This window comes from Clostridioides sp. ZZV14-6154, from assembly GCF_020657785.1.
Lineage (GTDB): Bacteria > Bacillota > Clostridia > Peptostreptococcales > Peptostreptococcaceae > Clostridioides.
Genome location: NZ_JAGWCY010000002.1, coordinates 346030 through 461372 on the forward strand (window position 1 = coordinate 346030; position 115343 = coordinate 461372).

The window sequence follows — 115343 nt, forward strand, 5'->3', positions numbered from 1 at the left end:
ATAATGACACATTTACAATTGCATTTTTTGATGAAAAATACAGAGAAGCTTTAAATATTTGTGGTACTATTTCTGGTAGAGATATAAATAAAGTAGAAAAAGCAGAACTTACACCATATTTTGTAGACGATACAGTAGCTTTTGAAGAGGCTAATATGATTATGGTTTGTAAAAAATTATATCATGATACTATGCCACCAGAAAACTTTGATGCTAAAGAAAATGATGAAAAGTGGTATCCAAAGAAAGATTATCATACTATGTATATATCAGAAGTTGTAAAGGTTCTTATAAAAGAATAGATAAAATAAATTTAAAAAATATGTTTAATAGTAAATAGGTATTTTCTTTTAATTACTATAAAATAGATATTTTTTTATTAAAAGATGAACTCTGTTTTCTAGCGTTCATCTTTTTTATTTCCTTATATAGAAATATTTATATGAAGTATTCAAGGATATTTCATATGTATCTATTAATTATCTGTGTTTATTGTACGTAGTCTATTTTAAGAGAGATTCTTTTAAAATGAGATTTACTTAATATATAGTCTTAAGAGTATAAATGCTAACTAATAAAAATATATATTATATTAGGTATTTTAAATCGGTATTTTAAATAAATTTTGAAAATAAAAGGGTGATTTTTTATGGAAAATATAACTAGTTATTTTAGAACAATAGTATGTGTATTTATATGTTTATCGTCTGCATTTATATTTATTCAATTAGCTAGAGTTTTTATTAATAAGAAAAAAACTAGTATAAAAAATAAGTCAAAAAAAGGTTTTCGTTATGATAGCGATTTAATTGAGACAAGGAGAGAAAAAACATATACACAAGATAGAAATAGTGATAAAAATAAGAATATTGATAAGAAATTAAAGGGAGAAAAAGTATTCAAATATGATAATGGAGATTTATATAAAGGTGAGTTTATTGATGGGAAGAAAAATGGATTTGGAACATATATTTTTTCAAGTAAGGAAAGATATGAAGGGTTATGGAAAGATGATAAGATGCATGGAATAGGTAAATATACTTATAGAGATGGTTCAATATATACAGGGGAATTTAAAGATGGTTTAAAAAATGGTCTAGGAAAATTAACTTATCCAAATAATGACATATATAAGGGCTATTTTTTAGATAATAAAAAAAATGGAAAAGGTGTATTATATAAAAGTGATGGAAATAAGCAGGCAGGAATATGGGAAAACGATGAACAATGTAAAAGCTTAGATTTTAAAGAATTAAACAATAAAGAATTAAATAATAATGTTTATCAAAATAGATTAAGTGATAATAAGATAAAAATTTAGTTATTATAGTAAAATAGTATTTATTCATAATGGAATATCTACTGTATATTTAGTAAAATTTGTAAAAATTTCATATATCATATAAAATTAAGTATTGATTAGTATATTGTATAAATATAGAATATAAATATATCCATTTGATAATAAGGAGAAGAGATATGAAAGAATATGTAGTTGTAGATTTAGAAACTACAGGATTAGATCCATATAAAGGTTGTGAAATAATAGAGATAGGAGTAACAGAAATAAAAAATGACGAAATTGTAAAAAACTATTCGAGGTTAATAAAACCTAAGGGTATAATTTCTTCATTTATAACAGAATTGACACATATAAGTAATGAAATGGTAGAAAAAGAGGAGTCTTTAGAGTTAGTTTTACCTAGATTTAGAAAATACATAGGTGATAGAACTATAATTGCACATAATGCAAAATTTGATTTAAAGTTTTTAAATTACTATCTTAAAAAGTTCGGCTTAGAGCCAATAAATAATTATATATGTACACTAGAATTATTAAAAAAATGTAAAAGTTATAAAGGAAAAAATAAGAAGCTTGAAACAGCTTGTGCTTATTACAATATAGAGAATATAAATGCTCATAGAGCTGATAGTGACACTTTAGCAACTGCAAAGCTATTTTTAAAAATAAAAGATGAATATTAATCGCAAATATAGAGAAAATTAGTGAAAATATCCTTTATAAAATTGACCCTTAAACTTACAATTTTGTTCTTTGATTTATTTTGTGGAACAATGTATAATGTACCTTATATAAAGAAGGGAGACTAAAATGGGTTATTACAATGATGATGATAATAATAAAATAAGACGTAAAAAAGTCAGTAATAATAAAGATAGTAATAAAAAATCTAAACATTCTTATACTTCAACAAGTAAAAAAAATAAAAATTCTCAGACAGCCTCTAGTAAAAGAATGAATGAAAAGGTAGATTCACAAAATATTATAAAAAGAGATAGTTTTACAAGAGATAATGTAAGACCTTTAAATACAGATTATGGTCAAAGAGATAGACGAAGAGTTGAGTACAAGCAAAGAGATAGAAAGTTAAAAAGTAAAAAAAGAAGAAAGCAAAAGAGAATTAAAATAGCTAGAGCATTATTATCTGTTATGCTAGTGGCACTCATTATATTTTCAGTTGCAGGTGCAATTTTTACAGTTTCAGCTATAAAAGGTTCACCTGAAGTTACTAAGAAATTAATTAAGTCTAAATATATAAGTAGTGAGGTTGTCAGTATAAAACAAATGCCAAAGGACTTAAAACAGGCTATAGTTTCCATAGAAGATGAGAGATTTTATAAGCATAAAGGAGTAGATGTTATTTCTTTAGCTAGGTCAGTACTTAATAATGTGTTTACAGATACAACACAAGGAGGAAGTACTATAGATATGCAAGTTTCAAAAAATCTGCTTACAAGTGACGATAAAACTATGAAGAGAAAAATAAGGGACATGTATAATGCAAAGCAGATGAATAAGATTATGAGTAAAGATGAAATCCTTGAAGCTTATTTAAATAATATGTACCTAGGAAAAAATGCATATGGAGCTGCAAAAGGAGCTGAAGTGTATTTTGGTAAAAAAGTTGGAGAGTTAAACCTAGCTGAATGTGCTATGCTTGCAGGTATGACCAATAATCCTGCTAGGTATATTGACCATGGAGAGGCTAAAAAGAGACAGTTGACTGTATTGTATAAAATGCATGAACTTGGTTATATAACTGATAAAGAATACAGAATAGCAAAGGCTGATGATACTCCATTTAAGTCAGAGATTGATTAAATTTGTAAAAAATATAGTGTTGTCAATATATAGAATATAATAAAAGTTTGATTTGCCACCATATTGCTACTATAAGTTATAATTTGGTGGCAAATTATTTTATATATTCTTGAAAATATTTATAGTTTTATATTCTACAATCAATCTATTAATAAGAAATGAGTTAGAGAAATGAGTGAATTTTTATTTAGAGTGTTAGTTTAACAGTTAGATTTATATACCTTAGTATTGTTTCTTAAGAAATATATATTGTTTCTCAAAAAGTAAAAAGTCACTCTTAGTGAAAGAGTGATTTTGAGCTTGATATAAAAATTGAGTGTTATAAAAAATAGCTTACTACAGTTGATTATGAAACTTCACTCTAGAGCAATAGATTGTAGTTTCTTTTTTTGTTTTTGATATTATTTTACATCTTCATTATATATAATTTTATAAAAAATAAAACCATAAAGATTATAATATAAAAAATAAATATACTTGAATTAAATTTGTATCATTTATTATAAGATTATTTAAAAGTAGATAAAACTAAAAAGGATTTTCTAGAAAATAAAATCTATCTAATTATGCTTATTTACCAAGACCATCACTTGATATAAATATGATTCTACTACATTTTCTCCGTACTCTAGCATAAAATCATCTAGCAGTGTATCTATAAAATTACAATAATCATGTGAACTACTAATACAAGCAGTTAATACATGTGTACACGTATCTATTTTTTCCATAAACATTTTACATCCCCCTAAAAAACTTTCATAAAAACAAAAAGAAAATATCTTTTTGGCAACTGGCTGACATAACTCATAAGATACTTTATAAGTCTTAGTCCCTATAGCTTTGCGTCACTAAATTTCTCTAGTTTTGCCGATTTAGTTTTATTCTACACCTATATAATACTAGAATGTAATCCATTATTCAATATTATTATGAGAAAATAAAAAAAATTTTAAATTATGAAAAATATTTTGCTTCAAAAAACAAAATGAATGCATAAATTATATGGAAATACTTGTATGTAGTTGTGTATTAAAAAGCACCTATCATTAATTTAGGCTAGAGAAAATATTAGGAAATGATAGGGTATGAAAAAAGAAGAATTTAAAAAAACTTATATGGTAAAAATTGGATGAAAAGGTTTGCTTTAATTCTCTTGCATATAAGACTCTATTGAGATAGAATTTATTTATGCATAAATTGACTTACACTATAGTGTGGTAGTAAAATAAAGAAAGTATTTTAGCTTTGAAACAAGAGATTTTTAAAAAATATACATAAAAATTTAATATCAAAAGTAATTTAAAGATTAGTCTAGTTTATTTCCCCCAAAAGTATTATAATGTTCTTTGTGTGTAAAAAAGGAATATTCATATTAGATACTACTCAAGATAAAAATATTAATAATATAGTAAAAGATTTAATGAATTATGTTATTAAATCTAACTTTTAATATTTTAAAAAAGATTAGAAAATTAACATAAAATGTAAAAATTCACAATTTTTTCATAAAGTATTTGACTAAAAAATTCTCTTGTTGTAGAATTATGTTAGAAAGAGTTTTGGGGGAGGTGTAAATCATGATAAAAAAAATACCACAAGCAGAACTGAAAGTAATGAAATTTATTTGGAGAGTAGATGCTACGGTAACATCAAAAGATGTTATTGAAGCAATGGAGCAAGAATATGGATGGAAACAAACTACAACACTGACACTTTTATCAAGACTAGTAAAAAAAGAATTCTTACATGCTCAAAAAATAGACAGATATACACATTACACAATAGTGGTTAAGCACCAGGAATATTTAAACTTTGAGACAAAGGATTTCCTAAGTAATATACATAATGATTCTTTGGTAAGTTTAATTTCAGCTTTACATGAGGATGAAGTTATAGATAAAAATAAGCTGGATTTTCTAGAAAATTACTTTGATAATTTAAAGGATGAATAGTTATATGATACAAGTTTTTGAAAATCTTATACAGACAACTATTATATGTAGTATTGGTATTTGTCTATTATTATTTTTGAAAAGATATTTATTTAAGAATTTTAGTAAAAAGTTCAATTATTATATTTGGTTGATAGTAGTCTTTAGGATGTTGCTTTTTCTGTTTAATTATACAGTAGTGTATGAAGTAAAAGAATCGAAAAGCAATAATGCAGTAGGAAATAATATTACAGAAATCAATGTTCCTACAGATAATAATTTTATATTGTATTTAGCTTATTTATGGATATTTGTAGCTATAGTTATTGCAGTGTATACTTTTGTAAAGTATACAAAATTTAAAAATCTTGTTGTCGATGTATCTTATGATATAGAAGATGATGATGTTAACTGTCTTTACAAAGATTTATTGAAAGAGTTAAATATAAAAAAGAAAATTGAATTAAGAGGTTCTGATGAATTTATAAGTCCAGCAGGTATGGGATTATTTAAATCGTACATATTTTTACCAGATTATCCTTATAGTAAGGATGAGTTAAATTGGATTTTAAGACATGAATTGATGCACTTTAAAAACAAAGATATTTTAATCAAGTTTGCAGTATTATTTGTGAAAATAATATATTGGTTTAATCCACTTGTTTATATAATGAGCAATAGAATAAATATCGATTGTGAATTATGTTGTGATGAAGGTGTTTTGAATGATTGTTCTTTAAAAGATAAGAAAGAATATGCATTAGCACTTATAAAGTCAATTAAGATGAGTAAGAATTATCAGAGTGGGATTTTGACAACAGAGTTTAGTAAGACAAATTTAGAAAAGAGACTTGAGAGTATTGTTAAGAAGAAAGGTAGAAATGGTATTATTATAGCCTTGATTTTGGTTTGTATATCCTCAATAACTTATTTTAACTTTGAAGAAATAAGTCTTGGTAATTTTAATACTCTAAGAACAAGAGGAATTTTTGATAATACAAGAGTCGACCTTAAAGATGACAATGTATTAGGTCGTGTATTTATGCATTAATAAAGAACTAATTTAAAAGTAAATAGTATTATCTAATATTATTTAAAATAAACATATTCAGGAGGAATAAAAATTTGAAAAGAATAACAAAAACTTTAATAATTACAAGTTGTCTGGCTTTTGCATTTAGTGGCACTGTATTTGCAAATTCAGATAACAAAAACTCTAACTATGCAAATTCATTAAATGAAGAATCTGTTAAAAAATCATTTACAGTATCAGGTTATGAATTTACATATCAGAATGCACCAGAAAAGTTTAAAAAAGATTATGAGAAGAGTTGTGAGGAACTTAATATAAAACCTTCTCCAAATCACAAAATCTTTGTACCAGAGGAAATTATGAGTAGTTATGAACTAGAAGAATACAAAGAAGCTAGAGATTTGTTTGATGTTCAATATGAAAAGGGTGTTTTTAAAGTTGTAGGTACTGGTAAGAATTATTCTGTAGATATAACCAATACTATAGTAGGATATAATCATACAAAAAGTGGTAATGCTGTGCATCTAGTTCAAGTTTTATGTAATAATTTAGCTGGTACTGGCCTAAAATATGATAGTCAATTTGGAAGTGCCACATATAATGCAGTGAAGAAACTACAAGGTAAGCTTGGTTTGCCACAAGATGGAATTGTGGGGAAACAAACGTGGGAAGCTGCAGCAAGAAGACTTCCATAAAGATAAATTAAAGGAGTTGTCTCAAAATTGATTTTTTTCTAATCAAATTTTAAGTTCAACTCCTTTGTTGAATTTTTATATGTTGTTCTTTATTATTATTTTAAATTTTAATATTGAGTAAATTTGAGAATGAGAAATAAAGTATATGTATTTTTAAACAAATTAATTACATGGCTATTTCAAATAATTATTTTCCAAATCTACATTTCTGTATTCTATTATGCAATTATCAATATTAAAGGCTAATACCATTAGATAATGTCCAGTTTTTACATTTTTATCGCATATTATAAGAAATATCTTAAATTTGTAGCATTCAATCCTTTTACTATTATTATATTTAAAGCATTTGCCACAAAAAACAATCATCACACTTTTCACATTTATACACATGTACTTCAAATGTATATCTATTTCTATTTGTTCTCTTTTTTAGATATGTAGGTTTAAGAAGTCTATTATTAGCACAAGTATATACATCTGATTCAGAATCATATTTTATTATTCTCTCTTCTTTATATATAGGTTTTAAAGTTACTCTTTTTAATTTGTTATTTTAATGTATGAATTAAGGTTGTGATTTTCTAAATATTTACAGTTTTCTTCATTTACATATCCAGTATCATAAACAATATTTTCAAATTGCATTTCTTAGTTATTTTTTATATTTTTCAGAATAGAGATAAGTCTTTGAGCGCAATCTTAATATCCAGAGCTACTATGTACTCATTTTCTATAGCTAATTGAAGTTATATACTGGTTTCAAATGTCAGTTTTTCTTATGATACTTTTCTCTGTATAAATGTAGAGTTAATGTAAGTTTTAGAAAAACTGCTTCAATCATTGAAAATACTGTTTTAATAATCATATTTTTATATCTTTCAATAGAATCTTTCAAAATTTATATGTTTCTTGAAGTATTGTTTTTCTCTTACCTTTTCTATATAAACTCAATTTTCATTTCTATAGATTTGTCAAGAAGTAAATCTATCATTTCTTGCATAGGATCAACTGAAACAAAGTCTTGGGTTAGTTTATATCCTATAATCACTTCCATATAACCCTACCATCAATATCCTTAACCTCTTGACAACCAGTCAAAATCATAGTCTCACATAACTCATTTCTAACCTTATCTATAAAAAACTCAACACCATCAAGACCTCCACCAAAAGAAGCAGTAACAAAAGGTCTTCCCATCAAAACAGCATCAGCACCCAAACCTAGCATCTTAACCACATCAACACCAGTTCTAACACCACCATCAGCAAGTATAGTTATCTTTCCTTTTACAGCATTAGCTATATCTGGAAGTACCTCACAAGTACCGGGAGTATAATCAAGCACCCTTCCACCGTGATTTGAAACAACAATAGCACTAGCTCCAGACTCTACAGCCATCAAAGCATCATCTACAGTCATAATTCCCTTTATTATAAAAGGCAATCTAGTCGCTTCAACCAACTCTCTAATCTCTTCAACTGTCTTAGGTGAAAAAGGATTTTCTTGAAGCTGATTATTAATCAATCCACAAGCATCAAGGTCTACACCAACTGCAAAAGCACCAGCCTCTTCAGACAATCTAATTTTTTCTATTATCTTTGAATTTTTCCAAGGTTTTATAAATACAATTCCATTTCCAGCATTATCTTTTAAAACATCTAAATTATTCAATAAAAAAGTATCTATATTAGTATCGCCAACCATGGCATAGATTCCAGAATTAGAGCAACCTCTAACAACAGGTTCGATATATTCTTTTTCAGAAATCTTACCACCCATATTTAACATAGTCCCTGATACAGGTGCAGCAAATATAGGAGCACTCATTTTTTTACCAAATAACTCGATAGTAGTATCTGGATTTGAAACATTATGTATTACTCTCATATTTATCTTTACTCTTTCCAAGCTTCTTCTATTTTCTATAAAAGAAGAGCCACTTCCTTTTCCTCCCATGCCAGGAACATTTCCAGCACAAGCTAATCCATTACAAATCTTACAGACTTTACACTTTCCATTAAAGTTCTCTCTAGCAGATTTTAATAATTCATTATAGTTCATATCAAATTCTCCTTTTCGTTATATTAAAATTGAGTATTACTATATTGAAAATATCTTAATTGTAAATGAAGAGATGATATTGTGATTAGTTAAACTGAATAATACATATTAGATATTTTTATTATTGTAGGTAAGTAAATTATAACATATAGGATAAATAAACTTAAATTATTTTGTTGATATAGTGGATGTATAAGATATTTATTAAAATTCAAAAAGGCTATATATAGATTTTTTTAATCTATATATAGCCTTTAAATTTATGTCAATTTCTTTTTTATTAATGAATAAATAATATAGAATACAATATACAAAAAAGTTGCTCAAAATGTTAGGCTAATCCCCATTTACAGAGCAACATCATTATGCTATGTAAATTTGAATCAACAATGTTTTCACCATACTTCAACATAAAGTCATCTAATTGTGTGTCTATAAATGAATAATATCCACTTATGCTATCAATATATGCAGTCATTAAGTGTATACATTCATCACTTTTATCTTTATACATCTGTATCTCCCCCTATACAATATATAAAATTTGATACTAAATCGTATCTTATAAAATAGTTAAGTGTGTTACATTTATATTCAATCTCTATATTTATATCCTTATATTAATAGGTAAAGTGAATTTTGACAATAGGTTTTGAAAAACTGGATGTTCAAAACGTAAAATTGGGTTTTAAGATAATTAAGCAAGTTATATGTATACAATATATATATAACTTACTTAATTACAAATATTATAAAATTATATAACAATTACTTTTATTAAGAATGTTTAAGTGGTAGAATAACTTGGGAGATTAATAATTATTAGGAGGATATAATATGAGTTCGTACAAGTTTATATATGAAGATAAGGAATATTCATTAAAAGAGGATAATTGCAGTGCTTTAATAAATGATGAAGAAAGTCCAATTCAAGGAATAAGTATTCCAAAAATAATTGAGATACTTAATGAATCAGAAGAGGTTGATTTTGATATAGAATACTATCAAGAAGCATGCCCATTATGCTTAGAGGGTGTAAAAGAAAAGAAGAAATTCTTTCCATTTTTAGAATATCATTTTTATATTTTTAGTAAAGATGGAAAATATGTAATAAGTAATATATCTAATGATTATAAAGGGATGTCTTTTAATAAATTATCAAGAGCAAATAAAGTTGATAATAGTTACATTGTAAGTGTGATAATTTGCGAAAATTGTCAAGATTATATAATTCAAATAGAAAATTGTATAGTTTAGGGTAACTTATGTCTTAATTTAGGAGAAATTTCTAAATTGAGACACCGACTTTTTTTAAAAATAGTATGGAAAATTACTAAATTTATGAGATAATGAAAGTCGGAGGTGGGTTACAATATATAATAAATATTTGGAAGATATAGATAGTATAATTTTAGACTCAATGTTTAAACTGACCTTGAATGAGAAACTATTAAATAATAATGACTTTTTTGAAAAAAGAATTGATGAAATTAACAATTCAATTAATTACTATAAAACTGAACAAAGTAGTTTAATGTTATTAAAATTAAATTTTTTGCTAGCTTTACTGTATGGGATTCAAGGATTTAGTGAAAGAATGAAAAAGTATATTTTGATTTCCTGTAAATATATTGAACAATACTTACCTAAAGATTATGTGTTTTTAGCACGATTTTATTCACAAATAGCCATTTTAAGTTTAAAGAATGAAGATGTAAATAGAGCAAATCTATATATAGATAAATTTAATCTTATTTGTAAGGATAGCAATTTTTTAGTTGAAGAAATTATTTTTGAATCTCAATTGATTTATATTAAAGCAAGTAAATGTATTGATTCTTCTATAATAATTAAGGAAATAGAAGACTTATATATAAAAGTAAAAGAAACTAATGATTTTAATTGTAAAAAAATATATTTTTTTATAATTGGGAAGATATATTTTTTATTTTTAGATGATGCATTAATTGCTAAAATGAATTTCTTAAAAGCAAGAAAATATGCAGACTTATCAAAAGATATAGAAGTATGCTCACTATGCAATATAAAGCTAGGGGAATGTGAATGTTCATTTGAAAATTATGAAGGAGCAAGAGAATACTTTAATGAAGTAATAAAGAATAAGAAATATACAAACGTAAATATGATTCAAAAGTATAGAGCATCAAATAATATAACTAAATTATTAATAAAAACTAAAGACTATTCAGGTGCTATAAATAATTTAGCAAAATCTGAAGTATATTTGGAAAAATTTAAGAATCAAGATTTAAAAGAAGTAGAAAAATTAGACTTATGTATAAATCTAGCTATGTACTATACAGAAAGTAATGAGAAATCATTTGAGCAATCAACTTGTTATTTAAATCGGGCTAAGAGTTTATTAAATAACATAAATAGTGTAGAGGAGTATATAATATATGATTTAGAATTAATTTATCATCAGGTTAATATATATTATATATTTGAAAATTATGAAAATGCTTTAATTACAAGCAAAAAGCTTCTTGAAAAGGCTAAAGAGGCTAAAAATTATAATTATGTAAAAGAAGCATATAAAACTATACACATGTGTTTTGAGAAGATACAAGATTATGAAATGAGTATGAAATACTTTAAAATGTACTATGAGTTAAAACAGATGTATATGAAAGCTAGGAATAGAAATTATATAGACTCTTTAAATTATAGACATGAACATATCGAAAAAGAAATAAATAATATGAAAAAAATAAAACTCGATTTAGATAAGAAAAAATATATTGACCCTTTGACAAATGCTTATAATAGGGTATATTTGAATAATTTTTTAGAAAAACAAGAGATTAGTGAATACAGTACTGCATTTATGATAGATGTAGATTATTTTAAGGAATACAATGACACTCATGGTCATTATAATGGCGATGTTGCTCTTAAAAATATAACTATGATAATAAAAAGATATTTAAAAGAGGACATGTCTGTTATAAGGTATGGAGGAGAGGAATTTTTAATATTGTCTATATGCAAAGATTATAGAAAAAGCAAGGTATTTGGAAAAAAGTTATGTAAGGTTGTAAAAAAATTCTTGAATGATAATTTGACGATTAGTATTGGTATTGATACATGTAAAAATAGTAGTATAGATATAAGTGAAATAATTGAAAATGCGGATAAAGCCTTATACAAAGCAAAACAAAATGGAAGAAATAGATGTTTGCATTATTATGATTTTAAGAATTTTTAATTGTTGAAATAGGATTGGTGATTTACTTGAAAGGGAGTTTAATAGAAGATTTAAAGAGAAATATAAAAAAGATAGAATATGATATGTTGACTAAGTTCTATCTAAATTTAACCGATTTAAACTACATCTTGGATTATCACAAAGACCTTTTAAATACAAAAATAGATGCTAAAGATAAAGTATATATTTTATATTTAATTAGTCTAATAAACTATGTAAAAAAAGATAGAGAAGCATCGTATAACTATTTGATGGATTCACTAAAAGATATTAAACAATTATCATTAAAAGATGATGCAGATATAATATCTAAGATTTATATTTATCTTACTCTATCTGCTATTTCTATAAAAAAATATGATAAAGCAAATCATTTTTATTTTTTAGCCAAGAAAATTATAAAACAACAACGTTTGAATGAATTATTGGTTTTGTTCAATATGAGTTTATGTGTAGAAATAAGTGCATTATATAAAACTAAATCTGAAGTAGTACTCTTAGTAGAGGAAGTATCTTTTTTTAAAAAATTAAAAAATAAAGTTCTTGTAAGTAGAGCAAATTATATATTTGGTAGGGTATATCTATACTTATTTAACAACTTTATAAAAAGTATGGAGTACTTGATTGAATGTCTAAGACTAGCCCAGGAAAATAATCTATATTCTATAGAAGCTTTTTGCAAATGTATAATAAGCCTCTGTTATTTAGAAAGTGGGAATAACAGAGAAGCTATAAAGTATATAAAAAATGCACTAGATGTTGCACATAATAATAATTCAGTATGTTCAACTGAAAGAGTAGCAATAAAAATAGACCTTATATGGGCATATTTAAGAGAAGATATGAATAAAGAAGCAGAAGTTGTTTTAGAAAAAACTATAAAACTGATGGATGTTGTTGAAGGTGTATATAAAGATTATTTGTATTCATTCATATTTTTATATTCAGCCGAAATTGAGTTAAAGAAAAATACTTGTAATTTTGAAAGAGTAAATGCATATTTGATTTTATCAAAAAACATATATAAAAGTTTTGGAGATGTTTTTATATATAATTCTAAATTAGATTATATTTATAAGTTGTATGGAGATTTATATATAAAATTTAACAATGTAGATGAAGGAATAAGATATTATTTAAAAGGTTTAAACTTAGTTAAAAAAAGCTCATTAAATCCTAAAAAAATGTCGATGTTTTATGGTCTAATAGCAAAAGGATATGAATTGAAAAAAGAGTTCAAACTAGCAATTGAATATTATAAAAGTATGGATTGGTATTCAGATAAGTGGGAAAAAAACAATTCTTATAAAACATCACAAGGTATTCATAAACAATATGAGTTAAGACAAAAACAAGAAAGTTTAAGATTACTTGTAGATGATAATAAGAAATTGGAAAATGATATTTTAACTGATGGACTAACTAGACTATATAATAGAAGATACTTAGAACAGCAATTGAATTTATTCAATGAAGGTAGAGATAAAAATATGATGGCAATATTGATTGATATAGATTATTTTAAAAGCTATAATGATAACTATGGTCATCCAGCAGGAGATAAAGTTATAATTAAAGTAACTGATATTATAAAAAATGTATTTATAGATATTACTGAACACATAATTAGATATGGAGGAGAGGAAATCTTAATATTAGTAGATTCTATAAAATCAATAAATGTTGAAGAAATCGATAAGATAGAAATATATATTAAAAGAGTTTTTAAACTTCTTGAATTTGAAGGAATTGAACATATATACTCTAAAGTAGAAAATTATGTGACTATAAGTGCTGGAGTAAGTATAAAAAGATGTTGTAGTAGAAAAGATGTCGAAATATTAATTGAAGATGCAGACAAAAACCTATATAAATCCAAAAAAGCAGGTAGAAATCAGTATATACTATAATTTAAAATTGAGGTGATTTTATTGCAAAAGAAGATAGGAATTATAGCCTCTGATATTGAATTAAAAGAAAGAATAGAAGAATTATATAGAGAAGATGTAGAAAATGGAACTATAATAATCGACATACTTAATCTTGATTTAATGGAAAATCAAGGACGTATACTTGTTGAGAAAGGTGCTCAAGCTATAATCGGTAGAGGTGGAGGTTATAGTTTAGTAATAGACACAGTAAGTGTACCTGTAATACCCATGAATATGAAATCAACTGACCTTCTAAGAGCAATAGAAATGGCAAAGAGATATTCTAAAAAAGTAGTATTAATACTTGGAGATAATGAAGTTTCTTTTGATTATGTTGGTTGGAGAAATGTCATAAGTACTGAAATAACTGAAGAATGGTTTGAATCCAAATACGAAATAAGAAGTAAGGTTATAAAATATAGAGACCAAAAAGATGAAGTTGTAATAGTTGGTGGAGGTTTGGCATGCTCCTTTGCAAGACAATATGGTATTGATAGTGTATTTGCAACTGCCAGTGACGAATCTATAAGAGAAGCTGTTGAGTATTGTAAGAAATTATTAGATACATTAGGCGAGGAAAAGTTTAATAATGAAGTATTGAGAAATATATTAGATGGTATAAAAGATGGAGTAATTGCTATAGATAGTAGCGGAAGTATAATTTTGTACAATGAAAGTGCAAAAAACATGCTTAAAGTAGAAAGGAAATGTGCACTTAATAAATATATTCTAGATGTATTTCCAAAAATGGGATGGCTATTAGATTGTCTACATGAAAAAGATGATGCAGAAGATAGAAAGATAAGGAATATAAACAACTTGATTGTTAATACTAGAACAACATTAATAAAAGTAGATGATAGCACTTATGGAGTTTTAGGAATAATACAAGATATAACTAAACTGCAAAATTTAGAAAGAAAAATAAGATTTGATTTAAATCAAAAAGGTCTATATGCTAGATATACTTTTGATGATTTTTTATTTAAAGATAAATTAACTAAGGAATTTATTGAAGAAGCTAAAAAAATCGGAAAAAGTGATTATACAACGCTACTTTATGGAGAAAGTGGGTCTGGTAAAGAAATTATAGCTCATAGTATACATAACATAAGCAAAAGAAAAGATAGACCTTTTGTGGCCATAAACTGTGCTACTATAGCAGAAAACTTACTTGAAAGTGAGCTTTTTGGATATGAAGAAGGTGCATTTACAGGTGCTAGGAAAGGTGGAAAAAGAGGGTTATTTGAACTTGCTCATGGAGGAACTCTTTTTCTTGATGAAATAAACAGTCTCTCATTTAATATTCAGACAAAACTATTAAGAGTAATAGAGGAACGACAAATAATGAGAATTGGCTCTGACTATATAATACCTTTGGATATTAGAATCATAGCAGCTACCAATGAATTTTTAACAGAAAAAATAGTTATGGGTACATTTAGAGCTGACTTATTTTATAGATTAAGTAGTCTAGAGATAAACATCCCTCCTTTAAGAGATAGAAGAGAAGATATAATACCATTGTTCAATAATTTTGTAAATGAAGTGCTAAAGGATGATGGTTTAAATGGAATAAACAGTATAGATGAAAATTTTGCTCTAACTAAGGATGAGATAGATGCGCTGTATAATTATAGTTGGCCTGGAAATGTGAGAGAGCTAAAAACAATAGCTCAAAAGTATGTTGTGACAGGAAAAATTAAATTAAGAAAAGAGCAAAACTTTAAGGCTAAAGAAGCAGTACCTAGTTCTAGTATAGAAGAATTTAATGTTGAAACAACAGCAAGTATGGAAACCACAGATAAAGTCATAGATATAAGTAAGATGAATGATGGTAAGGTAAGTATAGATATAAAAGAAGTAAATAAATATGTTGAAGAAAAAATAATAAGCATGCTTTTTGCTCAGGGGCTTTCCAAAAATGAAGTAGCACAAGTTCTTGGAATAAGTAGAACATCCTTATGGAAAAAATATAATAAAAATATTTAGATATAATTACATATAGATTATTTTGAAGTAATGTTAATTTTTCAGAACGAATGTTAAGAAAAATTAACATTATTTTTTTGTGGAATTTTATTTTTTCAGACAAGCACATAGATTTATAAGAAAAATAACTTAAATACTTAATTTTAGTAGTGAAAAAAATCAGAATTCTAAACAAAAGTAGTTTTACATAAAGTTAAATTTGTTGGCATGCTAATTGCTTAATATAAATGTGAGAGTAAATACAATTTTAGGGGTGATGGTATGAGTCAAAGTATGGTTGGTAAGCATGCAGTGTGGCCAAAAGAAAATGATGTTATATTTAGCTTATCTGGAAGAGCTCAAGCAGCAGAAAAAGCTTTAGGTATGGATAATGTAATAAATGCAACAATAGGCGCTCTAATGGATGACTCAGGAAAATTAATAACAATGAAAACTGTATATGATGAATATAAAGCATTAGATAACTGTGACATAGGTGCATATGCAGCTCTTGAAGGTCAGCCAGACTACTTAGAAGCAGTTAAAAAAGTATTTTTCAGAGATTACTTACCAGAAGGACATATAAGAGTATTAGCTTCACCGGGAGGAAGTGGTGCAATAAAACTAGCAGTATGGAATTATACAAATGAAAGTGACGAAGTTTTAACATCTGATTGGTTTTGGAGTCCATATGTTAGTATAGCTGAAGAAGCTAATAGAAAAGTAGTAAACTACCAATTGTTTGATGAAAATAGAAAGTTTAATTTTGATTCATTCAAAGAAAATTTTGTGAATATAGCAGAAAAACAAGGAAGAGTTTTTACAATTATAAATACACCAGCTCACAATCCAACAGGATATAGTGTTGCAGATGATGAGTGGGATAAAATATTAGACTTATCAAAAGAAGTTGCAAAAGATAAAGATAAAAAGATAATATTTTTCGTAGATTCAGCATATATTGACTTTGCAGGCGATGATGATGTATGTAGAAAATTCTTTAAGAAATTTTCTAACTTGCCTGAAAACGTTCTTGTATTAGTTGGTTTTAGTATGTCAAAAGGATTTACAGCTTATGGAATGAGAATGGGAGCTATAATTTGTATATCTTCAAGTGAAGATGTAGCTGAAGAGTTCCATTATTCATGTGTTCATTCATGTAGAGCAAACTGGTCGAATTGTAATAGAAGTGCTATGGCAGTTCTATCTAATATTGTGAATGACCCTAAAAAATTCAAAGAATATGAGGATGAAAAAGAAGTATACAAAAGAATGCTGACTAGAAGAGCAGATGTATTTGTAAAAGAAGCTGAAATAGTAGGATTAGAAATTCTTCCATATATAGCAGGTTTCTTTGTAAGTATACCATGTGATAATCCAAGAGAAGTATGTGAAGAGTTAACTAAACACAATGTATTTGCAATTCCATTGAAAATGGGATTAAGATTTGCAGTTTGTGCAGTTTCAGAAGAAAAATGTAAGAAAGCACCAAGTGTTATAAAAGAAGCACTTGAAAGTTTAGAAGTAAAAATAAATAATTAATTTCATTGAACAAATTGGGTGGACTATGAATTTAATAATTGTAGATGGAGGGAATTTTATATGAAACAATTGATGACAGGTAATGAGGCAATTGCACGTGGAGCATATGAGGCTGGTGTTAAATATGCATCTGCATATCCAGGTACTCCAAGTACAGAAATACTAGAAAATTTAGCAACATATAAAGATGCAATAGTTGCAGAATGGGCTCCAAACGAAAAGGTAGCACTTGAGGCTGCTATAGGGGGTTCAATTGCAGGAGCAAGAACTATGGCTTCTATGAAACATGTTGGTGTAAATGTTGCAGCGGATCCAATATTTACTTATGCATATACAGGCGTAAATGGTGGTATGGTACTTATTACTGCAGATGAACCGGGAATGCATTCATCTCAAAATGAACAAGACAATAGAATGTATGCAAAGTTTGCAAAGATACCTTTATTTGAACCATCAACTAGCCAAGAAGCTAAAGATATGATAAAAGAAGCTTTTGAAGTAAGTGAAAAATACGATACACCAGTTTTATATAGAGTTACAACAAGACTCTGTCACTCAAAAGGTTTAGTAGAGTGCTATGATAGAGAAGAAGTTGAAATTAAAGAGTATGTGAAAAATGCCAAAAAAATGGTTACTGTTCCAGCAAATGCTCAAATAAGAAGAGGCGTTGTTGAAGAGAGAATGGAAATTCTTAAAAAATTCTCAAATGAAACTGACTTAAACTACTATGAAATAAATGATACAAAAATAGGTGTTATAGCTTCAGGTATGTGTTGTAATTTTGCTAAAGAAGTATTTGAAAAAAATGCATCATATATGAAGTTAGGATTTACAAATCCATTACCTTATGAAAAAATAAAAGAATTTGCAGACAAAGTAGATAAAATATATGTAATAGAAGAAAACGACCCATTTATAGAAGAACAAATAAAAGCATATGGGATAGATTGTATTGGAAAAGATGTAATACCTCCATATGGAGAAATGACACCAGATGTTTTAAGAAAAGCTATATTTGGAAAAACAAATGATACTATAGAATATAAAGCTGAATTAGTAACACCAAGACCACCAAGTTTCTGTGCAGGATGTCCACATAGAGGATTCTTCTATGAACTTGGAAAGAGAAAAAATTTAATAGTTGGTGGAGATATAGGATGTTATACTCTTGGATTTGCTCCTCCATATAATGGAATAGATTATGTTGTGTGTATGGGTTCTGCTTTTGGAACTGCACATGGTGCTCAAAAAGTTCTTAATATGAAAGAAGGAAATGAAAAGAGATTAGTAGGTGTACTTGGAGATTCAACTTTCTTCCATACAGGAATAAATGGTCTTTTAGATGTAGTTTACAATAGAGGGAACTCTATATCAGTAATATTAGACAATAGAATAACTGGAATGACAGGACATCAAGAAAATCCAGGTTCAGGATATACTTTACAAGGTGATAAAACTAAAGATGTTGACATAGAAGGATTAGTTAAAGCTTGTGGAATAGAACATGTAAGAGTTATAGACCCTAATAATCTAAAAGAAGTAAATGAAGCTTTAGATTGGGCTTTGGCTATAGAAGATGAACCATCTGTAATAATCACAAGATGGCCATGTGTACTTAAGAAATTCTCTAAAGAAGATATAGAAGAGTTTGATAATCCATTTAAAACTAAGTGTAAGGTTGACCATGATAAGTGTATAGGATGTAAATTATGCTTAAAAACTGGATGTCCAGCACTATCATTTGATAAAGAAAATAAATTATCAAATATAGATAGAAATCAGTGTGTAGGATGTGGAGTATGTTCACAAGTTTGTCCAAAACAAGCAATAGTTAAGGAGGAAAAATAATATGACTAAGAGTATACTTTTGGTAGGTGTAGGAGGTCAAGGAACTATACTTGCTAGTAAATTATTAACTATGGGATTGATGGAAGCTGGATATGATGTAAAAATGAGTGAGATACATGGTATGAGCCAAAGAGGAGGTTCAGTTTCTTCACAAGTTAGATATGGAGATTGTGTTCATTCTCCAGTTATAGAAATTGGAGGAGCAGATATCTTAGTATCTTTTGAAAAGATGGAAGCTTTAAGATGGTTTAATTATCTAAAACCAGAAGGAAAAGCTTTAGTAAATAATCATAGAATAGATTCTATGACTGTTTTAATCGGAGGAGCTGAATATCAAGAAAAAGATATAGATGCGGAATTAAATAGATTAAATACAAAAGTGATAAATGCAGCAGATAAAGCTGAAGAGTTAGGAAATGCAAAGATAATGAATGTTATTTTATTAGGATGTCTAGTTAAATCTATGGAACTAGAATCTATTGACTGGGAAAAAATTATAAGTGAAAATGTTAAACCAAAATTTGTCGAGTTAAATATAAAAGCTTTCCATGAAGGTATGGAAATGATTGGCAAATAGTTTATAATATATATAGGATAAACTATAGAAATTAATGTGAAAGGAAGAAAAGTATGACTTATAGAATATTAGCCATAAATCCAGGTTCTACTTCTACAAAAATAGGAGTATATGATGGAGAAGAACAAATTTTTGTGAAGACGATAGACCATCCAGCTGAGGAGATTGCAAAATATAATACAATTCAAGACCAATTTGAAATGCGTAAAGAGGCAGTTTTAAGTATTCTTGAAGAAAATAATATAGATTTAAAATCTCTTAGTGCAATAGTTGGAAGAGGTGGAGTTTTACCACCAGTAAAATCAGGAGCATATTTAGTAAATGAAGAAATGATTGATGTACTTAAACATAGACCAGTACTTGAGCATGCTTCAAATTTAGGAGCAGTTGTTGCACATGCAATATCAGAACCACTTGGAATAAACTCATATATCTATGATTCTGTTGCAGTAGATGAACTTATAGATATAGCAAGAGTATCTGGGCTTTGTGGAATGGATAGAGCAAGCGCAGGGCATGCACTAAATACTAGAGCAATGGCTTTAAAATATGCTAAAGATAGAGGTAAAGATTACAAGAGTTTAAACTTAATAGTAGCTCATATTGGTGGAGGAGTAAGTATTTATCTTCATGAAAAAGGAAGAATGGTTGATATGTTATCTGATGATGAAGGACCATTTTCACCAGAAAGATCAGGAAGAGTTCCTGCTACAAAATTAGTAGCTGCTTGTTATTCAGGTCAATGCTCAGAAAGAGAAATGACTAAAAAGATAAGAGGTAAAGGTGGTATAGTTTCATATTTAAATACTGTAGATGCTAGAGAAGTTGAAAAGATGATAGCAGAAGGAAATGAAGAAGCCAAAATTATTTATGAAGCAATGGCATACCAATTAGCAAAAGGGATTGGGGAACTAGCAACTGTAGTAGATGGAAAAGTTGATGCTATAATTATAACAGGTGGAATTGCATATTCTGAAATGTTTACTTCAATGGTTAAAAAGAGAGTTGAATTTATAGCACCAGTAGAAATTATGGCAGGAGAAAATGAGTTAGAATCACTTGCTTTTGGAACTCTTAGAGTGCTAAATGGAGAAGAAGAAGCTAGAATTTATAGTGAAAATTAATTAAAGTAACTAAAAATGTTTAAATACTAGAAAAGTGGTATATCTGTTTTTTACACTAAAGCTTAGAATATAGGTGGGGATGTGTAAAATATGGATTGCCACTTTTTTTATAGTTGAAATTATATATTAAAATAATGAAAAATTCTGTAAAATTTTGTACTTATATATATATTTTATTGGTATTTATTGTTATTATTATTATGGGGAGTGATTTTTAATGGGAAAAATTAATTTAAAAAGTATGATAAGGTTGTTTTCGGGTTTTTTTATATTTGCAATTTCTTCGGTGCTTATGATTAATGCACATGTTGGTCTGATGCCTTGGGATGTACTCCACCAAGGTTTATCTATAAAATTAGGTATAACTATAGGTCAGGCATCCATAATAGTAGGTGTTATAATCGTTATATTGGATGCAGTTTTTGGCGAAAATATAGGATGGGGTACCTTGTTAAATATGACTTTTATAGGAATTTTTATTGATTTAGTAATATTTTCAGGAGTGATACCTCATGCAAGTAATACGTATATAGGAGTATTTATGGTTGTTATAGGAATTATATTAGCTGCTATAGCAAGCTTTCTATATTTAGGTGTTTGTCTTGGAAGTGGTCCAAGAGATGGTCTTATGATTGCCCTTCAGAAAAAAACTAATAGGTCTGTACGTCTTGTTAGAACAATTCTTGAAATATTAGCACTTGTGGCTGGTTGGCTATTAGGAGGTTCTGTAGGAATTGGGACACTTGTAAGTGCTTTAGGGTTAGGATATGTATTACAAATAGTGTTTAGGATATTTAAGTTTGATACAAAATCTCTTAAACATAGATTCATTATAGACGACATAAAAGAGTGGAAAGAAAAGAAAAGTGATACACATGAGTGCAAATCAAGCATTGTAATAAAAAATGAACAAAATTAATTATACTAAAATATATTTATATTTTATTTAAATTTATAATGAAAGTAAGGAGATTTGAAAGTGGAATTATGGGATTTGTATAATGATGATGGAAGTAAAACAGGAAATGTTATAGAGCGAGATAATTCTATTGAAGAAGGATATTATCATTTAGCAGTTGAAGTGTGGATTGTAAATAGTAATTCTCAGATTTTAATCCAGAAAAGGTCTAAAAACAAAAAGACATTGCCAAATATATGGGGAATGACAACTGGATGTATTGTTTCTGGAGAAGAAAGTTTAGATGGTGCAATTCGTGAGGCTAAGGAAGAAATAGGAATTGATATATCTAAAGATGAGATAAAGATTTTTAGAAGTATGATTCATGGAGATACTCTTTGGGATGTATATTTAGTTAAAAAAGAGTATGATGTATCAAATGCAATTTTGCAAAAAGAAGAAGTAAGTGATATAAAATGGGTAAGTACAGGTGAAATAAGACAATTGTTAAAAGAAGGCTTATTTTTTGAATATCCAGAGATATATGACTTACTATCTGATATAGATAATGGTGATTTAAATATATAATGTAGGAAGAATTAGATATAAGTATGTATTATCTAAAATTATCTTCTCTAAAATTTAATGTTTTATTAGGGAGAATTAATACATTATTTTTAATGTTATCCTAATTAGATTTTAGAATTAGAGTAATAAGTTTGATTGTTAAGTAGTAAAAATTTGGGGAGGATTATGATGTGGAGAATAACAAAGAATTGACATCTGATAGTTCAAAATATAAGATTGTTTCTATATCTGTGGTAGTGATTATTTTAATTACATTTTGGTATATGTTAAATATGGTGCTTTTAACATTTATAATGACTTTTGTTTTTTATAATTTATTGGTTTCCATAAGAAAAAGAATTAGGAAATTATTTTCTTTCTATATTCCTGATTCATTGATAATTATAGTGTTATATTCATTATTTGCTATATTATTAGTATTGATTAGTTATGCAGTTGTGCCAATAATTATAGTTCAACTTACAGAGTTAAGCAGGATTTTAAGTAATTTTGATGTAAATCAATTTGCTCAGTCTTTAGGGCCAAAGATTTATCCTATTGTTTCAAAGTTGGATTTTAATAAGTATATTTCACAGGCAGGGTTGTTAATAGCATCGGCAGCAACCAAAGTTGGAAGTTTTGGGGTAAATATATTACTAGCTTTTTTACTGAGTTTACTGCTTTTACTTGAAAAAAATGATATTAAAAAATTTGGAAATAAACTTGCAGAAAGTAAGATATCTTTCATCTATAATTCTCTTGTATTTTTTGTAAAAAGTTTTGTAAAAAATTTTGGTGATGTAATGAAAGTACAAGTAATGATTGCATTTATAAATTCTATTGTTTCTATGATTTTTTTAGGATTTATGGGTTTTCCTCAAATATGGGCTTTAGGGCTTATGATTTTTGTTTTGGGTCTTATTCCAGTAGCTGGAGTTATAGTGTCTCTAATTCCATTAACAGTAATAGCACTTAATATAGGAGGGGTAGCAAAAGTATTTGGTGTTTTGGCTATGATTTGTATAGTGCATGCAGTGGAAACATATATATTAAATCCTAAGTTGATGTCAAATAGAACAAAACTTCCAGTTTGCTTTGTTTTCATTATTTTACTTGTGGGAGAGCATTATTTAGGTGTATGGGGATTATTAATTGGAGTTCCAATATTTATGTTCCTTATGGATATATTTGGTGTGAAGTTTACCTCAAGATGATAACTTATATGATGTTAATTTACTAATACATAGTGATTTAATTGTAAAAAAGAACCTATAATAGATATCTTTTAAAAGGTGTCTGTTTTATAGGTTCCATTTTATTTTTTATAAACACTATATAGTTAAGTATCAATGAAATTATTTCATTTCAAAAGTTTCACAGCTTGCATTTCCTGAGTTTATATGAACTTTTTCAGCTTTGCAAAGTTCATTTTTGTTGTATTTACATTTTACAGCCTCACAGTGAATATTATCTGTATCAACTTGGTTAGTGTCATTAGAACGACTAGTTATACCAGATGTATATTTGTCTTCAAAAGAAGCACAATAAGTATTTCCTGTAGTAGTTGCTTGCATTCCATCTACTTTTATGCTACCAGCATAACAATATCCACTAGTATTATAAGCACAGTTAGTAGCGTCACAATTTAAATTATTATTTTTCATAAATAACCTCCTAAGTTTTTTATTTAAACTTATTATGTGAAGTTATTTAAATTTTATACACTTATTTACAATTACATTTCTTACATTTAACAATTACATCTTCAGAAGTTTCTCTTCCTAAATTTTTATTAACATGATACACATCAATATTTTCAGTTGAACCACATATAGAACATTTAAAGTTATTTTCTAGTAAAGCTCTTTCTCTAAACAACTTCCAATACATAGAATTAATATAATCATTATAGTTTACCTTAAGGCATGTTTCAAGAAAGTTTATGTATAGATTGTCTAAGTCTCCTGTATTTAAGTCTGTGTATTCTGGTTCAAAATATTCACAGCATCCTCTAAAATCAGGTTTGGTATCTGAAATAACACATTTAATATCATATCTGTAATCTAGGCTAGGCCCCTTCAATGAAAGGTGTGTACAAAAAGAACAAGATGTTTCTGGTAAATTTTTTTCTAGTTCATGTAATTTATTATTCATAAGTATTCCTCCAAAAAATTATTTTGAGTATATAAACAAGTAGATTATTTTAAATCTTTTATTTATTTATATTAGATATATAGGATAAATATTCCAATAAAAGGTATCTGTTTATTTATTAATGTGTCTAATAAAAAAGAGGCTAATCTCTATTTTGAGACAGCCTCTTTTTATTGAGTTATTTAAAATTAAAAGTTTTAATAAAAATCTAATAATATTTATATTTAGCTAGCTAGATTTGTATCCGTTTTGTTTTTTAGTTTTCTACCATAGTATACAGTTAAAACCGCATATAAAACAGTAAAAATGGTAGCTAAAATATATGATATGTTTATACTTAGGTTGAATCCAATTTGAGCATTGAATATATAACTAGAAATTACAAAAGAATAAAACATACCTGGGATTAAGCTTATGATATAATTTTTTTCTTTGATTATAAGATAAACTGTAATCATAGCAAATGCGAATATAGCAATAGTTTGGTTACTCCAAGAAAAATATCTCCATAATATATTAAATCCAGAAGCGCTAAGTTTTGCAAATATAAGGATGGCTATAACAGGAATAAATATACAGATTGATAATATAACACGATGTTTCTTTTCTTTTTGGTCATAATGGAAGTAATCTGCAAGCATTAATCTTAAAGATCTTAAAGCTGTATCTCCAGAAGTTATTGGTAAAACAATAACACCTATTATAGCTATAATACCGCCAACAGAACCAAGTAAGTCTCTAGCAACTAAACCTATTACATCAGGAGAACCTATTAATTCACTAGGTATTCCTTTATTGTAAATACCCATAGCAGCTGCAGCCCAAATCATTGCAATTAAACCTTCTAAAATCATCATATTATAAAAAGTGCTCTTACCTTCTTTTTCACTTGAAACTGATCTTGCTATAAGAGTAGCTTGAGTTGAGTGGAATCCAGAAACAATACCACAAGCAACTGTAACAAAGAATGTAGGGATAAGAGGAATTCCATTAGGATGGATGCCCTTCCAGTTTGCTAGGCTTAAATTAGCTAAGTCATAACCTTGTGTAAATATTCCAATTCCAACGCCAGCAGCAGATAAAAGTAGAATGGCTCCAAATATTGGATATATTTTTCCTATTATTTTATCAATTGGAAATAGTGTTGCACATAAATAATATACAAAGATGATTCCATAAACTATCCAAACGACTGGATTATTGATAGTTGATTTCATATTTAAAATTTGAGTAACTACCAAATCTCCAGGTGTATAAATAAAAACTGCACCAACTAAAAGCATTAATAAGCAAAGGAAGATATTATAAACTTGAAAGACCTTATTACCTAAAAATCTGCTGATAAGAGAAGGCATCTGTGCTCCTTTTTCTCTTATACTAATCATTCCACTCATATAGTCATGTAAAGCTCCCCCCAATACACAACCAATAGGAATTAGTATAAATGCAATTGGACCAAATAAAATACCTTGTATAGGTCCTAAAATCGGTCCTGTACCAGCTATATTAAGCAACTCAATAAGACTATTTTTCCATTTTTTCATTGGAACATAGTCTACTCCATCACTTTGAGCAAGTGCAGGTGTTTTTCTGTCATCTGGGCCAAATACTTTTTCACAATAAGCGCCGTATAAAGCACCTCCTATTAGTAAAATAGCCAAACCAATTAAGAATGTTGTCATAACATCACCCCATTTATAAATTTTTTTTGGATTCTGTATACATATTGTCTGAATGTGTAAGTTTTTATAAGATTTTATACTTAAAGTGCTTACAAATTCTATAAAGTATTAAAACTAATATAATTTCAGAAATAAATACATATACATAATCATGCACTTAGTATACATGTATTTGGAAAAAATTTCAATATTATAACAAGAAAGAATATAAAAAATATTCTGATAATATTCTACAAAAAATTAAAAAATACAAAAAAATAATTTAAATAGCTATGAAAAAATGATAAATCAATTGATAGTGTAAGTGTCTATATCTTAACAATATTAAGAGGTCTAAAATTCTTGAAGAAAAAATAGTCAAGTGATATAATGAATTTACAGGTGTATATACACTAGTACATATAGAAAGCGGTGCAATTATGGATAAAGATTTAACATATCAAATCAAAGAGCTAAAGAAAGAAAAAAATGCAATAATACTTGCTCATTTTTATCAACCACCAGAAATACAAGAATTAGCAGATGCAGTTGGAGATTCGTATTACTTAAGTGAAATTGCTAGAGATTGTAAAGAAGAAGTGGTTGTATTTTGTGGTGTGAGATTTATGGGAGAAAGTGCTAAGATATTATCACCTGAAAAAACTGTATTGATGCCAGTAAGTAACGCTGGATGTGCTATGGCAGATATGGTAGATGAAGAAGGCGTGATAAAACTAAAACAACAGTATCCAAATGCTTTGGTTGTATGTTATATAAACTCTACAGCTAAAGTTAAAGCACATTGTGATGTTTCAGTTACATCATCTAGTGCAATTAAAATATTAGAAAACATAGATAATAAAGAAATTATATTCCTTCCAGACAAGAACCTAGGAGGATATATTGCAGAAAAATTCCCTAATAAAGAATTTATATTTTGGGATGGATATTGTAAATATCACAACAATATAAAAATTGAAGAAATAATTGAATTGAAAGAAAAGTATAAAGATGCAGAAGTATTGGTACATCCAGAATGTAAAAAAGAAATAAGAGACTTAGGAGATTATGTAGGGAGTACATCAGGAATAATAAAATATGCTACTAACAGCAAAAATACAGATTTTATAATAGCAACTGAAGAGGGTATCTTACATGAATTAAAGAAAAACAATCCTAATAAAAATTTTTATATTCCAGGTGGAAGAATACTATGTACAGATATGAAAAAAACGACATTAGAGAATTTGTATAGTACTCTTAAAAATATGGAAAACGAAGTTATTGTAGAAGATGAAATTATGGAAAAAGCTTTAAGTTCACTGCTTAATATGCACAGATTAGCAGAAGGATAGAGGGATAGACTTATGAATTTAGAACAGGATGTTTTAATAATTGGAAGTGGTGTTTCGGGATTATATTGTGCATTAAATTTGGATAAAAATTTAAATGTGTTAGTAGTATCAAAATCTACAATTGAAAACAATAATACATATCTTGCACAAGGTGGAATTTCGACTGCTAGAAATATTGATGATATAGAGTCTTTTGTAGAAGATACAATGAAGGCTGGTCAGTATAAAAATAGGGTCGAAGCAGTCAAAGTTCTTGCAGATGAATCTATAGAAAATGTAGGTCAAATAGTAGACTATGGTATGCCTTTAGACAAAGAAAATGGAGAGATAGATTATACAAGAGAGGGAGCTCATAGCGTAAATAGAATAGTTCATAGCAAAGATAATACAGGAGAGGTTGTTTTTAAGACTCTATTAAAAGAAGCTAAAACTAGAGAAAATATAACTCTTATAGAAGATGCTTATCTTTTAGATATATTAAAAGATGGTAATAAGTGTGTAGGAGCTAGAATTTTTAAGTCTCAAAAAGAAATTCATATCTTTTCAAAGGTAGTAGTTTTAGCTACAGGTGGAATTGGTGGACTTTTTAAAAATTCTACTAATCAAAGACACCTTACAGGTGATGGAATTGCCATAGCATTAAGAAATAATATTAAAATAGAAAATTTAGAATATATTCAAATACACCCAACAGCTTTCTATGAAGAAAATAGTGAAGGCAGAAGGATGCTTATATCTGAATCTTTAAGAGGAGAAGGAGCTAAACTTTTAAACAAAAACAAAGAAAGATTTGTAGATGAACTTCTTCCAAGAGATGTAGTTTCAAAAGCTATTTTTGAACAAATGGAAAAAGATGATTTACCTTATGTATACTTAGATGCAACACACTTAGATAGTGAATATTTAATCAATAGATTTTCTTTTATATACAATGAATGTTTAAATAGAGGAACAGATATAACCAAAGAATACATAAAGGTATCTCCTGCACAACATTATTTTATGGGGGGAATACATGTTGATTTAGATTCAAAAACATCTATGGAGAACCTATATGCAGTAGGTGAAATTAGTTGTACAGGTGTTCATGGAGCTAATCGACTAGCAAGCAATTCACTACTTGAAGGTCTTGTATTTTCAAAAAGAGCAGCTAAAAATATAAACTCAGTTATAGGTAGTATAGAAGTGAAGTTTATAGATGTACCAAATATAGATGTGGATGTGGAAAAAGTAAAGGAAGAGAATAAAATATTAGTTATAAAAGAAATAGAAAGAACAAGTGAGGATTTTGGTGATGAATTATTTGATTATTGATAAAATGATACAAGATGCTTTAATAGAAGATGTTCCAAGTGAGGATATAACAACTAATTCTATTGTAGATGAAAATTCTAAGTCTACTGTAGATTTAATTTGTAAACAAGATGGTATAATAGCAGGTTTAGGTGTGTTTAAAAGGGTTTTTGAAATACTTGGAGATGTAGAGATAGAGTTGTATAAAAATGATGGCGATAGGGTAAATAATGGTGAAAAGATAGCTGTATTAACTGGAAATACTAGAAACTTACTTGTGGGAGAACGTGTAGCTTTAAATTATTTACAAAGAATGAGCGGAATAGCTACTACTACAAGCATGTATGTGGAAAAACTTGAAGGTACAAATACTAAACTATTGGATAGTAGAAAAACAATACCTAATCTTAGAATTTTAGATAAATATTCTGTAAAAGTAGGTGGAGGATGCAATCATAGATTTAATTTATCTGATGGAATATTACTCAAAGATAATCATATTGGAGCTGCAGGTAGTGTTAAAAATGCAGTTGAATTAGCTAGAAAAAACACTTCTTTTGTCAGAAAAATAGAGGTAGAAGTGGAAACTCTAGAGATGGTAAAAGAAGCTATAGAGGCTAAAGCAGATATAATAATGTTAGATAATATGAATTTGGAGACAGCAAAAAAGGCTGTAGAAATGATAGATGGGAGAGCAGTTGTAGAGTTTTCTGGAAATGTAAATTTAGATACAATAGAATCTATAGGAAAAATTGGTGTTGATGTTGTCTCTGTGGGAGCGCTTACACACTCAGTAAAAGCTCTTGATATAAGTATGAAAAACTTAAGAAATATATAAAAAAGTATTAAAATAGATTTAATTTAATAATATGATAAATAATTAAAATAGATTACTTAAATAAGTTAGATAAATTTAAGTAATCTATTTTTTATTTATTAAAGTTAACTGAAAAGACAAAATAATAAAAAAGTAATTGAATAAATATAGATAAACGCTATATACAACTTTCATAATATAGTTATTATCAATTTTACAGATAAATACGAATAAACTTATAATATAATTACATATGTAAAATTTTGTATAAAATTTAGATGAAAAAGTATAGGGGGAATAAAAATGAAAGTAGCTTATATTTTTAGTAGTACTAACGCACATAAAATTCTAGACAAAATGATAATACCACAATTAGAACAAGGAACTCATGGAGTAGATGTCTTAGGTATGTTTTTCTTTATGGATAACACCTTATTTTTGTCTAAAGATAATCCAGTAGGAGAAAGATTAAGTAAATTACATGAAAAGACAGATATGATAATAATGGCTTGTGACCAGTGTGCTATAGAAAGAGGTATAGAGGATAACTTGGTTGATGGAGCTACAATTGGATGTTTCCCAAATTTATATGCTTGTTTAGGTGGTGCAGGTGTGGACCAAGTTATAACATTATAAAATCTTGAGGTATACAATCCATAGAAAAAATTTTCTGTGGATTATTTTAAGTAAAAGATAAATTGTTTAGAGTAGGGGATGGACAAATGGCTAAAATTTTAGTTGAATTCATAAATACTTGACCATCTTGTGATGAGCATGGAGTGTTTATAAAAAAAATATCTGAGAAGTATACTGATAAATTAGACGTAAAACTTTACCAAGCAGGTAAGGATTTCTCATATGTCAAGAAGTATGGAATCATAACAAAAGGAACATTGATAATAAACCAAAAAAAGAAGTACGATAGATTAAATAAAGATACCATCGAAAAAGCAATAGTAGAAGCTATAAATAATAGTTAAAAGTTTAAAAATTAGGAGCAGTAAAAATGAATATATTAGAAATTGTTTTAAGTGGAGTGAAAAACACTATAGTAGCTTCTATAGTTACACTAAATGGAGCATCGGGATGGCTTATGATAAGTTTTGTATTGGCAGGAGTTCTTCACAATGTTTTAACGCCAAAAAGGTTTCAAAAACAACTTGGAAATAAGAATTTTTCTTCTTTGATTAAAAGCACTATTTCAGGGATGTTTTTACCAATTTGCAGTTGTGGTGTAATACCATTGGGGATAAGTATGTATTATTCGGGAGCATACTTAGGGCCAGTACTTGCCTTTATGACATCAACTCCAATAATAAATCCAATAGCTGTAGTTCTTTGCTTAGGCCTTTTGGGACCTAAAATCACAATCATTTATCTTATATCTGGATTTTTAGTACCATTTTTAGTAGGAGTTTTGGGGAATACTTTTGGAAAAGAAGAATTATTTCTGCAAAAGGGCTCAGATGAAGAAGCTATAGAATTAGAAGAAGAAAAGAGAAGTTTTATAGAAAATATGATTGATGGGCTTAAATGGTCTTTTGGAGAGTTAGCACTTACTATTAGTAAATATGTAATAATGGGGATGCTTTTTGCCGGATTTATAACAACAATTTTTCCAAATAGTATAATTCAAAAATATTTAGGAAATCCAGGTTTACTATCTCTTGGAAGTATCTCAATACTTGCATGTGTTATGTATGTATGTGCTGTAGGACATATTCCATTTATAGCAGCTCTTGTTGCAAGTGGAGCATCTCCTGGGATAGCCATAACATTTTTGATAGCTGGGGCAGCGACAAACTTACCAGAACTTATAAGCATGTGTAAACTTATTGGAAAAAGAACTGTTGTTATATATTCAGTTACGCTAACACTCTGTTCAATAATAATAGGTTATATAACAAATTTACTTTTGGCAAACAACAATACTGTGAATTTAGAGACAACAAATTCTTCAATACAATTAGCAAATAAACTAATGTTAAATATACCAGATAGTTTTGAATATATATGTACTATTTTAATTATTTTATTTGCACTTAAAGCAGTAATACCAAAGATGAAAGAGGTCATAGGAAATCATGCTTAAAAAGGTACTTATAATATCATGTGTAGTGATTGCATTAATAGTTTTATCAAGGGTAGTTGATGATAACCTTAAACAAAATGACTCTATTCCAAATGTAAATCAAGAAACATTAAAATATTTCAAGAAAAATTATAAGGAAGATATAATAACTTGTGCTGAAGAAGACTTAAACAATGATGGAAAAAAAGATTTAGTAGTTATATATAAAAAAGGTAATAATTCAAATGAAATGGTAGTGGTAGTTTCTGATAAAGATGGTCATTATATAACAAAACCAATACCAGCACCTATAGAGAATCAAACTATAACTTTTAAAAATATTGATGAGAAGCCACCAATAGAAGTAATAGTGTCAGGTTCTAAAAATGGCAATGTAGGATACGCTATTTACAGAGTAGAGGGTAAAAAACTTGTTGATTTATTTGGAGAAGATATGGACAAGTGTTGCTAAAAATAAAAATAATACATAATAAGGTGGGAAATTGAAATGAAAGTATCTAAAAAGATTCAAGCATTAATCTTAGTTAGTGTAATGGGAGCATCTATACTAACTGGATGTAGCAGTAAACCGAAAGAAGAGGGGAAAAAAGCTGGAAATGATGATTATGCGATAACAGTAGGGTATTATAATTGTGACCATATGACAGCTGGACCAGTAGCAGAAGCAGCAGGAATATATAAAGATTTAGGTCTTAATGTAAAAACTGTTGGGAATGGTAAAGTTCCTGAAGCCATGGCAGCAGGTAAGATGGATGCTGGTTATATAGGAACAAAGGGGCTAGTAGGAGCCATACCTAAAGGTTCACCAATAACAATAGCAGCAAATAATCACACAGGTGGGTCTGAATATCTAATAGTTTCAAATGATATAAAAGAGCCTAAGGATTTAGTGGGTAAAAAAATTGCAACAGATATGAGTGATTTCTTATGGACAAGTGATTATGGACCAGAAACAGGATTACCAACTGATTCATCAAAATATGAAGTTGTAAATATGGATTCAGATAAAGATAAATATTTAGCTCTTAAAACTGGAAAGATACAAGCATTTACATCTTGTGACCCTTGGGGTTCTGTAGCTGAAAATGATGGAGTAGGAAAAATAATAGCATCAACTCAATATAAAGAAAAAGCTAATGATAAAGAATATAACTGTTGCTCATTCTCATTGAATAAAAACTTTATAAAAGAGCATCCAGATTTAGCAAAACAATTGGTTTTAGCTCATACTAAAGCAATAGAATATATATATACAAATCCAGCAGAAGCAGCTAAAATATTTGCAAAATATTATAATGTAGAAGAAGAAGTTGCACTTAGAACTATTTATAAAAAGACAGTTGGAGAAGGTAGAACGCTTACTTGGAAAGTTACAGGAGAAGAATATAAAAACAATTTACAAATGTATAAAGATTTAAAGGCATTAGATGATATACCTAAATATGAAGATACAATTGATACAAGTTTATTAGATTCTTGTGGGGCAGACGATTTCGATAAGTTTATAAAAGAAAAAGTTAATCCAGAGTTTCCAGAAGGCATGAGTTATGAAGATTGGAAGGCAAAGGTATTATAAGTAAATGGAGAGAATAAAAAATATAATAATACTTTTTATCATTATTTTAGGAAGTATATTTATAATATTTTTTAATTTTGAAGATAAAGAAGAAATAAAAGGAAAATTAAGAATAGGGGTATCTGATGATACCTCTGGTTTTGTAATAAATTATATGATAAATAAAGATTACTTTGAAAACATAAAAGTAAGCGATGTAATGGAGACTTTTACAATTAATGATTGCTGAGCAAGTACAATGCAATGGGCTCTGAGTTCAGAGGAAATAGATATAGCAATCATATGTAAAGATGCAGCAAAGCAGTATGTAAATGCAACGAGTGAGTTTGAAATTGTTGGTACAGTAGTTCAAAATTCAGATATATTTTTATTAAAGAAGAACAATCCTCAAAAAATAGGAATAATTCAAAATAGAAATTATCAATCTGAATTAGTAAAAAAATACTATGAAAATATAAAAGTTTCTCCATTATTAGGGACAGCACTAGCATATGGACTAGAAAGTAATTTAGTAGATGGTGTTGTAATAGATTGCATAAAAGCAATTGGGTTAGAAGGCGAAAAAAAATCTACAGCTGAATTAGGTGACTATGATACATATGTATTAGTTGTGAATAAGGAGTTTAAGAAAAGCAAGTCGTATAGTGATTTTATAAAACTATACAATAAAAGTGTTGATGATTTAAAGCATGAAGCTATATTTAAGAAATCATTAAAAGAGTATAAGAATATAAGAAATATAGATATGGAGGAAATAAGAAGTTGGAAATTAAAATTTCTAAAGATAGAGGAGATAGAATAGCTAAGAAAAAATCTAAAAGTAGTATGGACATTTTATATAAAATAATACTCTTAGTTATTATATTTTTAGCCTGGCATTTTGCAGCAAAAGATATAGGGAGTTCTTTATTACTCCCAATGCCAGTAGATGTAATAAAAGGTTTCTTTTACTGTGTGACAGATGCAGAGACAGTGACTAATCTGTTTATAACATTGCAAAGAGTGCTTAAAGGATTTATGTATGCATTATTGTTTGGACTTCCAATAGGATTTATTATGGGATTTTCTAAGACTTTTGAAAAGCTTTTATCTCCAGTAGTAGATTCTGTAAGACAAGTTCCTATAATGGCATGGGTTCCTCTTACAATAGTATGGTTTGGTATAGGAGATGGTCCAACAATATTTTTAATAGCTTTTTCAGGTGTTTTTCCCATAATTTTAAATACTATTCAAGGTGTAAGAGCAATATCAAAGGATTATTATAATGCAGCTAGAAGTATGGGAGCATCACCAATTGTAATATTTGCAAATGTAATAGTACCAGCATCTCTTCCAGATATATTGACTGGTTCAAGAATTGCTATAAGTACAGGATGGATGTCTGTTATCTGAGCTGAGTTCATAGCTACGAGTGCCGGTCTCGGTTACTCCATGGTACAAGCTCAGACATTGATGCATACAGATGTATTAATTGGGCTTATGATATTTGCAGCTTTAATAGGATTTATAATAGATAGAGTACTAAAATTTATAAATAAAATCCTTTGTAGATGGAGGTTTGCAGATTAATGAAATTAAGTGTTAGAGATATAAATAAAACATTTGTAAATAGCAAAGTACATACAAAGGTTTTGGAAGATATAAGTATAGATATAGAAAATGGTCAATTTGTTTGTCTTTTAGGACCATCAGGATGTGGAAAAACAACTTTACTTACTATAATAGGTGGATTTCAAAAGGCAGAGAGTGGAGATGTTTTTATAAATGATAAAAAAGTTAAAAAACCAGGTATAGATAGAGCTTTTATATTTCAAAACTACGCTCTATTTCCGTGGAAGACTATAAGAGGCAATGTTCTATTTCCTATGAAACAACAGAAAATACCAAAAGAAAAGAGAGAAGAAATGTTGGAAGAGCTTTTGGTTATGTCTGATTTAAAAGGGAAAGAAAAGCTGTTTCCTCATCAATTGTCTGGAGGAATGAAACAAAGAGTTGCTATGATAAGAGCTTTAGCATGTAATCCTGAAGTATTATTAATGGATGAACCACTAGGAGCAGTTGATTTTCAAATGAGACAAAACTTACAAGAAGAACTTGAAAGAATATGGACAAAAAAGAAAATAACTGCATTAATGGTAACTCATGATGTTGATGAAGCTGTATATATGAGTGATAGAGTTATAGTAATGTCAAGGGATAAGGGAAGGATTCTTGACGATATAAATATAGATATTCCAAGACCTAGGGCTAGAGGGAGTCAAGAATATGAAGAATATAAGAATAAATTAACTGACATTTTGTCAAAATGTTATGATGTTTAAAGAGGAGTAGAAATGAGTCAAATAGAAAAATACAATAGTTTAGATGATACACAACGAAAAATAAGAATATATATTATGGATATGATAATAGATAAATGTTCTAGTGTTACACTTAAAGAAGTAATTGAACATATAAGTGAAAATTTAAATTTAGAAAAAGAATATCTAGAAACTACACTAAAACATTTTATTGATAAAAATATAATGGTTGTTGATGGAGATAGTATAAATTTTATATATCCAGTATCAGCATTACCTACTAATCATAAAGTTATATTAAGTGATAATCGAAGCTTTAGTGCAATGTGTGCTATAGATGCAATAGGAACTTCTTGTACATTTAATCGAGATGTGAGAATAAATTCTATTTGTAGTGCCACAGGTAAAGAAATAGAGATATTTATAAAAGATGAAAAAATTGAATATGTAAACAATCCAGATTTAAGAGTGCTTCATATAAACCTTGATAAGCATTCAAATTGGGCAGCAAGTTGCTGAAATGTAATGAATTTCTTCTGGACGAAGAATGATTTTGATGCGTGGACAAAAGAAGCAGGATTATCAGATGATGAAAATATATATTGTTTGGATATTAATGAAGCAATAGTAGAGTCATATAAAATATTTAAACTTGAACAAAAAGTATTAGTATAAGAATACATCTATCAAAAACTAAAAATATCCTTTAGACAAAAACACTATATAATATCAGTAATATACATTATTAGTATTTGACATATATACAAGATGGATTTAAATCTAAAGGGATATTTTTAGTTTTTTTAGGTATTTAGATAGCTTTATTAAGTATATATTTGTTTATAACCTTTGCAACTCCATTTTCATTGTTGGTATCAGTAACATAATCAGCAATTTCTTTTATGCTACTACGTGCATTTCCCATAGCCACACCAAGTCCTGCATATTTTATCATATGTTGGTCATTTTCTTCATCACCAACAGCAATAGCATTTTCTATAGGTATATTTAGATTATTACATAATGTTTGAAGTGCGGTACCCTTATTAGTAGTTTTACCTAAAAATTCTAAATAAAAAGGGGCAGACCTTACTATAGTATATCTATTGAATAAATTCTTAGGAAGTTGTTTTATAATTTCTTCTAATCTTTCTGGTTCATCAACTATCATAACCTTACAGATTTTAATAGATTTATCAATTTTATCTTTGTGTATATATTTAACTTCTATATCATTCAATTTAGCTTCATGAAGTGTGTACTTACCAGGAGTTTCGTTTGGCGTAACTAAATTTGTCATTGTATTTATGTGTATTTTGGTATTATATTTTTTACAAACATTGTTGTATATAAAATCAAAGTCGTCTAAAGTCATCTCTACATCATGTATTATTTTTTCACTTTTAACCTCTTGAATCATAGCTCCATTGAAGCATATAACATAATCACCTTCATCTGTTAGATTTAACTGATTTAAAAGTCCTTTGACACCAGGAAGGGGTCTACCTGTTGTTATAACTACTTTAGCTCCAGCCTTCTTTGCTTCTTGAATAGATTCAAATACTTCAGGAGTAACTTTTCTTTTTGTATTTAATATTGTTCCATCAATATCTAGTGCGATTAATCTGTACATATCAACCTCCAGTAAATTATATCCTCAATTTCCTAATGAAAACGTTGACACAGCTAGTGTTGAACAAAATTTCAGTAGAAAATTTAATGTGTATATTATTATACCAAGAGATAAGCAATTTAGAAAGTTTAATAGTATTAATTTTTTGATAAATTTATTATTTATATAACATATTCATGTAATATTGTATCTTTTATGAGTATATAAATGTTATCTATAAAAAATGGTATCGTTTGCATTTTAATATAGATATAAGCTTCTATTATAAAGGTTAATAGTTTTATATACAAACTTTATTAAAGTTTGTACAGTAATTAGTTTTATTCTATAAAATATTGTAATTACAATAATCATATGTTATTATTCAACATGATTACAATGTAAATGTTATTCAAAATAATGAGTTATAAAGTCATAGTAGTATGTAATACATGTAAATAATAGCATGTAATACATATAAAACTATATTTATAAATATAAAGAACAAATTTATAAAGGAGAGTTTTAAATGAAGTTTTCAGAGTTTAAGTATGAAAGACCAAATTATAATAGTATAAAAAAAGAGTTTTTAAAGTGTGTAGAAGAAATAGATAATTCTTGTTGTTATGATGAACAACAAGAAAATATACATAAAATTAATTTGTTGAGAAATAAAATAGAAACGTTGTCAAACATATCATCTATAAGATACAGTATAAACACTCTTGATAAACTCTATCAAGAGGAAAAAAATTATTGGGATGAATACATGCCTTTATATGAAGAATTAAATACATATTTTTATAATGCTATAGCAAATTCAAAATTTAAATCTAATTTGAAAAAAGAATTTGGAGAACAATTTTTTACAATAGTGGATTACTCTTTAAAAAGTTTTTCCAAAGAGATAATAAAGGAATTACAAGAAGAAAATAAATTGTGTTCAGAGTATACTAAACTTTTAGCATCTGCACAGATAATGTTTGAAGGAGAAGAAAGAAACTTATCTGGAATGGGAATGTTTATGTGTTCTAGGTCTAGAAAAACAAGAAAATTAGCAAATAAGGTATATTATAATTTCTTTGAAGAAAATGAATCTAAATTTGATGATATATTTGATAAATTAGTTAAACTGAGAGATAAAATAGCAAAAAAACTAGGTTTTAAAAACTTTGTAGAGCTTGGATATATTAGAATGATGAGAAGTAATTACAGAGAAGATAGGATTGAAAATTTTAGAAAACAAGTACTAAAATATATTGTGCCACTGGCTGATGAACTTTATGAAAAGCAAGCTAAAAGAATAGGTCTAGAATCTTTGAGTTACATAGATGAAGACTTAGAATTTTTAACAGGAAATGCAACTTTAAAGGGTAATTCAGAATACATAATTGAAAATGGAAAAAGAATGTATGCTGAATTATCTAAAGAAACTGATGAATTTTTTGATTTTATGTTGAAAAATGAACTTATGGATTTAGAAACAAAGAAAGGAAAAGGGGCTGGTGGATACTGTACTTATGTACCGGATTATAAGTCACCATTTATTTTTTCTAACTTTAATCAAACATCTGATGATATAGATGTATTGACGCATGAGGCAGGTCATGCATTTCAATTGTATATGTCTAGATGGATTGAAATGCCAGAGATTAATTTTCCTACACTGGATAGTTGCGAAATTCATTCAATGAGTATGGAATTTATAACATGGCCATGGATGGAGTTATTTTTTAAGGAAGATACAGATAAGTACAAGTTTACTCATTTATCATCTGCAATTAAGTTTATACCATATGGAGTAGTTGTTGATGAATTTCAGCATTATATTTATAAAAATCCTAATATCGACAAATCAAAAAGAAAAGAAATATGGAGATTTTTAGAAAAAAAATACTTACCACATAGAAAGTATGATGATAATTCTTTTTTAGAACGAGGTTGCTGGTGGTTTAAACAAGGTCACATATTTAAAAATCCTTTTTACTATATAGACTACGCATTAGCTCAAATTTGTGCATTACAATTCTGGAAAAAAATGATTAAAGACAAAGAATCTGGATGGAATGATTATATAAACATCTGTAAAGTAGGTGGAACAAAGTCATTTTTAGATATTGTAAGTATAGGAAATCTATATTCTCCATTTAATAATGACTGTATAAAATCTGTTATAGACGATGTAAAATCATGGTTTGATGAAATAAATGACATCAATTTGTAAAAAATTATGAGAAATTTATTCTGTAAGAGCAAAAATTTAAAAAAAATATCTTTCTTACAAAAATGGTTATATTTTTAATCAATATGAAATAATAAACCAAAAAAGATTTGTACTTAAAAAAAAAAGAAAATACAGGAAATATGTAATATCAACATTTGGAAAAAAAAGTAAAAATGTATACAAAATACATATAAAAAAACTATTGCAAATTTTATAGAATGTTTATATACTTAAGTCAACAGAGATAGAAAAAAGCTATTTATAGAAATAAAAGATAAATTGCTAACTTTTCAATTTTCTGAAAATATAATAATCCGGGCGAAGAGTATGGGAGACTGCTTTATAAAAAAGCGACCGAAGGGACAAATTTAATCTTACATACCCAGAAGATTAAATGAAATTCTCAGGTAAAGATGACTGTGCTTGGACGGGTCTCTGAAAATGATTTTAACAGGGAAGACAAATTGGGAGATTTGTTTTTCCTGTTTTTTATTTATCGAGTAATAAATAAAAGTTTGAAAGAGAGTAAAAAGATGATAATAATTACAAATAATCCAAAAGTAAAAGAAGAAGTTCAAGACAGAGAAGTTTTATTTAAAGATACAACTTATATTGGAATCTTAGAAACAAGTAGAGACTTGATACACGAAGGATATGAACTTTTATCTCATCCACTATATGGGAGTGTAAAACCAAATGAAACACCTTATAGAACAATTATACTAAAACAAGGAAATCGTTTGGATATAAACTCTTTAACCTTAATTGAAGAAGCAATCATCACTGCAAGTAAATTTCAGAATAATAAAAAGACTCCAGCATGGACAGAAAGCGTTCAAGATGACTTTAGAGTAATCGATTATGACATATTTTATAATACAATACAAAGAATGCAGTATGAATAAATGAATTTGTTAAAAAGTTGTTAAAATAGCCTAAATATTAAATCTGATTTAATATTAAATAAAAATTAAGAAATTTAATTGGGGAGGATAAGTCAAAATGGAAAATGTGTATGACTTAGTAATAATTGGTTCAGGACCAGCAGGGCTTGCAGCAGGTCTTTATGGAGCAAGAGCAAAGTTGAAAACTCTAATCCTAGAAAAAGATAAGACTGGTGGGCAAATTGTAATAACACATGAAATTGCAAATTATCCAGGGTCAGTTCCAAATGCAACAGGACCAAGTCTAATAGCTAGAATGGTTGAGCAATGTAAAGAGTTCGGAGCAGAAATGTTAAGAGACAATATTGTAGATACTGAACTAGATGGAGATATAAAAGTTTTAAAAGGACAAAAGGCAGAATATAGAGCAAAAGCAGTAATAATAGGAACAGGAGCAACACCAAGAAAAATTGGTTGTCCAGGAGAAAAAGAACTTACTGGTAAAGGGGTTTCATATTGTGCAACTTGTGATGCAGACTTCTTTGAAGACTTTGAAGTATTTGTTGTAGGTGGAGGAGACAGTGCATTAGAGGAAGCAATGTATTTAACTAAATTTGCTAGAAAAGTAACGATTGTACATAGAAGACAAGGATTTAGATGTGCTAAAAGTGTTGAAGAAAAAGCAAAGGCTAATCCAAAGATAGAGTTTTTACTAGATACAGTAATAGAAGAAATAAAAGGTGATGGAATATTAGAATCAGTTGTATTTAAAAACAAAGTTACTGGGGAAACTCATGAGTACTTTGCAGATGAAGAAGATGGAACAATGGGAGTATTTGTTTTCGTTGGATTAGATGCTCAAACTGATTTATTCAAAGGCAAAGTTGATATGGATGAAAAAGGTTATATAATAACTGATGAAGACATGAGAACTAATATACCAGGTGTATTTGCAGCAGGTGATTGTAGATCTAAGACTCTAAGACAGGTTGTAACTGCAACTAACGATGGAGCAATTGCATCTATAGTAGCTGAAAAATATATTGATGAAAAGTTTGAAAACTAAAAAGCTGTAAGGTAAAGTCAATGAATAATATTTAAAATATTAAAATAAAATAAAAATTTCAAGGGGGAACATGAAAATGTTAGATTTAGATAAAAGTACTTTTGATGAAGAAGTTTTAAATGCAGAAGGTTTTGTATTTGTTGATTTCTGGAGTGAAGGTTGTGAACCTTGTAAAGCTTTAATGCCAGATGTTCATAAATTAGCTGAAACTTATGGGGATAAAATAAAGTTCTGTAAAATGGATACAACAAAAGCTAGAAGATTAGCGATAAAACAAAAAGTATTAGGACTTCCAACTATGGCTATATACAAAGATGGAGAAAAAGTAGACGAAGTTACTAAGGATGATGCTACAATTACTAATATAGAAGACATGATTAAAAAATATCTTTAATATATTGATATAATATTAACAAAAACAAAGAAAAAATCTATTTGAGTCTAGAAGTAAAATAAAAAGGTTTTTATGTCTAAGTTTGTTAAAAAAATAATTTTAGATAAAATATTTTTTTTACGATAAAGAATTTTTAGTAATAAAACAAATATCAAGACATAAAAACATAATATGGAAACATCTTTAAAATAAGTTAGAAAATATTGATATAACTTTGAGAAAAACTCAAATGCATATATACAAAATTAAATAACAGGAGGTGCAAGTATGCGTCTTGAATTAGGAAAAATCTTTATAAAAGATATTCAATTTGGTGATGTAACAGAAGTGAAAGATGGAGTATTATTCATCAATAAGCAAGAGATGCTACAAGAAATTGGTGGAGATGAGCATATTAAGTCTATAGATATAGAATTAGCTCGTCCGGGTGAAAGCATAAGAATAACACCTGTAAAAGATGTTATTGAGCCAAGAGTAAAAGTTGAAGGTAATGGGGGAATATTCCCAGGTATCATATCAAAGGTTGACACTGTAGGAGAAGGAAAAACTCATGCTTTAAAAGGTGTAGCTGTTGTAACTACTGGAAAGATAGTAGGTTTTCAAGAAGGTATAGTAGATATGACTGGAGAAGGAGCTAAATACACTCCATTTTCTAAATTAAATAATGTAGTAGTAGTAGCTGAACCTATTGATGGTTTAAAACAATATGCTCATGAGAAAGCTGTTAGAATGATAGGATTCAAAGCAGCAATGTATTTAGGAGAAGCAGCAAGAAATCTTACTCCAGATGAAGTTTCAGTATATGAAACTAAACCTCTTCTTGAGTCAATAAAAGAGTATCCAGAACTTCCAAAAGTAGGATATGTTTACATGCTTCAAACTCAAGGATTATTACATGACACTTATGTATATGGTGTAGATGCAAAACAAATAGTGCCAACATTATTATATCCAACAGAATTAATGGACGGAGCAATTGTAAGTGGTAACTGTGTTTCTGCATGTGACAAAAACCCAAGTTATGTTCATATAAACAATGGAGTTGTTGAAGACTTATATGCAAGACATGGTAAAGATATAAATTTTGTAGGCGTAATTATAACTAATGAAAATGTTTACCTAGCAGATAAAGAAAGATCTTCAAACTGGACTTCTAAGCTATGTAAATACTTAGGATTAGATGCAGTTATAGTTTCACAAGAAGGTTTTGGAAATCCAGATACTGACCTTATAATGAACTGCAAAAAAATAGAAATGCAAGGTGTGAAAACAGTTATAGTTACAGATGAATATGCTGGACGTGATGGAGGTTCTCAATCACTTGCAGATGCAGATGTAAGAGCAGATGCTGTTGTAACAGGTGGAAATGCTAACCAAGTTGTAGTACTTCCTAAGTTAGATAAGGTAATTGGCCATTTAGAAGTAGTAGATGTAATAGCTGGTGGTTCTGATGGAAGTTTAAAAGCTGATGGAACTATTGAAGTTGAAATACAAGCTATAACAGGTGCAACTAATGAAACAGGATTTGGTCATTTAACTGCTAAAGGATATTAAGAGTTATTTCATTAAACGATTTAGTAATATTATGATTGAGTAATATCAATTAAAAAGATTGTAAATAAATTTATCAAAACATAATGAATGTTATAGATATATAAATAATTAGAAATATAATAAGGAGGATTATTATGAGTTTACTTAGTAATAAAAAGGTTCTTATAATAGGTGACCGTGATGGTATACCAGGACCTGCAATAGAAGAATGTGTAAAAACAGTAGAAGGAGCAGAGGTTGTTTTCTCATCTACAGAATGCTTTGTCTGAACAGCTGCTGGGGCTATGGACTTAGAAAATCAAAACAGAGTTAAAGAAGCTGCTGATAAATTCGGAGCTGAAAATGTTGTGATTTTACTAGGTGCTGCTGAAGCCGAAGCTGCAGGTCTTGCAGCCGAAACAGTAACTGCGGGGGATCCAACTTTCGCTGGACCACTTGCTGGAGTTGCCTTAGGATTAAGTGTTTACCATGTTGTAGAGGAGCAAATGAAAGAATTATTTGATGACACTGTATATGAAGATCAAATAAGTATGATGGAAATGGTTTTAGAAGTTGAAGAAATAGCAGAAGAAATGTCTGGTATAAGAGAAGAATTTTGCAAATTTTAATGCCTAAAAGCAAAAGGGGTGAAACTAAGAGATGGGAAAACTAAGAGCAGTACATTATATTAATCAGTTCTTTGCTGGTATAGGTGGAGAAGAAAAAGCTGATACTAAGCCACATGTGGCAGAAACTTTACCTCCAATAAGTTTACAACTTGATAAATTATTAGGTGAAGATATTGAAATAGTTGGTACAGTAGTGTGCGGAGACAGTTATTTCAATGAAAATATAGATAGTGCAAGTGAAGAAGTTTTAGCAATGATAAAAGGTTTTGAACCACAACTTTTCATAGCTGGGCCTGCATTTAACGCTGGTAGATACGGAGTTGCTGCTGGAACAATAACTAAAGTTGTAAAAGAGGCTTTAAATATACCAGCTTTAACAGGTATGTACATTGAAAATCCAGGTGCAGATATGTTCAAAAAGGATGTTTATGTAGTAGAAACTTCTGATTCTGCAGCAGGTATGAGAAAAGCACTTCCTAAGATAGCTAAACTTGCAATAAAACTTGCTAAAGAAGAAGAAATTGGAACTCCTAAAGAAGAAGGATACATAGCTAGAGGAATAAGAGTTAACTACTTCCATGAAGACAGAGGTTCTAAGAGAGCTGTTGACATGTTAGTTAAGAAAATAAAAGGTGAGCCATTTGAAACTGAATATCCAATGCCAAACTTTGATAGAGTTGACCCAAGTAATCCTGTAAAAGACCTATCAAAATGCAAAATAGCTTTAGTTACTTCTGGTGGTATAGTTCCTAAAGGAAATCCAGATAGAATAGAATCTTCTTCAGCTTCTAAATATGGAACTTATTCTATAGCAGGAGTTATGGATTTAACAGAAGAAACTTATGAAACTGCACATGGTGGATATGACCCAGTATATGCAAACTTAGATGCAGATAGAGTATTACCTGTTGATGTTCTTAGAGATTTAGAAAAAGAAGGTGTAATAGGAAAATTACATGAAACTTTCTATACAACTGTAGGTAATGGTACATCTGTTGCAAACTCTAAAAAATATGCTTCTGAAATTGGAGCAGCATTGGTAGCTGATGGTGTAGATGCAGTAATCTTAACTTCTACATGAGGTACTTGTACTCGTTGCGGTGCAACGATGGTAAAAGAAATAGAAAAAACTGGACTTCCAGTAGTTCACATGTGTACAGTAGTACCTATTTCGTTAACAGTAGGGGCTAACAGAATAGTTCCAACTATAGCAATACCTCATCCACTTGGAAATCCAGCACTTGACCCTACAGAAGAAAAAGCCCTAAGAAGAGGCCTTGTAGAAAAAGCATTAAACGCTTTAACTACAGAAGTAGATGGTCAAACAGTATTTGAAAAATAAAAATAACACACATATATATTATATAGATAAAAATATAAACACACACTAAAAATAAAAAATAACTATACACAAAAAAAATAATATAGATTTCATGAATGGGTAAATGTGAGTTATTCATTCATGAAATCTTAAAAAATACCAAAATACATAAAAAAAGAATAAAATTAAATATACAATAAAATAAAAATGTAATAATTGAAGTCTTTAATGAAATTAAAATTAGGTGTTCATAAAATTTATGGAGGTGCACAAAATGACTTATCCAGTTTTAAAAGGGGCAGGCTATGTACTTATTCATACTCCAGATATGATAGTGCAAAATGGAAGTACTTGTACAGTTGAAAGAGCAACAAATCCAGATTCAGAATTTTTACAAGAAGTAGGTAATCATATAAGAAGTTACGAGGATGTAGTTAACTACATGCCAAATCAAGTTTACATAGGAAACAGAAGACCAGAAGAATTAAGAGATTTACCAATGCCATGGTGTGAACAAAAAGTTGAGGGAACTAGAAATGGTAAATTTGGTGAAATAATGCCTCAAGATGAGTTTATAGCTTTAATGCAAATAAGTGATGCATTTGACTTAGTAAAGTTGTCACAAGAATTTATTGATGAAGTAAAAACAAAAATCGAAAATAACTACCCTGAAATTGCACCATTTGTAGGGAAATTAAAGGGTGATGATATAGAAGAAGGTAAGGAATTAGTAGCAACACACATAGCAGAAGGATTATACCATGATGGAAAATTCGTTGGCTATGTAAAAAGAGCACATGATGTAGATGTTAACTTAAATGCCCATACAATGTTTGAAAATTTAGTAGTAAAAGCATCTGGAGTTTTATCTGCTATTCAAATGCTAAGACATAGCAAAATAGACCCTGCTGAAATAGATTATGTTATTGAGTGTTCAGAAGAAGCTTGTGGAGATATAAACCAAAGAGGTGGAGGAAACTTTGCTAAATCAATAGCTGAAATAGCTGGACTTCAAAACGCAACTGGTTCTGATACAAGAGGATTTTGTGCAGCACCAACACATGCATTAATTCAAGCTGCAGCTTTAGTAAAATCTGGAATACACAAAAATGTAATGGTAGTAGCAGGTGGAGCAAGTGCTAAACTTGGAATGAATGCTAAAGACCACGTTAAAAAAGGTCTTCCTGTACTTGAAGATGTTGTTGGAGGATTTGCAGTACTTGTATCTGAAAATGATGGTGTAAACCCAGTTATAAGAACTGACTTAACAGGTAAGCATACAGTGGGAACTGGTTCTTCACCTCAAGCAGTTATGACAGCACTTATAACTTCAGGTCTTGATAGAGCTAATTTAAAAATAACAGATGTTGATGTATATTCAGTTGAAATGCAAAATCCAGATATAACTAAGCCAGCAGGAGCAGGAGATGTTCCAGAAGCAAACTACAAAATGATAGGTGCACTTGCTGTTAAACGTGGAGACTTAGAGAAGAAAGAATTAAAAGATTTTGTAGCTAATAAAGGATTACCAGGATGGGCACCAACTCAAGGACATATACCATCAGGAGCTCCTTATATAGGATTTTTAATAGATGATTTAACTACAGGAGATAGAAATAGAGCTATGATAGTTGGAAAAGGTAGTTTATTCTTAGGAAGAATGACTAATTTATTTGATGGAGTATCTTTTATAGCTGAAAGAAATACAGGTGTTACTGAAGAGACTTCAGGAATATCTAAAGATGAAATTAAGAAGATAATAGCTGAATCTATGAAAAAACTAGCATTAGATATGTTAGAAGAATAGGGGTGAGGATATGTCAAAAAAAGTAATCGCAGATGTATTCTTAGAAGTAGCTAATGCAATAGAAAGCGGAGAATTTGGCAAAAAAATAAGAATTGGTGTGACTACACTTGGAAGTGAACATGGTGTAGAGAACATGGTTAATGGTGCACACTTAGCAAAATCTAATTTATTTGATATAGTACTTATTGGACCAAAAGTGGAAACTGACCTTGAAGTAGTTGAAGTTAATGATGAAAAAGAAATGCATGGAAAAATGGAAGAATTATTAGACTCAGGATATATAGATGCTTGTGTTACTATGCATTATAATTTTCCAATAGGAGTATCTACAGTAGGTAGAGTAATAACTCCAGCAAAAGGAAAAGAAATGATACTTGCAACAACAACAGGAACAAGTGCTACTAATAGAATAGAAGCAATGGTAAGAAATGCTATTTATGGTATTGCTACAGCCAAATCAATGGGAAATAAATGCCCAAAAGTTGGAATACTTAATGTTGATGGAGCTAGACAAGTTGAAAAAAGTTTAAAAGAGTTAAAAGATAATGGATATGATATAGAATTTGCGGATTCAATTAGAGCAGATGGTGGATGTGTTATGAGAGGTAATGATTTACTTGTAGGTGCACCTGATGTTATGGTTACTGATACATTATCTGGAAATATATTTATGAAAGTATTTTCTTCATATACTACAGGTGGAGACTATGAAGCTCAAGGCTTTGGGTATGGCCCTGGAGTTGGAGAAGACTATGATAGAAGAGTACTTATAGTATCGAGAGCATCAGGTTCTCCAGTAGTAGCCAATGCATTAAAATATGCTTATGATGTTGTAAAGGGAGAAATCAATAATATTGCAAGAAGTGAATTTGCAAAAGTTAAAAGTGCAAAATTTGATGATATTATAGCTTCTCTTACTAAAAAAGAAGCTAAAACTGAAAAAGTAGAAGTTAAAATGCCAGATAAAGAGGTTGTTACTCGTCAAATAGCTGGTGTTGATATAATGGATTTAGAAGATGCAGTATCTGAACTATGGAAAAATGGAATCTATGCTGAAAGTGGTATGGGTTGTACAGGGCCAATAGTTCTTGTAAATGATGCTAAAGGTGATTTAGCTGTTGAAACTTTAATCAAGGCTGGATACACTGCAAAATAAATATAAATTATACATGTAAATGAAGAACATATAGTTATAGTCTTTTAGGCTATAACTATATGTTCTTTTTGTTACTCAACTTATATTATTTTTATTACCAAAGTAAGGATATAAAGATAATTAAATATTTATAAATTATAACTTATAAAACAGAAATATCATGAATTTGTATCATAATAATATTTCTGTTTTATTTGTCGTTACTTATGCTAAGTAAAAAATCAGTGGAAATATATAAATAATATTAATAATATATGAAAAATTTTTAGACGTAAAGCATCTATAAGATAAAAAATAATATTATTAGTGGTATAATATAATTAAAATAAAAATTATTTTTTGGAGGTAAAATCATGAGTAAAGTAGAAAAAGTAGTAGAATTGTTAGAAGCTAAGGGACTTGATGCATTATACTTAACAAAAAAAACGAATGTAAATTACATAAGTGGCTTTCCTGATGAAGAAGCATATGCAGTTATTTGTAAAGATGGAAATTTTTTAGTTACTGATAGTAGATATATGGAGCTTGCGGAAAATGTTTGTAAAGGTTTTGAAATTGTAAACTGGCATAATTTTGATAGAAGTGTGGCAAAAGCTGTAAAAAGTGTATGTGATAAAGTAGGTATAAAAAAGCTTGGATTTGAAAGAACAAATATCGTATTTGATAAATATGAAGAACTTAAAAATCTAGTTGAACAAGATGGAGGAGAATTGATACCTACAGAAAATATTGTAGAGACTCTTAGATATGTAAAGGACGAAGAAGAAATTAAAAATACAAGGAAAGCTTGTGAAATAGCTGATAAAGCGTTAGAAGAATTGGTTCCACATATAAAAGCTGGAGTTACTGAAATAGAATTAGCTACAAAACTAGAATATTTTATGAAAATGAATGGAGCTCAAAATATAGGATTTGAAACTATATTGATATCAGGAGCAAAAACTTCATTACTTCATGGTAAACCAAGTGACAAGGTTATAGAAAAAGGTGACTTTGTACTTATAGATTATGGAGCCATGTACAATGGATATATTTCTGATACAACTAGAACTTTTATAGTGGGAGAAGCATCTGAAAAACAATTAGAGATTTATAATTTAGTTAGAGAAGCACAAAATGTTGGAGTTGAAAACATGAAGGCTGGTGTACATGCTACAATTCCAGATGCAGAAATAAGAAAAGTTGTTAAGAAATATGAAGATTACTATTATCAAGGGATAGGACATGGGGTTGGAAGAGATGTTCATGAAGAACCTTTTATTGGTAATTATGGTGATAAAATAATAGAAGAAGGATGTATAATAACAATGGAACCAGGTATTTACTTCCCAGGATGGGGAGGAGTTAGAATAGAAGATACTGTTTTAATTACAAAAAATGGACCAGAAAGGTTAACTAAATTCCCTAAAGATTTGATAATTTTAGACAAATAATTTAATTTTTATATAATTTTTTACACAAAATAATATTGTAATCTCACCATTAAGCCTTCTCTACATATCTTAGTAAAGAGGGCTTAATTTTATTATGTGAGGTGATAATATCTATGAATAAAAAACATAAGTTTATGAAAAACATAAAAAAAGCCTGGTATAAAATTAAATTAATAGATAGATGTCTTATAATTGTCATGGCAATACTCATGTTTGAATCTATATACAATTTGTTTGTAAATGAAGTTAATTCACAAGATACTACCACTATTGATGTAGTAGTAAGAACTACTTCAGCAGCGATATTTGGATACTTTTTAAGTGCTAATTTTATAAGTAGAGCTTCAAGAAAAGTTACAAATACGGATGCATATTCAAATGTTTTTATAGATGATAATTCTTCTAATAAAGGTCAAGTACCAAGTCAAAATAATATAATGAATGTGAAAAATACTATTGGATTTGAATTAGAAAGTGACAATTATCAAAATAATGATAAAAAAGTGACTGTTAATAATGGTGAAGAGATTGAAGAAGGAGAAACTAGTGAATTACAAATTGTTATAGCTACTGTGATTTGTGTAGTAGCATTAATAGTACTTTTTATTGTGAGAAATTTTACAACACCAGCAACCGCATCTCTAGGAACTATTTCCCAGATGAGAGATTTTGTATCTGGATGTGTGGGTTTTTTGTTAGGTTGTCCAAGTAAACCTAATTAAAAATATGAGTATTAAAATAGATAAAATTAATATTAAAGGTATCAGTATAATAATATTTAAGTTATGAATGTATATCATTGTAATTCTTTTAAGATAATATATTTTATTGTTATACTGATACTCAAAAATACTTATAATATTTATCAAAATATGTATAATGCTGTATTTACATAATATGTAGAAATATTAATTTATATGAATAGAAGCCATATATTCAATAAAAAGTTTCATACTATAAGATATATATTGATGTTTTCTCCAAAGAACACCAATATTAGCAGTAATTGCACGTTCTAAAGGAATTGAACAGAGATTTTCGGTATTTTGAAATATTTCTTTATATAGTATCGTTGAAGCTAAATCATTTTCTAATAAATAACGAATAGTAGAAAGCTGATTTGAGTGTAAAATTATATTTGGCTTAACCTTCTCAAGTCTTTTTGTAATAATTTTGTAGTGATAAGAACCTTCAGATAGTATGACAAAAGGAATATTTTTCAACATATAGTTTGAAATAATGGACTGTTTTGCTAATTCATTTTTAGGATTTGTAACTAAATATAATTCTGTTTTATAGATTGTTTTTGAATCTATATCATCATAAATATCACTATCAATTATACCAATGCAAAAATCAAGTGTAGATTCTTCAATCATTTTGGCACCAACGAAGGTTGGAACTTCAAAAATTTTAAGCTCAATATCTGGATAAATTACATTAAATCTAGGTAGTATCTTTGAAAGTAAAAAAGTACCTAAAACTGTAGGAATTCCTATTTTAAGAGATGCTTTTCTTTTTTTTCCTAAATCTAGTGCATCACTTTGAAAATCTTCAAATTGTCTCGTGAAATTTTTTGCCTTATCTAAGAAGAGCTTCCCCTCAGGAGTTAAATCTATTTTATTACCTATTCTAAAAAAAAGTTCAAAACCGAGTTCTTTTTCCAATTCTTTAATAGCTAAGGTTATAGATGGTTGAGAAATATGAATACTTTCTGCTGCTTTAGTCATGTTTTTATATTTACAAACAGTCTGGAAATAATATAGATAATTTATGTTCATTGGTTAATAGTTCCTTTCATTTATGTAATTAGTGACAAGTATATAATTAACAACAATATAAGTTTTGTATATTATTGTAAAAAAATAGAATAGTTTTAAACTATCATATCATAAGTTTTTGATATTTTCAATCTATTAAGAATAGTGCTATTATTAAATTAACAAAAGATAACAGCTGACATAATTTAGGTAACAACTATTTGAAACGTAGTTATATCAATGAATATTAAAAATTTAACTATCTAAAAATAATTAGTATTTATGTAATTTAATTGTCAACTAAATTGTAACATAAAAAACTAACATTAGAGAGATGAAATTTTTTTAATCAGAAATGTTAATTTAATAACAAAATATAATTTTGCAAAGTTTGCAAAGAGGGGAGAGATATATTTTTTAATAATTATCGTTAATTTAATAACAAAAAATGAAAGGGAGTGGTTTGGTGAAGTTTGAGTTAATGGATTTTTTAATGAACCCTTTTGTCCTTATGTTTGCTGCTGTAATTACAGGAATATTATTTGGAAAAATTAAATTTGGGAAGTTTAATTTTGGAGTGTCAGGAGCATTATTTACAGGATTATTTATTGGATGGTTTGTGTATAGCTTAGGAAATTCAGTAATAGCAAAAGGAGAGACAACAGCAGGGTATAAGGCAGCAACTATCATGATGGGTAATGGAATTATTTCTTCTGATTTCTTTGATTTTTTTCTAATTATATTTGTTGCAGCAGTTGGTTTATTAGCTGCTAAGGATATGAAAGCCGTACTTAAGAAGTATGGGGCTAGATTTGTAGTTTTAGGAGTTCTTATAACTTTTATAGGAGGCTCTATGACTTATGCAATGACTTTGTTATCAAGCAATAAAGGAAGTAGTGCGTATGAGGTTTCTGGTGTTTATACAGGAGCATTAACAAGTTCACCTGGTCTAGCTGCTGCTTTAGAAACAGCTGGTAAACATGCAGAAGATGTATCAAAAGAGTTTGAGAAAGCATCAATAGAAGATAAAAAAGAAATATTAAAAGTAGTTGACCCAGAGGGAAAATTGGATGTAGCTACAACTACATCACTAACTCAAGAGCAAATAGATAAGTATATCGCATATGCTGAAGCAGGTGTTGGTATAGGGCATGCAGTTGCATATCCTTTTGGAGTATTAATAGTAATTTTAGGAGTAAATTTCCTTCCTAAAATATTTAGAATGGACCTTAGAGAAGAAAGAAGAAAATATGAAAAAGAAATGAAAGAAGCTAGAGATAGTGTTGGTGGTAAAACGATACCAGAAGTTCCATTTAATATAATAACATTTTTCTTAACATGTCTTGCTGGATATTTGGTTGGAGGAATACACGTGTTCATGGGACCATTAGGATACTTTACATTAGGGGCAACTGGTGGTTCTCTAATTGTATCTCTAGTACTTGGATATGTGGGTAAGATAGGTGTAGTAAATTTCAGAATGGAAGAAAAAGTATTAAATATTCTAAAACAAATAGGGCTAGTATTTTTCTTAGCAATAGTTGGATTAAGATATGGTGGTAAAGTGGTTGATTCAATTATGACATCTGGTATGCATCTAGCTTTAGTAGCCATAGTAGTAGGAATTACAGCTATGATGATTGGATTTTTAGTTGGTAAGTATGTATTCAAACTAAATTGGATTTTACTATCAGGAGCTGTCTGTGGTGGTATGACATCAACACCAGGGCTTGGAGCTGCTGTTGATGCTCTTGATAGCGATGACCCAGCAGCAGGATATGGTGCTACATATCCATTTGCACTGTTAACTAAAGTTATATTGGTTATAGTTTTACACAAACTTCCAATGTAAATAAGACTTTATATGGGGGGATATTTATGAATAATGAAGGAGTATTTGAAGAATTAAGCGAAAGATTAAGAAATAAAAAATTATGTGATTTAATTATGAATGCAGATGAGGCTGCCAAAATTATAAATGATGGGATGGTTGTTGGACTTAGTGGATTTACACCTTCAGGTTACCCAAAAGCAGTACCATTAGCGGTTTCAGAAAGGGCTAAAAGTGGAGAGAAGATAAAATTGACTGTGTATTCAGGAGCATCTTTAGGTCCAGAAGTGGACGGAGCATGGGCAGAAGTAGGTATAATTGAAAGAAGACTTCCTTATCAGACTAATTCAATACTTAGAAACAGTATTAATAAAGGTGATGTCAATTATATAGATATGCATCTAAGTCATTCTACTCAATTTTTAAATTATGGGACTATACCTAAAGTAGATGTAGCTATAGTAGAAGCACTTGCAATAACTAAAAATGGGGATATTATACCTACTAGTGGTATAGGAAATTCGCCATCTTTTATAAAAAGTGCAGATAAAGTGATAGTTGAAATAAATCTTGCAAAACCAATGGAAATGGAAGGAATGGCAGATATATATATTACAGAAAATCCGCCAAACAGGAAACCTATAGAAATAAATCATCCTAAAGATAGAATTGGAACAACATATATACCTTGTGGATTAGATAAGATTGCAGGTATAGTAATCACTAATATGCAGGATAAGACACGTCCATTAGGTATTGTAGATGAAGCTTCAAAAAAGATATCAAATAATATTATTGCTTTTCTGAAAGAAGAAGTAAAATCAGGTAGATTGTCAAAAAATTTACTTCCTCTTCAATCTGGTGTAGGAAGTGTAGCAAATGCAGTTTTATATGGACTATGTGAATCTGAGTTTGAAAATTTAACTTGTTATACAGAGGTTGTGCAGGATTCAATGTTGGATTTAATAAGAATGGGTAAAGTCACAATGGCATCAACTACATCCGTAAGTCCATCACCTGAAGGCTTAATAAAATTTGAGAATGATATAGATTTCTTTAAAGATAAGATTATATTGAGACCTCAAGAAATTAGTAATAACCCAGAAATAGCTAGGAGAATTGGTGTAATTGCAATGAATACTGCAATTGAGGTTGATATTTACGGAAATGTAAACTCAACTCATATCATGGGGTCGAAGATGATGAATGGAATCGGTGGTTCTGGTGATTTTGCTAGAAATGGAGCAATAACTATATTTAGTACTGAATCAATTGCAAAAAACGGTGATATATCGTCAATAGTACCTATGGTATCTCATGTAGACCACACTGAACATGATGTAATGGTAATTGTAACAGAGCAAGGGTATGCTGATTTAAGAGGTCTTGCACCTAGAGAAAGAGCTGTTAAGATAATAGAAAATTGTGCTCATCCAGATTATAAAGAGCAACTTATGGATTACCTAAATAGAGCATGTCAAAATGGAGCAAAACAAACTCCTCATATATTAGATGAAGCTTTATCATGGCATAGTAAATTTATGAGTACAGGTACAATGAAGAAGTCAGAAACTTTTAAAAGTGCATTATAAAAATATTTAATAAATTGGAGGAATATTAAAAATGGAAAAAGCAGTAGAAAACTTTGAAGATTTAAGCAAAGAATATATTAATGGATACATTGAGAGAGCTAGAAAAGCTCAGAGAGAGTTTGAATGCTATACTCAAGAACAAGTGGATAAAATAGTGAAGATAGTTGGAAAGGTAGTATACTATAACGCTGAATATTTAGCTAAACTTGCAGTAGAAGAAACTGGAATGGGTGTATATGAAGATAAAGTAGCTAAAAATAAAAGCAAAGCGAAAGTTATATACAATAATTTAAAAGATAAGAAATCAGTTGGTATAATTGACATAGATAGAGAAACAGGAATAACAAAGGTAGCTAAACCAATTGGTGTTGTAGCAGCAATAACTCCTTGTACAAATCCAATAGTTACACCTATGAGTAATGCTATGTTTGCATTAAAGGGAAGAAATGCAATTATTATAACACCACATCATAAAGCAATTGGATGTAGTACTAAGACTGTTGATATGATTAATGAAGAATTAGAAAAAATCGGAGCACCAGAAAATCTAATACAAATACTTGACCAACAATCAAGAGAAAATACGAGAAATTTAATTTCATCAGCAGATGTAGTAATTGCTACTGGTGGAATGGGAATGGTAAGAGCTGCATATTCAAGTGGAAAGCCAGCTCTTGGTGTAGGAGCAGGAAATGTCCAATGTATCATAGACAGAGATGTAGATATTAAAGAAGCAGTACCTAAAATCATAGCTGGAAGAATATTTGATAATGGTATAATTTGCTCAGGTGAGCAATCAGTGATAGTAGCAGAAGAAATGTTTGATAAAGTAATGGATGAATTTGAAAGTAACAAAGGTTTTATAGTTAGAGATAAGGCACAAAAAGAAGCTTTTAGAAATGCCATGTTTGTCAATAAATCTATGAATAAAGATGCAGTAGGGCAATCAGTTCATGCAATTGCAAACATTGCAGGTGTTGAAATACCAAAAGATACAAAAATAATAGTGATAGAAGCAGATGGTCCAGGGGAAGAAGACATACTTGCAAAAGAAAAAATGTGTCCAGTTATATCTGCATATAAATATAAAGACTTTGAAGAAGGTGTAGCTATTGCAAAAGCAAATCTAAATGTAGAAGGAAAAGGACATAGTGTATCTATACATTCAAATACAATTAAGAATATAGAATATGCAGGAGAAAATATAGAAGTATCAAGATTTGTAATCAATCAATGTTGTGCTACAAGTGCTGGAGGAAGCTTCTTTAATGGTCTTGCACCTACAAACACTTTAGGTTGTGGTTCTTGGGGAAATAATAGTATTTCTGAAAATCTTGATTACAAACATTTAATTAATATTTCTAGAATTGCTTATTATATGCCAGAAAATGAAGTACCTACAGATGAAGAGCTTTGGGGATAAAATTCAAGTATAAAAAAGTATTCATTCTAATATTAAAATAGAAATATATTTTAATCTAAAATGAATCTAAACTAAAAATGAATTTAATTTAAAAAATTGAGAGATGAACAAAAGAAGGAAGTATTATAAATTAACATAAATAAAAATTATTATAAAAAAGAAGGAGTGGTTTTATTATGGCATTAATGACAGGAGCTCAATATATTGAAAGTTTGAGAAAATTAAATACTAAAGTTTATATGTTTGGTGAAGAGGTTAAAAATTGGGTTGACCATCCAATGATTAGACCATCTATAAATTGTGTAGCAGCTACTTATGATTTGGCACATGACCCAGAATATGCAGATTTAATGACAGTTACTTCAAATATTACAGGAGAAAAAATAAATAGATTTGGTCATCTTCATCAAAGTACTGATGATTTGATAAAAAAAGTTAAAATGCAAAGACTATGTGGTCAAAAAACAGCTTCTTGTTTCCAAAGATGTGTAGGTATGGATGCTTTTAATGCGGTATATTCAACAACATTTGAGTGTGACAAAGCACATGGAACTAATTATCATGATAATTTTGTAAAATACTTAACTTATATACAAGAAAACGATTTAGTAGTTGATGGAGCTATGACTGACCCTAAAGGAGATAGAGCATTATCACCTAGTGCTCAACCTGACCCAGATATGTTCCTTCATATAGTTGAAAGAAGAGAAGATGGAATAGTGGTAAGAGGAGCAAAAGCACATCAAACTGGCTCAATAAATTCACATGAACATCTTATAATGCCTACTATAAGTATGACTGAAGCAGATAAAGACTATGCTGTATCATTTGCAGTTCCTTCAGATGCTGAAGGTGTGTTTATGATTTATGGAAGACAATCTTGTGACACTAGAAAATTAGAAGAGGGAGCAGATGTTGATTTAGGAAATAAAGAGTTTGGAGGCCAAGAAGCTCTAGTAGTATTTGATAACGTATTCGTTCCAAATGATAGAATTTTCTTATGTGGAGAGTGGGATTTCTCTGGTATGTTAGTGGAAAGATTTGCTGGATATCATAGACAAAGTTATGGTGGATGTAAAGTTGGAGTAGGTGATGTAATAATAGGAGCAGCAGCTTTAGCAGCTGATTACAATGGAGCAAACAAAGCTTCTCATATAAAAGATAAATTAATAGAAATGACTCACCTTAATGAAAGCTTATATTGTTGTGGTATAGCATGTTCATCAGAAGGACATAAGACAGAGGCTGGAAACTATCAAATAGATTTACTTCTAGCAAATGTATGTAAACAAAATGTAACTAGATTCCCTTATGAAATAGTAAGACTTGCAGAAGATATAGCTGGTGGGCTTATGGTTACTATGCCTTCAGAAAAAGACTTTAAATCAGATGTTAAAGTTGGAACAAGTGGAATGACAATAGGTGAAGTATGTAATAAATATTTTAAAGCTTCTTCAGTAGCTTCAACAGAAGAAAGAATGAGAATATTAAGATTCTTAGAAAATATATGTCTTGGTTCAGCTGCTGTTGGTTATAGAACTGAGTCAATGCATGGAGCAGGTTCACCACAAGCACAAAGAATAATGATTTCAAGACAAGGAAATATAAATCAGAAGAAAGAATTAGCTAAGACAATTGCAGGAATAAAAAAAGAGAAAGCTCTAAATTTATAAAAAGTTGATATATAAATGGGAAGATATATCGACTTATACTAATTAATGAAAAAATATATCGTATAAGAATAATTATGAAGTAGTAGTTTGAGTTATAAAAAGAGATTTTTAGAAGGAGAATTTACACATGACCTGTGGAGTTAGATTTTGTGGGGGCTGTAACCCTAGATACGGAAGAGGGAAGGCTCTTGCAATAATCAAAGAGCACTTCAATGGTAGAGTAGATTTTAGTGTAGCAGAAGAAGATGTAGAATATGATTTATTACTTATAATTGGAGGATGCACAACTTTATGTGCATCCTACCAACAATATAAAGTTAAAAAATCATATATTAAAATTTGGGATTTTAGTCATATAGAAAGAGCTATAAATATAATAGAATCAGCAATTTGTGAGGCTTAAATAAGAGTTAGATGGGGTGATTTCATTGAATTGGCGAGAATTGTATCAAAGTAAGTTATGTACTGCTACAGACGCTGTAAAGCATATTAAAGATGGGGATACGGTAGTATTTGCACATTGTGTAGGTGAGCCTCCTGTACTAGTAGAGGCTATGATTGAAAATGCAAAACAGTATAAAAACGTTGAGATTAAGCATATGGTAAGTCTAGGGAGTGGTGGATATACTGGCGAGGGAATGGAAACTCACTTTAGAGTAAATCCAATGTTTGTAAGTGGAAATGTAAGAAAGGCAATCGAAAATGGAGATGGAGATTTTACTCCTGCATTCTTTCATGAAGTACCAAAATTAATTAGAGAAAAAAGATTAAAATGTGATGTTGTTTTAGCACAGGTGACTCCACCAGATGAACATGGGTATTGTAGTCTAGGGACATCAGTTGACTATACCTACGAAGCTATTAAAACTGCTAAAACAGTAATTGTTCAAGTAAATGACCAATTTCCTAGAACTTATGGTGAAGTAGTTCATATATCAGAGTTTGATTATATAGTTGAAAAGTCACAACCTTTATATGAACTGCAACCTGCTAATATAGGAGAAGTAGAAGAAGCAATAGGTAAAAATTGTGCTTCTCTAATTGAAGATGGTTCTACTTTACAACTTGGAATTGGTGGAATTCCAGATGCAGTTATGCTATTTTTAACAGATAAAAAAGATTTAGGAATTCATTCAGAAATGATTTCAGATGGAACCTTAGCTCTCTATGAAAAAGGTGTTATAAATGGTAAATATAAAAATTTTGATAAAGAAAAAATGACAGTTACATTTTTAATGGGAACTAAAAAATTATATGATTTTGCTAATAATAACCCAGTAGTTGAAGTAAAGCCTGTAGACTATGTAAATCATCCAGCAGTTATAATGAAACAACATAAAATGGTTTCTATAAATTCTGCTATACAAGTTGATTTGATGGGACAGGTAGTTGCAGAGGCAATGGGTCTTAGACAATTTAGTGGAGTTGGAGGTCAAGTTGACTTCATACGTGGAGTATCTATGGGAGAAGATGGAAAGGCAATTATAGCCATGCCTTCAATAACGACAAAAAAAGATGGTACAGTAATTTCAAAAATTGTTTCAATTGTTGATGAAGGTGCTCCTATAACAACATCTAGAAATGATATTGACTATGTCGTAACAGAGTATGGTATAGCAGAACTAAAAGGGAAATCTCTTAGAGAAAGGGCAAGAAATTTAATCAATATTGCTCATCCAAGTGTAAGAGAAAATCTAGCATTAGAGTTTGAAAAAAGATTTAAGGAGAAATATTAATAGTAGAGGGGTGTTAAGAATGGAAGCACTTAGAGTAGTTCCAAAAATATTTTATTTTGATACATTTAAAGAATTCAACGAAGAATTTAAAATAGGAAAAAATGATTTAGTAATTACAAATGAATTTATATATGAACCATATATGAAACCTCTTGGAATAGATACCAATCTAATTTTCCAAGAAAAATTTGGAACAGGTGAACCATCTGATGAAATGATAGATTCTATGACAAAAGAAATGAAGAAATACAATTTCGATAGAATTATCGCCTTTGGAGGAGGTACAATAGTTGATATATGCAAGATATTAGCACTTGATGTTCCAGAGAAGTCTATTGATTTATTTGAAGGAGAAGTAGCACCTAAAAAAGTAAAAGAATTGGTGGTAGTTCCTACAACATGTGGTACAGGAAGTGAAGTAACAAATGTAGCCATTGCAGAGTTAAAATCTAAGCATACTAAAAAGGGTCTTGCAGTAGAAGAAACTTATGCAGATTATGCAGTATTAATTCCAGAATCAGTAAAAGGATTGCCTTATAAATTTTTTGTAACAAGCTCAGTGGACGCTCTTATACATGCTATTGAGTCTTATCTATCTCCAAAGGCAAGTCCATTTACAGAAATATATTCTTTACAGGCTATAAAAATGATTATGGATGGATATAAAAAGATTGTGGCTAAAGGAGAAGAAGAGAGATTCAATCATCTTAAGGACTTTGTACTTGCATCAAACTATGCAGGAATTGCTTTTGGAAATGCTGGTTGTGCAGCAGTGCATGCTTTATCTTATTCGATAGGTGCAGCTTTCCATGTTGCACATGGTGAAGCAAATTATCAGTTCTTTACTGAAGTATTTAAGATGTACTCTAGAAAAAATCCTAATGGAAAGATTACACAATGTACAAAAATTTTAGCAGATGCTCTTGAATGTGACCCTAATTGTGATGTTTATGGAGAATTAGAGAAATTCTTAAACAAATTAATAGCTAAGAAATCTTTAAGAGAATATGGAATGGTGGAAAGTCAGATAGATGAATTTACTGATAGCACAATAGCAAATCAACAGAGATTACTTGCTAATAATTATGTAGAACTTAGTAGAGAAGAAATAAGAGAGATATTTGCAAATCTTTATTGATACAATTTTTTATTTATATTAAGTATAGATGATATAAATAATGATAATTATATAAATATAAAAAGTAAGAGGACTTAAATTTACTTAAAATTAAGTTCTCTTATTTTTGTATAGCATTAAATGTAAGTACATTTTTAGTTAGAAAATGTACTTACATTTAAGTCTATTACCTTATTTGAAATAATTTGTAGAATTTCAAATTCCTTGACAGTAATAAGTAAGTAATTGTATAATCAAACTGAAATATAATAATAATATTAGTAAAAATGAAAGGATATAAATCATGTATAAACCAGAGAATTTTTCTAAAAAATCTGTATTAATAAATTCGTTTTTAAGTAAATTTTTAAAGATAGTTGGATGGGGTTTAGTAGGTTTATTCACACTATCAGCTTTAGTATTGTCAACTATTTCAATTATAATTGGGTGGGCAGTTATACTTCCTATTCAAGTATGTGCTTTATTTTTAATAATAGGTGGAGTTTGCATTTTTAAAGGTAAAAGATTAGGAGACCAAATTTCTCGTTACAAAAAATACTGTACAATCATAAGTAATAAAAATATTATTCCAGTAGAACTTATTGCAGAAAGCACATCTAAATCATTAAAATTTATAATAAAAGATGTGCAAAAGATGATAGATAAAAATTACTTTATAAATACTTATATTGATAAAAGAAACAATCAAATTGTCTTGACAAATGAAGATGGAATTCCACCAGTGTATGAAGATGTAGTGTGTGAAGTTGAAGAAGATGAAGTTGAGAATAGTAATGAAGTTGATATGATTATTAAAAAGGGAATGGACTATTTGAGACAAATAAAAGAAGCTAATGAAAATATTAAATCAGAATCAATGTGCAGCAAAATTGTACAAGTAGAAGATGTTACGAGTAAAATATTTGATGTTGTAAAACATGACCCATCAAAACTTACTCAGATACAAAAATTTATGGATTATTATATTCCAACTACTTTGAAGCTTTTAAATTCATATCATACATTGGAAGAACAAGGCATAGACAGAGAAAATATAACAACAACTATGGAGAGTATTGAAAGTACAATGAGTACAATTGTAGTGGCTTTTGAGAACCAACTGGATTCTCTATTTGAGGATGAAGCTATTGACATATCTACAGATATTACTGTCTTAGAAAATATGTTAGTTCAAGAGGGATTAACAGGTGGAAAGTTTTAACTGTAATATAAAAAATATTCTGTTATTTTTGAACAGTTAATTAGTTATAAAGGATAAAAATGTGCAAGATATAAGTATATAATTAGTACTTTATGAAGGAAGAGGAGAGAAGTATAGAATGAATAATTTAGATGATATACCAGTTATGCCAACACTGACACTTGACCCATTTGGTGAAGAAACAAAAACAAATGATATAAATAATTCTGACCTATTAATGAAAAAGAATGAAAAAGACCCAGAAGAAGAAAAACTATCAGAAGCTGAACGTAAAATGGTAAAAGAGTTTGCAGAAAAAATAGATATTACAAATACAAATATGATTTTGCAATATGGAGCTGGGGCTCAAAAAAAGGTAGCAGGATTTTCGGAAACCGCTTTAAAGAGTGTTAAAACTAGAGATTTAGGCGAAGTTGGTGATATGCTTACAAATCTAGTTACTGATTTAAAATCATTTTCAGCTGATGAAAAAGAACAAGGTGGTTTTTTAGGGATTTTTAAAAAGGCAAATAATAAAATTTCAAATTTAAAAACTAAGTATGATAGTGCAGAAGTAAATGTAGACAAAGTAAGTAAAGAACTTCAAAAGCATCAAGTTAAAATATTGAAAGACATAGCAATGCTTGATAAAATGTACGAATTAAACTTAGCTTATTCAAAAGAGCTTACAATGTATATTATAGCAGGGAAACAAAGGCTAAAAGATATGAAAGAACTTGAGATGCCAAAATTAAGAGAAAAAGCAAGTCTGTCTGGTTCAACAGAAGATGCTCAATCTGTAAATGATATGGTTTCACTTTGTGACAGATTTGAAAAGAAGATTCATGACTTAGAATTAACTAGAATGGTGTCACTTCAAATGGCTCCACAGATAAGATTGGTTCAAAATAGCAATAATCTAATGGCAGAAAAAATTCAATCTACTATAGTAAATACTATTCCATTATGGAAAAATCAAATAGTACTTGCTCTTGGAATATCTCATTTGAATCAAGCTATGAAAGCACAACGTGAAGTTAGTAACATGACAAATGAACTTCTACTAAAGAATGCAGAAACATTGAAAATGGGAACAATAGAAACAGCTAAAGAATCAGAAAGAGGCATTGTAGATATAGATACAATTAAGAAAACTAATCAATCTTTAATATCAACTATTGATGAAGTAGTTAAGATACAAAATGATGGTAGAATAAAGAGACAAGAAGCAGAAGTTGAATTATCAAAAATAGAAAGTGAACTAAAAAGTAAGCTTCTTGAATTTACAGTTAAATAATAACTTATAAATAATAACTTATGTTAAAATAAAAAGTGTAGTTGATTGTTTTACAATTAACTACACTTTTATTTATATTATAAGTTTCTGTTATCTTTTAGCATAACATCATGAGCTCCACCTTCAACTATACTAGTAGAAGATACAAGTGTTAGCTTAGCATTTTTTTGAAGTTCAGGAATACTAAGAGCACCACAGTTGCACATAGTAGAACGAACTTTACTTAGAGAAAGTGTCACATTGTCTTTTAAAGAACCAGCATAAGGAACATAAGAGTCAACACCTTCTTCAAAAGAAAGTTTCTTATCTCCACCAAGGTCATATCTTTGCCAGTTTCTAGCACGTGCAGAACCTTCTCCCCAATATTCTTTCATGTAACTACCATTTATATTAACCTTATTAGTTGGACTCTCATCAAAACGAGAGAAATATCTACCAAGCATTATAAAATCAGCACCCATAGCTAAAGCTAAAGTTATATGATGGTCATAAACAATACCACCATCAGAACAAATTGGAATGTAAATACCTGTTTTTTCAAAGTATTCATCTCTAGCTTGAGCAACTTCAATTATAGAAGTAGCTTGTCCGCGTCCTATACCTTTTTGCTCACGAGTGATACATATAGAACCACCACCAATACCAACTTTAACAAAGTCAGCACCAGCTTCAGCAAGGTAAAGGAATCCTTCACGGTCAACTACATTCCCAGCTCCAACCTTAACTGTATCACCGTATTTTTCACGAATAAAATCAAGAGTTATCTTTTGCCACTCAGAAAAACCTTCTGAAGAGTCTATACATAAAACATCAGCACCAGCTTCAACTAAAGCAGGAACACGCTCAGCAAAGTCTCTAGTATTGATACCAGCTCCAACTACATATCTTTTAGAAGAATCTAAAAGTTCAAGTGGATTTTCTTTATGAGAAGAGTAATCTTTACGGAACACCATATATACAAGATTACCATTATCATCAAGTACAGGAAGAGAATTAAGCTTATGGTCCCATATAATATTGTTTGCTTCTTTTAAAGTAACATCTTTGTTAGCATAAACTATGGATGACATAGGAGTCATAAATTCACTAACTTTAGTATCTAAATCCATACGACTTATACGATAATCACGACTCGCAACAATACCTAATAATTTACCAGTTGAAGTACCATCTTCAGTAACAGCAACCGTAGAATGTCCAGTTTTTTCTTTTAGTTCAAGTATGTCTTTTAATGTATTGTCAGGTTTAATATTTGAATCACTCACAACAAATCCAGCCTTATGAGATTTAACACGTGCTACCATAGCAGCTTCACTTTCAATAGTTTGAGAACCATATATAAATGAGATACCGCCTTCTTTAGCAAGCGCAATAGCCATCTTGTCATCAGAAACAGATTGCATAATAGCAGAAGTTAAAGGTATATTCATATGAATATCTGCTTCCTCGCCCTTTTTAAATTTAGTAACAGGTGTTTTTAAACTTACATTAGCAGGTATACAATCAATAGAAGAGAAACCTGGTACAAGTAGGTACTCACTGAAAGTATGCGATGGTGTATCAAAATAAAACGCCATTTTTTAATCACTCCTTAATATTTTTATACTTTATTATAATTGATAGTATTAATTATAACTTATTCTTTAATTTTATTAAAGTATTTTGTCAGATATTGAGATTTTTGAAAAATTTAAACTATTTTAACTGAATTTGTTTAATATATGTTGCTTTACACAATCAAACTGTATATTAAATAAGGTTTTATTTAATGTAGTAGCTAATTTGAAGTTAATTCTTAGTATATAATCTCTTGCATTATGTTTATATACTCCTGTTACTAATATTGGGTATAGAGCATTTTTTATTGAAAGTATAAATTAATTAAATCTATATTAGTATGTCCAAAAGTATCCCTAAAAAATTTATTTCGTAAAATTCTTAATCACTTTTGTATAAGGTTTTATGATATTCATCAAATACACAAGTACTTTATAAATATAGTATTATTTATAAAGATTGATATTCTAAAATACTACATAAATAAAATTAAACAAAAACTAAAATGAAAAATGTCATTATCGTAAGTGACATAGAAACGATTTCTTAAAGTTGTTACTATAAAATATAAACTCTATAATAAAAGTATAACAAAAGGGAATCATATCGATATAGAATATAATTCAAATGGAGGTAAAATTATGAGCAGTTCTAATCAATCGACAATAAAGACATCTATACAGCGAGTAGGTAAATTTTTAAGTGGTATGGTAATGCCAAATATAGGAGCTTTTATAGCATGGGGTCTTATAACAGCATTATTTATACCAACAGGATGGATGCCAAATGAAAAATTAAGCACTATAGGCGATCCAATGATAAAATATCTTTTACCACTGTTGATAGCATATACTGGTGGTAAAGCTATAGCAGGACAAAGAGGGGGAGTAATAGGTGCAGCAGCAGCTATGGGAGTAATCGTTGGAGCTGATATACCAATGTTTATTGGTGCAATGATAATGGGCCCATTTGCAGGATGGGTAATCAAGAAGTTTGATAAACTTGTAGATGGAAAAATACCAACAGGATTTGAAATGTTAGTAAATAACTTTTCAATAGGTATAATAGGTATGCTTCTTGCAATATTAGGTTTTTATGCAATTGGACCAGCTATAGTAGCAGGTACAGTTCTTATAGAATCAGGAGTGCAATTTATAGTTAGTAAAAGTTTATTACCTTTAGTCTCAGTATTTATAGAACCTGGAAAGGTACTGTTCTTAAACAATGCAATAAACCATGGTATATTAGGTCCTATAGGTATAGCTGAAGCAAAAGAAGCAGGTAAATCTATAATGTTCTTATTAGAAAGTAACCCTGGACCAGGATTAGGTGTTCTATTAGCATATTGGATGTTTAGTAGAGGAAGTGTAAAACAATCAGCCCCAGGAGCAGTAATAATACATTTCCTTGGTGGTATCCATGAAATTTACTTCCCATATATCTTAATGAATCCAGTTTTAATATTAGCTACAATGGCAGGTGGAGCAGCAGGAATATTAACTTTTTCAATATTAGGAGCTGGACTTGTAGCAGCACCATCACCAGGAAGTATATTTGCACTTATGGCACTAGCACCAAAAGGAGGATTACTTCCAGTATTAGCAGGGGTTGCAGTTGCGACAGCTGTATCATTCTTAGTGGCAGCACCATTTGTTAAGAGAGCTTCAGCAAATCAAAGTGAAGAAGATGGTACTTTAGAAGAAGCTAAAGCAAAGATGAGTGATATGAAATCTGCAAGCAAAAGTTCGGATAAAAAAGTTGAAGAAAAGCAACTTGAATTAAATGAAATTAAGAAGATTGTGTTTGCATGTGATGCAGGAATGGGTTCTAGTGCAATGGGAGCTTCTAGATTTAAAAATAGAATAAAAAACTTAAATTTAGATATAGAAATTACAAACTCATCTGTTGATAATCTTCCAGATGATACACAAATAGTAGTAACTCACAATACATTAGTTGAAAGAGTTGCCAAAAATAATTCAAATGTTGAGATAGTCTCAATAAATAACTTTTTAAATGACCCAAATTTAGATATACTGTTTAAAAGATTAGAATCTAAATAAAAAATAAAAAGTACCACTGATTAGGAGTGGATAAATTTGAAAAAAAAGAAGATTACATCCAGACAAAAAAAGATAATACTCATGATAGTAGAAAATTCTAAAAAGAATATTCCAATAACCATTTCTGAGATTGCAGGAGAGTTAGAGCTAAGCTCAAGAACTGTACTTAGAGATATGTCAGGAATTGAAAAATGGTTTGATGAAAATGATTTTAATTTTGTAAAAAAACCAGGTGTAGGTTTGATTTTAGAAGAAAATATAGAAAATCAAAATTTTATCATTGAGTTGTTAGAAGAAGAAAAAATAGAAAAAGAATACAGTAAAGAAGAAAGAAATTTAATTATATTATCAAAGCTACTAGTTTCTAATGAGCCAGTAAAATCTTATTACTTTGCAAAAATATTAAAGGTATCTGAAGGGGTACTAAACAATGATTTTATATTAGCAAGTGAATGGTTAGAAAGATTTGATATTGAGCTTATTAGAAAACCAGGGCTTGGTGTGTATCTCAAAGGTCAGGAAAAAAACTTTAGAGAAGCATATGTAAACCTTATATATGACTCATTTAATGAAAAAGAAATATTGGACATGGTTAGAAATATAAGTGAGAATATACAAACTGATAAAGCAATAGAAATTTTAAGTGAAAATAGACTTTTAAATTTAATGGACAAGTGCATAATAAGAAAAGTTGAAAGTACATTAACAAAGAAGCTTTCTGAATTAGATGTAAATTTAGCTGATAGTGCATATATAGGTCTTGTAGTTCATATTTCACTAGCTTTACAGAGGATAAAAAATGGTGAGAATATAACCATGGAGAAAGATTTTCTAAAGGAATTATCTTTAACCGAAGAGTTTAAATTAGCGCAAGAAATCGTAAAAGGTATGGCAGTTGATTTTAGTATGGATATACCATTAGATGAAGTTGGATATATAACTATGCATATTAGAGGTGCAAAGCAAAGGTCATCTTCAAGTCATAAAGAGTTAAACTTAGATGATATAGAAGTGATGGACATTACAAATAAAATGATAGATTTAGCAGAAGATGAATTTAAGATAAGTCTTAAAAATGATGAAAGATTATTTAAAGACCTAGCAAACCATCTGGGACCTTCTATAAACAGATTGAATATGGGATTAGAAATAAGAAATCCTCTTTTAGATGAAATAAAAACTAAGTATTCATATGCTTATAATGGAGTTGAAAAAATTTCTAAAATCATAAAAGATAAGCTAAATATAAATTCAATACCTGAATCTGAAATAGGATATATTGCAATGCATTTTGCATCAGCCATAGAAAAAAATCTAATGATGTATACTAATCTGAATGTTGTTGTAGCATGTCCAACTGGAATAGGTACTTCAAGGTTTTTATCGACTAAAATTGAAAATAAATTTCCCAATCTAAATATACTTGAAACTATTTCAGCTATAAACATAGATGAAGAATATTTAAAAGAAAAAGAAGTCGATTTAATTGTATCTACAGTGGAACTAAATACAAACTTAGATTATATATGTGTAGGTCCATTTATGAGTTCAGATGATGAGTTGATAATCAAAGAAAAAATAAAGTCTATAGCTCAAAACAAATTAATGGATTTAAAAGTAAAAGATGATACTAAAAATAAAAATAAAGTATATGAACAGATAATAGAAAGTATGAACATAGGAAGAGATATTCTTAAGTTTTTAGATGAAATTCAATTTAAAAAATTTAAAAGTAAAAACTTAGATGAACTTATTATGGATTCATCAAAAATATTTGTAGAATCTAGTGAAGATATAATATCTATAAAAGAATCCTTAGAAGAAAGATTAAAAATATCAATTCCATATATAGAAGAATCAAGGATTTTATTATTACATTGTATGAGTGAAAGAATAGATATTATGAAGTTAGCAATAATAAGATTAGAAAATAACATAAAACTAAATTCCAAGGAAGAAATTGAAAATGTGGTTTTTATGTTACTTCCTAAAAATTCACCAAGTTATCAAAGACAAATAATGAGTGAAATAAGTGGCTCATTAATAGATAATTTTGTTTTTACTAATAAAATAAACAAATTTTCTATACAAGAGATAACATTAGAAATAAAAGGTATAGTTTTTAATTTTTATACAAATAAATTAAGAACATTAATAGATAAATAAAATTTACATTAAAAAAGGAAGGTTGATATTATGAGTAAAGTATTAAATGAGAATAATATATTTTTAGGATTAGATAGTGTTTCAAAGGAAGAAGCTATAACTTTAGCAGGAAGAAAATTATTTGAAAATGGATATGTAAAAGAAGAATATATACCAGCAATGTTGGAGAGAGAAAAGGTAATGACTACATATATGGGAATGGGTGTCGCTATTCCACATGGTGTAAATGAAGCGAAAAAAGAAATATTATCTTCTGGAATAGTGATACTACAATTCCCTAATGGTATAGACTTTGATGGAGAAAAGGCATATTTATTAATAGGAATAGCTGGTGTTGGAGATGAGCATTTAGAGATACTATCGAATATAGCAATAGTTTTAGATGATGATTTAACAGAGAGACTAAAAAATTCAAATGACAAACAAGCTTTTATGGAAGCTTTTGCCAACTAATCTTAGGAGGAACTTAAAATGAAAAAGGCAATCCAATTTGGAGCAGGAAATATTGGGAGAGGATTTATTGGAGGTTTGTTAGTTAAGTCAGGTTATCATGTTGTATTTGCTGATGTTAATGAAGAAATATTAAATTCAATAAATAAAGATAAAAAATATACTATACATATAAGAGATGTAGAATGTGTAGATGAAGTAATTGATAATATAAGTGCAGTTTCATCTATAAAAGAAGAAATAATAGACGAGATTGTAGAAGCTGAAATAATAACCACAGCAGTTGGTCCTTTAGTTTTAACTAAAATAGCACCTACAATTGCTAGAGGTATAAAAACTAGAAAAGAAAAAGGATTAACAAATAATTTAAATATAATAGCTTGTGAAAATGCGATATATGCAAGTTCTTCTTTAAAAGAGGAAATACTTAAGTGTCTAAATAAAGAAGAAGCAGACTATTTAGAGAAATATATTGGTTTCCCTAACTGTTCAGTTGATAGAATAGTTCCTCCTGGTAAAAATGAGAATCCTCTTGATGTAACCGTTGAAAATTTTTATGAGTGGAATGTTGAAAAGCAAGGATTTAAAGGAGAAATACCTAATATAGTTGGAATGAATTTAGCTGATAACCTTATGGCTTATATAGAACGTAAGTTGTTTACACTAAATACAGGCCATGCTATAACTGCTTATATAGGGTACTTAAAAGGATACAAAACAATAGAAGAAAGTATAAATGACAAATATATTTGTAATATAGTGAAAAATGCAATGACAGAAAGTGGAGAAGGATTAATCAAAAAATATAATTTTGATTCCGAAGCACATTATAAATATATTGATAAGATTTTAAACAGATTTAAAAATCCATATCTTAATGATGATGTAGTCAGAGTTGGAAGAGAGCCACTTAGAAAATTAAGCGATAAAGACAGATTGATTAAGCCTCTAATGACAGCAAAATCATATGGTTTAACAGTTGATAATTTAATTCTTGGAATAGGTGCAGCACTTCATTATAATAATAGTGAAGATGCTCAAAGTGTAGAATTGCAAGAACTAATAAAGTCTAATGGAGTAAAAAAAGCTATTGCTAAAATAGCTAATATAAACAATGATGAAGTACTTCTAGATAATATAGAAAAAAGTTATATCTTTATGGAAAATCTATAAGTTTACTTAAAAAGGTTGGATTTTGTCAAGTAACTAATGAATGTTTTATTCTACACAGTCTGAATTATTTGTTGAATAATAGAGAATTATAATATATAATTAAAAAGAATAAATTAATATGTTTACCTGTATACTTTTGATAATATGGTTCAAATGTTTCTACTAAGCTACCAATAATAGCTTAACTACAGGAGTGAAGATGATATAGTTTATACTTATTTTAAATTATATATTAAGTTGGTTACTTTGAATTTTAAGCTCCTGTCTATGATATAGACAGGAGCTTTTTTAGTATTCTAAGATAAAATACAAGCAATGTAGATAGTAAAATTAAAGAGAATATAATTTTTTTTATTAAGATTAATATAATTTAGAAAGGTTTAGGTGGGAGTACAATGAAGGCTTTAGAGGAAAAGATATTAAGAGAAGGTAGTGTTTCAGAAAATGATATACTAAAAGTTGATAGTTTTTTAAATCATCAAATTGATGTAGCTTTTTTAAATGAAATAGGAAGAGAGTTTAAAGAGAGATTTAGTGGAGAAAAAGTGGATAAAATATTTACAATAGAGGCTTCAGGGATAGCTATAGCATCAATTGTTTCACAATACTTTGATAATGCGCCTGTAGTTTTTGCAAAAAAATCAGAATCTAAAAATTTAGATAAAGATGTGTATGAAACTAATGTATATTCATTTACTAAGGCAAAAGAATATGCAGTAAAAGTTTCTAAAAAGTATATAAACGAAGGTGAAAACATATTGATAGTAGATGATTTTTTAGCTAATGGAAGGGCAGCTCTTGGGCTTAAAGATTTAATTGAGCAAGCAAATGCAAACTTAGTTGGAGTAGGGATTGTTATTGAAAAAGGATTCCAAGCTGGAGGAGCACTTTTAAAGGCCAATGATGTAAGATTAGAATCTTTAGCAGTAGTTGAATCTATAGATAATGGAACTGTAAAATTTAGATAATTTATGATATTATATACTTGTGTTTAGCACATATTCTAATTATGGAGGATTTTTTAAATGAGATTTTTTATAGACACAGCTAATATTGAAGAAATAAAAGAAGCAAATGATTTAGGTGTAATATGTGGAGTGACTACAAATCCATCTCTAATAGCTAAAGAAGGTAGAGATTTTATAGAAGTAGTTAAAGAAATTAGTGAGATAGTAGATGGGCCGATAAGTGCAGAAGTAATAAGTTTAGAGCACAAGGGTATGATAGAAGAAGCAGAAAAATTATCTAAGATACATAAAAATATAGTTATAAAAATACCTATGACAGCAGAAGGTTTAAAGGCAGTAAAAGTACTATCTAGTAAAGGTATAAAAACTAATGTTACACTTATATTCTCTGCTGGACAAGCTCTTTTAGCTGCTAGAGCTGGAGCTACATATGTAAGTCCTTTTGTTGGAAGATTAGATGATATATCACAAAATGGTCTTGATTTAATTGAAGAAATTGTTGACATATTTAGTGTAAATAGTATTGAGGCTCAAATAATAGTTGCTAGTGTTAGAAATCCAATACATGTTTTACAAGCTGCTAGAATGGGAGCAGATATAGCAACAGTTCCTCTTAAAGTTATAAACCAAATGATTAAGCATCCTTTGACAGACAAAGGAATAGATAGCTTTATGAAGGATTGGGAAGGTGCTTCTTTAAAATTATAATTATAGAAATATGATTATAAGTATAAGAGAAGTTCTTATGGAAATTCTAAGCAATAAGGCTAGGCTATTTTGCCTAGTCTTATTTTGGTGTATAATATATTGAAATAAACTAAAATTTAAAGTAAGGAGGCGAAATATGGATAAAATATTAAGAGAGATACAAAGAGAAGACAAGAAAAATCCATACACTGACCAAGAACTTGCTGAAATATTAAATGTAGCTAGGTCTGAAGTAATAGCAGTTAGAAAAAAACATAATATTTTAGATTCAAGAGAAAGAAGAAAACAAATCTTAATAAAAGATATATCTAAGATTGTAAATGAGAATCCACAAATGTCTGAAAGAAAAATAACTGAAATTTTAACCGAAAATGGCTATAATATATCAAGAAGTGCAGTATCAAAATTACTAAAAGAAGAAAATTTAAGCCAACCGAAAGCTGAAATAAAAGATAAAGAACTAGTATCCTCTGGAAAGCATGTAAAAGTTAGTAAGGCTGTAGAAGAGGATGGGTTTGAAGAATTAATAGGTATAAAAGGTAGTTTGAAAGAGAAAGTAAACCTAGCTAAATCAGCAATAATGTATCCTCCTAATGGTCTTCATACTATAATATATGGGGAAACAGGTGTAGGTAAGAGTGAGTTAGCTACATGTATGTACAAATATGCTGTGAAAAATAATATCAAAGAAGAAAATAGTCCATTCATAGTATTTAACTGTGCAGATTATGCAGAAAATCCTAACCTATTGATAGCTCAGCTATTTGGAGTAGTAAAAGGTGCATACACAGGAGCAGATGCAAATAGAGAGGGTCTTGTAGAGCAAGCCAATAATGGAATTTTGTTTTTGGATGAAATTCATAGATTACCTGCTGCTGGTCAAGAGATATTATTTTCTTTAATAGATAGAGGTGAATTTAGGAGATTAGGAGAGAGTAGTTCTAATAGAAAGGCAAATGTTCTCATAATAAGTGCTACAACAGAAAATCCAGATTCTAATTTACTTCAAACATTTAGAAGACGTATACCAATGGTAATAAATTTACCTAATATGAGTGAAAGACCGAAATCTGAAAGATATGAAATAATAATAAAATTCTTTGAAAGAGAAGCAAAAAGAGTAAATAAAAACTTTATAATAACTAAAGAAGTGATGTGTGCACTTATGAATTATAAATGTACTGGGAATATAGGGCAGTTAAAGAGTGATATACAAGTAACTTGTGCTAGAGCTTTTAGTAAGGCAATATTTTCTAGTGACAAGGTAATTATAGATTTAGATAGCTTAAGAGATTATATAAAAAGTGGATATTATGATTGTAATTGTGAAGATGAAAAGTATTCTGAGTTTTCAGTTGAAGATATATATATAGATATTAGTGAGTTAGTAAGTGGAAAAAATAGAATTTTGTCTGATAATGAGATAAGTGAAATATACAATTATGCAGAAAAAGAATTGAAGGTTCTAGAAAGTAAGTGTTTTTCAGAAGAAGAATTAAAAAATGCATTTATAGAAAAATTAGATAATAAATTTAATGCTATTAAAAACAATAAAAACTTGTCTGATAGAAGAAGTCGAATAGATTGGGGAGGACAGTTAAAAGAATACACACTAGAGATAATGGACAAAGTAATTGTATTTATTAAAGAGCAATTTAAACATGTAAATCAAGGGTTGTATTTAGCTTTAGCGATTCATATTGAGCATGCTATAGATAGAATAAAAGATGGAAAAACTATAATAAATCCAAGTTTGGATAAGATAAAAGCATCAATGCCAATGGAATATGAATTATCCAGATATGTAATGGGAATAGTGGAAGATTTAACACAAGTTACATTCCCAGAGGATGAACTTGGATATTTAGCATATTATATAAATAAATTTTGTTACAATGAAGAAAGTATAAAAGATAAAGTAAAAGTAGTTATAGTTACACATGGTAAGGTTGGAATTGAAATGTCTAATGTTGTAAATCATATCCTTGGTATAGAATGTACATTGGGTATAGAAATAGCACTTACAGATTCACCATCAGAAGGAATAGAACATGTATTAGAAGAACTTAAAAAGATAGAAGCACAAAAAGGAATTTTAGTTCTAATTGATATGGGTTCTTTAGTAATCCTTGGTGATGAGGTTGAAAAAAGACTTGGTATTAGATGCAAGACTGTAAATAGGGTGGATACATTATTAGCAATGGAAGCAGGAAAATTGGCTACAATTGAAGGAAAAAGTTTAGATGGTATAATAGCGGATTTAAAGAAAAATAAAAATTATGCTATGGTAAACACAAATAAATTTAGTTATAGAAAAAATGAATATGGAAAGAAAAATGTAATTATTACATTATGTTTAAGTGGGGTAGGCACAGCTTTAAACTTAAAGGAACATATAGAAAAGCAAATTGAGGAATATGATGCTTCAATTGAAGTAAAGCCAATTGCTTTTTTAAATAATAATTTAGAAGATGAATTAAATGACATTGAAGCTGAATATAATATTATTGCTATTTGTGGCACAATTGATATAGATTATAAAAATGTACCTTTTATTTCTTATAATGAGGTACTTGGAAAAAATGGAATTAACAAGGTATTAGAACATTTAAATAATAAACAACCATCTTTGAGTAGCGATAATCAATTGAATAATTTAATACATGAAGATTTGATTTTATATGATTTTGAAGGAATCTCAAAGGAGTATATAATCGATACTCTTGTATCAAAGCTTGAAGAAGGTGGGTATGTAGACTCAAAATATATATTAAGTGTGTATAAAAGGGAAGCTATGGGAAGTGTTGTAATGGCTTCAAAAGTTGCTGTACCACATGGGCTCCCAGAAAATGTTATAAAACCAGCAATAGCTATAGCAAGATTAAATAAGCCCATAGTGTGGGATAATAAATTTATGGTAGATTTAGTGGTTTTATTAGCACTTAAAGAGAATAATAAAAAAGAAATACGAAGCTTATTTTCAAAGATTAATGACCAACATACTTTAGAAGTTTTATTAAATACTGAAGATAAAAACGAAATAAAAGAAATTTTAAGTTAACTAAGTATAGAAAAGATAGACACAAAAAATTTGCTTTAATATAAAATTTAAAATTACTTAATTGCTAAGTAGTTAATTACTTGATGTAAGGCTAATTCTATGAAATTGATTTATATGATTTTATAGGATTAGCTTTCTTTATTGATAAATAGAATATATAAACTATTTTAAAACTAAAATATAGAAGATATAATAAAGATAAGTTATTATGTTAAAAAATTACAGAGTGGTCATCATAATGATTTAGAAAATAATTTCATACAAGAAGATGATAAAAAGCCTGTTTTCGAAGGGAAGAATCTCAAGACAAGTACATTTCAAGTAAGGGTTGATGAAAGTGGAACATATAAAATTACTGCTACAGGGAAGAAAACTAAAGGAAGTGTGAGTTTTATAAAAAATACTGATTGATGAAAAATGAATAATCCTGCAGGTAAACATGGACATTTTCATTGTTATTGCAGGATTTATTGTATATTTTAGAGATTTATATTTTCTAAATATGTGCTACTTGATTTTATAACATCTATACATGCTTTCACCACTTTTGAATGAAAACTTAAAATAAACTTTATCATTAGAAAAATCTTTTTCCATAGCCACTAAGTCTTGTTCTTCTCCAGCCTTTCCACCAGTGCCAACTAAGAATACATCTTTTTCACTATCTATTTCTTGAACCGAACCCATATATTTGTAGTAGTCATTTATGTCATATGAGTGATATTCAGTAATTTTTTTATTTTCTTCATCTAATTTTATTTTAATAACTCTTGTAGATTTATTTTTTACACCATTATCATACAAAGTTATATAGCCATCATCTGTAATTCTAGCGTTATGTTGTCTTGAGAACTTTTGATTATCCGTTAAATTGTACTCATCGCCTAATCCTCCTAGAGTCCAAATAATTTCTCCTGTTTTTCTATCTAATTTAATCACTTCATCTAAATTTCTGAATGAGCAGATTAGATTTCCGTCTTTTGGGTCGATAGTCATAGAATTAAAATGTACATAATCTAAGGATGTATCACTTTTTTCGCTAAAATTATTTTGTTCAACACTTTCTGCATATAGATTTTCATGGTCAATGCTTTCCCATTGCCATACAACTTTTCCATCCTTTATTTCTTGTAATACACTATTTACTACATAAGGAGAATTTCCTTTACTCAATTTTGAAGGAATATTTGTCGCCTTAGTCTTTTGATAACTAGAAACAATATAGTGATTATCATCTATGTATATAAAGTCATGGTTTTCTAACTCAGTACCAGATTCTATGTTTTTACTTTTCTCCATAGTAATTTTATTTATTTCATTATAATTTTCATCTAATATTACAAGATATGTTGGTGAGTATCCAACAGAACTTATTCGCTTTGTTGAGTCTTTATCTTGAAGTAAATATCCATATCTAACTTTACCATCATCTGTAGTTATTTTTTTAAAATCAAAAGGATTTGATTCGACTTCCTTGTAAAAAATTATATTTCCTTGGTTATTTAATTTAAATACAAAATTATGTTCTTCATTGTGTGTAGTAAGATAATAATCACCATCATAAGGGCTGTTTGCAGTAACAGTATACTTTGGAAAATCTTTTGAAAGAGAGTTTATATAATAATTTCTATATGAGTTTTCACCATTATACATTACAGATATTTTTACCTTAGAAGAGCTGTTGATTTCTTTCAATTTAAAAGTAGATTTATCATTTACATTAATTTCTTTATCATCTATTTTGACACTGTTTACACTTTTAGGATTTTTTATTGTTATACTATTTTGATTTGTTGAATTAAGTTGCTTTACGTTTTGACTATTAAAAATCCCTTCCTTAGATAGTGTTACATCATAACCATTTACAGTTATATTAAGTGTTTTTTTCGAATTACTTTGAGATGCAAAGACTTGTTTTACGAAAATACCAGAAACAAATAAAATACTACATAAAAATACTACCTTTAATAAATTTTTTCTTTTCATTCTTAATCCCCTTTTCATATTAAGTTTTTTATATTTTCATATTGATTTTATTATATAAATAAAAACATACTATGAATTTAATTATGCATAACGTGAATTTTGCTAGACAATTACATGAAAATTCATTCACAGTAAAATAACTAAACAATAAATATGAAAATTAATGCTATTTGGATTGAATAATTTTATAAAATAGCTAAGAAACAGAAAAAACCATTCATAAAAAATAAAAAAACCATTCCTGTAACAAAAAAAACCACGAAAATAAAAAAATATATGGATAGTTAAGTGCTTAACAAGTAAAAATTAAAATAAAAATTAAAAAAAATTTATCTATGAAAGTTGGCTAAAATCCTACAATTGAACATTGTTTTTGGGAAAATGTTTTCTTTTATTTCACAAAAAAAGCCACTTTTTGGCACGGTATATGCTTTATATAAAGACAAGAAAACAAGATATGAGATAAGAGCAATTAGGAGGTGCAAATATGGAGTTTATAAATTTTGTAAGTGATAAAGTTATAAACCTTAAAATGGATTGTAAAACAAAAGAAGATTTCTTTAAGGAAATACATAATAAAGTTTTTGAATTAGGCTTTGTAAAAGAAGAATTTGGAGAAAAAATACTAGGAAGAGAAAATGTATTTCCAACAGGCTTAAACTTAGGTGATTATGGAGTAGCAATACCACATACAGATGCAGAATATATTAAAGAACAATTTATAGCAGTCTGTACTTTTAATGAACCAGTAGTATTTAGTTCTATGGAAGACCAAGATGAAAAAGTATCTGTAAATTTGGCTTTCGTTTTGGGGCTTAATCAACCGCACAGTCAATTATCTGTATTAACAGAATTGATGGGGATTATGCAAAATAAAGAATTAGTTGAGAAGCTAATGGATTCTACTGATAAAGAAGAAGTTTTAAAGACAATAAAGTCTTTATAAAAAATAAAAGAATAAAAAGTACTAACAATAAAAATAAGAAAATAAAAATTATTAGGAGGAAATAAAAATGAAAAAAATATTAGTAGCATGTGGAGCAGGAATAGCAACATCAACAGTAGTTTGTGACAAGGTAGAAAGATTAGTTAAAGAAAATAATATACAAGCAGAAGTTATACAATGCAAAATAGCTGAATGTGCAACAAAGCAAGATGGAGCAGATTTAATAGTATCAACAACTATATTACCAACAACTTATAATATACCAGCAATAAAAGCAACAGCATATATAACTGGAGTAAATACAGCAGCATTAGATAAGAAAATACTAGATGCTTTAAAATAATCCTAGCATAAATAAATTGAAATCATATTTAAAAAACAGAAAAAGGAGGATTTATAAATGGATAAATTATTAGCAGTAGTACAGTATATTTTAAATATGGGACCAACAGTAATACTACCAATAACAATTGTAGTCTTAGGAATGATATTTAGAATTAAGTTTACAAAAGCTTTAAAATCAGGTCTTACAATTGGTATAGGGTTTGTGGGTATAAACTTAGTTGTAAACCTATTAACTTCAACACTAGGGCCAGCAGCTCAAGGAATGGTTGAGAGATTTGGACTTAATTTAACAGTAATAGATGTTGGTTGGCCAACAACAGCATCAGCAACATGGGCTTCACCAGTTGCACCAATATTAATACCAGTTTGTTTATTAGTAAACTTACTATTATTATACTTCAATAAAACAAAGATATTAAACGTTGATATATGGAATTATTGGCACTTTATAGTAGCAGGTGCAGTTGGATATATAGTAACAGGAAGTTATATCTGGGCTATATTCTGTGCGATATTAATGGAATTATTAGTACTATTTATTGCAGAAAAAACAGCCAAGAATGTTCAGGAGTTTTATGATTTGGAAGGTATAGCATTACCAACTGGTTCAACAGCTTCATTTGCTCCACTTGGATATTTAGTAGGTAAATTTGTTGAAAAAATACCAGGAATAAATAAAATACAAGCAGACCCAGATTCTATACAAAAAAAATTCGGTATATTTGGTGAACCAATGATGATGGGGATTATACTAGGGATAATACTTGGAGCGCTTGCTGGATACGATGTAGCAGGAATATTCAATGTAGGTATATCAATGGGTGCAGTAATGTTACTTATGCCTAGAATGGTTAGAATATTGATGGAAGGTTTAATTCCAATTTCAGAATCAATAAGAGATTTCTTACAAGCAAAATATGGAGATAGAGAACTTTATATAGGTCTAGATGCAGCAGTAGCAACTGGACATCCAGCAGTTATATCAACAGCTCTTATACTTGTTCCTATAACTTTATTCTTAGCAGTTATATTACCAGGAAATAAAGTTTTACCATTTGGTGACTTAGCAACAATACCATTCTATATGGCATTTATAGTATGTTTTAGAAAAGGTAATATAGTTCAATCAGTTATAACAGGAACTATAGTAATAGCTATATCACTTTATATGGCTACAAATTTTGCAGATGTTCATACGCAATTATTACAACAAGCAAATATGATGCCAGAAGGAACAACAATGGTTACAAGTATAGATACAGGTGGTAACTTACTAAAATGGGGAATATTGAAATTATCTCAATTAGTTTCTTCACTTGGAATATTCTAATATTTAGTTAATAGAGATTACTCTTTTTTAGTAAAGTATGCGAAAATTTAACATTTAGCAGCTACTAGAAAAGAGTAATATTTTTTATAAATTTTTAAAAAATAAAAAATACAAAAGGAGGAGATTTATCGTGAAAGCAGCAGTATTACATGGCACAAATGATATGAGATTTGAAGATATAGAAATAAAACCATGTGAAAGTGATGAAGTAAAAATAAAAGTTATGGCAGCAGGAATATGTGGGTCAGATCCTCCAAGAGTATTAAAACATTGGAAATATCCAGTTCCAGCTATACCAGGGCATGAATTTTCTGGAGTAATTGCAGAAGTTGGTAAGGATGTAAAAAATGTAAAAGTTGGAGATAGAGTAGTTGCAATTCCTTTTATACCTTGCAATGAATGTGAATATTGTAAGAGAGGGTTATTTTCATTATGTGATGACCATGGTATGTTAGGAGCTAAAACTTTTGGAGCTTTTGCAGAATATGCAAATATAAAAGCTACAAATGTTTTACCAATAGGAGACATGGATTTTGAAGATGCTGCTATGATAGAACCACTTGCAGTTGCTATGCATGGAGTACTTAATATAGGTATCCAAGTTGGAGATACTGTAGCTGTAATGGGTAGTGGAACAATGGGTCAACTAGTAATACAAGGACTTAAGATAGCAGGAGCTGGAACAATTATAGCAGTTGATATATCTGATAATAAATTAAGAGAATCAAAAGAATTAGGTGCTGATATAATAATTAATGCTAAAGATGTAAACCCAGTAGAAAAAATAAAAGAACTTACTGGTGGAAAAGGTGTTGATATAGCACTTGAATGTGCAGGTTCTAAAATAACTCAGGAACAATGTTTACTTATAACTAAAAAGAAAAGTAAAATAGGATTTTTAGGAATAGCATATTCAGATATAACTTTATCTGAGGAAGCATTTGAAAATATATTTAGAAAAGAACTAGAGTTAAAAGGTTTCTGGAATTCTTATTCTGCACCATTCCCAGGACAAGAATGGACTAAAGGAATCACTTTAGTTAATGAAGGAAAAATAAAATTAAAAGAAATGGTATCTCATAGATTTTCACTTGAAGATACTTATAAAGCATTTGAAATGATAAGAGATAGAAAAGAAGAATTTAATAAGATATTAATTTTACCACAAGGGGTTGAAAAATAAATGAAGGCAGTAGTTAAAACTAAACCAGGTTATGATAATGTAGAAGTATTAGAGGTAGAAGAGCCAAAAGCTACAGGAGATAAAGTTAAAATAAAAGTAGAATACAGTGGTATATGTGGTTCAGATATACATTCATTTAAAGGTGAATATGCAAATATAAAAGCTCCAGTAACTTTAGGTCATGAATTTTCTGGAATTGTCGTAGAAATTGGTGAAGATGTTAAAAATATAAAAGTAGGAGATAGAGTTACATCAGAAACTACTTTTGCAACTTGTGAAAAATGTATATATTGTGCAACTAAAGACTACAATTTATGCCCAACTAGAAAAGGTATTGGTACTCAAGCAGATGGAAGTTTTGCTGAGTATGTATTATCAAGAGAGGAAAGCATACATGTACTTCCTGAAAATGTATCTTTATTATCAGCAGCTCTTACAGAGCCACTAGCTTGTTGTGTTCATGCAGCTCTTGAAAAAACTACTATAGAAAGTGATGATACAGTATTAATAATAGGACCAGGGCCAATAGGTTTATTATTAGCTCAAGTTGTTAAATCTCAAGGTGCTACAGTTATAATGTCTGGTGTTACAAAAGATAAAGAAAGATTAGAAATAGCTAAAAATCTTGGAGTAGATAGAACTGTAAACGTAATGGAAGAAAGTCTAGCAGATGTAGTAAATGAAATGACTGATGGAAATGGAGTAAATAAAGGATTTGATTGTTCTGGATTTATGCCAGCAGTTAATGAAGCTTTAAGATTACTTAGAAAGAAAGGAACTTTCGTACAAGTTGGAATATTTGCTAAAAAACTAAATGAAATGGATCAAGAAGCAATAATTCAAAGAGAGTTACAATATATTGGAAGTAGATCACAAAAACCAAGTTCTTGGATTATAGCATTAGATTTAATGGCTAGTGGAAAAGTAAATACAGAAGCATTAGTTACAAGAACTGTTGGTTTAGACGAATTTAAAGAGGGTATTACAGCTTTAATGAACGGAGAAGAAATAAAAGTTGCAGTAAAATCTTAAAAAAACATTTGTATTATTTTAAAAAAAATTGTAAAATCTACTGTAGGATAAAAAAATGTAAGGTCTTAAAAAATAACAGGAGGAAAAAAGTATGAGCACTCTTAGAGATCATTCTAATAATATTAGAAAAAACATAATAAAAATGGTTGCAGAAGCTAAAAGCGGGCATCCAGGTGGTTCATTATCAATAGCTGATATGTTAACAGTGTTATATTTTGATAAAATGAACATATGTGTAGAAAATCCAAAAATGGATGATAGAGATAGATTTGTTCTATCAAAAGGTCATGCAGCACCAGCTTTATATGCTACATTAGCAGAAAAAGGATTTTTCCCAGAAGAAGAATTATTGACACTTAGAAAATTTGGTTCTAAGTTACAAGGACATCCAGACATGAAAAAAGTAGCAGGAATAGATATGTCTACTGGTTCTCTTGGACAAGGTTTATCTGCTGCAAATGGTATGGCACTAGCTGGTAAATTAGACAATAAAGACTACACAGTGTATACTATATTAGGTGATGGAGAAATCCAAGAAGGTCAAATATGGGAAGCTGCAATGACAGCATCACATTATAAATTAGATAACTTAATTGCATTTGTTGACTTAAATGGATTACAAATAGATGGTTCTAATGAAGAAGTAATGAATGTTAGTCCAGTAGATGACAAATTTAAATCTTTTGGATGGAATGTAATAGTAATAAATGGACATTGTTTTGATGAAATAGGAAATGCAATAGATGAAGCTAAAAAAGTTACAGGAAAACCAACAGTAATAATAGCTAAGACTGTAAAAGGTAAAGGTGTTTCATTTATGGAAAACAATGCTGCATGGCATGGAACAGCTCCAAATGCAGAACAAGCAGAACAAGCATTGAAAGATTTAGAAGGAGGTCTATAGGAATGGGAATAGCAACTAGAGAAGCTTACGGACAAGTGTTAAAAGAACTTGCAGAAAATAAAGATATAGTAGTATTGGATGCAGACTTAGGAAAAGCTACAAAAAGTATATCATTTAAAGAAGTTGCCCCAGATAGATTTTTTGATATGGGGATAGCAGAAGGTGACATGATTGGTACAGCAGCAGGTCTTGCTACTTGTGGAAAGATACCTTTTGCAAGTACTTTTGCAATATTTGCAGCAGGAAGAGGCTATGAGCAAATAAGAAACTCTGTAGCATATCCAAACTTAAATGTTAAAATAGCAGCGACTCATGCAGGAGTAACAGTAGGAGAAGATGGAGGAAGTCATCAAGCTATAGAAGATATATCTTTAATGAGAGGTATACCAAATATGGTTGTATTAAATCCAGCAGATGCTTTAGAAGCAAGACAAGCACTATTTGCATCTATTGATTATAATGGACCTGTATATATAAGATTAGGTAGAGCTGCAACTCCAGATGTAAACAGTGAAAACTATAAATTTGAAATAGGAAAAGGAACTGTCTTAAGAGAAGGTTCTGATATAACAGTAATAGCTACAGGAATAATGGTAGCAAAAGCATTAGAAGCAGCAGAAGAACTTGCTAAAGAAGGTGTAAATGTAGAAGTTGTTAATATATCTACAATAAAACCTTTAGATGAAACATTAATAAAAGAAAGTGCTAAGAAAACTGGAAAAGTAGTTACAGCAGAAGAGCACAGTATAATTGGTGGTTTAGGTTCAGCTGTATGTGAAGCTTTAGCAGAAACTAAAGATGTAGTAGTTAGAAGAATTGGTGTTAAGGATGTATTTGGTCAATCAGGTACACCAGCAGACTTATTAAAACATTACGGATTAACTACTGAAGATATAGTAAAAAATATAAAAGAATTATTATAGATGTAAATATCATTGAATAATAAATTGATTTGATATAAATCAATTAAAGCTGTCTTAAAAATAGAAAGAAATTTCTACAATGGGACAGCTTTATTTTTACGATAATTGTAAAATATTATATAAAAAGGGGTGCTTTTTAATGAAAATATCTATTGGGTGTGACCATGGTGGTTACGAGTTAAAGGAATTTATAAAAGAAAACTTAATTAATAAAGGTATAGAAGTTGAAGATGTAGGAACAAATTCAAAAGAAAGTGTAGATTTTCCAATATATGCAAAAAAAGTAAGTCAAAATGTTCAAAGTAAAAAATCAGATTTAGGTATACTTTGTTGTGGTACAGGAATAGGTATGTCTATTGCCGCAAATAAATTTAAAGGAATTAGAGCAGCAGTTGTGTCAGATTGTTTTTCAGCTCAAGCTACAAGAGAACACAATAATACAAATGTACTTTGTTTAGGGGAAAGAGTTATTGGAAAAGGATTAGCAATGAGAATTGTTGAAGAATGGTTAAATTCAAGTTATAATGGAGAAAGACATGCAAGAAGATTACAAATGATTGATGATATAGAAAATGAAAACTTATAAATAATGAAAATTTATGACTAAGGAGGAAAGTTATGTCTATTATTTGTGCTTCAATAATGTGTGCAGACCAAATGAACTTAAAAAAAGAACTAGAAGCTCTTGAAGAGGCTGATGTAAAATTGCTTCACTGTGATGTTATGGATGGAATATTTGTCAAAAACTTAGCCATGGGACCAGAACTATTAAAGTCAATAAGCGAAAATACAACTATACCTTTAGATATTCATTTAGCTACAGAAACTCCAAATAAGTATATTGATATGATGTCTTATATAAAACCAAAGTATATTTCTTTTCATGTGGAATCAAGCACAGATGTAAAAGCTGATATACAAAAGTTGAGAGATTATGGAATAGGGCCAGTGTTAGCAATAAGTCCCCAAACTAGTGTAGATAAAATAGAAGAATATATAGGTTTAGTTGAGGGTATCTTAGTAATGACAGTAAATCCAGGATTTGCAGGTCAAAAGTTTAATCTCTCTGTTTTAGATAAGTTAGATAAGCTTACAGAGATATTAAAAGATTATGATAATCCTCCATTTATAGAAGTTGATGGAAATATAAATAAAGATACTATTAGACTTATGAATGGCAAAAAAGTCGATATATATGTTGTTGGTACATCAGCTTTATTTAATGACAAGCCTCCAATTTCATATAAAGAGAAGATAAGAGAGCTAAAAGAAAGTATAAAATAGTTAATAATAAAATTATAAAATTTGTATATTTAGATAATGTAAATTTTAAATAAGTTAGGAATTTTATAATATTTAATAAAAATTTTAATTGAGTAAGGAGAATGTTTATGGGTGACATATACAAACTGCAAAATGGGACAGATATTAGAGGAATAGCATATAAAAATGATTCTAAGGAAGTTAATTTAACTGTAGAAGAAGTAAAAAAAATAGCTAAAGCATTTCATATTTGGTTAAAAGAAAAAACTAAAAAAGACAAAGTAACTGTTGCAATAGGAACTGATTCTAGAATAACAGGGAGTCAATTTAGAAACACTGTTATTGAAACTTTAATCAATGATAATTGTAATGTAATTGATTGTGAGATTGCTACAACACCAGCAATGTTTATGACAACTATTATGGATGGATACCACTCTGATGGGTCAATTATGATTACAGCTAGTCATTTACCTTATTACTACAATGGATTAAAGTTTTTTACAGAAAATGGTGGTCTAGAAAAAACAGATATAAAAGAAATGTTGGATATAGCTGTTAAAAATGATAGTGTACAGTCTGAAAGAGTAGAAAAAAAAGGTACAGTTGTAGTAAAAAATTTAATAGAAGATTATTCTAATTTATTGATAGATAAAATTAGAATAGGTGTAAACTCAAGTAAAAACTATGAAAAGCCTTTTTCTGGACTTAAAATACTAGTTGATGCAGGAAATGGAGCTGGAGGTTTTTTTGATGAAAAAGTTTTACACATCCTGGGAGCAGATACAACAGGTAGTCAATTTTTGAACCCAGATGGTATGTTCCCAAATCATATACCAAATCCTGAAAATAAAGAAGCAATGGAAAGCATCTGCAAAGCCGTATTAGATAATAAGAGTGATTTAGGAATAATATTTGATACAGATGTAGATAGAGCTGCTATTGTAGGTAAAAATGGTAAACCAATAAATAAAAATGCTCTTATAGCTGTTATATCATCAATAATATTAGAAGAACATCCAAATACAGCTATAGTAACTGATTCTATTACTTCAGAAGGTCTTGCTAAATTCATAAGCGAATTAGGAGGAAGACATCATAGATTTAAAAGAGGATATAAAAATGTAATAAATGAAGCTATAAGATTAAATAGTGAAGGTGAAGAGTGCCATTTAGCTATAGAGACATCTGGACATGCTGCTTTAAAAGAAAATTATTTTTTAGATGATGGAGCATATTTAATAGCTAAAATTTTAATAAAAGTTGCAAAACTTTCTTTAGAAGGAAAGACTATAGAAGAATTGATAGAAAACCTTGAAGAAGCAAAGGAAGAAAAAGAAGTTAGAATAGGCATCAATAAAGAAGATTTTAGACCATATGCAGAAGATATATTAAAAGAATTAGATTCTCATATTAATGATGTTGATGGATGGTCTGTTGCACCAAATAACTTTGAAGGTATAAGAGTTAATTGTAATGAAGCAAATGGAGATGGTTGGTTTTTACTTAGAATATCATTACATGAGCCATTGTTAGCTTTAAATATTGAATCAAATAAAGTTGGTGGAGCAGAAGAAATTTACTCTGAATTAAAACTTTTCCTAGAAAAATATGACTTAAAAGGTCTTTAGGATTAATAAAAAGCATATACTTATATTAAAGAATGGATGTAAATTTATACCTAAGATTACAAATATTACAAAATTGTAATCTTAGGTAACAGATATGTAACTGATTATGGAAATTCTATGTGATATTATAAATACAGAGAGATGAAATACATGATGATTTATAGAGAAATATAATTTAAAATGTATTAATATCGCACTAAAAGGTATAATCAAATAAATATGTAAATATAAACCCCAACATTTAGAAAGAGACCTCCAAGGAGGTTTTTTTCTTGTTTACTCTTAAAAAGCATAAAAAATAATTATGTATAGATATAAAATTTTTTCTTTAAACAAATACACAATGTCATTATATAATAACTTTATTAGAACGATAAGGGGATAATAATATTATGTTTAAGGACAAATATGTTGAACGTGTTGAGCAGTTTATAAATGCATATTTTGTAGATAGGGATGTGAAAAAATGTATGTCTTTTTTTCACAAAAATATATGTTGGATTGGTACTGGAAAGTTTGAAGTAGGGAATAGTATTGAAAAAGTAGAGTATTTATTAGAAGAGTATGTAAAACAATCACCAGATAGTTTTATTTTAGAAAAGTTATGGTTAGATAGTAAAGAATATTCAAAAAATTTACATGCTGTATTTGGAGAGTATCTAGTTGGTAAGAAAACTAAAAAAGGTTATAATTTTCAAGTAGAAATAAGAATAACATACTTATGTGTTGAATGTGAGGGAGAAATATTAATAAGTAGTGTTCATACTTCTGTTGCAAATGATTTACAAAAAATAGGTGAGTATTTTCCGATAAGTTTAATGGAAGCTGAAAATGATAATTATGGGCATTTAGTGGGAGATGAGGTTATAAGAGTGATGGCCTACATCATTCAATCATTTAGAGATTACTATTTATTTGCTGGTAGATACGGTGGAGATGAATTTATTGTTTTGACAGAAAATATAGAAAAAGCAATTCATATTGAATCTAAAGTTCATAATAGTCTACTTAAATATAAATTTAAAGACCTTGACTATAAAATAACTGTAAGTATTGGAATTTCTTAATGGATAGACTTTGACTCTTTTGAAGCATTTTTAAGTGAGGCAGATAAAAAACTATATAAAGCTAAAAAATCAGGAAAAAATAAGACTATATATTAGAGTAAGTATATAAGTATATTAAAAATAGTTTTATGATTTTAATAAGGTTGTAAATTGCAAGTTAACCATTTATAGCATGTAATTTAAAATAAAAATTATTTTGAAATTTACAACCTTATGTATTTAATATTAATTAATTTTTTTAAAAGAAAGGGCTACTTTAAATAAATCAGCATCTATAATTATTTCCATAGCTGCATTTTGTAGTTCAATTATATTTTGAGAAATTGATAAGCCCAGACCGGAGCCATCTGTATTTCTCGATATATCACCTCTTCTAAATCTTTCTATTAATTCTTCTGGTTTTAGATTTAGTTTATCATTTGAAATATTTTTAAATGTTACTATTATATCTTCATCCTTTATAAACATATCTATGTAAACTCTAGTATTTTTCATAGAGTATTTTAGTATATTGCCAATCAGGTTTTCAAATACCCTCCAAGTCTTTTTTCCATCTATCATAGTAAATACAGATTCTTCAGGTGTTTCTATTATAAAATCTAAATTACTGTTTTGAATTTTATCTTCAAGTTCTACTATACTTTGAATTAAGAGCTCTTTTATATCAGTTTTTGTTATATTAAATTCCACATCACCACTACTAAGCTTAGAAGCTTCAAATATATCCTCTATTAATAATTTTAATCTTTGTGATTTTTTATCTAAAATATTTATATAGTCGTTTATTGTTTCTTTATCAAAGTCATTATTTTTTAACATATCAACATAGCTTAATATAGATGTAAGTGGAGTCTTTAAATCATGAGATACATTTGTTATAAGCTCTGTCTTCATTCTTTCACTTTTTATATTAGCATCTACAGCAGCCTCAAGACCATCTGTTATACTATTTATGCTTTTGGATAAATCAGATATTTCATCGTCTCCTATCACTTCCAACTTATATTTTAGATTTCCATTTTCAATATTTTTTATATTTTTCGAGATATTATTTATGTAATTAAACTTAGTAGATAAAAAGTTGTATATAGAAGAATAAGAAATTATACTTACAAGTGTGAATAAAACCTCTATAACTATTGCCTCCGCATAATATACACGCATAAATAATACTAAAACTATGTACTGAATAATTGCTTGTATAACTATAGAGATTAAAAAAGTTATAGCTAGTTTCTTATTTATAGTTTTTCTATTATATATGCTAACAAGGTCTGAAAAGAATCTATATGTTATAGACATATCTTTTGGATTATAGCCACCATGTTTTATATTTTCATATATTATATAAATTACAGATAGAATAATAAAATTAAATACAATTAAATTGGCATTGTAGAACATTTTAGTATTTGTAAATATGTAAAATCGTAATACTAGAAGTATTAAAATTAATATAAGTATAATTTCAATTTTTATCTTAGAAAAGAAAGTAATAATGTTTTCTAAGAGTTTAACTTTCTTTTGGCTATTTTTTTTATATAATATAAGAAATAACACAGATAATAAACAACTTGCTAATGTAATACCTTCACAAATAAACTTTAAATTTGCTTTTGGTAAGGATAAAGGCGTACCAAAATAATAGAAATAAGGTATAATCTCCTCATTATAGAAATAATTATACTGATTAATATCAATAAAGTTATTATTTAAATCGTATATTGTTTCAAATAATGTAGAAAAGGAGAGAAATAATAGTAATAATAAAATAAATTTTGCTCTTGAATCATTAATAATTAAGTTTTTCAATTTTGTAACCAATTCCCCACACCACCTTTAAATATTTTGGTTCTTTTGAGTTTACTTCAATCTTTTCTCTAATTCTTCTAATATGAACAGCAACAGTTCTTTCACAGCTATAAGCATCTTCATTCCAAACTTTTTCATAAATCTCATGAGAGGAGAATATTTTTCCTTTTCGTGATAGGAGAAGAGCAAGTATTTTATACTCAAGAGGTGTCATTTTAACTTCTTCACCATCTAAAGAAACTATTTTTGTATCTGTATTTAGCTCAAGACCTCCACTTTTTAAAACATAATTAGTATCGTTTGAGCTATTTGTATTACTAAAGTCTCCTAAGTTTATATATCTTCTAAGTTGAGATTTTACTCGTGCAGTAAGTTCTAGTGGATTAAATGGTTTAGTTATGTAGTCATCAGCGCCCATATTAAGACCTATAATTTTATCCATATCTTGTGATTTTGCAGATAGAAGGATTATAGGAATATTCTTTTTTTCTCTTATTTTGAGTGTAGTTTTAAGACCATCTAAATTAGGCATCATTACATCCATTATTATTAATTTAATATCATTTTCAATTAATATATCCAAAGCTTCTAAGCCATCGTATGCTTTTAAAACATTAAGATTATCAGGTCTTAAATAGAATTCTATAGCATCTACTATTTCTTTATCGTCATCTACGACCAATATATTTTGATTCACTTTATTATTCCCCCTCGAAATTTTATTTTTAATCAATCTTTATTTTATACTAAAAATTGGTTTCAGAAAATAGTAAGTATATTAACTGATTAGCTCTAAAAATATATTAACAAATATAAATAACAAAGGAGTTTCATAATTATTAAGAATTTATAACAAATATTTATTTTAAAATAAATATTTGTTATAAATTAGGGGTGTGGAGTATAGAAGGAACATTTTTATCATTTAATAATTTATCAAAAGACTTGTGGTCAGATTTATAACCAATACCTTCTCTGCATTCTGATTCATCAATAAGTTTGTATTGTTCACACGCATTTTTTACTTTTTCATAATCCTCAATAGAATGAGCTTTATAAACTATTTTGTTGTTAAAACTTATTTCATGAGCAAACTTAGATTTTACAAAGTATTTGGCATCTTTGATTTGACCAGAGTTATACAGACCTTGAATGACAGAGCCATTTTTTATATGTTGTAAATGGTCATCTAACTTATAAGTATGTGCTATATGGGTTACACTTTTAAATTTTTTTTCAAAAGTAATTGCAATTTCTTCCATAGAGTTAAAATTAGTAGTACCATTTACATTTTTTTCTGGCAATATTATTATATTTTCTCTTTTTACTCCTAGATTATTAAGAGAAGCTAAGAATTCTCTATTTCTATATTCTGATTTTTGGCTATCTGTAAGAGTTTCATATTTTTTATATCTATCGAAAACAGATATACCACATCCAGTAGATACTAAAACCACAAATACATGATTTTTTCCTCTTTCTTTTACAGCGTTTACAATAGCACTGCCAGCCCACAATACTTCATCATCTTGATGTTGAACATAGAAAACAACATAATCTTTAAATTTTCTATGACTATAATTAATATAGCTATTAAAACCTGTTAAAATCAAGCATAAAACTAAAATGATAGATAAAATTCCATACTTATTTATAGTAAACTTCTTGTTTTTAAGAGTCATTTAATCATCTCCTGAAAAGCTGTCTTAGTTATATTATCAATCAAAGTATTAAAAATTATTTCTTAAAAACTAAAAATTATAGAGTAGATTAATGGAATAAATTTTTTTTGTGCTAAAGTAAAATTAAAAAAATTTTATATATAAGTAAGAAAAAAGAAGGGATGGTTTAGATGGTTGATATCCTATGATTGCCACCTTTGGATTATCAAATTTATTTTTTATAAACTTAGGAAAATTCTTTTCACATATTTCTGGTTAATTATTTTTACAGTGAATAGTTTTATCTATCATATTGAGATATTTTATAACAGCATTTAATGACGCTATAAAAATGCTTCTATCTTTAGTATATCTTCTATCTGCATCATTTTAGACAAGTGATTAACCCTTTTTTCATTGCTTTAATTTAGTGCGGTGTTAAGTATTTAAACTAAATTCAAAGGCGTAGATTTAGTATTATTAACGCCTTTGAAAATTTAGATACTGTTATAATTTTGTTTGTTTATACTCGTTTATATAGTATACTAGTAAAATAGTATTAACATTAATTACACAACGATTTTAATTGTGCTTTTAAGAATAATGTTATATTTTTAAATATAGTTCTTTTATCAAGGTCATTTACATATATATCTTCAATGCATGAATCTACAATAAATTCCTCACATAAATCCACTTCTATGTCTAATTTAGGATTATATCTGTAACCATTTATTGTAACTATTGGTTTTCCAGGTGGTGAAATAACTATTCCTTCTTCATATGTCAAGCATTCAAATTTGGCATATGGAATTATATATGCTAAAAATGGTACTTCATAATGTGCAGAATGAACTGATTGTTCATCTACTAGAGCAGTATATACTATTTTCTGTTTTAATAAGCCATTCACTATTAGTTTTCTTCCATTTAAGCATGTTCCTTCAGCATTTTGTAGTATTGTAAATGCACTAGTATTTTCACAATCAATTGGTATTCTACTTAAACTTTCAACAAGTACAATTAATACACCATTTTCTCCAATTAATATATCAAATGAAGGTGTAATGATATTATTAATTATTGTTTGTAAAGTTGTTATTAATATTTCTATTAATGGTCCTTCAAGTGTACTAACTGTTTCAAATATATCATTGATAACAATTTGTATAGATTTTAGTAATCTTATTAAATCGTCTGCTCTACATATTATAGAATTAAGAGATTCGCATACTATTCTTGCTATATCAGTTTGAATTGTATTTAACAAATCATCAATATCAAATAAAAGAGAATTTACAGATGGTTGAACTAAATCTAGTAATCTTTGTAGTTTAGCTAATAAAGGATTTATAATCTCGCCTAATCCAGGTATTAAAGGTATTGCATCCTTAATTGTTGATATTAAATCATTTATTCCACCAATCAATGTATTAATTGTTGTCTGTATATTTGTTTCTAGAAACTCATCTAATATAATTTCTATTCTATTCAATATATCTAAGCTAATATATAAATTATATGATTTATATGCAAATGGAGTTTCTATAAGTTTTACTGAAGTAATTGTTGCGCTTGCATAAACTTGATCTATATTTTCTATATCAGGTTTTAATCTTGGGATGGGAAGTATCTCAGGAATTGAAATCTCTGTCCAATTTAAGTTTTCCTTTTTACATCCATTCATATTTAATTTTGATACATCACATATACCTAAAGTTTTGATATTAAAGTCACATTCACAAGTTTTTTTATTACATCCCATTTTTATTCCTCCTCATTTTATTTAAATTACTTAACATATTTTTGATGCCTTTATAAAAATAGTTGTATTTTTAAAGACACTTCTTTCTGATAATACACATGCATATATATCCTCTATATATGCTGTTATCTTAAATTGTTGGTATAGTGGTGTATTTTTGTCTATTATTATAAATACTGAAAATGGTATATTAAAATGTGCAGAATGAACTGATTGTTCATCTAGCGCTGCTGTATAGATTATTTTTTGTCTTAGTAGTCCTTCTATTATTAATTTTCTTCCTGTCAAATTTGTACATTCTCCATTTGGTATAGTTTCTCCTGGTATAGAGTTTCCATTACATGAGATGTATCCGTTTACCAAAGGTGTTTTTATTACTCTTTGAGATATTATATCTACACAAGAATGTACCTCTACTATATCTTCTATATTTGGCTTTTGTGATGGTATATCTACTGTTTCTGATACAAAAAACTCTGTCCATTTGTTTTTATCTTCAGGACAAGGGCATTGTAAAACTTTTTCTATTTTTGATTCTGGATAGACACCAACAATATTTAATATCTTATCATCGCAACCGCATTTATCATGGAATTGATAAGATGTGCCATTTGTATAATTAGAATTTAACATTTCCTCTACTCCTTATTTTTATAATTTTATAATGTATTTCTTGGTATTGCATATAATAATAGTGTTGTATATTTCGATATAGTTCTTGCATCTAATAGGCTTACAGACAAATCTTCTATACACGCATTTACTTGATAATCTACATCAAGTGAGTCTAATTTCATTAATTGTGTGGCATTATTAAAAGTAATTTTCTGTGGTATAACTATATAGCTTGAAAATGGTACATAAAAATGTGCAGAATGAACTGGTTGAGATTTTTCATCAGCTGTATAAGATATTTTTTGACACAATTCACCCTCAACAATAATTTTTCTTCCTGTAGAGATTTTTCCTTCTAAGTTTGGTATAAAATCACAATTAGCATCTAAAGGTGATACAGGTGTCTTCACTACTTTTGTTCTCAATATATTTACTGATACATTAACTGAGTTTATTTGTTCAATATCTGGTTTTTGTATTGGGATATTTAAGGTTTCTGGTATATACATCTGAAACCAATAAGGATATTGACTTATAACCTGTGTAACATCGTCTGTGTCACATAAACCACTTATATCAATTAAATCCATATTACAAGCACATGCATTACTATTCATATTTATCTCTCCTTATATAATTTATTGAAAGTTTTTAGCTCTCAATATAATCTATTTAAATTTCGACTTTTTGTTACAAGTTTTCGAATATTTTTATTTTTTTAGTCTTTTTATAACAATATATGATTTTATATCATATATAAAATGTATATAGAAACTTTAATCTCTATATAATTATAAAATTAAGGAGATGTTTATATGAATGAAAGTATTTTAAAAACTGGAATTACCCCCTTAGAAGATTATCCAGATAACAAATGTATGAAATACTATAAAGAATTTATAGAAGATGATATACTATGTGTTCCAACACAAAAACCAGATATAGAATGTATTAATGAAGTAAGTGTAAAGATATGCATAGAAGATAAGGAGATTATTAACACGATACTAGGGCCAAAATTAGTTATAAAAGGATTAAAAAATATTAAGATTATATATACTGGAGATAATTGTCAGCAGTCTCTTCATTCTGCACATTGGAGTATACCATTTTGTCAATTTATTTTGTTAAAAGATTTGAGATATGATAAGTGTGATAATATTATAGAAACTATTTTTATTGGAATAGAGAATATTTGTGTAAAACACTTTGATTGTAGAATGATTGATTTATCACTATTATTTATAATTTGTCCACAACTTCATAATTGTAATAATTGTAAATGCTGTAGAAGTTATTGTATGCATAATCCAAATTTATGCTATTACGATAATGATACCTGTTCAGATAGTTGTAATAATGTTACACCATGTAAATATAGTCTTGGGGATAAATATAATAGCAAAATGAGATACAAATAAATATTTAAATAAGAGACAATAAGTATATTTACATATATTTATTGTCTTTTTATTCAATGAAAGTAAGTTTCTATAAGAGAAAATTTAATAATCATTATAAATAGATATATAATAAATTAATATAATATCGTATTATTAAACTTTATAATTGTTACTATTTGAGTTAAAATGTTGGAAAAAATTATATATCAGTAAATTTAAGATAATAAAAAAAGACCTCAATTACATGTAAAAATAAGGTCTTTTTATGGGTTTCAAAAAAAGTAAAAATATTATAGATTTTTACTTATACAAAAGAAGTTATCTATTTTAGATTTTAAATCCATTGAGATAACTTCGTTTGTATTATAGTTTGCATCTTATTATAAAATATTTCAAATAGCCAAAAAATTATATTATTTGTATTATTTAATATATTTAGCTATCAAAATATATTAGATTAAAATAATATACTCTATTATACTTAACATAGTTTTTGAAAGCTTTTGTTTTTTATAAAAATAAGATTTTTAGTAGTTTCTATTACATTTTTTTGTATAGCATTGTTTTTTGTACTTATCAAAACATTCTTGTATATTATCTTCATAGTTGTTTATATAAGGTGAGTTTTCATAATAAACATTATAATAGTCACATCCATGATGTTCATTATGATTACATTTTTTTGAACCACATTTTATAAATGCAATGGCTAATTTAATTAGTTCATCAATTAACTCCTCTATTTGATCTAATTCTTTTTCTAAATCACAAATTAGACAATCACAGAAAGAAGATTTTACATCTTTTTCATCATTGCATGAAATACAATCACTACAGAATATTAATAGTATAATTATTTTAGCTATAATAGATATTATTAAAAGTATAATTTGTACTAATAAGCAAAATAATTTTCCTACTAAAAATTCACATTTATCATTACAGTTTATTTGTCTTATAGCTTCAGCTAAACACTCAGATAATCTAAAAGCTCTTTTTAATTCTTCTCTAAGTTTGCAATTTTTTACATAGTTAGAATCTATTAGAGATTCTAATTCTTCGGAAAGTTCATTTAATATGCCATTGTCTAAATTGAAATTTAAATCTTTCTGAAAATCTAATTTAATTTTTGCATCAGATAAATCATAACTTTCGCCAACTAAAAAATATTTTATTATTCTCCATATTTGACAAGGTGTTAAATAAGCTCTTGTATTTGTATTTAAATATTCTTCTTTTGTCAATCCAATTACTAATTTCATTAAATCGCTAGAATATGATTCTAAATTATTCTTATAATATTCTAAACTCTTTGTATTATCCACTCTTTACCACTCCTATATATTTATTAGGATAAATTCAATATCCTAATATATATATATGACTTGGGTACATTTATGATACAAATAAAAACAAAATTTTACATTAATATATATATAAATACTATTTTTACTTGGATTATATAATTTTTTTATATTTTGTGTAAATATATGAATGAACATATGAAAGAACTTTTTCCTAATAAAGGTACAATAAGAGTATTGAATTCTATAAGTAGATTAAAAGAATCTTTACATAAACTAAAAAATCGTCCTGATAGCAATCAAGACGATTTTAATGAATAAATCATTACTTAAATTATTTTGAATTTGAAACTTCACCCTAGACTAATAGATTGTAGTTTCTTTTTTGTTTTTAACACAGATTTACATCTTCATTATATCGTATTTTAACAAAAATAAAACTGTGAATGCTAGAAATATATTTTAATTAATTTTTTAACATAATGCTATTTAAAAGTAGATAAAACTAAAAAGGGTGTTCTAGAAAATAAGGTTCATTTAATTATACTTGCTTACTAATATCATAACTTGATGCAAACAAGATTCTACTACATTTTTTCTGTACTCTAGTATAAAATCATCTAACTGTGTATCTATAAAATCACAATAATCATATGAACTGCCAATATAAGCAGTTAACATATGTGTACATCTATCCATTTTATATCTAAACATATATTATTATCCCCCTAAAAAACTTTCATAAAAACAAAAAGAAAAATATCTTTTTGGCAACTGGCTGACATAACTTATAAGATATTTTACAAGTCTTAGTCCCTATAGCTTTGCGTCACTAAATTTCTCTAGTTTTGCCGATTTAGTTTTATTCTACAACTACAATAATATAACAGAATTAGTTATTATTCAACATGACTATTTGAAAATTGGATAAATTTATAAATATGAACGTTATTTTACTTCAAAAAAAATAAACTAAACGTATAAATTATATGGTAAAAATTACCTGTATCAATTGTGATTAGAAGTTTCTATTATTAATTTGAGCTAGACAGAATTTGAGGGAGTGACAAAGCGTGGAAGAAGAAATATTAATAGAAGGGTTAGTAAGAGTAGAATTTATGGTAATGAACTATTTATGGGAAAAAGGTTCCTTGACATCTAAAAAAGAAATAATAAGAGACATAAAGCAGATGTATGGATAGCGTAAGAGTACTCTAAAAATAGTATTAAAAGGATTAATTTTTAAGGGTTTTTTAGCTAGAGATATTATAAGATTTCAATTGTATTATAAAATAATAATAACTAGTGAAGAGTATGATACTTTTAAGAAAAAAGTATTAAAATCTACTAAGAACAGAAAAATTATACATTCTCTTACGACGATACATAAGCCCGTGAGTAAAGAAAAACTAGATTATTTAGAAGAGTATTATAGGAATTTAGAAGAATAATTTAGTATAAATTGGAAATATTATTTATACAAATTTTCTTGTTTTAAAAAATTTGTTGATATAGACTTTATCTATATATAAATTAATAGTTTAAAAGATGAAAATGATAGGTAATTACATAATAAAAACAATGAAGGTATGAAAGTATAACTTTTTGTACCTTTATTTTATTTATTATTCTGAACATATTTTAAATTATTGAATAGGCTCACTTTTGATTTATATAAATTTTAGTAGAATATTTATATAATATAGATTGATAGGGAGAAAAACAAAACTTGTATAAGTGCCTAGTATCATAGTAAAATAAATACTTGAAACTATATTTCTTCCACCATTCTTCCACCTATGAAAAAAACTACTCAATAAGAATTAATATACATCAATTCAGCTTAATCTAATAAAAACACTTAAATTAAAGTAATTTGAAAAAAGCATAATTTAAATCAATTAATTCAAATAAACCTTAATTTAATGAAAATCTTAAGAAATATTTAAGATTTAGGATAATATTTTCTTAAGATTTATATTCTATTATATAGATATAAAGAAAAATTATAAAAATGTAAGATAATACAATATAACAATTTAGTCATTATTGAGAAAGGGAGTGAAAGATATTGTATAATAAATATAAGGATTATTATACAATAGAGGAAGTGAAAATATGTACAATATACTAGTAGTAGATGACGATAAAGAAATTGTTGATTCAATAGAGATATATCTTAAATCAGAAGGATTTAAAATACATAAAGCATATGATGGAATGAAAGCATTAGAAGTAATAACAGAAAATGATATTCATCTAATCTTAATGGATATAATGATGCCTAAATTAGATGGAATCAAAGCAACTGTAAAAATACGTGAAGAAAGAAATATACCAATAATTTTAATTTCAGCAAAAAGTGAAGATACAGATAAAATAATGGGATTAAACATTGGAGCTGACGATTATATAACAAAACCATTTAATTTATTAGAACTTGTAGCTAGAGTAAAATCAAACTTAAGGCGATATGTAACTTTAGGTAATTATGAAGATACATGCAAAGAAATTTTAAAAAGTGGAGCTCTAGAGCTAAATACATTGACAAAAGAAGTTAAGATTGATGGCGAAAATATAAAAATGACACCAATTGAATATAAGATAATTGAACTTCTTTTAGAAAATAAAGGACGAGTCTTCTCAATAGATGAGATATACGAAAAAGTATGGAATGAAGAAAGTTTTAATTCAGAAAATACAGTAGCAGTACACATTAGACGAATAAGAGAAAAGATTGAAATAAATCCAAAAGAACCAAGATTTTTAAAGGTGGTGTGGGGAGTTGGTTATAAGATTGAAAAATTTTAGCGGAAAACTTATGAAAGAAAAGAGTTTAATATTCAATTGCATTTTGATTTTAGTCGTTTTTACTTTTACACAAATATTAGGAATTCTTATATGTTTTAACTTCTTCTCAAGTAGCTTAATGTACTCTATGGGAATTATGCTTGTATTGAATTTTATTTTATATAAGATATTGACGATGTAGATGAGGTGAACAACTTGGAAAAATATAGAGCATTAAAGTTAGTAGCATTAATAATAGTATCTATTTCGTTTCCATTAGCTATACTATTTGCATCAATAGGATTTGCTGAGCCTAAACACAATATACAAAAAACTTCTACAAGTAGTGGAATTGTTCGAATATCTGATGATTTTTATGACAGCAATATATTTGACGAAAGTACAATACAAGAGATATTATACAATTTGAAACTATCTGTAAGTAGTGAAAATAACAAAGAAGAAAAACTGAAATTAAATGATATTTATTTTAACGCAGGAGGAAAGGGCAAAAATATTGCTTTAGACAACGATTATGGTTACTTTAATAATTATGATGAACTTGTAAATAATAAGCTATCATCTATAGAATATTTAAACTCTTTGAAAAATATAAAAATGTATATTAGAAATACATATACAGGAGAGTTTTATACTAACACAATATATGATGATTTAGATGAATTTAAGCAAAAAGTAAAGGGTTATTGTGATGTAGAAATAGTAGTAGGAGTAGAAAACGATTCTTATACTAAAAAACTAAATGGGAAAAAATTAAAATTAAATAATATCGATTTAAAACTGAATAGTATAGATGAGGCATTTAAAGCTTATGTATCCTTTCCTAAAGAACTAAGTATAGATGATGGAGTTGTATACAATAACTTTGAAACATTTAAGCAAGCTACAGAAAAAGTGAAATTATTTTTTGTAGCTAGTTTAGTTTTAGCTATTATATGTTTATTGTCTATGATATTATGTAAACGAATTAAATGTAAGGCATTAAAGAAAGACAATGTATTTTTATTAATATACAATAAAATACCTATGGAATTTAATGCAATAATAATAGTTATCTCAATAATACTTCTATTTATGTATGTTATTAATACATCCTATGATACTTATGTTATATTACTAATTTCTATAGCATCATTACTAATTTCAAATAATATATTTTTTATAACTGTTCAGTTAAGCTATTTGGAAAATAAAATGTGTATATTTAAATCAAGTGTTATAGTAAGAATGATTTTATGGTTAATAAAAACTGTAAGGGAGGTCATTAACGCTATAAAAAAAGTATCTTTAGCAAGAAAAGTTATTGGTATAGTAATAATATCTTTGGTTTTAATAATTATAATCAGTGCTCAAAGTGTGAGCCTAGGATTGTTATTTTCTATATGTATATTTTTAGGTTTTGCACTTTATATAACCAAAAGGCTTTCTTATTTGAGTTATGTTATAGAGGGTACCGAAAAAATAAAAGATGGTGAATTAGACTATAAGATAAAAATTAGTGGAAATGATAATTTTACATCTTTAGCAGAAAATATAAATAATATTGGAGAAGGTCTAGACAAAGCAATAGAAGAACAGGTAAAAAGTGAAAGAATGAAATCTGACCTTATAACTAATGTATCTCATGATTTAAAAACTCCACTTACCTCTATAATAAATTATGTAGATTTAATTAAAAAAGAAGATTCTATACAACCAGACTATATAAACGATTATATAAATGTACTAGAATCAAAGTCAAAGAGGTTAAAATTATTGATAGAAGATTTATTTGAAGCGAGTAGAGTAAGTAGTGGTAATATAGAGTTACAAGTTAGTAAAATTGATTTGGTACAACTATTAAGACAAAGTATAGGTGAGCTTGAAGAAAAATTGTCTAAAAATAATCTAAATATAAGACTGAATGTTCCAAATGAAAAAGTGTATATATGGGCAGATGGAAGAAGAATGTATAGAGTTTTTGAAAATCTACTGTCAAATATAGCTAAATATTCTTTAGAAAGTACTAGAGTTTATATCGATGTTTATGAAAATGGTGACAATGTAAAGGTGGTTATGAAAAACATATCTTCATATGAGTTAAATTTTGACCCAAGTGAGATTATGGAAAGATTTAAAAGAGCTGATGAGTCAAGAAATACTGAAGGTAGTGGATTAGGGCTTGCTATTGCAAGGGATTTAGTAAATTTACAAGGTGGAAAATTCTATATAGAAATAGATGGGGATTTGTTTAAAGCAAATTTAGAATTTCAAAAATATGAAGAAGAAATAAAGATAGATTAAAATAAAATTTCAAGATATAATATAATTTTTACAGAAAAATTAAGATATTGAAAGGTTTCCTATAAAACAATTATGTAGATACTTTTAAAGAAAAGAATACTTTTAATTAATTTTATGAGAATGTAGATAGATTTGTGTAAATATATTTTTTCTTATTCAATATTACTGGAAATTTTGATATGCTCCCTTTATAGTAGACAGTTGAAATAATAACAACTGATGCTATGAAGAGAGTATATTTTTATGTTACGAAAATCTAAAATAGATTTTGAAACAAAAATTAAACTAGTTGAAATGTATTGTACAATTAGCTATAGGAGATAGGAAAGTTGAAAAAATTTCAGATAAGTCTTTAAATCAACTATTTTCCATTGTATTTTAAAATAATTGTGCGTTTTCAGTTTTCTAATCATAAGAATACTCTTTTAATATTTCTGTATAAGCAAAACACTCTGTAATATGGTCGTTGACCATGCCTGTAGCCTGCATGAATGCATAAACTGTGGTTGAGCCGAGAAATTTAAAACCCATCTTTTTCAAATCTTTGCTTATCTTATCAGAAAGTGGAGTTGTTGCAGGTAAATCTTCAACTTTTTCCCAATGTCCCACAATAGAAGTATTATTTACATATCTCCAAATCATCTTATCAAAGCTGCCATGTTTATCCTTAATTTCAAGAAATACCTTAGCGTTGTTTATAGCTGAATTAATTTTCAAACGATTTCTTATAATGCCCTCGTTTGCCATGAGTTCGTCAATCTTTTTATCATCATAAAGGGCTATCTTATTTGGATTAAATCCATCAAATGCTTCCCTGTAGGACTCCCTTTTTTTAAGTATGGTTATCCACGAAAGCCCTGCCTGCATGCTTTCTAAAATTAGCATTTCAAATAGCTTATCATCATCATGTACAGGGCGTCCCCATTCGTTGTCATGATAATCTGTATATATTTGGGTATTTCCTGACCAAGCACATCGGATTTTTTCATTCATGTTATATTATCCTTTCTGTTTTATAAATAATCTACATTAATTCTGCCTTACAAAGATATTATACATTTATTCAACATCTCACACAATCAAATCTTTTTAATTTTAACTAAGGCTGGCAATAAGAAGCATTCCCAGAAATGGTACGTTTCCTACCTACTCTTGTTGTTCCAAAATGATAATAACTGCAAGATTATAAAATAATTTATATCTTTCTTTTAAAACAAATTCTCAATCGCCTTTATTCAAAGTTATTTGACATACATACAGTACGTATGTTATGTTGATGTTACCAAATATAAAGGAGGTTATTTTTATGAAAAATAGTTTTTACCCTGTACTAATGTGCAATGATATAAGAAAAGAAGCAGATTTTTTTATAGAATTATTTGACTTCAGGGAAGTATTTAATAGTGATTGGTATATTAGCCTAAAAGACAATGATGACTTTGAGTTGGCATTGATTGATAGTACACATGATACAATACCTAAACTGTATAGAAAACAGTGTGAAGGCCTTATTCTTAATATTGAAGTTAACGATGTGAATACTGTATATTCAGAAGTAATTAGTAGAAAAAAATCATCGCTTTTGTTAGATATAAAAAATGAAGAATTTGGTCAAAGACATTTTATTATTGAAACTCCAAGTAAAATTTTGGTTGATATTATTCAAATAATTCCGCCATCAAATGATTATCTCGAAAATTATAAGAAATCAGGTAAAGAAAATGACTAAAAATAAAAAAGAATTAGCATCTATAAACACTACAAAAAATTTGATTGCTATTGCACGTAATCATTTTTCTACGTATGGCTATGAAAAGACCTCATTAGAAGCTATCGCAGAAGAAGCTAATATGACTAGAGGTGCAGTATATCACCATTTCAAAAATAAAAAAAACCTATTTAAAGCAGTTTTAAGTCTTGTTCAGTATGAAGTTGGACTAAATGTAGAAAAAGAAGCTATGGCATCTGAAGATATATGGGAACAGTTAATTTTAGGTTGTGTTGGATTTGTACAATCAGCTACTTTAGACTCTAACAAAAGAATATTATTAATCGAAGCACCTAATATTATAGAGTGGACAGAGTGGAAAAAAATGGATAATGACAATTCTGTTTTACTTTTGGAAGAACAACTCTTAATTGCACAAAAAAACGGAAAATTAATAGAGTTTGATATTCATGTGATTTCACATATGATTTCTGGTGCATTAAATGATTTATCTATTTTTCTTGCAGAAGCCAATACTTTAGATAAAAATCAAGTTTATAAAGCGATTTCTCATTTACTGAAAGGGTTTAGAAAAGATGGCTAAGAAAGTGAAAGACTACTATGACATTGAATATGTAAACTTCTTAGCTGAAAAAATAAAATCAGTATATCCAGAATTTATTATTAATAAGTTCTTTTCACTGATAAAACCAACTATTGAATTATTAGAATTCAATGAAAGGCAAGAGTTATTGGCAAATGCTTTAAAAGAGTCTATCAATTTAAATTATTCGGAGACTATTAATGTTTTTGAGAAAATACTAGGTCCAGAGTTAGAAGGTAGTTTAGGCATGTTTACAGAAGGTTATTGGTTATGGCCTATTGGAAAGTATGTAGAGAAGTTTGGTGGAGAAAATTTTGAAGTAAGCACAACTTTCAGTAAGGAGTTAACAAAAAGATTTACTAGTGAATATTGTATGCGTACCATAATAAATAATTTTCCAGAACAGTCTATGGCTTTGCTTTTGGAATGGAGTAAAGATAGTAATAAAAGAGTTCGTCGATTAGCTAGTGAATGTCTCAGAATACGATTGCCATGGGCAAAAAAAATGTATGTTGCCTTAGACTATTTTGATACTTATTTTGAATTATTGTCTAATCTAAAAGATGATACAGATAAAACAATTCAAAAGAGTGTAGCAAATAATCTAAATGATTTATACAAAGAAGATAAAGACAAATTTGAATTAATTATTTCTAGTTGGCAAACAGAAAATACAACAAAAGAATGTAAATGGATTATTAGGCATGCTTCAAGAACAAAAAATAAAAAGCAAGAAAGTTATTCTAATATTAAAGTCTAAGGGTATTAGGAGGAAGTGTTTTGTGGCTGATGGTAGCAACTTTTTTCTTTTTTATATTGTTGGTCTTTAGAAGTCTTTTTGTTGGAATTTTTAAGGATATTCATCATTTCAGAAGAGGGAAATTCTCAAAATGAGCAATCAATAAAAGAAACAAATGAAAAAGGGTAATATGTAAGTAAGAAAATGGCAGGATGATATCTTTCTAATGAAAAAAGTGTAATTAAAAAGTAGTTATAAAAAAACTCTATAAGAAAATTGTATTTTTCAACATGTTTTCTTATAGAGGCAAACATATATTGTATGTAATAACTGATAATCAATCTAATATCTTAAAAATATATTGGATTCATAAATGGTATTACAAGTTCTGTGACCTCTCCATCTGCATCAAGACCACAATATCCGCTGTAAATACCATCGCCCATACCGCTTGTGAACATAATTAATTTGTAGAATGTTTGTGGTAATTGCCAAAGTAAGAAATTGCCACCTTCATTCTGTACATTGGGGTGCATTTCATAGCTTTTTTGAAAAAGTGTTGCAAAATAATCATTATATTTGTTTTTGTCTGGGTTTTCACTTTGCCATTTTGTGATAAAATTACTATACTCTTTTGCAACTTTTGCGTCTGAAAAACAGGCTAATCCTGTATCTACACCAAAGAAAGTCCATGCTCCTGCTTTTCCAAAATCTTCGGTTTTCTTTCCATTTGGCATGGCAATTTCATATTTGATAGGTTTTTTGTCATTGATAATTAATCTTGCTGCTACAATTCTAAGTCCTGCAATTTTAGAATGGCAGATAGAAATTTCTACTGAATAACTTCCAACAGGTATTTTTCTTTCTAAATAAGTCATATATTCACTACCTAAATACGCAAGAGGGTCTGCAAGGACAATTTCTCCACTTGGGAAATCTGCTTTTCCTATTATGAATGGTTCCAGTTTCTCACTTTTTTGAAACAATCCTTGAAAGAATTCTATTGAATAGTTTTCCTGATTTAAAAATTTTAGGTTCTTTTCAAATGCTATTTGTGCAGGATGTTTAACTTGTTCTCTAATTTCTTTTCCTGTATTTGTATCAATAAAATATTTTCCGCTTTTATCAGAGTGAAACTCTAAATCAGTTCCTATTGGCATATAAAAAATATTCAAAGCAGTTGGTTCAATATTAATAAGTGTATTGAAATCTACAACTTCCATGTTCTCAGGATTATTTACATACTCCTGTGTATCCTTATCACCAAAAGCAATCCATCCATTTCCAAATTCACTATGTTCTCTAAAAAGCCACTTTAGTTTTGATGTTCCATTGAGAATCGATTTGCTGACAATACAGCCACCTGCACCAGTAATATACTGTTTTATTTCTGATTTTTCGACTTTTGTTTCTTTTTTATTTTCGCTAAATAATTTCATGTAAATTCTCCTCATCTTTTTAAAATTTTTTTGATAATCAACACAATAGATTCTGGAAGTATTTTACTAGTCTTTCAACTTGTATGGTAATAATTGTATTTGATTGTATAAAATCAGTACAGTACTATTTATTTAAGTAGACATAATTTGGGGATTTTTTATTCGGTCTAGCTTGTTTTTTGAAAAAATAATATGTGTCACTGCCATATTTTTTTAAAAATACTTTTTAGTATCGTATATCTTTTAGATTAGAGTGAAACTGTGCAAAATTATAAAATAAGGTAAAATCGTGTGCAATTATTTGGTATGGCACTATGTATGTAAAATATAGATAATAAAATTAAGGAGGCAGTATGAAGGAAAGGGCTAAAAAAATATTAGATTTTATTATTAAAAATAACAATGTAACATCACAAGAACTACAAGAAAAGTTCAATGTATCAAAGAGAACTGTTTACTATGATATCTTAGCTATAAACGAAGAATTAGGGAAAAGAGGTAATATAAAAAATATAAAACACAAATTTATATTTGAAGGTAACTTAGGTAATGTAAGAAAAATAATTTCGGCTGAAGAAGATAAATTTTTAGATAGTGAATATAGAAAAACTTTTATATTGAACAAAATATTACATGATGAAAAAATATCAATAGAAAAACTAACAAATGAAATGTTACTTTCAAAAAACACAGTAGTACAAACAATAACCGATATAAAAAAGTATCTTCAAACAATGGGACTAAAATTAGAATACAAGGGAAAGTACAAAGTAATAGGTGATGAATATGTTATTAGAGAACTTTTCTTGCTACTTACACAAGAAAATGTATTAGAAATTAATTCTATAAGTAATGAAGTAACTAACTTTGATACAAAGGGATGCATAAATCTTACAGATTACTCTTTATTAAATTTAACTAAGTTTACAGAGTTTCTAAATAAAAGAATAAGAGTTGGGAAAACCTTGTACTCTTATAAATATCTAAATGAAGCTAAAAAAATTAGTTACTTTAATAATTGTAAAGACCTTTTATGTGAAGAAGCTAATGAAAATGAACAAGCCTATGTGTGTGCTTATGTAAGTTCACTTCCTAGTTTAAATAGTGAAGTTAAGGAAGATGTTGTCGAAGCATATGTAGATAAACTTATAGACAAGTTTGAAGTAAATACAGCAATAAAATTAGAAAGTAAGCATGAGTTTAAAAAAAATATTTTAAGGCACCTGCATTCTTCTTACAATAGAATAAGATTTAAGTTTCCTATTAGCAACCCTATGCTAGACGAAACTAAGTATAAACATAAGTCACTTTATAAGATTATAAAGTCAATTATAGAAAATGAAGAAGAGTTTCCTGTATTTGAAGGTATAAGAGAAGAAGAAATAGGATTTATAGCAGCATATTTTGGAGGATACTTAAGAGGTTCTAGAGATAATGGTCTAAGAAAAAATAAAGTCTTACTAGTTTGTCCTAATGGTCTTATGGTATCAAAGAGTTTGGAAATACAGCTATACAAATACATACCAACTATAGAAATAGTAGGTATAGTATCTATTAAGCAACTAAAAGAAGTAAATATATACTATGATTACATAATTACAACCATAGACATACAAAATGTAAGTAATGTAATAGTTGTAAATCCTCTTTTAACAACATCAGACATTCAACTACTTATGAACAAACTCATAAGTGTAAAAGAAAATGAGAAGTATTTCAATCTTGAACTGATAATACAGGCTATAAGAAAAAATGGAGTTATTAATAACGAAGAATCACTAAAAGCTGACTTATTAAACATAATACATAAGATAGATGAAGGAGAGATGTATCAACCAATGTTAAAGGAATTAATTAATGAAGAGAGGGTCAACATAATAAGAAGTGTTAAAGACTGGAAAGAAGCAATAAAAATAGCCTCAAAACCATTGTTAGAAGACAACTCTATTGAAGAGTTGTATATAGAAAATATGATAAAGTCAGTTGAAAAGTATGGACCGTATATTGTTTTAGCTGATAGATTTGCTCTACCACATGCAAGCTCTAAAGAAGGGGTAAACAAACTTGCCATGTCCTTACTTATAGTAAAAGATGAGGTTGATTTATTAGGAAAGCCAGTGAACATATTTATGGTACTAGCTGCTATAGACAATACTACTCACATCAGAGCATTAGCATCGCTGTCGGAGATGATGTATGAAGAAGAAAATATAAAAGTAATAATTAATGGAGACAAAAGCTCAATACTAGAACTTATAAATAAACAAAATTAGGAGGAATTTAAAATGAAAATATTGGCAGTCTGTGGATTTGGTGTAGGTTCATCAATGGTATTAAAAATGACGATACAAAAGGTTCTAAAGCAGTTAAGTATAGAAGGGGAAGTAGAAAATACAGATATAAACTCAGCTAGAGGGGCTGATTGTGACTGTATATTTACAAGCCAAGAATTATTAAATGAATTAAAAGGAACTTGTAATGTACCAGTATATCCAGTTAAGAAGTATATGGATTTAACAGAAGTTACAGAAGTTGTTCAAACTTTCTTAAATGATAAGAAATAGTATAAATTTTAAAAAGTAAATTTAAGTTAACCGACATAAACTAAAAACTTACTAAAATTAAAAATAGTAAGAAAGAGAGGGGGAATTTAGTGATATAAAACTTAAATAGTTAACCTATCACTAAAAAAATAATGCTTGATTTTATTTCAAATAATATTTTACGTAATCCGTCCATGCTAATTGGATTAATAGCAGCGTTTGGCCTTATACTACAGAAAAAGAAAGCATCAGATGTTATAAAGGGGTCATTGCTTGCAGCTTTTGGCATAATAATTATGGAAACTGGAACAGGGATGTTAGTTAGTTCAATAGCACCGATTAATGGAGCTTTCCAAAGTATAAGTGGTGGTGCAGTAACAAAAGGTTTGAGTGATGTTACTTTTACTGCAAGTTATGGAGGAATTATAGGTTTATCAATGTTTATAGGTCTAGGCCTTCACTTAATGATAGCCAGATTTACACCTATTAAGACAATCTTCTTAACAGGTCACATGCTCTACTGGTTCCCATTTATATTTGTAGCATCAGGAGTTGAAACTGGATTAGATGGTGGAGTATTAATAGCTTTTGCAGCAGTATTATCAGCACTTTACTGGTCAATAATGCCATGGTTATTAAGAAAATATGTATTTGACGTTATTGGAGATGACTCATTTACACTAGGACATCCATCAGGTTGTTTAGCACTTATATCAGGATTTGTTGCTAAGTTAGTAGGAAATAAAGAAAAATCTACAGAAGATATAAACATACCTCAAAGTCTGTCATTCTTTAGAGAAATATCTATAAGTGGTGGAATGGCAGTATTTTTAATGTTTATAGTGGTTGGAATAGTAATACCAGATGCATTTAAAGATACTAATGAGTTTATTGGAACATATGCAATAAAGCAAGGTCTTTCTTTTGGAGCAGGTCTTATAATAATGCTTCATGGGGTAAGAATGTTAATAAATCAAATAATGCCTGCATTCCAAGGTATATCAGAAAAAGTTGTACCAAACGCACTACCAGCTTTTGACTGTCCAATACTATTTAACTATAAGCCAAATGCTGTATTAATAGGATTCTTAGTTGCCATGTTAACATCTACAGCTATGATTTTAATATGTAACTACTTTAAAGTATTTAACATGTTACTTATACCGCTTGTTATAACTTCTTTCTTTGAGTGTGGAACAGCATCAGTAATAGGCGAATCACAAGGTGGTATACGTGGAGCTATAATAGGTACAGCTGTAGCTGCAATATTTATGGTAGCTTTAGTAGGAATATCTGCTGTAATTTACTCAGGAACTATTCAAAACTGGATACTAATATTTGGTGGTAACGACCTTTCGCTATTTGGTATAATCAGTAAGTTTATAGGTTCATTATTTGGAGGAGTATTATAAACATGGAATTTAAATACATAAATGAGATAAAAAGATTAATTAATATAATAGAAACTGAAGAAAAATCCAATATGGAAAAAGCAGTACAAATACTTGTTGAGGCAATAAAAAATAAAAGTGCTATATTTTCGTTTGGGGCTTCACATGCAGGAATACTAACAGAAGAATTATTTTATAGAGCAGGTGGCTGTGTTCTTATAAATCCAGTGTTTGCAAAGTCTCTAATGTTAGACACAGCTCCTATAACTCACACTAGCAAGATGGAAAGACTAGAAGGATATGGTGTGGCTCTAGCTGATAAGACTCCAATTAAAGAAGGAGATATAGTTATAATTCACTCAGTATCTGGTAGAAATCCAGTAAGTATAGAATTTGCTATGGAAGCTAAAGAAAAGATGGCAACATTAATATGTATAACTAATTTAAGCTACTCAAAGAGTGTATCTTCAAGACATTCTTCAGGAAAAAATCTTTATGAGGTGTGTGATTTAGTAATAGATAATCATGGTCAAAAAGGAGATGCCTGTGTAGAAATAGATGGTCTAAATCAAAGAGTTAGTCCAACTTCTACTGTAATTGCAACTACTGTGATGAATTCTATTATAGCTCAAGTTACTCAAGAGTTAGTTAATATAGGGTTAAAGAATCCACCAATTTTTTATAGTGCAAATATAGATGGTGGAGATGAGTTAAATAAGAAGATTTTTGATGAATATAAAGATGTAATTCACTATGAGTATTAAGGTGAAGAAAGTATTTTAATAAGGTCAAAAATGTCTTAATAATTATATAAATAAGTAGCATCGATTAAAAGCTGTAGGTAAAATCTACAGCTTTTATTATTTGGTAATACATCGAATGAAGATAAGTAAGAACCTCTTTTTTATTAATTAAAAGCATTCCTTATTTATTTTATAGTATAAAATATTAAATTATTTAATTTCTATAATAAATATATTTAATTGTTTTTAAGTATATTAGTATCTAATTTACATTTATGAATTAATCTTTTTATTTGCTAGTTCTAGCTCTAAGTTTTTTATAAAATTATTAAACTCATCTGGTTGTCTTTTTCCAAATAAGATTCTTACAATAACTGAATTAATTTTTCCAAATATATTTCTATCACTTTCACTTTCAGTGAAAATAAGTTTTGTATTTTCTAAATCAATGTGTATAAGTTCATATCGAGTAACAAAACTTTCTCTGTTATTGCTTGTTTTTATCTCATATATTCTATTCTTCTCAAAATTAGTTATTTCAACCTTAAATCTTTTATTATTTTTTTGTTGTACAAATGTACCTACTGCCCTTTTCTCATTAAAATTAGGGAAATTTAGTCTTGCAGATTTTATAAATATATTAAATATATCTTTTGCAGAGTATTTCAATAAAGCTTCAGATTTAAATGTTTTCATATTATTTTCCTCTCTGTGTGTAATTTTAATACTTGTAAATTATTTTTATAAATAAAATAGTATAATATGTCATATAAAGTCATATCTAAGTTAGAGATATGATTAAATTACTGTGTATATGAGCGTTTAATAAAATACTACTATATCGAATTAAAATTTAAAAACAGAAAGTGTTAAAAGCATAAAGGATTATAAATTTTTTTGTTGAGTAGATATATAATATTATATCTAATTAAATAAACTTTTCAATCCTAATTTTATAACTAATTTATATGATAATCTATATTATGAATTATAATATTATCAATCAAAAACAGTTAATACATTTAGTAAATTACTAAATGTACAAAAAGTAAATGTTTATCAAAATGTATGAATGTTTATGAAAACGTAGTCATGTACAAGTGTTGCAAAGAAAAAAAGTATTAAAATAAGTATGGCACGATAGTTGCTTATATATTTATCAAGAAAGGAGTTATCAAGCATGGAGTTGAGAGATAAACTTGTAAACATCATAAATACAGAAAATAAAAAAGACCCACTAACAGATGTTCAAATAGCAAAGTTTTTAAATACAACTAGAGAAAATATAACTAATCTAAGGAAAGAACTCAATATAAGTAATTCGAGACAAAGAAGATATCCCTATTTAAAGTCAGCGATTTCAGCAATATTGCAAAACAGTAAGGATATTTCTATTTCAGAAATTACCAGAGAGTTGATGACAGAAGGATTCAATATATCAAGAAGAGTTGTAGAGGAAATATTACCTAAGGAAAGTATAGAAATGGAAATAGTAGAGGTAATTGAAGAAAAATCAAGCGACCCGTTTGAAACTTTGATTGGAAATAAGGGAAGTCTTAGAAATGCTGTAGAACAAGCAAAGTCTGCTATATTGTATCCTCCAAAAGGTCTTCCCACTTTAATTGTAGGAGAAAGTGGAGTTGGTAAGAGTTTATTTTCTAAACATATGTATGAGTTTGCAAAGAAAAAGAAGGTAATAAAAGAAAATTCTAATTTTGTTGTATTTAACTGTGCTGATTACAGTGATAATCCACAATTATTGTTATCTTTATTATTTGGATATAAAAAAGGCGCATTTACAGGGGCTGAATATGATACACCAGGTCTTGTAGAAGAAGCTGATGGAGGAGTTTTATTTTTAGATGAAATTCATAGATTACCTCCAAAAGGTCAAGAAATACTATTTTCTATTTTAGATAGAGGCAAATTTAGAAGATTAGGTGAAACTAATGCTGAAAGAAAAGTAAGCATGATACTGATTGGAGCAACTACTGAAAACGTAGAGACTAATTTATTATTGACATTTAGAAGAAGAATACCAATGCTAATAACATTACCATCATTACATGATAGACTGTTAAAAGAAAAAATAGACCTTATATACAATATCTTTCAACAAGAGTGTAACAGAATAAATGCAAAAATATTTGTAGATAAAAATGTGATTGAAATACTTGCATTAAAAAAGTTTAGTGGAAATATAGGACAATTACAAAATATGATTCAAGTTCTTTGTGCAAGAGCTTTTATGAAGTTTATAAATTCTAAAGATGAAGATTGTGAATCAATAGTAGTAGTAGATATAAATGAAGTTTTAAAACTTAAGGATTCTTTCAAAGATGCTGCTTTTCAAGAGGTTGAATACACAGAAATAAGAAAGTATTTAAAAAATGCTATATTTATACCATTTAATTTAGAGGAATCTTCAATAAAAGAAAATGCTGTGAGTGATGAGTACATATTACCAGAGGATATATATAAAACAATTGAAAAGAAATATTATGATTTAAAGTCTTTAGATATTGAAGATATTGACATAGAAAATATTTTATGGACTTTTGTTTTAAATAGATTTGCTGACATAAAGTTTAATCTAGAAAATGATGAAGAAATCTTCTCAATGAGTGATTTAAATAGCTTTGTAAGTGATAGTCTAGTAAAACTGGTAAAAGAGCTAATGAATAATATAATTGAAAAAAATACTAATTTAGAAGTAAATAAAAATGCATTTAAATATCTAGCAATACATTTAGAAGAAGCAATAAAAAGGATTAAACTAAATCAAAAGATAATAAATGTAAACTTAGAAAAAATAAAAATAGATTTTTCAAAAGAATATGAAATAGCAAAAAATTTTGCAATTAAAATTGAAGATATAAATGAAATTAAGATTCCAGAAGATGAAATTGGATTTATAACACTTTATATAAAATCAGCCCTAAAGAATGAGGTAAAAAAAGATAAAGTTGGATTAATAATAATCTCTCATGGTCGTATAGCTACAGAAACTGTAAATGTTGTTAAAGAGCTTTTGGGAGTAAAATTTCCTGTGGCTATAGATATGCCTTTAGATGAAAAACCAATGAATATATATAACAAGGCAGTGGAGTTGTCAAAAATAATAGACCAAGGAAAAGGAATATTATTTCTAGTTGATATTGGGTCACTTACAAATATAGGACAAATAGTAAATAAGAGAACTAACATAAATACTAAAACTATTGATAGAGTAGATCTTTTAATGGCATTAGAAGCAACTAGAAAAGTTTCTATGGGAGATGAAGAACTCGATGAAATGTTTTTTTCTCTTGTAAAAGATAGGATGGGATATAACTATGAACTGGAAAAACACATAGATAAATCCAATGCAATTGTGACTTTATGTCTTACTGGAGAGGGAACCGCTAAGTACATAAGTAAAACATTAGAAGAAAAGTACAACAATACTAAATGTTATCAAATGAGTGCTTTGGATGAGAATATTTCCTATAAAATTGAAAAATTAAGAGAAAAAAACAATATATTAGCCATTGTTGGAACAATAAATCCCAAAATACCGGGTATAAATTTTATTCCATACAATAAAGATGTTTTTAAAAACCTAGATATATATCTTTCAAAAAAACAAGATGATAGTCAAATTAAAGGATATGGAAGAATGCTTGATGATGATTTAGTAATATTTGAGCCTGATATATATTTTAAAAAGGATTTACTAGAATATGTATGTTCAATTCTTATCAATAAGGGATATGTGGAAAAAGATTATTTGGATTCAGTTCTTCATAGAGAAGAAATGCTTCCAACATATTCTAAAGGGGCTACAGGTGTACCTCATGGAGATTCTTCTACGGTAAATAGTACAAGATTTGTTTTTATTAAATTAAAAAACCCTATTGACTGGGGTGTTGGTAATGTGAATTTTGTATTTATGCCAGTTTTTAAGACTAATGATAAAGATATTGTTAAGAATGTTCTTGAAATTTTAAAAGATGAAAAGTTTATGAATAGTGCTAAACAGTGTTTTGATAAAGAAGGTTTTAAGAAGATTATATTTGATAAATTTAAAAATATATAGATATAGCAACAATTTGAGAGGAGTTAGAGTAATGAATGTAGATTTAATATCATTAGGCTTAGAAGCTAATGATTATGAAAGTATTATCAGAGAATTAGGAAATAAAATGTATCAAAAAAAATATGTAAAAAATACATATATAAATGCAGTTTTGGAAAGAGAAAAAACATTACCTACAGGTCTTAATATTGGAGAAATGTGTGTTGCGATTCCA

104 protein-coding genes and 4 riboswitches (2 of these 108 only partly in view) are annotated in these 115343 nt (G+C 28.2%); of the genes, 83 read left to right on the forward strand and 21 right to left on the reverse strand.

Features of this window, described 5'->3' with window-relative positions; translation table 11 throughout:
- From KGF45_RS08055 to KGF45_RS08070, 4 genes are all read left to right on the forward strand, one after another.
- On the forward strand, positions 1–302 hold the 3' portion of the coding sequence (locus KGF45_RS08055) for a flavin reductase (protein ID WP_227842162.1). It extends 205 nt beyond the left edge of the window; only the last 302 of its 507 coding nucleotides appear in the window; its start codon lies beyond the left edge, outside the window; it ends in the stop codon at positions 300–302.
- 347 nt (positions 303–649) lie between these two features.
- A complete protein-coding gene (locus KGF45_RS08060) occupies positions 650–1321 on the forward strand; it encodes a hypothetical protein (protein WP_227842165.1) in 672 nt (223 codons plus the stop codon).
- A gap of 158 nt (positions 1322–1479) precedes the next feature.
- Entirely contained in the window at positions 1480–1986 is a 507-nt protein-coding gene (locus tag KGF45_RS08065; RefSeq protein ID WP_227829295.1) for a 3'-5' exonuclease, read from the forward strand.
- A gap of 127 nt (positions 1987–2113) precedes the next feature.
- Positions 2114–3124 carry a biosynthetic peptidoglycan transglycosylase gene (locus tag KGF45_RS08070; RefSeq protein ID WP_227829294.1) on the forward strand — a complete coding sequence of 337 codons (1011 nt, stop codon included), beginning with the start codon at positions 2114–2116 and terminating at the stop codon, positions 3122–3124.
- Between the two features lie 560 nt (positions 3125–3684).
- Here the strand turns inward: KGF45_RS08070 and KGF45_RS08075 are convergent.
- A complete protein-coding gene (locus tag KGF45_RS08075) occupies positions 3685–3861 on the reverse strand; it encodes a hypothetical protein (protein WP_227842167.1) in 177 nt (58 codons plus the stop codon).
- A 48-nt stretch (positions 3862–3909) separates the two neighbouring features.
- Positions 3910–4006, reverse strand: a riboswitch (cyclic di-GMP riboswitch).
- A gap of 698 nt (positions 4007–4704) precedes the next feature.
- Here KGF45_RS08075 and KGF45_RS08080 point away from each other — a divergent pair.
- The 3 genes from KGF45_RS08080 (at position 4705) to KGF45_RS08090 (ending at position 6786) form a co-directional block, all read left to right on the forward strand.
- A complete protein-coding gene (locus KGF45_RS08080; RefSeq protein ID WP_255612733.1) occupies positions 4705–5079 on the forward strand; it encodes a BlaI/MecI/CopY family transcriptional regulator in 375 nt (124 codons plus the stop codon).
- On the forward strand, positions 5072–6109 hold the full coding sequence (locus KGF45_RS08085) for a M56 family metallopeptidase (protein WP_227842169.1): 1038 nt from the start codon (positions 5072–5074) through the stop codon (positions 6107–6109). The genes KGF45_RS08080 and KGF45_RS08085 overlap by 8 nt, the downstream gene beginning before the upstream one ends.
- A 74-nt stretch (positions 6110–6183) precedes the next feature.
- Positions 6184–6786 carry a peptidoglycan-binding domain-containing protein gene (locus KGF45_RS08090; RefSeq protein WP_227842170.1) on the forward strand — a complete coding sequence of 201 codons (603 nt, stop codon included), beginning with the start codon at positions 6184–6186 and terminating at the stop codon, positions 6784–6786.
- Positions 6787–7833: 1047 nt separating this feature from the next.
- Here KGF45_RS08090 and KGF45_RS08095 read toward each other — a convergent pair.
- The gene (locus tag KGF45_RS08095; RefSeq protein ID WP_227842172.1) at positions 7834–8850 is read right to left on the reverse strand and encodes an alpha-hydroxy-acid oxidizing protein; all 1017 of its coding nucleotides are present in this window, start codon (positions 8848–8850) and stop codon (positions 7834–7836) included.
- 331 nt (positions 8851–9181) lie between these two features.
- A complete protein-coding gene (locus KGF45_RS08100; protein ID WP_227829288.1) occupies positions 9182–9364 on the reverse strand; it encodes a hypothetical protein in 183 nt (60 codons plus the stop codon).
- Positions 9365–9687: 323 nt separating this feature from the next.
- Here KGF45_RS08100 and KGF45_RS08105 point away from each other — a divergent pair, with 323 nt between their 5' ends.
- The 11 genes from KGF45_RS08105 to KGF45_RS08155 all read left to right on the forward strand — a co-directional run bounded on the left by KGF45_RS08105 (position 9688) and on the right by KGF45_RS08155 (position 23751).
- Positions 9688–10107 (forward strand): DUF3785 domain-containing protein, encoded by a 420-nt coding sequence (locus KGF45_RS08105; protein WP_227842174.1) that lies wholly within the window; start codon positions 9688–9690, stop codon positions 10105–10107.
- A gap of 130 nt (positions 10108–10237) precedes the next feature.
- Positions 10238–12079, forward strand: a complete 1842-nt coding sequence (locus KGF45_RS08110) for a GGDEF domain-containing protein (RefSeq protein WP_227842176.1) — start codon at positions 10238–10240, stop codon at positions 12077–12079.
- An 83-nt stretch (positions 12080–12162) separates the two neighbouring features.
- Positions 12163–13989 (forward strand): diguanylate cyclase domain-containing protein, encoded by a 1827-nt coding sequence (locus KGF45_RS08115; protein ID WP_413926590.1) that lies wholly within the window; start codon positions 12163–12165, stop codon positions 13987–13989.
- Positions 13990–14001: 12 nt separating this feature from the next.
- Positions 14002–16002 carry a sigma 54-interacting transcriptional regulator gene (locus tag KGF45_RS08120; RefSeq protein WP_227839279.1) on the forward strand — a complete coding sequence of 667 codons (2001 nt, stop codon included), beginning with the start codon at positions 14002–14004 and terminating at the stop codon, positions 16000–16002.
- Positions 16003–16263: 261 nt separating this feature from the next.
- Positions 16264–17523 (forward strand): aminotransferase class I/II-fold pyridoxal phosphate-dependent enzyme, encoded by a 1260-nt coding sequence (locus KGF45_RS08125; RefSeq protein ID WP_227842180.1) that lies wholly within the window; start codon positions 16264–16266, stop codon positions 17521–17523.
- A 60-nt stretch (positions 17524–17583) separates the two neighbouring features.
- A complete protein-coding gene (iorA, locus tag KGF45_RS08130) occupies positions 17584–19371 on the forward strand; it encodes an indolepyruvate ferredoxin oxidoreductase subunit alpha (protein ID WP_227829282.1) in 1788 nt (595 codons plus the stop codon).
- A 1-nt stretch (position 19372) separates the two neighbouring features.
- Positions 19373–19948, forward strand: a complete 576-nt coding sequence (locus KGF45_RS08135; protein WP_227829281.1) for an indolepyruvate oxidoreductase subunit beta — start codon at positions 19373–19375, stop codon at positions 19946–19948.
- 53 nt (positions 19949–20001) lie between these two features.
- The gene (gene buk, locus KGF45_RS08140; protein WP_227829280.1) at positions 20002–21072 is read left to right on the forward strand and encodes a butyrate kinase; all 1071 of its coding nucleotides are present in this window, start codon (positions 20002–20004) and stop codon (positions 21070–21072) included.
- 217 nt (positions 21073–21289) lie between these two features.
- Entirely contained in the window at positions 21290–21991 is a 702-nt protein-coding gene (locus KGF45_RS08145; protein ID WP_227829279.1) for a YczE/YyaS/YitT family protein, read from the forward strand.
- 60 nt (positions 21992–22051) lie between these two features.
- A complete protein-coding gene (locus KGF45_RS08150; RefSeq protein ID WP_227829278.1) occupies positions 22052–22558 on the forward strand; it encodes an NUDIX hydrolase in 507 nt (168 codons plus the stop codon).
- A 170-nt stretch (positions 22559–22728) separates the two neighbouring features.
- Positions 22729–23751, forward strand: coding sequence for an AI-2E family transporter (locus KGF45_RS08155; RefSeq protein WP_227829277.1), 1023 nt, complete (start codon positions 22729–22731; stop codon positions 23749–23751).
- Positions 23752–23892: 141 nt separating this feature from the next.
- Here the strand turns inward: KGF45_RS08155 and KGF45_RS08160 are convergent, their stop codons facing one another.
- From KGF45_RS08160 to KGF45_RS08170, 3 genes are all read right to left on the reverse strand, one after another.
- A complete protein-coding gene (locus KGF45_RS08160) occupies positions 23893–24201 on the reverse strand; it encodes a DUF1540 domain-containing protein (protein ID WP_021385244.1) in 309 nt (102 codons plus the stop codon).
- A 61-nt stretch (positions 24202–24262) separates the two neighbouring features.
- The gene (locus tag KGF45_RS08165) at positions 24263–24691 is read right to left on the reverse strand and encodes a hypothetical protein (RefSeq protein ID WP_227829276.1); all 429 of its coding nucleotides are present in this window, start codon (positions 24689–24691) and stop codon (positions 24263–24265) included.
- A gap of 224 nt (positions 24692–24915) precedes the next feature.
- Positions 24916–26373 (reverse strand): carbon starvation protein A, encoded by a 1458-nt coding sequence (locus KGF45_RS08170; protein ID WP_227829275.1) that lies wholly within the window; start codon positions 26371–26373, stop codon positions 24916–24918.
- A gap of 419 nt (positions 26374–26792) precedes the next feature.
- Here KGF45_RS08170 and nadA point away from each other — a divergent pair, with 419 nt between their 5' ends.
- The 12 genes from nadA to saoL all read left to right on the forward strand — a co-directional run bounded on the left by nadA (position 26793) and on the right by saoL (position 36460).
- Positions 26793–27707 (forward strand): quinolinate synthase NadA, encoded by a 915-nt coding sequence (gene nadA / locus KGF45_RS08175; RefSeq protein WP_227829274.1) that lies wholly within the window; start codon positions 26793–26795, stop codon positions 27705–27707.
- 12 nt (positions 27708–27719) lie between these two features.
- Positions 27720–29021, forward strand: coding sequence for an L-aspartate oxidase (locus KGF45_RS08180; protein WP_227829273.1), 1302 nt, complete (start codon positions 27720–27722; stop codon positions 29019–29021).
- Complete coding sequence (gene nadC / locus KGF45_RS08185; RefSeq protein WP_227829272.1) at positions 29002–29838, forward strand: carboxylating nicotinate-nucleotide diphosphorylase; 837 nt, start codon at positions 29002–29004, stop codon at positions 29836–29838. Before KGF45_RS08180 ends, nadC begins: the two co-directional genes overlap by 20 nt.
- 282 nt (positions 29839–30120) lie before the next feature.
- On the forward strand, positions 30121–30453 hold the full coding sequence (gene saoD / locus KGF45_RS08190) for a DsrE-related protein SaoD (protein ID WP_227829271.1): 333 nt from the start codon (positions 30121–30123) through the stop codon (positions 30451–30453).
- Between the two features lie 86 nt (positions 30454–30539).
- Positions 30540–30797, forward strand: coding sequence for a thioredoxin-like (seleno)protein SaoT (gene saoT / locus KGF45_RS08195; RefSeq protein ID WP_255287729.1), 258 nt, complete (start codon positions 30540–30542; stop codon positions 30795–30797).
- A 26-nt stretch (positions 30798–30823) separates the two neighbouring features.
- Positions 30824–31909: an efflux transporter SaoE gene (gene saoE / locus KGF45_RS08200; protein ID WP_227829269.1), complete on the forward strand. Its 1086-nt coding sequence runs from the start codon at positions 30824–30826 to the stop codon at positions 31907–31909.
- Entirely contained in the window at positions 31902–32360 is a 459-nt protein-coding gene (saoC, locus tag KGF45_RS08205) for a Cys-Cys-COOH (seleno)protein SaoC (protein WP_227829268.1), read from the forward strand. Before saoE ends, saoC begins: the two co-directional genes overlap by 8 nt.
- A 36-nt stretch (positions 32361–32396) precedes the next feature.
- Positions 32397–33485 carry an ABC transporter substrate-binding subunit SaoX gene (saoX, locus tag KGF45_RS08210; RefSeq protein ID WP_227829267.1) on the forward strand — a complete coding sequence of 363 codons (1089 nt, stop codon included), beginning with the start codon at positions 32397–32399 and terminating at the stop codon, positions 33483–33485.
- A gap of 4 nt (positions 33486–33489) precedes the next feature.
- Complete coding sequence (saoB, locus tag KGF45_RS08220; protein ID WP_255287728.1) at positions 33490–34287, forward strand: ABC transporter substrate-binding (seleno)protein SaoB; 798 nt, start codon at positions 33490–33492, stop codon at positions 34285–34287.
- Positions 34248–35054, forward strand: coding sequence for an ABC transporter permease subunit SaoP (gene saoP, locus KGF45_RS08225; RefSeq protein ID WP_255611287.1), 807 nt, complete (start codon positions 34248–34250; stop codon positions 35052–35054). The genes saoB and saoP overlap by 40 nt, the downstream gene beginning before the upstream one ends.
- The gene (gene saoA, locus KGF45_RS08235) at positions 35054–35806 is read left to right on the forward strand and encodes an ABC transporter ATP-binding protein SaoA (protein ID WP_227829263.1); all 753 of its coding nucleotides are present in this window, start codon (positions 35054–35056) and stop codon (positions 35804–35806) included. Before saoP ends, saoA begins: the two co-directional genes overlap by 1 nt.
- A gap of 12 nt (positions 35807–35818) precedes the next feature.
- Entirely contained in the window at positions 35819–36460 is a 642-nt protein-coding gene (gene saoL / locus KGF45_RS08240; protein ID WP_255287726.1) for a MerB-like organometallic lyase SaoL, read from the forward strand.
- 136 nt (positions 36461–36596) lie between these two features.
- Here saoL and yidA read toward each other — a convergent pair whose 3' ends face one another.
- Positions 36597–37418, reverse strand: coding sequence for a sugar-phosphatase (yidA, locus tag KGF45_RS08250; RefSeq protein ID WP_227829260.1), 822 nt, complete (start codon positions 37416–37418; stop codon positions 36597–36599).
- Positions 37419–37926: 508 nt separating this feature from the next.
- On the opposite strand from yidA, the gene KGF45_RS08255 reads away from it, so the two are divergent.
- The 11 genes from KGF45_RS08255 to KGF45_RS08305 all read left to right on the forward strand — a co-directional run bounded on the left by KGF45_RS08255 (position 37927) and on the right by KGF45_RS08305 (position 50566).
- Positions 37927–39621, forward strand: a complete 1695-nt coding sequence (locus KGF45_RS08255) for a M3 family oligoendopeptidase (protein WP_227842182.1) — start codon at positions 37927–37929, stop codon at positions 39619–39621.
- Positions 39622–39939: 318 nt separating this feature from the next.
- Positions 39940–40051: riboswitch (glycine riboswitch) on the forward strand.
- Positions 40052–40154: 103 nt separating this feature from the next.
- Entirely contained in the window at positions 40155–40526 is a 372-nt protein-coding gene (locus tag KGF45_RS08260; protein ID WP_227829258.1) for a GrdX family protein, read from the forward strand.
- Between the two features lie 97 nt (positions 40527–40623).
- Complete coding sequence (gene trxB, locus KGF45_RS08265; protein WP_227432680.1) at positions 40624–41571, forward strand: thioredoxin-disulfide reductase; 948 nt, start codon at positions 40624–40626, stop codon at positions 41569–41571.
- 76 nt (positions 41572–41647) lie between these two features.
- Complete coding sequence (trxA, locus tag KGF45_RS08270) at positions 41648–41965, forward strand: thioredoxin TrxA (protein ID WP_227432681.1); 318 nt, start codon at positions 41648–41650, stop codon at positions 41963–41965.
- A gap of 267 nt (positions 41966–42232) precedes the next feature.
- Positions 42233–43519, forward strand: a complete 1287-nt coding sequence (locus KGF45_RS08275; protein WP_227829257.1) for a glycine/sarcosine/betaine reductase component B subunit — start codon at positions 42233–42235, stop codon at positions 43517–43519.
- Between the two features lie 134 nt (positions 43520–43653).
- A complete protein-coding gene (gene grdA / locus KGF45_RS08280) occupies positions 43654–44127 on the forward strand; it encodes a glycine/sarcosine/betaine reductase complex selenoprotein A (protein WP_227829256.1) in 474 nt (157 codons plus the stop codon).
- A 31-nt stretch (positions 44128–44158) separates the two neighbouring features.
- Entirely contained in the window at positions 44159–45469 is a 1311-nt protein-coding gene (grdB, locus tag KGF45_RS08285) for a glycine reductase complex selenoprotein B (RefSeq protein WP_227829255.1), read from the forward strand.
- 253 nt (positions 45470–45722) lie between these two features.
- The gene (gene grdC / locus KGF45_RS08290) at positions 45723–47255 is read left to right on the forward strand and encodes a glycine/sarcosine/betaine reductase complex component C subunit beta (protein ID WP_227842184.1); all 1533 of its coding nucleotides are present in this window, start codon (positions 45723–45725) and stop codon (positions 47253–47255) included.
- A 10-nt stretch (positions 47256–47265) separates the two neighbouring features.
- A complete protein-coding gene (gene grdD / locus KGF45_RS08295) occupies positions 47266–48411 on the forward strand; it encodes a glycine/sarcosine/betaine reductase complex component C subunit alpha (protein WP_227842186.1) in 1146 nt (381 codons plus the stop codon).
- 353 nt (positions 48412–48764) lie between these two features.
- Positions 48765–49844: a M24 family metallopeptidase gene (locus KGF45_RS08300; protein WP_227842189.1), complete on the forward strand. Its 1080-nt coding sequence runs from the start codon at positions 48765–48767 to the stop codon at positions 49842–49844.
- A gap of 113 nt (positions 49845–49957) precedes the next feature.
- The gene (locus tag KGF45_RS08305) at positions 49958–50566 is read left to right on the forward strand and encodes a hypothetical protein (RefSeq protein ID WP_227842190.1); all 609 of its coding nucleotides are present in this window, start codon (positions 49958–49960) and stop codon (positions 50564–50566) included.
- A 186-nt stretch (positions 50567–50752) separates the two neighbouring features.
- Here the strand turns inward: KGF45_RS08305 and KGF45_RS08310 are convergent, their stop codons facing one another.
- Complete coding sequence (locus KGF45_RS08310) at positions 50753–51625, reverse strand: LysR family transcriptional regulator (protein WP_227842192.1); 873 nt, start codon at positions 51623–51625, stop codon at positions 50753–50755.
- Between the two features lie 427 nt (positions 51626–52052).
- On the opposite strand from KGF45_RS08310, the gene KGF45_RS08315 reads away from it, so the two are divergent.
- The 9 genes from KGF45_RS08315 to KGF45_RS08355 all read left to right on the forward strand — a co-directional run bounded on the left by KGF45_RS08315 (position 52053) and on the right by KGF45_RS08355 (position 63474).
- Entirely contained in the window at positions 52053–53456 is a 1404-nt protein-coding gene (locus KGF45_RS08315) for a hypothetical protein (protein WP_227829249.1), read from the forward strand.
- Between the two features lie 26 nt (positions 53457–53482).
- On the forward strand, positions 53483–55027 hold the full coding sequence (locus KGF45_RS08320) for an acetyl-CoA hydrolase/transferase family protein (protein WP_227842194.1): 1545 nt from the start codon (positions 53483–53485) through the stop codon (positions 55025–55027).
- 31 nt (positions 55028–55058) lie between these two features.
- Positions 55059–56450: an aldehyde dehydrogenase family protein gene (locus tag KGF45_RS08325; RefSeq protein ID WP_227829247.1), complete on the forward strand. Its 1392-nt coding sequence runs from the start codon at positions 55059–55061 to the stop codon at positions 56448–56450.
- 176 nt (positions 56451–56626) lie between these two features.
- Positions 56627–58123, forward strand: coding sequence for a 4-hydroxyphenylacetate 3-hydroxylase family protein (gene abfD, locus KGF45_RS08330; protein WP_227829246.1), 1497 nt, complete (start codon positions 56627–56629; stop codon positions 58121–58123).
- A gap of 127 nt (positions 58124–58250) precedes the next feature.
- Positions 58251–58526: a hypothetical protein gene (locus KGF45_RS08335; protein WP_227842196.1), complete on the forward strand. Its 276-nt coding sequence runs from the start codon at positions 58251–58253 to the stop codon at positions 58524–58526.
- A 16-nt stretch (positions 58527–58542) separates the two neighbouring features.
- Positions 58543–59859 carry an acetyl-CoA hydrolase/transferase family protein gene (locus KGF45_RS08340; protein ID WP_413926583.1) on the forward strand — a complete coding sequence of 439 codons (1317 nt, stop codon included), beginning with the start codon at positions 58543–58545 and terminating at the stop codon, positions 59857–59859.
- Between the two features lie 19 nt (positions 59860–59878).
- Entirely contained in the window at positions 59879–60997 is a 1119-nt protein-coding gene (locus KGF45_RS08345) for a 4-hydroxybutyrate dehydrogenase (protein ID WP_227829244.1), read from the forward strand.
- A 283-nt stretch (positions 60998–61280) separates the two neighbouring features.
- Positions 61281–62198 carry a 5-bromo-4-chloroindolyl phosphate hydrolysis family protein gene (locus KGF45_RS08350; protein ID WP_227829243.1) on the forward strand — a complete coding sequence of 306 codons (918 nt, stop codon included), beginning with the start codon at positions 61281–61283 and terminating at the stop codon, positions 62196–62198.
- A gap of 118 nt (positions 62199–62316) precedes the next feature.
- Entirely contained in the window at positions 62317–63474 is a 1158-nt protein-coding gene (locus KGF45_RS08355) for a toxic anion resistance protein (RefSeq protein ID WP_227829242.1), read from the forward strand.
- A 77-nt stretch (positions 63475–63551) separates the two neighbouring features.
- On the opposite strand, the gene KGF45_RS08360 is transcribed toward KGF45_RS08355, so the two are convergent.
- Positions 63552–65051 carry an IMP dehydrogenase gene (locus KGF45_RS08360; protein ID WP_227829241.1) on the reverse strand — a complete coding sequence of 500 codons (1500 nt, stop codon included), beginning with the start codon at positions 65049–65051 and terminating at the stop codon, positions 63552–63554.
- Between the two features lie 621 nt (positions 65052–65672).
- Between KGF45_RS08360 and KGF45_RS08365 the strand changes: the two genes are divergently transcribed.
- The 7 genes from KGF45_RS08365 to KGF45_RS08395 all read left to right on the forward strand — a co-directional run bounded on the left by KGF45_RS08365 (position 65673) and on the right by KGF45_RS08395 (position 75620).
- Positions 65673–67094 carry a PTS mannitol transporter subunit IICB gene (locus KGF45_RS08365; protein ID WP_227842200.1) on the forward strand — a complete coding sequence of 474 codons (1422 nt, stop codon included), beginning with the start codon at positions 65673–65675 and terminating at the stop codon, positions 67092–67094.
- A gap of 36 nt (positions 67095–67130) precedes the next feature.
- The gene (locus KGF45_RS08370; protein ID WP_227842201.1) at positions 67131–69260 is read left to right on the forward strand and encodes a BglG family transcription antiterminator; all 2130 of its coding nucleotides are present in this window, start codon (positions 67131–67133) and stop codon (positions 69258–69260) included.
- 30 nt (positions 69261–69290) lie between these two features.
- Positions 69291–69713 (forward strand): PTS sugar transporter subunit IIA, encoded by a 423-nt coding sequence (locus tag KGF45_RS08375; RefSeq protein ID WP_227432702.1) that lies wholly within the window; start codon positions 69291–69293, stop codon positions 69711–69713.
- An 18-nt stretch (positions 69714–69731) separates the two neighbouring features.
- Positions 69732–70883 (forward strand): mannitol-1-phosphate 5-dehydrogenase, encoded by a 1152-nt coding sequence (locus KGF45_RS08380; protein WP_227842202.1) that lies wholly within the window; start codon positions 69732–69734, stop codon positions 70881–70883.
- 106 nt (positions 70884–70989) lie between these two features.
- Positions 70990–71091, forward strand: a riboswitch (purine riboswitch).
- A 187-nt stretch (positions 71092–71278) separates the two neighbouring features.
- Positions 71279–71851, forward strand: coding sequence for a xanthine phosphoribosyltransferase (locus KGF45_RS08385; RefSeq protein WP_227842203.1), 573 nt, complete (start codon positions 71279–71281; stop codon positions 71849–71851).
- Positions 71852–71908: 57 nt separating this feature from the next.
- Positions 71909–72559, forward strand: coding sequence for a fructose-6-phosphate aldolase (gene fsa, locus KGF45_RS08390; RefSeq protein ID WP_003423115.1), 651 nt, complete (start codon positions 71909–71911; stop codon positions 72557–72559).
- A 136-nt stretch (positions 72560–72695) separates the two neighbouring features.
- Positions 72696–75620, forward strand: a complete 2925-nt coding sequence (locus KGF45_RS08395) for a sigma 54-interacting transcriptional regulator (protein WP_227842204.1) — start codon at positions 72696–72698, stop codon at positions 75618–75620.
- A 507-nt stretch (positions 75621–76127) separates the two neighbouring features.
- Here KGF45_RS08395 and KGF45_RS08400 read toward each other — a convergent pair.
- Entirely contained in the window at positions 76128–77606 is a 1479-nt protein-coding gene (locus tag KGF45_RS08400) for an arylsulfotransferase family protein (protein ID WP_227842205.1), read from the reverse strand.
- A 487-nt stretch (positions 77607–78093) separates the two neighbouring features.
- On the opposite strand from KGF45_RS08400, the gene KGF45_RS08405 reads away from it, so the two are divergent.
- The 11 genes from KGF45_RS08405 to KGF45_RS08455 all read left to right on the forward strand — a co-directional run bounded on the left by KGF45_RS08405 (position 78094) and on the right by KGF45_RS08455 (position 88230).
- The gene (locus KGF45_RS08405) at positions 78094–78552 is read left to right on the forward strand and encodes a PTS sugar transporter subunit IIA (RefSeq protein ID WP_227841403.1); all 459 of its coding nucleotides are present in this window, start codon (positions 78094–78096) and stop codon (positions 78550–78552) included.
- A gap of 67 nt (positions 78553–78619) precedes the next feature.
- A complete protein-coding gene (locus KGF45_RS08410) occupies positions 78620–78895 on the forward strand; it encodes a PTS sugar transporter subunit IIB (RefSeq protein ID WP_021385190.1) in 276 nt (91 codons plus the stop codon).
- 57 nt (positions 78896–78952) lie between these two features.
- Positions 78953–80227 (forward strand): PTS galactitol transporter subunit IIC, encoded by a 1275-nt coding sequence (locus KGF45_RS08415; RefSeq protein ID WP_227482790.1) that lies wholly within the window; start codon positions 78953–78955, stop codon positions 80225–80227.
- A 130-nt stretch (positions 80228–80357) separates the two neighbouring features.
- Positions 80358–81410, forward strand: a complete 1053-nt coding sequence (locus KGF45_RS08420) for a galactitol-1-phosphate 5-dehydrogenase (RefSeq protein WP_227432710.1) — start codon at positions 80358–80360, stop codon at positions 81408–81410.
- Positions 81411–82442 (forward strand): zinc-binding dehydrogenase, encoded by a 1032-nt coding sequence (locus tag KGF45_RS08425; RefSeq protein ID WP_227432711.1) that lies wholly within the window; start codon positions 81411–81413, stop codon positions 82440–82442. It begins immediately after the preceding gene.
- Positions 82443–82533: 91 nt separating this feature from the next.
- Positions 82534–83346: a transketolase gene (locus tag KGF45_RS08430; RefSeq protein WP_227842206.1), complete on the forward strand. Its 813-nt coding sequence runs from the start codon at positions 82534–82536 to the stop codon at positions 83344–83346.
- A 2-nt stretch (positions 83347–83348) separates the two neighbouring features.
- Positions 83349–84269: a transketolase family protein gene (locus tag KGF45_RS08435; protein WP_227829232.1), complete on the forward strand. Its 921-nt coding sequence runs from the start codon at positions 83349–83351 to the stop codon at positions 84267–84269.
- Positions 84270–84408: 139 nt separating this feature from the next.
- The gene (rpiB, locus tag KGF45_RS08440) at positions 84409–84855 is read left to right on the forward strand and encodes a ribose 5-phosphate isomerase B (RefSeq protein ID WP_227829231.1); all 447 of its coding nucleotides are present in this window, start codon (positions 84409–84411) and stop codon (positions 84853–84855) included.
- Positions 84856–84887: 32 nt separating this feature from the next.
- Positions 84888–85553: a ribulose-phosphate 3-epimerase gene (locus KGF45_RS08445; RefSeq protein ID WP_227829230.1), complete on the forward strand. Its 666-nt coding sequence runs from the start codon at positions 84888–84890 to the stop codon at positions 85551–85553.
- Positions 85554–85660: 107 nt separating this feature from the next.
- Positions 85661–87163 (forward strand): phosphomannomutase/phosphoglucomutase, encoded by a 1503-nt coding sequence (locus tag KGF45_RS08450; protein WP_227829229.1) that lies wholly within the window; start codon positions 85661–85663, stop codon positions 87161–87163.
- Between the two features lie 392 nt (positions 87164–87555).
- Complete coding sequence (locus KGF45_RS08455) at positions 87556–88230, forward strand: diguanylate cyclase (protein WP_227829228.1); 675 nt, start codon at positions 87556–87558, stop codon at positions 88228–88230.
- 225 nt (positions 88231–88455) lie between these two features.
- Here the strand turns inward: KGF45_RS08455 and KGF45_RS08460 are convergent, their stop codons facing one another.
- From KGF45_RS08460 to KGF45_RS08485, 6 genes are all read right to left on the reverse strand, one after another.
- Entirely contained in the window at positions 88456–90054 is a 1599-nt protein-coding gene (locus KGF45_RS08460; protein ID WP_227842208.1) for a sensor histidine kinase, read from the reverse strand.
- Positions 90023–90739: a response regulator transcription factor gene (locus KGF45_RS08465; protein ID WP_227830473.1), complete on the reverse strand. Its 717-nt coding sequence runs from the start codon at positions 90737–90739 to the stop codon at positions 90023–90025. Before KGF45_RS08465 ends, KGF45_RS08460 begins: the two co-directional genes overlap by 32 nt.
- A gap of 184 nt (positions 90740–90923) precedes the next feature.
- Positions 90924–91724 (reverse strand): PIG-L family deacetylase, encoded by an 801-nt coding sequence (locus KGF45_RS08470; RefSeq protein ID WP_227842210.1) that lies wholly within the window; start codon positions 91722–91724, stop codon positions 90924–90926.
- A gap of 544 nt (positions 91725–92268) precedes the next feature.
- A complete protein-coding gene (locus KGF45_RS08475; RefSeq protein WP_227830471.1) occupies positions 92269–93468 on the reverse strand; it encodes a hypothetical protein in 1200 nt (399 codons plus the stop codon).
- A 30-nt stretch (positions 93469–93498) separates the two neighbouring features.
- Positions 93499–94101, reverse strand: coding sequence for a DUF3794 domain-containing protein (locus KGF45_RS08480; protein ID WP_227830470.1), 603 nt, complete (start codon positions 94099–94101; stop codon positions 93499–93501).
- Positions 94102–94127: 26 nt separating this feature from the next.
- A complete protein-coding gene (locus KGF45_RS08485) occupies positions 94128–94700 on the reverse strand; it encodes a DUF3794 domain-containing protein (RefSeq protein ID WP_227830469.1) in 573 nt (190 codons plus the stop codon).
- Positions 94701–94898: 198 nt separating this feature from the next.
- Between KGF45_RS08485 and KGF45_RS08490 the strand changes: the two genes are divergently transcribed.
- Entirely contained in the window at positions 94899–95504 is a 606-nt protein-coding gene (locus KGF45_RS08490; RefSeq protein WP_227830468.1) for a DUF3794 domain-containing protein, read from the forward strand.
- A gap of 509 nt (positions 95505–96013) precedes the next feature.
- On the opposite strand, the gene KGF45_RS08495 is transcribed toward KGF45_RS08490, so the two are convergent.
- Positions 96014–96811 carry a hypothetical protein gene (locus KGF45_RS08495; protein WP_227828914.1) on the reverse strand — a complete coding sequence of 266 codons (798 nt, stop codon included), beginning with the start codon at positions 96809–96811 and terminating at the stop codon, positions 96014–96016.
- Between the two features lie 165 nt (positions 96812–96976).
- Here KGF45_RS08495 and KGF45_RS20055 point away from each other — a divergent pair, with 165 nt between their 5' ends.
- A complete protein-coding gene (locus tag KGF45_RS20055) occupies positions 96977–97111 on the forward strand; it encodes a hypothetical protein (protein ID WP_255287724.1) in 135 nt (44 codons plus the stop codon).
- Between the two features lie 216 nt (positions 97112–97327).
- Here the strand turns inward: KGF45_RS20055 and KGF45_RS08500 are convergent, their stop codons facing one another.
- Entirely contained in the window at positions 97328–97504 is a 177-nt protein-coding gene (locus tag KGF45_RS08500; protein WP_227828913.1) for a hypothetical protein, read from the reverse strand.
- Positions 97505–97556: 52 nt separating this feature from the next.
- Positions 97557–97653: riboswitch (cyclic di-GMP riboswitch) on the reverse strand.
- Positions 97654–97863: 210 nt separating this feature from the next.
- On the opposite strand from KGF45_RS08500, the gene KGF45_RS20060 reads away from it, so the two are divergent.
- The 4 genes from KGF45_RS20060 (at position 97864) to KGF45_RS08515 (ending at position 101884) form a co-directional block, all read left to right on the forward strand.
- Positions 97864–97992: a hypothetical protein gene (locus KGF45_RS20060; RefSeq protein ID WP_255287723.1), complete on the forward strand. Its 129-nt coding sequence runs from the start codon at positions 97864–97866 to the stop codon at positions 97990–97992.
- A 78-nt stretch (positions 97993–98070) separates the two neighbouring features.
- Positions 98071–98241: a hypothetical protein gene (locus KGF45_RS08505; RefSeq protein WP_227842212.1), complete on the forward strand. Its 171-nt coding sequence runs from the start codon at positions 98071–98073 to the stop codon at positions 98239–98241.
- A 667-nt stretch (positions 98242–98908) separates the two neighbouring features.
- Positions 98909–99601 (forward strand): response regulator transcription factor, encoded by a 693-nt coding sequence (locus tag KGF45_RS08510; RefSeq protein ID WP_227828911.1) that lies wholly within the window; start codon positions 98909–98911, stop codon positions 99599–99601.
- 195 nt (positions 99602–99796) lie between these two features.
- Positions 99797–101884, forward strand: coding sequence for a sensor histidine kinase (locus KGF45_RS08515; protein WP_255612793.1), 2088 nt, complete (start codon positions 99797–99799; stop codon positions 101882–101884).
- Between the two features lie 405 nt (positions 101885–102289).
- On the opposite strand, the gene KGF45_RS08520 is transcribed toward KGF45_RS08515, so the two are convergent.
- Positions 102290–102877, reverse strand: coding sequence for a DNA-3-methyladenine glycosylase I (locus KGF45_RS08520; RefSeq protein WP_227828909.1), 588 nt, complete (start codon positions 102875–102877; stop codon positions 102290–102292).
- A gap of 313 nt (positions 102878–103190) precedes the next feature.
- Here KGF45_RS08520 and KGF45_RS08525 point away from each other — a divergent pair, with 313 nt between their 5' ends.
- Genes KGF45_RS08525 through KGF45_RS08535 form a run of 3 tightly spaced genes read left to right on the forward strand, consistent with a single transcriptional unit; the run spans position 103191 to position 104956 of the window.
- Positions 103191–103613 (forward strand): hypothetical protein, encoded by a 423-nt coding sequence (locus KGF45_RS08525; protein WP_227828908.1) that lies wholly within the window; start codon positions 103191–103193, stop codon positions 103611–103613.
- Positions 103567–104196, forward strand: a complete 630-nt coding sequence (locus KGF45_RS08530; RefSeq protein WP_227828907.1) for a TetR/AcrR family transcriptional regulator — start codon at positions 103567–103569, stop codon at positions 104194–104196. The genes KGF45_RS08525 and KGF45_RS08530 overlap by 47 nt, the downstream gene beginning before the upstream one ends.
- A complete protein-coding gene (locus KGF45_RS08535) occupies positions 104189–104956 on the forward strand; it encodes a DNA alkylation repair protein (RefSeq protein WP_227842216.1) in 768 nt (255 codons plus the stop codon). Before KGF45_RS08530 ends, KGF45_RS08535 begins: the two co-directional genes overlap by 8 nt.
- A 329-nt stretch (positions 104957–105285) precedes the next feature.
- Here the strand turns inward: KGF45_RS08535 and KGF45_RS08540 are convergent, their stop codons facing one another.
- Positions 105286–106374 carry a DUF2185 domain-containing protein gene (locus KGF45_RS08540; RefSeq protein ID WP_227842217.1) on the reverse strand — a complete coding sequence of 363 codons (1089 nt, stop codon included), beginning with the start codon at positions 106372–106374 and terminating at the stop codon, positions 105286–105288.
- Between the two features lie 353 nt (positions 106375–106727).
- On the opposite strand from KGF45_RS08540, the gene KGF45_RS08545 reads away from it, so the two are divergent.
- From KGF45_RS08545 to KGF45_RS08560, 4 genes are all read left to right on the forward strand, one after another.
- Positions 106728–108647, forward strand: coding sequence for a BglG family transcription antiterminator (locus KGF45_RS08545; RefSeq protein ID WP_227842218.1), 1920 nt, complete (start codon positions 106728–106730; stop codon positions 108645–108647).
- Positions 108648–108659: 12 nt separating this feature from the next.
- Positions 108660–108938 carry a PTS sugar transporter subunit IIB gene (locus KGF45_RS08550; protein ID WP_227828903.1) on the forward strand — a complete coding sequence of 93 codons (279 nt, stop codon included), beginning with the start codon at positions 108660–108662 and terminating at the stop codon, positions 108936–108938.
- A 131-nt stretch (positions 108939–109069) separates the two neighbouring features.
- The gene (locus tag KGF45_RS08555) at positions 109070–110329 is read left to right on the forward strand and encodes a PTS ascorbate transporter subunit IIC (protein ID WP_227828902.1); all 1260 of its coding nucleotides are present in this window, start codon (positions 109070–109072) and stop codon (positions 110327–110329) included.
- 2 nt (positions 110330–110331) lie between these two features.
- A complete protein-coding gene (locus KGF45_RS08560; protein WP_227828901.1) occupies positions 110332–111072 on the forward strand; it encodes an SIS domain-containing protein in 741 nt (246 codons plus the stop codon).
- A gap of 252 nt (positions 111073–111324) precedes the next feature.
- Here KGF45_RS08560 and KGF45_RS08565 read toward each other — a convergent pair whose 3' ends face one another.
- A complete protein-coding gene (locus KGF45_RS08565; RefSeq protein WP_227828900.1) occupies positions 111325–111747 on the reverse strand; it encodes a DUF3284 domain-containing protein in 423 nt (140 codons plus the stop codon).
- A gap of 484 nt (positions 111748–112231) precedes the next feature.
- On the opposite strand from KGF45_RS08565, the gene KGF45_RS08570 reads away from it, so the two are divergent.
- Both KGF45_RS08570 and KGF45_RS08575 read left to right on the forward strand, forming a co-directional pair.
- Positions 112232–115129, forward strand: a complete 2898-nt coding sequence (locus KGF45_RS08570) for a sigma 54-interacting transcriptional regulator (RefSeq protein WP_227842219.1) — start codon at positions 112232–112234, stop codon at positions 115127–115129.
- Between the two features lie 31 nt (positions 115130–115160).
- Positions 115161–115343, forward strand: the start of a protein-coding gene (locus tag KGF45_RS08575) for a PTS sugar transporter subunit IIA (RefSeq protein ID WP_227828898.1). 264 nt of this gene lie beyond the right edge of the window; the window shows 183 of its 447 coding nt (coding positions 1–183); the start codon lies at positions 115161–115163; its stop codon lies off the right edge, out of view.

What these genes read in the sequence shown, in the direction of transcription:
- KGF45_RS08405 (WP_227841403.1), top strand. Translation starts at nt 78,094, where the DNA reads ATGGAGTTTATAAATTTTGTAAGTGATAAAGTTATAAACCTTAAAATG.
- iorA (WP_227829282.1), top strand. Translation starts at nt 17,584, where the DNA reads ATGAAACAATTGATGACAGGTAATGAGGCAATTGCACGTGGAGCATAT.
- KGF45_RS08475 (WP_227830471.1), bottom strand. Translation starts at nt 93,468, where the DNA reads ATGGGATGTAATAAAAAAACTTGTGAATGTGACTTTAATATCAAAACT.
- saoE (WP_227829269.1), top strand. Translation starts at nt 30,824, where the DNA reads ATGAATATATTAGAAATTGTTTTAAGTGGAGTGAAAAACACTATAGTA.
- rpiB (WP_227829231.1), top strand. Translation starts at nt 84,409, where the DNA reads ATGAAAATATCTATTGGGTGTGACCATGGTGGTTACGAGTTAAAGGAA.
- KGF45_RS08500 (WP_227828913.1), bottom strand. Translation starts at nt 97,504, where the DNA reads ATGTTTAGATATAAAATGGATAGATGTACACATATGTTAACTGCTTAT.
- KGF45_RS08260 (WP_227829258.1), top strand. Translation starts at nt 40,155, where the DNA reads ATGATAATAATTACAAATAATCCAAAAGTAAAAGAAGAAGTTCAAGAC.
- KGF45_RS08115 (WP_413926590.1), top strand. Translation starts at nt 12,163, where the DNA reads ATGTTGACTAAGTTCTATCTAAATTTAACCGATTTAAACTACATCTTG.
- saoX (WP_227829267.1), top strand. Translation starts at nt 32,397, where the DNA reads ATGAAAGTATCTAAAAAGATTCAAGCATTAATCTTAGTTAGTGTAATG.
- KGF45_RS08425 (WP_227432711.1), top strand. Translation starts at nt 81,411, where the DNA reads ATGAAGGCAGTAGTTAAAACTAAACCAGGTTATGATAATGTAGAAGTA.
- KGF45_RS08105 (WP_227842174.1), top strand. Translation starts at nt 9,688, where the DNA reads ATGAGTTCGTACAAGTTTATATATGAAGATAAGGAATATTCATTAAAA.
- KGF45_RS08520 (WP_227828909.1), bottom strand. Translation starts at nt 102,877, where the DNA reads ATGAATGAAAAAATCCGATGTGCTTGGTCAGGAAATACCCAAATATAT.
- grdC (WP_227842184.1), top strand. Translation starts at nt 45,723, where the DNA reads ATGACTTATCCAGTTTTAAAAGGGGCAGGCTATGTACTTATTCATACT.
- nadC (WP_227829272.1), top strand. Translation starts at nt 29,002, where the DNA reads ATGAATTATTTGATTATTGATAAAATGATACAAGATGCTTTAATAGAA.
- KGF45_RS08145 (WP_227829279.1), top strand. Translation starts at nt 21,290, where the DNA reads ATGGGAAAAATTAATTTAAAAAGTATGATAAGGTTGTTTTCGGGTTTT.
- KGF45_RS08065 (WP_227829295.1), top strand. Translation starts at nt 1,480, where the DNA reads ATGAAAGAATATGTAGTTGTAGATTTAGAAACTACAGGATTAGATCCA.
- KGF45_RS08535 (WP_227842216.1), top strand. Translation starts at nt 104,189, where the DNA reads ATGGCTAAGAAAGTGAAAGACTACTATGACATTGAATATGTAAACTTC.
- KGF45_RS08545 (WP_227842218.1), top strand. Translation starts at nt 106,728, where the DNA reads ATGAAGGAAAGGGCTAAAAAAATATTAGATTTTATTATTAAAAATAAC.
- KGF45_RS08305 (WP_227842190.1), top strand. Translation starts at nt 49,958, where the DNA reads ATGAATAAAAAACATAAGTTTATGAAAAACATAAAAAAAGCCTGGTAT.
- KGF45_RS08365 (WP_227842200.1), top strand. Translation starts at nt 65,673, where the DNA reads ATGAGCAGTTCTAATCAATCGACAATAAAGACATCTATACAGCGAGTA.
- KGF45_RS08170 (WP_227829275.1), bottom strand. Translation starts at nt 26,373, where the DNA reads ATGACAACATTCTTAATTGGTTTGGCTATTTTACTAATAGGAGGTGCT.
- KGF45_RS08375 (WP_227432702.1), top strand. Translation starts at nt 69,291, where the DNA reads ATGAGTAAAGTATTAAATGAGAATAATATATTTTTAGGATTAGATAGT.
- KGF45_RS08550 (WP_227828903.1), top strand. Translation starts at nt 108,660, where the DNA reads ATGAAAATATTGGCAGTCTGTGGATTTGGTGTAGGTTCATCAATGGTA.
- buk (WP_227829280.1), top strand. Translation starts at nt 20,002, where the DNA reads ATGACTTATAGAATATTAGCCATAAATCCAGGTTCTACTTCTACAAAA.
- KGF45_RS08540 (WP_227842217.1), bottom strand. Translation starts at nt 106,374, where the DNA reads ATGAAATTATTTAGCGAAAATAAAAAAGAAACAAAAGTCGAAAAATCA.
- KGF45_RS08485 (WP_227830469.1), bottom strand. Translation starts at nt 94,700, where the DNA reads ATGAATAGTAATGCATGTGCTTGTAATATGGATTTAATTGATATAAGT.
- fsa (WP_003423115.1), top strand. Translation starts at nt 71,909, where the DNA reads ATGAGATTTTTTATAGACACAGCTAATATTGAAGAAATAAAAGAAGCA.
- KGF45_RS08075 (WP_227842167.1), bottom strand. Translation starts at nt 3,861, where the DNA reads ATGTTTATGGAAAAAATAGATACGTGTACACATGTATTAACTGCTTGT.
- KGF45_RS08320 (WP_227842194.1), top strand. Translation starts at nt 53,483, where the DNA reads ATGAATAATGAAGGAGTATTTGAAGAATTAAGCGAAAGATTAAGAAAT.
- KGF45_RS08070 (WP_227829294.1), top strand. Translation starts at nt 2,114, where the DNA reads ATGGGTTATTACAATGATGATGATAATAATAAAATAAGACGTAAAAAA.
- KGF45_RS08310 (WP_227842192.1), bottom strand. Translation starts at nt 51,625, where the DNA reads ATGAACATAAATTATCTATATTATTTCCAGACTGTTTGTAAATATAAA.
- KGF45_RS08095 (WP_227842172.1), bottom strand. Translation starts at nt 8,850, where the DNA reads ATGAACTATAATGAATTATTAAAATCTGCTAGAGAGAACTTTAATGGA.
- KGF45_RS08335 (WP_227842196.1), top strand. Translation starts at nt 58,251, where the DNA reads ATGACCTGTGGAGTTAGATTTTGTGGGGGCTGTAACCCTAGATACGGA.
- abfD (WP_227829246.1), top strand. Translation starts at nt 56,627, where the DNA reads ATGGCATTAATGACAGGAGCTCAATATATTGAAAGTTTGAGAAAATTA.
- KGF45_RS08180 (WP_227829273.1), top strand. Translation starts at nt 27,720, where the DNA reads ATGAATTTAGAACAGGATGTTTTAATAATTGGAAGTGGTGTTTCGGGA.
- KGF45_RS08435 (WP_227829232.1), top strand. Translation starts at nt 83,349, where the DNA reads ATGGGAATAGCAACTAGAGAAGCTTACGGACAAGTGTTAAAAGAACTT.
- KGF45_RS08565 (WP_227828900.1), bottom strand. Translation starts at nt 111,747, where the DNA reads ATGAAAACATTTAAATCTGAAGCTTTATTGAAATACTCTGCAAAAGAT.
- KGF45_RS08350 (WP_227829243.1), top strand. Translation starts at nt 61,281, where the DNA reads ATGTATAAACCAGAGAATTTTTCTAAAAAATCTGTATTAATAAATTCG.
- KGF45_RS08380 (WP_227842202.1), top strand. Translation starts at nt 69,732, where the DNA reads ATGAAAAAGGCAATCCAATTTGGAGCAGGAAATATTGGGAGAGGATTT.
- KGF45_RS08345 (WP_227829244.1), top strand. Translation starts at nt 59,879, where the DNA reads ATGGAAGCACTTAGAGTAGTTCCAAAAATATTTTATTTTGATACATTT.
- KGF45_RS08455 (WP_227829228.1), top strand. Translation starts at nt 87,556, where the DNA reads ATGTTTAAGGACAAATATGTTGAACGTGTTGAGCAGTTTATAAATGCA.
- KGF45_RS08400 (WP_227842205.1), bottom strand. Translation starts at nt 77,606, where the DNA reads ATGAAAAGAAAAAATTTATTAAAGGTAGTATTTTTATGTAGTATTTTA.
- saoD (WP_227829271.1), top strand. Translation starts at nt 30,121, where the DNA reads ATGAAAGTAGCTTATATTTTTAGTAGTACTAACGCACATAAAATTCTA.
- KGF45_RS08300 (WP_227842189.1), top strand. Translation starts at nt 48,765, where the DNA reads ATGAGTAAAGTAGAAAAAGTAGTAGAATTGTTAGAAGCTAAGGGACTT.
- KGF45_RS08395 (WP_227842204.1), top strand. Translation starts at nt 72,696, where the DNA reads ATGGATAAAATATTAAGAGAGATACAAAGAGAAGACAAGAAAAATCCA.
- KGF45_RS08325 (WP_227829247.1), top strand. Translation starts at nt 55,059, where the DNA reads ATGGAAAAAGCAGTAGAAAACTTTGAAGATTTAAGCAAAGAATATATT.
- KGF45_RS08570 (WP_227842219.1), top strand. Translation starts at nt 112,232, where the DNA reads ATGGAGTTGAGAGATAAACTTGTAAACATCATAAATACAGAAAATAAA.
- KGF45_RS08255 (WP_227842182.1), top strand. Translation starts at nt 37,927, where the DNA reads ATGAAGTTTTCAGAGTTTAAGTATGAAAGACCAAATTATAATAGTATA.
- KGF45_RS08480 (WP_227830470.1), bottom strand. Translation starts at nt 94,101, where the DNA reads ATGTTAAATTCTAATTATACAAATGGCACATCTTATCAATTCCATGAT.
- KGF45_RS08560 (WP_227828901.1), top strand. Translation starts at nt 110,332, where the DNA reads ATGGAATTTAAATACATAAATGAGATAAAAAGATTAATTAATATAATA.
- KGF45_RS08125 (WP_227842180.1), top strand. Translation starts at nt 16,264, where the DNA reads ATGAGTCAAAGTATGGTTGGTAAGCATGCAGTGTGGCCAAAAGAAAAT.
- nadA (WP_227829274.1), top strand. Translation starts at nt 26,793, where the DNA reads ATGGATAAAGATTTAACATATCAAATCAAAGAGCTAAAGAAAGAAAAA.
- trxB (WP_227432680.1), top strand. Translation starts at nt 40,624, where the DNA reads ATGGAAAATGTGTATGACTTAGTAATAATTGGTTCAGGACCAGCAGGG.
- KGF45_RS08415 (WP_227482790.1), top strand. Translation starts at nt 78,953, where the DNA reads ATGGATAAATTATTAGCAGTAGTACAGTATATTTTAAATATGGGACCA.
- saoA (WP_227829263.1), top strand. Translation starts at nt 35,054, where the DNA reads ATGAAATTAAGTGTTAGAGATATAAATAAAACATTTGTAAATAGCAAA.
- saoC (WP_227829268.1), top strand. Translation starts at nt 31,902, where the DNA reads ATGCTTAAAAAGGTACTTATAATATCATGTGTAGTGATTGCATTAATA.
- yidA (WP_227829260.1), bottom strand. Translation starts at nt 37,418, where the DNA reads ATGTACAGATTAATCGCACTAGATATTGATGGAACAATATTAAATACA.
- KGF45_RS08060 (WP_227842165.1), top strand. Translation starts at nt 650, where the DNA reads ATGGAAAATATAACTAGTTATTTTAGAACAATAGTATGTGTATTTATA.
- KGF45_RS08080 (WP_255612733.1), top strand. Translation starts at nt 4,705, where the DNA reads ATGATAAAAAAAATACCACAAGCAGAACTGAAAGTAATGAAATTTATT.
- KGF45_RS08470 (WP_227842210.1), bottom strand. Translation starts at nt 91,724, where the DNA reads ATGACTCTTAAAAACAAGAAGTTTACTATAAATAAGTATGGAATTTTA.
- KGF45_RS08555 (WP_227828902.1), top strand. Translation starts at nt 109,070, where the DNA reads ATGCTTGATTTTATTTCAAATAATATTTTACGTAATCCGTCCATGCTA.
- KGF45_RS08490 (WP_227830468.1), top strand. Translation starts at nt 94,899, where the DNA reads ATGAATGAAAGTATTTTAAAAACTGGAATTACCCCCTTAGAAGATTAT.
- KGF45_RS08135 (WP_227829281.1), top strand. Translation starts at nt 19,373, where the DNA reads ATGACTAAGAGTATACTTTTGGTAGGTGTAGGAGGTCAAGGAACTATA.
- KGF45_RS08360 (WP_227829241.1), bottom strand. Translation starts at nt 65,051, where the DNA reads ATGGCGTTTTATTTTGATACACCATCGCATACTTTCAGTGAGTACCTA.
- KGF45_RS08510 (WP_227828911.1), top strand. Translation starts at nt 98,909, where the DNA reads ATGTACAATATACTAGTAGTAGATGACGATAAAGAAATTGTTGATTCA.
- trxA (WP_227432681.1), top strand. Translation starts at nt 41,648, where the DNA reads ATGTTAGATTTAGATAAAAGTACTTTTGATGAAGAAGTTTTAAATGCA.
- KGF45_RS08085 (WP_227842169.1), top strand. Translation starts at nt 5,072, where the DNA reads ATGAATAGTTATATGATACAAGTTTTTGAAAATCTTATACAGACAACT.
- KGF45_RS08445 (WP_227829230.1), top strand. Translation starts at nt 84,888, where the DNA reads ATGTCTATTATTTGTGCTTCAATAATGTGTGCAGACCAAATGAACTTA.
- grdD (WP_227842186.1), top strand. Translation starts at nt 47,266, where the DNA reads ATGTCAAAAAAAGTAATCGCAGATGTATTCTTAGAAGTAGCTAATGCA.
- KGF45_RS08160 (WP_021385244.1), bottom strand. Translation starts at nt 24,201, where the DNA reads ATGAAAAATAATAATTTAAATTGTGACGCTACTAACTGTGCTTATAAT.
- KGF45_RS08450 (WP_227829229.1), top strand. Translation starts at nt 85,661, where the DNA reads ATGGGTGACATATACAAACTGCAAAATGGGACAGATATTAGAGGAATA.
- KGF45_RS20055 (WP_255287724.1), top strand. Translation starts at nt 96,977, where the DNA reads ATGAATGAACATATGAAAGAACTTTTTCCTAATAAAGGTACAATAAGA.
- KGF45_RS08275 (WP_227829257.1), top strand. Translation starts at nt 42,233, where the DNA reads ATGCGTCTTGAATTAGGAAAAATCTTTATAAAAGATATTCAATTTGGT.
- KGF45_RS08430 (WP_227842206.1), top strand. Translation starts at nt 82,534, where the DNA reads ATGAGCACTCTTAGAGATCATTCTAATAATATTAGAAAAAACATAATA.
- KGF45_RS08410 (WP_021385190.1), top strand. Translation starts at nt 78,620, where the DNA reads ATGAAAAAAATATTAGTAGCATGTGGAGCAGGAATAGCAACATCAACA.
- KGF45_RS08100 (WP_227829288.1), bottom strand. Translation starts at nt 9,364, where the DNA reads ATGTATAAAGATAAAAGTGATGAATGTATACACTTAATGACTGCATAT.
- KGF45_RS08385 (WP_227842203.1), top strand. Translation starts at nt 71,279, where the DNA reads ATGAAGGCTTTAGAGGAAAAGATATTAAGAGAAGGTAGTGTTTCAGAA.
- KGF45_RS08525 (WP_227828908.1), top strand. Translation starts at nt 103,191, where the DNA reads ATGAAAAATAGTTTTTACCCTGTACTAATGTGCAATGATATAAGAAAA.
- KGF45_RS08355 (WP_227829242.1), top strand. Translation starts at nt 62,317, where the DNA reads ATGAATAATTTAGATGATATACCAGTTATGCCAACACTGACACTTGAC.
- KGF45_RS08165 (WP_227829276.1), bottom strand. Translation starts at nt 24,691, where the DNA reads ATGAATAATAAATTACATGAACTAGAAAAAAATTTACCAGAAACATCT.
- KGF45_RS08530 (WP_227828907.1), top strand. Translation starts at nt 103,567, where the DNA reads ATGATTATCTCGAAAATTATAAGAAATCAGGTAAAGAAAATGACTAAA.
- KGF45_RS08315 (WP_227829249.1), top strand. Translation starts at nt 52,053, where the DNA reads ATGAAAGGGAGTGGTTTGGTGAAGTTTGAGTTAATGGATTTTTTAATG.